Source organism: Actinomadura parmotrematis (genome assembly GCF_019458805.1).
Taxonomy (GTDB): domain Bacteria; phylum Actinomycetota; class Actinomycetes; order Streptosporangiales; family Streptosporangiaceae; genus Spirillospora; species Spirillospora parmotrematis.
This window is the reverse complement of sequence record NZ_JAIBOA010000002.1, coordinates 164291-278537: the sequence shown is the minus strand read 5'-3', so window position 1 is coordinate 278537 and position 114247 is coordinate 164291. Positions and strand designations below refer to the sequence as shown.

Here is a 114247-nt window from a genome sequence, read left to right as displayed (position 1 = left end):
CTCTGGAGCCGCTTGGCGTCCGCGGCGTACTTGGGATCGACGGCGGTGATCACGGGGATCTTCCCGGCCCTGCCGGTGCGCACCTGGAACTTCCCGATCGCGACCATGGCGAGGTAGCTCGCCATCGGCGACGTCTCCCGCCAGTGGTAGGTGGTGGCGCCGCCCTTGCGGACGCTGCCGGCGGGCTTGCCGTTGGCGAGCGCGCGCAGCCCGTTCGGGACCTTCACGTGGAAGGCGTAGGTGGCCTTGTCGCGGGGGTGGTCGTTGACGGGCAGCCAGGTGGGCGCGCCGTCGGGCTCGGCCACGACGATCGCGCCGTCCTTGGTCGGCACCCAGCCGTAGGTGCCGAGCGATCCGGCGCGGACCGGGCCGGGACGCCCCGCGTACTGGACGACGGCGGTGAAGGCGCGGCCGGCGCGGAGCGGCGCGGCGGGGGTGAGGGTGAGCTCCTGGCCCTTGCGGCTCCGCGCGGCGGGCCGCCCGCCGACCAGCGTCTTCACGATCTTCGGGCCGCGGAAGTCCAGGTTGAACGCCGACAGGTCCTCGGTGGCCTTGGCCGTGATGGTGACGGTCGCGGCGACGCCGCGCGATCCGGCGTCGTAGGTGAGGGCGACGTCGTAGTGGGAGACGTCGTAGCCGCCGTTGCCGGCGTCCTTGAAGTAGGCGTCGCCGAGACCGGCGGCGCCGGGCCCGCCGATCTTCTCGCGGGCCGGTCCGGCGGCCTTCGGGCCGGCCGGGGCGGGCACGAGCGCGGCGGCCGGCGGCGCGGGCGGGACGATGCGCGGGCGCGGCAGGGACGGGCCCTCGCAGTCGTCCAGCGCGGTGCTCGCGCCGGGCGGCGTGACGGGCTCCGCCGGGGCGGGCGGGGGCGAGGCGGGGGGCAGGGCGCCCTCGGGCGGCGGGACGGCCCGCCGCCGGTGGGCGGGGCCGCCCGCGGGCGGGGCGACGGGGGCGCAGGAGGCGGCGATCTCGGCGTCGGGGGCGGCGGCGCGCGCCTTCCCGGCGGGGGCGGGGGCGGCGCGCCGTCCCGGGGGAGCGGCCGCGGCGGCGCCGCCCGCCGCCACCACCAGGGCCGCGGCGGTCGCGGCGGCGGTCACTCGTCCCTGGGCACGTCCTGAAGAGCCGTTCACCCTGCCACCCTGCTGGGGACGGCCGCCGGGCGCGGGGAGGCCGGGACGACCTTTCCCGACCCCTTGCCGGTCGTTCACCGCCGCTGTGCTGAACGCTGCGCTGCAGCGCGGGCCCGGCCGGGAGTCAGCGGGAGGGGCGGCCCTTGTCATAGAGCCAGGACTTGAAGAAGGCGTCCAGCTTCTGCCCCGACACCCGGTTCGCCGTCGCGATGAACTGCGGCGTGGTGCCGGTGGACAGGCGGTGCTCCTTGGTCCAGGTCCGCAGGATCTCGTAGAAGGTCTGCTCGCCGACCTTCTGGCGGAGCGCGACCAGCGTCATGCCGCCCCGGTCGTACACCGAGCGGCCGAACATCTGCCGCCGGCCCGGGTTGCCCGGCGGGACGTCCCACAGCTCACTGTTGCCGGCGTCGCGGTAGCGCTGGTCGAACTGCTGCTGGACGGTCGAGCCGCCGTTCCGCTCGCCCCACAGCCACTCGGCGTAGGTGGCGAAGCCCTCGTTCAGCCAGATGTCCTGCCAGCGGGAGAGGCTGACCGAGTCGCCGAACCACTGGTGGGCCAGCTCGTGCGCGACGATCGTGTCGTCCAGCCCGAACGACCCGTACACCGGGCGGGTCTGGGTCTCCAGCGCGAACCCGACGTCGGCGTCGTCGATGATGCCGCCGGTCGAGCCGAACGGGAACGGCCCGAACAGCTTGGTCCACTCGTCGGTGACGCGGGCGTTCAGGGCGTGGAAGCGGTCGACGGGCGAGGTGGACAGCGTCGGGTCCACCGCCGTGATGATCTTGACGCCGCCGGGGGTGGTGCCGGTCCGCACGTCGAACCGGCCGACGTCCACCGTCGCCAGGTAGGTCGCCATCGGCTGCCGGACGTGCCACACCGACGTCGTCTCGGCGCGGTGCGCGGCGGGCACCACGGCCGGGCCGCCGCCGCCCGCGGTGATCCCGGGGCCGGGGGCGCCGGTGGCGGGCGGCGCGGTCGAGGGGGCGCCGCTCGCCGGCGGCGTCTCCGGCTCGCCGTTCGCCAGCACCGTCAGCCCGGCCGGCGCGGTGATCTCGAAGTCGAAGGTGGCCTTGTCGCTCGGGTGGTCGTTGCCGGGGAACCAGGTGTGCGCGCCGCTCGGCTGGCAGGCGACGAAGACGCCGTCGCGGGTGCGGATCCAGCCGTACCGGCCGAGGATCGGGTCGTTGATCGCCTGCGGGGTGCCCGAGTAGCGGACCGCCGTGGTGAACGCGGCGCCCCGCGCGACCGGCGCGGCGGGCGCCACCACGAGCTCGCTGCCGTCGCGCTGGAACCGGGCGGCCGCGCCGTTCACCTTGACCTCGGCGACGTCCAGGCCGGTCAGGTCGAGGTCGAAGCGGGTCAGCCGGGACGTCGCCTTCGCGGTGATCGTCGCGGTGCCGTCCAGCTCCCTGGCGCCGCCCGGCGTGATCGCCAGCTTGAGCCGGTAGTTCTGCACGTCGTAGCCGCCGTTGCCGTCGCCCGGCACGTACGGGTCGCCGATCGAGGACGCGCTGCCGGTCGCGGGCATCGGCGCGTCGGTGGCGACCGGGCCGTCGTCGCGCGTCCCGTGGCCGACGGTCACCTGGCAGCCCGCGAGCAGCAGGCCGGCGGCGAGCGCCGCCGCGCCGCGGAGGACAGGGCTTCGGGGCTTGCCGGCGGTATGCACACGCCCAGCCTGCCCGCTGGACGACAGGCTGGGCAACCTGGGGCTAACCCCGCAAGGCGGTCACCTGCCCGCGTAGGGGTTGGGGGCGCCGGCCGGGGCGGCCACCACGAGCGTCTTCGCGACCTTGTCGTGCAGCGCCTGGCGGCGGGGGTCCCACAGGATCCAGGCGATGTCCAGCAGCCCGCCGACACCGCAGGTGAAGAGGCTGATCAGGTAGTTGAAGCCGGACCGCCAGGCCGCCTGCCCGAACGACACCGCGCCGCCGTCGTCCTCGCGCACCACCCGGATGGACAGCGCCATCTTGCCGAGCGTCTGCCCGAACCGGGCGTGCATGATCACGTAGTAGAAGAACTGGGCGACCACGACGAGCAGCTGCACGCCGGCGCCCCCCGCGTGGAAGTGGAGGCTCGCCTGCCCGTTCACCGTCCGGGCCTCGATGAACTGCGGGAACGGCAGCATCACCAGGTTGCCGACGATGCCGATGAGGAGCGAGTCGAGCACGGCGGCGCCGAGCCGCCGCCAGCGTCCGGCCAGCCCGGCGGCCGGGTCGGCGTGCCCGGGCGGGCCGTAGCCGTAGGCCGGGTCGTAGGGGCCGGGGGCGCCGGGGGCGTCGCCGTAGGACCCCTGGTAGGGGCCCGGCCGCTCGTGCTGCGGCTGCTCGGGATCGTACGGAGGCTGCGTCATCCCGACAGGGTGGACGCTCGCGGGCGGCCGGCGCGGCGGCGCGCCCGCCCGGCCGCGAATATTTACCTTTCGGTTATATCCGGTTCGGATGATCTGTCAGGCCGGGATCCGTCAGGTGAGGATCAGCCCGGTGCCGGTGTCGTAGTGGAGGTTGCCGGTGGCCGCGAGGACGAGCCCGATGATCATGAAGACGATGCCGAGGTAGCCGAGGATCAGCCCGGCGATCGCCATCGGCCGCCCGCGGCTGCTGCCCGCCCGCTTCATCCGGTTCAGCGACAGGTGGCCGAGGACGACCGCGACGATCGAGCCGATGCCGCAGCACAGGCCGATGATGCCCGCGACGAGGCTGCCGATGGCCAGGCCGTTCGCCCCGTTGTCGCCCTGCGGCGCGCCGTACCCGGCGTTCCCGTAGGGGGACGCCGCCCCGTACGGCTGCTGCTGCCCGTAGGGCTCCTGCTGGCCGTAGGGCTGCTGGCCGTACGGCTGTTGCCCATAGGGCTGCTGGCCATAGGGCTGTTGCCCGTACGGCTGCTGCCCGTACGGCTGCTGCCCGTACGGCTGCTGCTGGCCGTAGGGCTGCTGCTCCCCGTACGGCTGGGACGGCGGGGAGCCGTACGGGGACTGCGGACGGCCCTCCTCCCCGGCCGCCGAGGACGACGTCGGCGCCTCCCAGCCGGAGGAGGGGTCCTGCGGGTCGCCCGGCTCGCGCTGCGACCGGTCGTCGGGATCGTGCGGCGGTTGCGTCATGATCGAGAGGATCGGCCGCACGGTACCCGTCGAAACGTCCCCGCCCCGCAGGTTGACCAGGTGTTTCCGGTCGGCGGACTCAGAGGTTGCCGCGCGCGTCCTGCTCCCGCTCGATCGCCTCGAACAGCGCCTTGAAGTTGCCCTTGCCGAAGCCGAGCGAGCCGTGCCGCTCGATCAGCTCGAAGAACACCGTCGGGCGGTCCTGCACGTTCTTGGTGAAGATCTGCAGCAGGTAGCCGTCCTCGTCCCGGTCCACCAGGATGTGCCGCTTCTGCAGCTCCTCGATCGGCGCCCGGACCTCGCCGATGCGGGCGCGCAGCTCGGGGTCCTCGTAGTAGGAGTCCGGGGTGGCCAGGAACTCGACGCCGGCGGCCCTCATCAGGTCGACGGAGGCGAGGATGTCGTTGGTGGCCAGGGCGATGTGCTGGACGCCGGGGCCGCCGTAGAACTCCAGGTACTCGTCGATCTGCGACCGCTTCTTGCCCTCGGCGGGCTCGTTCAGCGGGAACTTGACCTTGCGGGAGCCGTCCGCGACGACCTTGGACATCAGCGCCGAGTACTCGGTGGCGATGTCGTCGCCGATGAACTCGGCCATGTCGGTGAAGCCCATGACGCGGTGATAGAAGTCCACCCACTCGTCCATGCGCTCGACGTTGCCGACGCAGTGGTCGACCGCCTGGAAGTAGCGCTTCGCCGCCGGCAGCGCCACGATCGGGTCGGCGGCGACGAAGCCCGGCAGGTAGGGGCCGGAGTAGTTGGAGCGGTCGACCAGGGTGTGCCGGGTCTCGCCGTAGGTGGCGATGGCGGCGAGCACGACCTTGCCGTGCTCGTCCTCCTCGGCGTGCGGCTCCTCCAGGCCCGTCGCGCCCTTGGCGAGCGCGTGCCGGTAGGCGGCCTCGACGTCGGGGACCTCGATGGCGAGGTCCACCACGCCGTCGCCGTGCGCGGCGACGTGCCGCCCGATGTCGGTGCCCGCCCGCACCGGCCCGCGGAACACGAACCGGGCGCTGCCGGACTCCAGGACGTGCACGGCCTCGTCCGGGCTGCCGTTCTCGGGGCCGCGGTAGGCCACCCGGCGCATCCCGAACGCGGTCGAGTAGTAGTGCGCTGCCTGCTTGGCGTTGCCGACGGCGAAGACGACGGCGTCCATGCCCTTGACCGGGAACTCATCCATGCCCCCATGACGACATCTCCCCGCAAGGTGCGCAAGAGTGACGTGAAAAGGTGGACAATGTGTACAGCGGTACCCCGGCGCGGCCGGGCGATCTGTACATGATGACCATGGGGGAGGGCCCGTGCCGATCGACGCGCTGGACGGCCGGCTGCTGGAGCTGTTCGCCGCCGAGCCGCGGATCGGCGTCCTGGAGGCGTCGCGGCGGCTCGGCGTCGCGCGCGGCACGGTGCAGGCCCGGCTCGACCGGCTGGCCCGGCAGGGGGTGATCCGCGGCTTCGGCCCGGAGATCGACCCGGCGGCGCTCGGCTACGCGGTGACCGCCTTCGTCACGCTCCAGCTGCGGCAGGCGGGCGGCCACGACCCGGTGGCGGCGCGGCTCGCCGCGGTGCCCGAGGTGATCGAGGCGCACACCATCACCGGCGGCGGCGACATGCTGTGCCGGGTGGTGGCCCGCAGCAACACCGACCTGCAGCGCGTCATCGACATGATCGTGGCGACCGGGGGCGTGGAGCGCGCCTCGACGGTGATCTCCCTGGCCAACCAGATCCCGCCCCGCACCCTCCCGCTCGTCAGGGCTGCGGCCGCCCATCCCGCGTCGTGAAGTGGTCCTGACTTCGCGCGGACGCCCCGGCCCCGCACGCGAGTGCGCCACCCGACCGGCGGGGGCGACGCCGGAGGCGAGCCCCCGCCGGTCAGATCGCGAAGCGATGTCGCACTCGCCCCAGGCGCGGTCGAGTGCGAGCCGCCAGGCGAGCGCTCGGGCCGGGGCTGCGATTCAGCGCGCCGTCAGCCGCCGGCGTAGGGGGTGGCGTCGAGGATCTCGACGCTCATGCTGCGGCCGTTCGGCAGGGAGTAGGTGGCCTTCTCGCCGACCTTCTTGCCGTTGATCGCGGCGCCGAGGGGGGACTTCGGCGAGTAGACGTCTATGGGGGCGCCGCTCTCCTCGCGGGAGGCCAGCAGGAAGGTGACCTCCTCGTCGTCGCCCTCGAAGGCGACGGTGACGGTCATGCCCGGCCCGACCACGCCCTCGGTGCGCGGCGCCTCGCCGACGCGCGCGTTCTCCAGGATGCCCTGGAGCTGCAGGATGCGGCCCTCGATCTTGCCCTGCTCCTCCTTGGCCGCGTGGTAGCCGCCGTTCTCGCGGAGGTCACCCTCCTCGCGGGCGGCCTCGATCTTGTCGGCGATCTCGCGGCGGCCCCGGCCCGACAGGTAATCCAGCTCGTTCTTGAGCCGGTCGTACGCCTCCTGGGTGAGCCAGGTGACGTTGTCAGCGCGGGTCTCGGTCACGGGTACTCCTCATCCACATGTTGCGATCATCGTCCGGCCCGGGCGGACCGGACTACACATCGACATGAAGTGCGGCCGGGTGAAACCTCTAGCCTATCCGGTGTGTGCGGGTAAAGGTTCCCTGAACGGGGGCGCCGCAACCGGCAAAGGCGTTCCCGGCTTCCACCTGCCGTTCCGGCGGCGCCGGGGGGCCGCCGTCACGCTTTGCGGCAGTCCTTCACCTGGGCTCCGGTGGCCTTGCGGGTGGTGGTGAGCGCGTCCATCCGGTTGTAGGTCTCCACGCCGGCGGGGGCGACGACCTCGCGCTGCCCGACGGTGGCGAACCCGGTGTCGTACGCCTGGAGGGTGCAGCGCACGGTGTCGCCCTTCGGCTTGGAGATCATGTAGCTGACCTCGACGCGCTGGTCGCTCCGCACGTTCCAGGTGTAGGTCTGCGAGGATATGCCCGGCGTCTGCCCCACGTGGGAGTAGATCACCGCCCAGCCGCCGGCGAACAGCAGGGCCAGCGTGCCGCACACGATCCAGCCGGCGAGCCCGAGGCCCCGGCGCTCGTGCGGGTCGTGCCCGCCGGCCTTGTCGATCTGCGGGGCGCTGGTGGCCATGGCGGGGAATCTCCATGCGGGTGGCGGGCGTTGTCAGGAACAATTCTCTTCCGTGCCGTCCCGTGCTCTGCACCAGGGTGCCCCCGAGGCGGCGCGATCGCCCGCTGAACGAGGGAGAAGCCCCAGTGTCGGAGTCCGTGGAGGAGTCCCTGGAGAGCGCCGCGGAGAACCGCGGCCCGGCCCGGTCCGGGGCCGGCTCCGGGTCGGGGCTGCGGCTGATGGCCGTGCACGCCCATCCCGACGACGAGTCGAGCAAGGGCGCCGCCACGATGGCGCGCTACGTCGCCGACGGCGTCGAGGTGATGGTGGTCACCTGCACGGGCGGCGAGCGCGGCAGCATCCTCAACCCGGCGATGGAGCGGCCGGAGATCGAGGCGAACATCGGCCGGGTCCGCAACGAGGAGATGGCGCGGGCCCGCGAGATCCTCGGCGTCGAGCAGCGCTGGCTCGGGTTCGTCGACTCCGGCTTCCCCGAGGGCGACCCGCTGCCGCCGCTGCCCGAGGGCTGCTTCGCGCTGGAGCCGCTGGACGCCGCGTCCGAGCCGCTGGTGCGCATCGTCCGCGAGTTCCGCCCGCACGTGATCCTCACCTACGACGAGCGGGGCGGCTACCCGCACCCCGACCACGTCAAGTGCCACGAGGTGTCGGTGGAGGCGTTCGAGGCGGCCGGCGACCCCGAGCGGTACCCGGGGACCGGCGACCCGTGGCAGCCGCTGAAGCTCTACTACCACATGACCTTCACCAAGGAGCGGACGCTGACGCTGCACCGGGCCATGCTCGACGCGGGCCTGGAGTCCCCCTACGAGGACTGGATCAAGCGGCTGGAGGACGCCCCGCCGCAGTGGGAGGTCACCACCCGCGTCCCGTGCGGCGACTTCTTCGAGACGCGCGACCGCGCGCTGCTCGCCCACGCCACCCAGATCGACCCGAACGGCTTCTGGTTCGCGGTCCCGCTGGACGTCCAGCGGGAGGCATGGCCGACCGAGGACTACCATCTGGCCAGGTCCCTCGTCGACACCGAACTGCCGGAGGACGACCTGTTCGCCGGCGTTCGGGAGAAGGTGTCTCTCTGATGCTCGCCATCCTCGCGGACAACAACCTGCCGCTGAACAACGACACGGTCTCCCCGGGCTTCCTCGGCTTCGGGGTGTTCCTCGCGCTGGCGTTCGCCACGTACCTGCTGATCCGCTCGATGAACAAGCAGATCAAGCGGATCCAGGCGCCGAGCGAGGCGCAGCTCAAGCAGGAGGAGTGGGAGCGGGCCGAGGCGGTCCGCGCGGACGCCGCCGCCCGGGGCGAGGCTCCGCCGGACGCCGGCTGACGCGCCGTCCCGCCGTCCGGGCGCCCCGCGCGGGGCGCCCGGCGCGCCGTCACGCCTTGCGGTGGTCCCAGCTGGCGATCCGGTCGGGCTCCATGACGACGAGGACGCGCTTGGACATGGCCTGGCGGATGCCGTCGGCGAGCGCCGGGTCGATGGGCTCGCCGACCTCGGGGACGGGCAGCCCGGCCATCCGCGACCCGACCACCGAGCCGATCTTCATCAGCTCCTCGATGTCCTCGACGACGCGGCCCTTGCCGTGCAGGGCGACGCCGCGCAGCTCGCCGTACTCGACGCCGTCCTCGACCAGGCACGTCATGGCGGGGTCGCGGCGCAGGTTGAGGACCTTCTGCGAGGTCCGGTAGGTGGTGAAGGCGATCTTCCCGTCGAGCAGCGCGTAGAACATGGTGACCAGGTGCGGGCCGCCGTCCTTGCCGACGGTGGCGACCTGGACCTTGAAGCTGGAGGCGAGGAAGTCCGCGACCTCCTCCGGACTCATCCTGATCTTGTCGCGCTTGCCGCCGGCCATGGGGGGCTCCCTTCGTCGGGTGGTGCCCGCCCACCATAAACAATCGCTTACTAGGTCGCCGCACCCGGCACCATGGACTCCATGTCGGTACGCGAACTGCTGGTCCTCGGCTCGGCCAGCGCCGTCCCCACCAGGCACCGCAACCACAACGGCTACCTGCTGCGCTGGGACGGCCACGGCCTGCTGTTCGACCCCGGCGAGGGGACGCAGCGCCAGCTCACCTTCGGCGGCGCCTCGGCGAGCGAGCTGACGTGGATCTGCGTCACCCACTTCCACGGCGACCACTGCCTGGGCGTGCCCGGCATCGTCCAGCGGATCGCGCGCGACGGCGTCCGGCACCGCGTGGACGCCGCCTTCCCGGCGTCCGGGGCGCGGTTCTGGGAGCGGCTGCGCCACGCCAGCGCCTTCCAGGACACGACCGTGATCCGCGAGCAGCCGGTGAGCGGCGACGCCTTCGCGCTCGACACGGGAGGCGCGCCGTTCGCCCTCACCGCGCGGCGCCTGTCGCACCCCGTGGAGTCCTACGGCTACCGGATCGCCGAGCCCGACGGCGTCACGATGCTGCCCGCCGAGCTCGCCGCGCGCGGCGTCCAAGGCCCGCTCGTGTCGGCCCTGCGGCGCGACGGCCGCGTCACCGCCCCCGGCGGGGGCACCGTCACCCTCGCCGAGTGCAGCGTCCCGCGCCCCGGCCAGAAGGTCGCGTTCGTCATGGACACCCGGCTCTGCGAGGGCGTCGAGGCGCTCGCGGACGGCGCCGACATGCTGGTCATCGAGTCGACGTTCCTGGACGCCGACGCGGGCCTCGCCGCCGAGCACGGCCACCTGACGGCGGGCCAGGCCGGGAAGGTCGCGGCGGGGGCGGGCGTGCGGCGCCTCGTCCTCACGCACTTCTCCGAGCGCTACCGGACCGAGGACGAGCCGCTGTTCGTCGAGCAGGCGGCGGCCGCCTACGGGGGCGAGATCGTCCTCGTGCACGACCTCGATCGCGTGCCGGTGCCGAAACGTCAGCGCCCCTGATCGCAAGCGTTCGGCGACTATCGGCATCTCTGCCGGTACCTCCCGCCCGCGCTGTTTCCATGGGGCCATGTGGCCTTCTGGAGCCGCCCGTGCCGGTGCGGCCGCCCTCGTCCTGGTTTCGGCCGCCGCCTGCGGGACGGCCGCCGCGTCGCCCGCGCCGCCTCTCCCGGACTGGCCGGTGCCGACGCTCTACCCCAAGTCGGCGCCGCCCGCCTCCCCCTGGGGGCGGCCCGCCGTCTCCGACGACTTCGACGGCGACCGCGTCGACCCCGCGAAGTGGGTCGTCTACGACTCGCCCGACGCCGCCGTGAACCCCCGCACCGCCGCCGCGACGACCGTCACCGGCGGCGCCCTCAAGCTCACCGGCGGCCTCTACGGCGGCCGCGACCTGTCGGGCGGCATCGCGTCCCGGCTGCACCTCACCCACGGCCGCTGGGAGGTGCGGATGCGCGCCGACCGCGGCGTCGGCTACTCGGCGGTCGCGCTGCTCTGGCCGAAGGTGTTCGGCGCCCCCGAGGCCGCCGAGATCAACTTCGCCGAGATGATCGACCCGTCCCGGCGCAGCACCGGCCTGTTCGTCCACCACGGGCCCGAGGGCACCCAGCTCCAGCGCAGCGTGGACGGCGACTTCACCCGCTGGCACGTCTTCGCCCTCGACTGGCTGCCGCACCGCCTCACCTTCTGGAAGGACGGCCGCCGCGTCTGGGACTACCGCGGCCCCCTCACCCCCGAGCGCAGCCGGATGGGCCTCGCCCTGCAGAACGACCAGGTGTGCGACCGCGGACCGGGGTTCTGCCGGACGCGCGCGACGCCCCGATGGGTCAGCATGTACGTGGACTGGGCGCGCATTTACCGCGCGCCCCATTAGACGCATCGCAACCTGGGCAGGAGTTCGGCGTGAGCACCGAAGAAGTCGACGTCGTAGTGATCGGTCTCGGCCCCGGCGGCGAGGACGCCGCGGGCCGCCTCGCGGAGGCGGGCCTCGCGGTCGTGGCCGTGGAGGCCGGCCTCGCCGGCGGCGAGTGCCCGTTCTACGCCTGCGTCCCCACCAAGATCATGGTGCGGGCGGCCGGGCTGCTGGAGGACGCCCGCCGCGTCCCCGGCATGGCCGGCACGGCGACCGTCGAGCCCGACTGGTCCGTGGTCGCCGACCGTTTGAAGAACGAGGCGACGAACGACTGGGACGACGCCTCGCACGTCAAAGCCCTGGAGGACAAGGGCGTCACGTTCGTGCGCGGCCAGGGGCGCCTCACCGGCCCGCGCGAGGTGACCGTCGGCGACCGCGTCTTCGCCGCCCGCTGCGGCGTCCTGCTGAACACCGGCACCGCGCCCGCCGTCCCGCCGATCGACGGCCTGGACGGCACCCCCTACTGGACCAACCGGGACGCGGTGAAGGCCACCGCCGCGCCCGCCTCCCTGATCATCCTCGGCGGCGGCTTCGTCGGCGCCGAGCTCGCGCAGGTCTTCCGCCGCTTCGGCACCGCCGTCACCATGATCGAGCGCGGCCCGCGCATCCTCGCCGTCGAGGAGCCCGAGTCCAGCGCGATGCTGGCGGACGTCTTCACCCGCGAGGGCATCGACGTCCGCTGCGACACCTCCATCGAGGCCGTCTCCCACGACGGGAAGGCGTTCACGGTCCGCACGAGCGGCGGCGACCTCACCGCCGAGCAGGTCCTCGTCGCCACCGGCCGCCGCCCCAACCTGAAGGGCCTCGGCCTCGCCGCCGTCGGCCTGGACGAGTCGGCCCGCTCGGTCCCCGTCGACGAGCACCTGCGCGCGGGCGACGGCCTCTGGGCGATCGGCGACATCACCGGCAAGGGCGCCTTCACGCACATGTCGATGTACCAGTCGGCCATCGCGGTCCGCTCGATCCTGGAGCAGGAGGGCCCGCCCGCCGACTACCGCGCCGTCCCGCGCGTCACCTTCACCGACCCCGAGATCGGCTCGGTCGGCATCACCGAGGCGCAGGCCCGCGAGCAGGGCCTCGCCGTCCGCACCGGCAGCACGCGGATCGCCGACTCCAGCCGCGGCTGGATCCAGAAGGTCGACAACGACGGCTTCATCAAGCTCGTCGAGGACGCCGAGTGGGGCACCCTCGTCGGCGCCACCGTCGCGGGCCCGGCGGGCGGCGAGATCCTCGGCCTGCTCACCCTGGCCGTCAAGGCCGAGGTCCCGACCGCCACCCTCCGCACCATGATCTACGCCTACCCCACCTTCCACCGCGCCCTGGAGACCGCCCTCGCCGACCTCGACTCATAACGGCCGCCCCCGGAACGCGAGGACGGCGGGTCGGCGTGGTCCCGGCGAGTGTCGGCTGGACTGTTCCGCACTTTGTGAAAGCGGCCGCCTGAGATCCATCGCTTCCGTATTGTCTCCTGCGGGAATGGGAGGGGTGCGGTGCGCGAGGATCACGCGACGCTCGTCGGACTGGGGTTCGGTCCCGGGGAATTGGAATCCCTTGGGCTGGACAGACCCGCAGTAGCGGACCCGTCCGTCCTCATGGACGTCTACCTGCGGCGGAGCGGCAAGAAGGAGGACCTGGCCACGTTGCGGGGGCATCTGCGAAGCATGGTGGGCTGGGCGCAGGCGAACGGGCTTCAGATCCGTCATGTCTGGTTCGAGCAGCTATCGGCTTCCAAGGCGTACGTACGACGCAGGGAGTTCGAGAAGGCCACGCAAGCGGTCATGGACGGCGAGTCCACGACGCTCGGCGTGTGGAAGACCGACCGCTTCGACCGGCGCGGTATGGGAGCGGTGGGCCGGATGCTCGATGAGTTCGACCGTCGAAGATCACGGCTCGTTTCCGTGTCGGAAGGGCTGGACTCGTCACAGGGCGGCCGCATCGTCTTCGCGATCCTGAGCGAGCGCGCGAGGGATGAGGCGAAGGACATGGCGCAGCGCGTGAAGGTCGGCCATGACGCGCACAAGGCGGAAGGACGGAGAGGGACGGGGAGACCGCCCTTCGGCCTTTACAGTCCGCCCGGGAGCGGCAAGGTCGAACCTCATGCCGACGAGTACGGAACGGCTCGCCGGCTGGCGGATCTCCTGCTCGACAAGAAGACGACGAAGGAGATCGCCCATCGGCTCAACGAGGAGGGGCGCCGGACCCGGAGTGGTGCCACCTGGTCGCCCACGGCGGTGAGCAAACTCGCTCAGTCCCCGCTCTTCGCGGGCATGGTCCCGGTCCGGCGCCGCAGGACGGATGAGCACGGTGACCCTCTGGGTAGCTGGGCGGGGTACGGCGAACCCCTGCGCGATGGGCTGGGCGAAGTCGTCATGTGCGGGGAAGGGGTGGTGACGCCGGGCGAGTGGTTCAAGATCAAGGCACTCATCGCCGCGCGGACCGATGATCGGTGGGCGAAGGGAAAGCCGGCGGCGAAGTACCTGGGGACGGGCAGTTACCGATGCGGACGGCTGCGGGACAAGAGCGGCACGGGCGAGCTCGAACCGTGCGGCGGCTCGATGGGCCATCGCGGCGGACGCTACCGGTGCGAAGTCAGGCAGACGCGGGGCGAGTCGATCTGCAAGGGAGTGGCGACACTCGCCGACCGTCTCGACCGCGCGGTCGGGCAAGCCTGGGTCCGTCACGTCGCAACCCTTGAGCCCGACGACCCGGTGGTCATCGAGATGGCCCGTCGTTGGCTCGCCTTCATGGACCCGGAAACGCAGGCGAGGAGGAAGGAGATCCAGAAGGTTCTCGAGGCGGCTCGGCGTCGTGTGAAAAAACTCGAAGACGACTTCTACGTGTACGGGAAGATGGACGAAGAGCGCTTCGAGGAGTTGAGCGAAGGGCAGCGCGCCGTCATCGCGAGCGCCGCTGCGAATCTTGAGGCGCTGGACGCACGGGCGGACCTGTCGCAGCTCACCCGGGTCCCGGTCCTGCAGGATGCCTGGGAAGCGGCCGACACGGTGGACAAGCGCATGCTCCTGAAATGCGCGTTGGGGGAGCGGGGCGTCACCGTCAGGCCCGCAGCGCGGCAAGGGGACCGCACTCCGATCTTGGAACGCCTTGAATTCGACTGGCTGTCGAACGACGTCGCGACGACCTGGGAGTGAGTCCAGAGTAAAGCGGGAGCCTTCGGACCGGGCTGCATCCGCGCGGCTTGAGCCGCCCATGGCGGATGGGCGGGACGGGGGTGGGTGAGCGAGGATGGAGGTATGCCCAACCGACTCGCCCAGGCCACGTCTCCGTATCTCCTCCAGCACGCGGACAACCCCGTCGACTGGTGGCCCTGGGAGGCGGACGCGTTCGCGGAAGCCCGGCGACGTGATGTCCCTGTGTTCTTGAGCGTCGGCTACAGCGCCTGCCACTGGTGCCATGTCATGGAGCGCGAGTCCTTCGAGGACGACGAGACCGCTGCGTACATGAACGAGCACTTCGTGTCGGTGAAGGTGGACCGTGAGGAGCGGCCTGATGTGGACGCGGTCTACATGGAGGCTGTGCAGGCGGTCACCGGGCAGGGCGGCTGGCCGATGTCGGTGTGGCTGACCCCGGACGGAGAGCCCTTCTATTTCGGTACGTACTTCCCGCCTCGCGCTCGCCATGGCATGGCGTCCTTCCGTCAGGTGCTCGAAGGCGTGCACAGCGCCTGGACGGGCGGGCGGGACGAGGTGGCGGAGATCGCGGGAAAGATCACGCAGGAGCTCGCCGGACGGAAGCCGGCCATCGCGGATCCCGGAGCGCCCACGGAGGAGACCCAGGCTTCGGCCCTCCTCCGGCTGGCCCGGGACGTCGATCCGGCGAGCGGTTGGTTCAGAGGGGACACCAAGTTCCCCCCGTCGATGGTGATCGAGTTCCTGCTGCGTCACCACGTCCGTGCCGGCTCGGCCGAGGCACTGCACATGGCGGAGGGGCTCTGCGAGGCGATGGCTCGCTCGAGCCTCTATGACCAAGTGGGAGGTGGTTTCCACCGGTACGTACTCACTCCGAGTACCGGTGGACCTTTGGTCCCGCACTTCGAGAAGATGCTCTATGACAACGCGCTGCTCGCGCGCGTCTACGCGCACTGGTGGCGGATCACCGGGAGCCCGTTCGCGCGGCGGATCGCGGTGGAGACCTGCGACTGGATGTTGCGCGACCTGCGGACGGAGCAGGGCGGTCTCGCGTCGGCGCTGGACGCCGACAGCGAGGGCGAGGAGGGCCGCTACTACGTGTGGACGCCCGAGCAGTTGCGCGAGGTGCTCGGGGACGAGGACGGCGCGTGGGCGGCGGGGCTGTTCGAGGTGACGGGGACGTTCGAGCACGGCACGTCCGTCCTGCAGTTGCTGCGCGATCCCGACGACGCCGAACGCTACGCGCGGGTGCGGAACGCGCTGCTCGCCGCGCGCGCGCAGCGGGTGCCTCCGGCGCGCGACGACAAGGTGGTCGCGGCCTGGAACGGGCTGGCCGTCGCGGCGCTCGCCGAGTGCGGTGCGCTGTTCGAGCGGCCCGATCTGGTCGAGGCGGCCGGGGAGGTGGCGCGCCTGCTGGCGGGCGTGCACCTGGACGGCGGTCGGCTGGCCCGCACCTCGCGCGATGGCGCGGCCGGTGCCAACGCGGGCGTGCTGGAGGACTACGCCGACGTGGCCGAGGGCCTCGTCGCCCTGCACGCCGTCACCGGTGACGCCGCGCACGTCGAGCTTGCCGGGACGCTGCTGGACGCGGTGCTGGAGCACTTCCCCGACGGCGCGGGCGGTTTCTACGACACCGCCGACGACGCCGAGCGGCTGTTCCGCCGCCCGCAGGACCCCACCGACAACGCGACGCCGTCGGGGCAGTTCGCTGCGGCGGGCGCGCTGCTGTCGTACGCGGCGCTCACCGGGTCGCAGCGGCACCGGGAGGCGGCCGAGGGGGCGCTCGCACCCGCGCGGACGCTGGCGGCCAAGCACGCCCGGTTCGCCGGGTGGGGTCTGGCGGTCGCGGAGGCCCATGTGGCGGGTCCGCTGGAGGTCGCGGTCGTGGGAGAATCGGACGACCGGCGGACCCGTGACCTGCACCGCACCGCGCTGCTGGCGGTCTCGCCGGGCGCGGTCGTCAGCGTCGGGGCACCGGGGGACGAGCGCGTGCCGCTGCTGGCCGGGCGGGGTCTGGTGGGCGGCGCCCCGGCGGCGTACGTCTGCCGCGACTTCGCCTGCCGGCTGCCCGTGACGACCTCGGCGGAGCTGGTGGCGGAGTTGCGGGCGTGACACCGGCGTAATTGGACCCGGGGTCCATTTTGTGGCAGTGTGACCTTGATCTCCCTGCCGCTTGGTGTTACCTCTTGGTAGCGGAGGCGGGGCTGACGGAACGCGGCCCCGGGTGTCAGGGTGCCGGTGGATGCGCCGGGTATCTGGACGATGGCCGGGCCGCGCGGCATAGTCGTGGGGCCGGTCTCCGGGCGATGGACGAGGGAGTGTTGCCGTGCGCAAGCCGGGCCGCCGGGTGCTACCGACGATCATCGGCGTCACGGTGGTCACCACTCTTGCCGCGAACGTCACGGTCCTGGTGACCCGCGACGGGGGCGCGCCGCCGCAGGCGCGCCCGCGGTCGGAGACGCGCGCCCGGTTCGTCGCCGCCGCCGACGCCACCACGGCGCCGGTCGCGCCGCTCGGCAAGCGGCTCACCCCGCACGTGCTGGTCGCCGCGCCGACCGCGCTGCCCGGCACCGTCATCGACAGGGTCCGGCACGCCAAGGGCGTGCGCGGCGTCGAGGTGGTGGACGCCGTCCAGGCGATGGTCGCGGGCAAGCGCGTCGGGCTGCTCGGCGTCGACCCGTCGACGTTCCGCAACTACACGCCGAAGCCGACCGCGCAGTCCGACGCCCTGTGGCGCAACGTCGCGGGCGGCGACGCGGCGATCTCGTTCACCATGGGCAGCGACGGCGGCGTGAAGCTCGGCAGCCAGGTCCCGGTCGGCGGCAACGAGCGGCAGACGCAGGTCCGCGTCGGCGCCTACGCCACCATGGGCATCGGCGACGTGGACGCGGTCATCTCGCACTCGACGGCGCAGAGCCTCGGCATGCCGGTGTCGAACGCGATGCTGATCAGCGTTCCGAAGGTGAAGCCGGCGGCGTTCATCAAGGCGCTGAAGAAGGTGCTGCCGAAGCAGGCCAAGGCCGTCGAGGTGAACCCCGAGATCGACTACCCGAGCGCCGGGGCCGCGCCGAAGTCCAACGGGCAGGTGATGAGCGCGCTGCAGGTGCGCACCGTCATCAAGGCCGCCTACACGCGGCTCGGCTGGCCCTACGTGTGGGGCGGGGAGTCCGAGGCCGAAGGCGGCTACGACTGCTCGGGCCTCATGCAGTACGCGTTCGCCCGCGCCGGGATCCGGCTGCCGCGCGTCGCCGCCGACCAGGCCCGCGCCGGGTGGGTGCTGCCCTACAGCAAGGCGCAGCCGGGCGACATGCTGATCTGGGCCAACGACCCGACGGCGCCGGGCTACATCTCCCACATCGCCCTCTACATCGGCGGCGGCAAGATGGTCGCGGCCCCGCACACCGGCACGGTCGTGCAGGTCCAGAACGTCTACACCCGCAACCTCAAGGGCGTCGTCCGGGTCAACCCGCAGCTGTCGGGCCGCATCTCCGGGTAGCGCGCGCCGCCCGCGGCCCGAACTCCCTTCTGGCGGCCGGCCGGACGCGGGTGTAATTTTGATTACGTGACTACGCAGGAGGGGGCGGAGCAGCTGCGCGGCTGGTTCGCCGAGCGGCTCCCGGACGGCTGGTTCGCCGGCGAGCCGGAGATCACGCTCGACCGCGAGGAGGTCGCCGTCGTCGGCCGCCTCGCCGAGCCCGACGGCGCGGACGGCCTGCCGGAGGGCGAGCGCGCGGGCCGCGCCGAGGGCCGCATCGCGCGGTTCCGCGAGAGCACCCGCGACCAGCGCGTCGCCATCGCCCGCGAGGCCGAGCACCGCTTCGGCCACAAGGTGTCCTGGGGCGCGGCCTGCGGCGACGTCCGGGAGATGTTCACGACGCTGTCGGTGCCGGTGATGACGCGGCTGCGCCAGCCCGAGCGCCGCGTCCTGGACACCCTGGTCGAGGCGGGCGTCGCGCGCAGCCGGAGCGACGCGCTCGCCTGGTGCGTCCGGCTCGTCGGCAAGAACACCGACGCCTGGCTCGGCGAGCTGCGGGCCGCCCTGGAGCACGTCGAGCGCGCCCGCGCGTCCGGCCCGACCGCCTGACGGCCGGTCCGGCGCCGCCGCAATCCTTACCCTAAGCCGCCCCGCACGAGGTGTGATCAAGGGCATGACCTGCCCTAACGTGCATTCCTAGCGTGCGTGCCAAGGAGGGGGGCGGCGTGCAAGGACTCCGCTGTCTGGACGGTTCACGGCTGGCCGTCGTGCCGGTGCCGTCGCGGGACCGGGGCGGCACCCCCTACGAGGTGACGCTGGAGCTGCGCCGCGACGGCGACACCTTCGGCGCGGTGGGGGAGCGCTGCGGCCACGCGCTCGCCGGCCTCGCCGTCCGGGTGGCGGCCGCCCGCGCCGCCGGGTCGCCCGAGGCGGCCCGCTGGCCCGATCCCGACGACCGCTTCCCCGACCCCGTCCCCGCCTCCGCGCCGGGCGCCCGCGAGCCCGAGCTGTTCGCCTTCCGCTACCGCGACCGCGCCGACCTCGTCAGCAGCGGCGAGCTGCGCTGCACGCTGCGCACCACCTCGATGTGGATCGGCGCGTCCGACGCCCGGGAGGGCGAGGACGGCGGCTGGCGGGTCGCCCGCCGCGCCGTCGTCGAGGCGTGGGGAGCGGGCGGACGCGGGGTGCGCGCGGTGCTCACCTCCGCCGAGCTCGCGGGGTTCCTGGAGGGGCTGCTCGCCGACGCCGAGCGGGCTGGCGCCCGATATCGGGATATACCGGGCTGGTCCCGTAGGTAGCGGGCGCGGGCCATAATTGAGCGTCCTGCCCCACCGGGGGACGGTCGCTCGAAGGGAAGCCCAGCATGGCGGATCGGCAGAGCCGGAAGGAGCGCCGGACCGGCCGCGACGCGCGGCGTGACGGCAAGCTCCGGGACGAGACGCTGCGGGACCTGGCCCGCCGGGAGAGCGCCACCGACGGCACGGTCACCAAGGCGATCCGCCGGAGCGGCCCCTACGCCGCCGTCCGCGAGGTCGTCTACCGGATGTACGAGCGGCGGGTGGAGTCCTCGCTGCCGACCGACAACATCCCCCGGCACGTCGGCGTCATCCTGGACGGCAACCGCCGCTGGGCGCGCGCGATGGGACTGTCCGACGTCAACCGGGGCCACCAGCGCGGCGCCGACAAGATCTCCGACCTGCTGCACTGGTCCGCCGAGGCGGGCGTCGAGGTCGTCACGCTCTGGCTGCTGTCCACCGACAACCTGACCCGCCCGGAGGGCGAGCTGGCCCCGCTGCTGCGGATCATCGAGAACACGGTGCGGAACCTGGCCGCCGAGGGATGGCACGTCAAACCGGTCGGCGCGCTCGATCTGCTGCCCGACAAGACCGCCCGAGTCCTGAAAGATGCGGGTGAAGCGACATCTGACGCCCCCGGCCTGATTGTGAACGTCGCCGTTGGGTATGGAGGTAGGCGTGAGATCGCTGATGCGGTGCGCTCACTGCTCCTTGAGCAGGCCGGTCGTGGCACCAGCATCGAGGAACTGGCCGAGGTCCTCGATGTGGAGCACATCGCCGAGCATCTCTACACGCGCGGTCAGCCGGATCCCGAACTGGTCATCCGCACCTCGGGCGAACAGCGGCTCTCCGGCTTCATGCTGTGGCAGAGCGCGCACTCGGAATTCTACTTCTGCGAGGTCCACTGGCCGGACTTCCGCAAGGTCGACTTCCTGCGGGCTCTCCGCTCCTACGCCGCGCGCCACCGGCGCTTCGGTTCCTAAGGGGCCCCGCGCCCCTGCCCACCGCCCCGTCCGGGCGGACCGGTGCGCCACCCATTCCCCCATAGTCAGGGAGATCGAGTGGCCACAACCGCCTCGCGCCGTCCCGTCCCCGGGAGCACCTCCGGGGGACCGCTCCCGGATCGGCGCACGTACGTCCTCGACACCAGCGTCCTGCTCGCCGACCCGGGAGCGATGACCCGGTTCGCCGAGCACGAGGTCGTACTCCCCATCGTCGTCATCTCCGAGCTGGAGGGCAAGCGCGACCACCCCGAGCTCGGGTACTTCGCCCGGCAGGCCCTGCGCACGCTGGACGACCTCCGCCTGGAGCACGGCCGCCTCGACGAGGCGCTCCCGGCGAACGAGCAGGGCGGCACCCTGCGCGTCGAGCTGAACCACGCCGACCCGAGCGTGCTGCCCGACGGGTTCCGGCTCGGCGACAACGACACCCGCATCCTGTCGGTCGCGGGCTGGCTGGCCCGCGAGGGCCGCGACGTCGTGCTCGTCTCCAAGGACCTGCCGATGCGGGTCAAGGCGTCGGCGGTCGGCCTCGCCGCCGAGGAGTACCGGGCCGAGCTCGCGGTGGTGGAGTCCGGCTGGACCGGGATGCGCGAGGTGGAGATCCCCGGCGGGCTCGTCGAGCAGCTCTACGACAGCGGCGAGCTGCACCTGGAGGAGACCGCCGACCTGCCCTGCCACACCGGCCTGCGGCTCCTGTCGGAGCGCGGCTCGGCGCTCGGCCGGGTGCAGGCCGACAAGACGGTGAAGCTGGTCCGCGGCGACCGCGAGGTGTTCGGCCTGCGCGGCCGCTCGGCCGAGCAGCGCGTCGCGCTCGACCTGCTCATGGACGAGGACATCGGCATCGTGTCGCTCGGCGGCCGGGCCGGCACCGGCAAGTCCGCGCTCGCGCTCTGCGCGGGCCTGGAGGCCGTCCTGGAGCGCCGCCGGCACCGCAAGGTCGTGGTGTTCCGCCCGCTGTACGCGGTCGGCGGGCAGGACCTCGGCTACCTGCCGGGCTCGGAGAACGAGAAGATGTCGCCGTGGGCGCAGGCGGTGCACGACACGCTGTCGGCCGTCACCACCCCCGAGGTGGTGGACGAGGTCCTCGACCGCGGGATGCTGGAGGTCCTGCCGCTCACCCACATCCGCGGCCGGTCGCTGCACGACGCGTTCGTGATCGTCGACGAGGCGCAGTCGCTGGAGCGCGGCGTGCTGCTCACCGTGCTGTCGCGGATCGGCGCCGGGTCGCGGGTCGTGCTGACCCACGACGTGGCGCAGCGCGACAACCTGCGGGTCGGGCGGCACGACGGCGTCGCGGCGGTGGTGGAGCGGCTGAAGGGCCACCCGCTCTTCGCGCACGTCACCCTCACCCGTTCCGAGCGGTCCCCGATCGCCGCGCTGGTCACCGACATGCTCGGCGACATCGGCGTCTAGACCGCTCCACCGCGCGCCGGGCCACCGCCCGGTGACGCTCCGTACAACCCGGGACGCCCCGGTGGCCGCGCGGCCACCGGGGCGTTCGCGTTCCAGGCCCCGCCGCGCCGGAGCGGAACGCGTCCGGGTGATCGACGGACGGTGATCGTGAGACGTCACTCCGTGTGAATGTGATGAAGGACACACTCCCGGCGGCGAGGACGAAGAACCGCAGCTCCGCAGGGCGTTAAGGTAACTTTTCGGTCAAGTTGACAAGTGTGCGGACGAGAGCATTCGTCTCGTTCTGGTTGCGGAGCATCCCCGATCGTCCGGCATTGTGTGTCCCCGTAAGCACCCCCAGAACGGTGCGTATCCGCCTATGTCGACCCTGACGTCGGGCACGGCGCGCTCCGTTCCGTGTCCGGGCCCGCCTTCGCGGCGGCCGCCGGACGAGGGGTGGAAGTGCTCGTGCACGTGCCCATGCGTGCCCGACCGTCGGAAGGACCGCCTTGTCCGGAGACTCGTTCGGGTCCCCTAGGCGTGACGATCGACAGGGCTCCGCCCCCGCCGGCTCGTGGGGCGCCGCCCCCGAGAACGGCGCGGACCGCCGGGTCGCCGGCGCCCCCGCGGCGTTCGGCACCGCCGGCAGCGACGGCCGCACCGCCGGGTTCCCGGCCATGGACGGCTCCGGCCCGGCCGCCTTCGGCGCGGACGAGGCCCCCGCGGACGTCCTCGGCCACGGCGACTCGTACGGCGGCGGCCCCTCCGGCGACTCCTACGGCGACCCCCACGGCGACCCGCAGGCCGCGCCGCGCCGCGCCCGCCGCGGCGAGGCCCGCACCGGCCGCCGCGGCGTGAAGGCGGCCGCGGTCGTCGCCGGGGCCGTCGTGCTCGTCGGCGCCGGCGCCGTCACCGCCTTCGCGGTGACCGGCGACGGGGAGGCCGACGCGGCCGACAAGACCGCCATCGCCGCGGCGCCCCTCAAGGACGCCGCCGCCCAGGCCGTCGACGCCAAGGCCCTGGAGGCGCAGCGCAGCAAGCAGGCCGCCGACCGCGCCTCGCGGGCCGTGCGCACCAAGGGCAAGGCCCCCAAGCTGTCGCCGAAGGGCAAGCCGCTCCCGAAGCCCACCCCGACGCCGAGCAAGAGCGCGTCGTCCGGCGGCGGCTCGGGCACGGGCGCGGGCGCCGACCCGGTGCCCGCCGGCGAGGCGCAGGCCATCGCCAAGGCCATGCTGCCGAGCTACGGCTTCAGCGGCAGCGGCCAGTTCGCCTGCCTGGTGAAGCTGTGGAACCGCGAGAGCGGCTGGCGCACCACCGCGGCCAACCCCTCCGGCGCCTACGGCATCCCGCAGGCCCTGCCGGGCTCCAAGATGGCGAGCGCCGGCTCGGACTGGCGGACCAGCGCCCGCACCCAGATCAAGTGGGGTCTCGGCTACATCAAGAGCCGCCACGGCACGCCCTGCGGCGCCTGGCAGCACTCCGAGACCAACGGCTGGTACTGACCCTCCCGCCCGTGCCGCCCGCCCAGGGCGGCACCGGGCCCCTGTTCTCCGGACGGCCGGCCGCGAGCCGCGCCGTCCGGTGAGGACGACGACGTCCTCTCGAAGGACGCCCGGCGTCCTTCCCGCGCGGATGCCTTCCCCCTGCCCGCGCGGTCTGGTGCCGCGATGACGCGGCCGGTCCGATGACGGACCCCATCTCCATATCCCCGGTGGCCGCGGACACCCGTCCGCCCGCCGCCGGAACACCCCGGAACCGTGCGCGCCCGCGCCCGCCTCCACGGCGGCGCCGAGCGCGCGCGTGCCACCGCGTCCCGGACGGGGCGCGGCGCGGTGCCCGGCCGTCCCGCAGCGCGCGGGACAGCGCCGCACGGGGTGACCCCTACCGGGTCGGCCGGCCGCCCGGTACGTCGAAAGGCTCATCTTGACCCGCAAGTCCCTCCAGCGTTCCGCCACCCTCGCCGTCGCCGCGTCGCTGTCCTTCGGCGTCGCCGCGCAGGCGGTGCCCGCCCAGGCCGCTCCGGCCGCCACCGTGCGGACGGTCCAGACGGCGCAGGCGGCGCGGACCGCTCAGGTCCAGACCCTGGCCGTGAAGGCCAAGGCGAAGAAGAAGACCCGCGCCCAGCGCAACAAGGCCATCGCCAAGAAGCTGGTCAAGAAGCGCGGCTGGTCGACCCGCCAGTACAAGTGCCTCGTGAAGCTGTGGAACCGCGAGAGCCACTGGAACCACAAGGCCGGAAACGCCTCGGGCGCGTACGGGATCCCGCAGGCGCTGCCCGGGAAGAAGATGCGCAGCGCCGGCAAGGACTGGCGGACCAACCCGCGCACCCAGATCAAGTGGGGGCTGGGGTACATCAAGAAGCGGTACAAGACCCCGTGCCGCGCGCTGAACCACTCCAGCGCGCAGGGCTGGTACTAACCACCGCACAACGGGCCGCGGCCCGTCCGCACAGCTCCCCATACGGGCGCTAGGGGCGGGATGTCGCGGTCGGTGGACGGGGGGACGGGCCGCGGCCCGTCCCCTTTTGTCCGCCCGCTCTGGCACCGCACGCCAATAGGTCGGCAAAAGCCCGTCCCGGAGACCCGCCGGAGCGTGTCCGCGCGGCCCCGCCGGGGCACAGGCTACGTCGCGTGCCATCACTGATACGGAACGTGATCAGGATCGTGTCGCTGGGCGCGGCCACCGCGCTGGTCGTCGTGCCCATGGCGGACGACCCCTTCGCGCCGGCGCCGGACCGGGCCGACCGCCTGGCCGCCGTCGCCTACGCGGAGCGGCTCCACGGGGACCGCGCGGCCGGGGACCGGCCGGCCCGCAACAAGGACCTCGCGCGGGCGCTGATGCGCGGCCACGGCTGGCGGTCGGAGCGCCAGTTCCGCTGCCTGGAGCGGCTGTGGAGCCGCGAGAGCCACTGGAACGAGAGCGCCCACAACCCGGCCGGGGCGCACGGCATCCCGCAGGCCCTGCCGGGCTCCAAGATGGCGAGCGCCGGACCGGACTGGCGGTCCAGCGCCCGCACCCAGATCAAGTGGGGCCTCCGCTACGTGGCCGCCCGCTACGGGACGCCCTGCTCGGCCTGGAACCACTGGCAGGCCGCCGGCTGGTACTGACCCGGCCCGCTACCGGTCCCGGTCCGCGCCGGTCATCGACAGGACGTCCAGGGCGGCGTCGAGCTCCTCCTCCGTCAGCTTGCCCGCGTCCACGTACCCGCGCTCCAGCACGACCTGCCGGATCGTCTTCCGCTCGGCGAGGGCCTGCTTGGCGACCTTGGCGGCCTCCTCGTAGCCGAGGTAGCGGTTCAGCGGGGTGACGATCGACGGCGAGGACTCGGCGTACTCGCGCATCCGCGCCTCGTCGGCCTCGACGCCGTCGATCACCCGGTCGGCGAGGAGCCGCGACACGCTCGCCAGCAGCGCGATCGACTCCAGCAGGTTGCGGGCCAGCATCGGCAGCGTGACGTTCAGCTCGAACGCGCCGGCCGCGCCGCCGAACGCGATGGCGGCGTCGTTGCCGATGACCTGCGCGGCGACCTGCACGACCGCCTCGGGGACCACCGGGTTGACCTTGCCCGGCATGATCGACGAGCCGGGCTGCAGGTCGGGCAGCCGGATCTCGGCGAGGCCGGCCCGCGGCCCCGACCCCATCCAGCGCAGATCGTTGGCGATCTTGTTGAGGCCGACCGCGATGGTCTTCAGCGCGCCGCTCGCCTCCACCAGCCCGTCGCGGGCGCTCTGCGCCTCGAAGTGGTCGCGGGCCTCGGTCAGCGGCAGCCCGGTGGTGCGGGCGATCTCGGCGATGACGCGGGCGGCGAACCCGGCGGGGGTGTTGATGCCGGTGCCGACGGCGGTGCCGCCGAGCGGCAGCTCGGCGAGGCGCGGCAGGACGGCCTCCAGCCGCTCCACGCCGTAGCGGACCTGCGCGGCGTAGCCGCCGAACTCCTGGCCGAGCGTGACGGGCGTCGCGTCCATCAGGTGGGTGCGGCCGGCCTTCACCAGCGGCGCGAACTCCACCGCCTTGCGGTCCAGGGCGCCCTCCAGGTGCCGCAGCGCGGGGATCAGCCGGTTGACGACGGCGTCGGTCGCGGCGATGTGGATGGAGGAGGGGAACACGTCGTTGGACGACTGCGAGGCGTTGACGTGGTCGTTCGGGTGGACGGGGCGGCCGAGGCGCTCCGCGGCGAGCGTCGCGACGACCTCGTTGGCGTTCATGTTGGAGGAGGTGCCCGAGCCGGTCTGGAACACGTCGACGGGGAACTGGTCGTCCCAGCGGCCCTCGGCGACCTCGCCCGCCGCCTCCGCGACGGCCCGCGCGACGTCCTCGTCCAGGACGCCGAGCTCGGCGTTCACCACGGCGGCGGCGGCCTTGATGCGGGCGAGCGCGGCGATGTGCGCGGGGTCCAGCGTCCGGCCCGAGATCGGGAAGTTCTCCACCGCCCGCTGCGTCTGCGCGCGCCACTTGGCGGCGGCGGGCACCCGCACCTCGCCCATGGAATCGTGCTCGACCCGGTACTCCTGCTCGCCGGCCATCGCCGACACCTCCGCAAAGCTCGCCGTTGTGCTTCTCTCCGTCCAGCGACGGATCACCGGCGACCATTCCCCGCCGGGGCGGGGTTAGAGGTGAGATGGGCGACGCGCGGTCAGGACGAGGCCTTCTGCACCGTGTAGCTCTTGCGCTGCCCGGGGGTGCCGGCGGGCTGCTCCTTGCCGTTCACCCACACCTCGCAGGCCGCGGCGTCGTAGACGACGGCGTTCAGGCGCGGCTGGCCGTACTGGCGGGCGGTGCCGACGCTCAGCGTCTCGTTCGACAGCACGGTGAGCCGCGTGCCCGGCACCGACACGAAGATCTTGCAGCCGGCGTCGCGGGCGCGGATCACCAGGGTGCTGTCGGCGGCGCCCGCCGGGGCGGCCGAGGACGACGCGGCGGGCGCGGACCCGGCGGCGGCGGTCGGGGACGGGCCGGAGCCCTCGCGCATCATGCCGACGACGAGGGCGGTCGCGCCGATGCCGCAGGACGCGACGGTGGCGCCGATCAGCCCGATCACCACCATCATCCGGTAGCGCGGGGGGCGGGCCCGGCGGCCGCTGCGGGGACCGGTCATCGCTCTCTCCAGCCGGTCCGCGGCCCGCGCCTGCGTGAGCCGCCTCGTCGGGTTCTTCTCCAGCAGCCCGGTGACGACCGGGCCGAGCGCGCCGGCGTTCTGCGGGGCGGGCGCGGACTCGTTGGCGAGGGCGCTGAGGGTCGCCATCACGTTCTCGCGCTCGAAGGGCGGGCGGCCCTCCAGCGCGGCGTACAGGGTCGCGCCGAGGGACCACAGGTCCGAGCGCGGGGTGGCCTTCTCGCCGGCGGCGACCTCGGGCGCCACGTAGGCGGGCGACCCCATGAAGTGACCGGTCTTGGTCAGGCTGGAGGAGCCGGAGGAGAAGGCGAGGCCGAAGTCGGTCAGCACGACCCGGTCGCCGTCCAGCAGGACGTTGCTCGGCTTCAGGTCGCGGTGCACGATGCCGGCGCGGTGCGCGACGGCGAGCGCCTCCAGCAGGCGGCGGCCGATGTGGGCGACGCGCTCGGCGGGCAGCGGCCCGGAGCGCTCGATGAGCTGCTCCAGGCTGGGCGCCTCGATCAGCTCCATCACGATCCACGGCCGGCCCGCCTCGATGACCACGTCGTAGACCTCGACGATGGACGTCGAGCGCAGCGCGGCGGGCGCGCGCGCCTCGCGCAGGGTGCGGCGGTAGAAGACCACCCGGTCGCTCTCGGAGAGCTCTTCGGGCGGGCGCAGCTCCTTGACCGCCACCGCGCGATCGAGGAGGTCGTCGTGCGCCCGCCAGACGATGCCGTTGGCACCCTGGCCTATCTCCGAGACCAGCCGGTAGCGCGTCGCGAGCACGAGGCGCTCTGACTGAGACATGGCGGAAAAGATACCGGAGTGGCCATGCGGTCATCCGTGAGACCGCAGGACCAACTCGGATTTAGGGCCGATACTGTGACCTACCCCCCGGTCACTCCCCGGCCTTCCTGTCCCGCAAGGTGACACTCGCGTTGTTTATCGCGATTCGCCGCCTCGCGGCGGGCGGCATCGGGGATGGTGGGTGGGAAGCGGGGCCGCCTGCGGTACCGGGCCCCGCCCGCCCTGGGGAGGCCCGCGTGCAACCAGCGCCGCACCGCATCCCGCCCTTGGCTCCGGGCGATCCGCCCGAGGCCGGCGGGTGCGTCCTGCTCGGCCGCCTCGGCGCCGGCGGCATGGGCGTGGTCTACCTGGGGCGGGCCCCCTCGGGCGCGCTCGTCGCGGTGAAGACGCTGCCGCCGGCGCGGGCCGCCGACCCCGAGGCGCGGCTGCGGTTCCGTGCCGAGGCCGCCTACGCCCAGCGCGTCGCCTCGTTCTGCACCGCCCGGGTGCTGGACGACGGCAGCGGCCGCGAGCACCCCTACATCGTCACCGAGTTCATCGAGGGGCCGCCGCTGTCGCGGACGGTGGAGCGGCACGGGCCGCTGCCGGCGGACGCGGTCGCCGCCGTCGCGATCGGGGCGGCGGCCGCGCTCGTGGCGATCCACGGCGCGGGCCTGGTGCACCGCGACCTGAAGCCGGGCAACGTGCTGCTCGCCCCGGCCGGCCCCCGCGTGATCGACTTCGGGATCGCCTACGCGCCCGAGCTCGCCGAGGCGCTGACCGAGACGGGCGTGGTGATGGGCAGCCCGGGGTGGATCGCGCCCGAGCGGCTCACCGGCGGCCCGGCCACGGCGGCGTCCGACGTGTTCGGCTGGGGCTGCCTGGTCGCCTACGCCGCGACCGGCCGGCACCCCTTCGGGGCGGGCCCGCCGGACCGGCTGGCCGAGCGGGTCGTGCACCTGCCGCCCGACCTGGAGGGCCTCGGCGACGACCTGCGGCCCGCGGTCGTCGCGGCCCTCGCCAAGGACCCGGCGGACCGCCCGACGGCCGCCGGGCTGCTGCGCGCGCTGCCGCAGTCGGCGGCGGGCGGCGACCCGGCCGCGGCGATCGCGCGGCTCTGGCGGCCCGCGGCGTTCGTCGAGCGGCCCGCCGCGCCCGAGCCCCCGGCGCGGCGCTCGCGGGTGAAGGCGGGGCTCGCCGCCGCGTGGGCGTCGGTCGCGGTGGCCGCGGTGGTGTGGGCGGTGGCGGCCGCCGCCCCGGGCGGCGGGCCGGCACCGGACCGGGTGCGGATCGTGGTGACCACGACGGCGGTCGTGCCGGGCGCCTCGTCCGTGCCGGTGTCGGCGGTGCGGACGCTGCGCGGCGCCGGCCCGCCGCCCGGCGGCGTCACCGGCAGCGCCCGCGCGGCCCGGCCGACGCCGTCGGCGCCCCCGGGCGGCACGAGCGGCCGGGCGGCGCCGCCGTCCGCGTCCGCGACCCCGGCGCCGCCGCCCGCGACGGAGGGGCCGACGGCGTCGCCGACGCCGTCCCCGACGTGGGTGAAGCCCTGCCGGAAGAAGCCCCGCAAGTGCCGGCCGGTGTGGCCGCAGCCGATCCTGCCGACGGCCCTGCCCGGCTCCACGCCGCCGCCGCAGGACTGAGCGGGGCAGCCGGGCGGGCCGGGCGGGCCGGGCGGGTCAGCGGCGGCCGATGGTGAGGACGGGGCCGGTGGTGTCGGCGAAGAAGTCCTCGCCCTTGTCGTCGACGACGATGAACGCCGGGAAGTCCTCGACCTCGATCTTCCAGACGGCCTCCATGCCGAGCTCGGCGTACTCCAGCACCTCGACCTTCTTGATGCAGTCCTGGGCGAGGCGGGCGGCGGGGCCGCCGATGGAGCCGAGGTAGAAGCCGCCGTGCGCCTTGCAGGCGTCGGTGACCTGCTGGGAGCGGTTGCCCTTGGCGAGCATGACCAGGGAGCCGCCGGCGGCCTGGAACTGCTCGACGTAGGAGTCCATGCGGCCCGCGGTCGTCGGCCCGAACGACCCGGACGCGTACCCCTCGGGGGTCTTGGCGGGCCCGGCGTAGTAGACGGCGTGATCGCGCAGGTACTGCGGCATCGGCTCGCCCGCGTCCAGCCGCTCCTTGATCTTGGCGTGGGCGATGTCGCGGGCGACGACGAGCGGGCCGGTGAGCGACAGGCGGGTCTTCACCGGGTAGCGGGTCAGCTCGGCGCGGATGTCGGCCATCGGCCGGTTCAGGTCGATCTGCACGACCTGGTCGTCGAGGTGCTCGTCGGTGGTGTCGGGCAGGAAGCGGGCGGGGTCGGTCTCCAGCCGCTCCAGGAACACCCCCTCCGCGGTGATCTTCGCGGTGGCCTGGCGGTCGGCGCTGCACGACACCGCGATCGCGACGGGGCAGGACGCGCCGTGGCGGGGCAGGCGGACCACGCGCACGTCGTGGCAGAAGTACTTGCCGCCGAACTGGGCGCCGATGCCGAGCTTCTGCGTCAGCTTGAAGACCTGCGCCTCCAGCTCGACGTCGCGGAACCCGTGGCCGAGCGGCGAGCCCTGGATCGGCAGGGCGTCCAGGTAGTGCGCGGAGGCGTACTTGGCGGTCTTCAGCGCGTACTCGGCGGAGGTCCCGCCGACGACGATCGCCAGGTGGTAGGGCGGGCAGGCGGCGGTGCCGAGCGAGCGGATCTTCTCCTCCAGGAAGGCCAGCATCCGCTCGGGGTTCAGGACGGCCTTGGTCTCCTGGTACAGGAACGACTTGTTGGCCGATCCGCCGCCCTTGGCCATGAACAGGAACTTGTAGGCCTCGCCGGGCGCCGCGTACAGCTCGACCTGCGCGGGCAGGTTGCTGCCGGTGTTGCGCTCGTCCCACATCGTGACCGGCGCCATCTGCGAGTACCGCAGGTTCAGCTTGGTGTAGGCGTCGTAGACGCCGCGCGAGATGTGCTCCTCGTCGCGGCCGTCGGTGAGGACGTGCTGGCCGCGCTTGCCCATGACGATGGCGGTGCCGGTGTCCTGGCACATCGGCAGGACGCCGCCGGAGGCGATGCCGGCGTTCTTCAGCAGGTCCAGCGCGACGAACCGGTCGTTCGGGCTGGCCTCGGGGTCGTCGAGGATGCGGCGGAGCTGCGCGAGGTGGGCGGGGCGCAGCAGGTGGGAGATGTCGCGCATGGCGGTCTCGGTGAGCAGCCGGAGCGCCTCGGGCTCGACCTGCAGGAAGGTGCGGCCGCCCGCCTCGAAGGTGGACACGCCGTCGGAGGTGAGCAGGCGGTACTCGGTGTCGTCCGGGCCGGTGGGCAGCAGGTCGGTGTAGGAGAACTCAGGCATGAACGATCCTCGCGCGCGTCCGATGGGGGCCGCCCTACAGGGTACGACTCCCGCCCACCTGCTCGAGGGCGGGTGCGGCGGGCGCCGCGGGCGGGGCCGGGCGCCGGGGGCGCCGGGGCGGGCGCAGCCCGAGGACGACGCCGGCGGCGACGAGCGCGGCGCCCGCGAGGTCGGCGGGGGAGGGCAGGCCGAGCCCGAGGGCGCAGGTGGTCGCGACGGCGCTGACGGGGACCAGGCCCGCGAACAGCCCGGCGCGGTCGGCGCCGATCGCGGCGATGGAGCGGTACCAGAGCAGGAACGCCACGGTCGTCACGACCACCGACAGGTAGGCCAGTCCCGCGGCCTCGGCGAGCGTCGGGACGCGCAGCAGGCGCGCGGGGCCGTCCAGGACCAGGCCGGCGGCCAGCAGCATCGGGACGGCGAGCGCCGCCGAGTACGCCGAGACGCGGAGCGGCCCGAGGCGGGGCAGCAGCGGCACGGCGAGCAGCGAGAAGCACGCCTCCCCGGCGAGCGCGCCGAGCGCCCAGAGCAGCCCGCGCGGCGACCCGCCGCCGAGGCCGCCCGCGAGCGCGGCGCCCGCGGTGACGGCGCAGGCGGCGGCGATCGCCGCGGCGGACGGGCGGCGCCCGGCGAGGAGCGGCCCGGCGACCGCGAGGACGACCGGGACGGCGCCGATCACCGTTCCGACCGTCGCGGGGGAGGTGTCGCGGGTCGCGGCGATCACGCAGACGTTGAAGGCGGCGAGGCCGGTCCCGGCGAGCGCGGCCAGCAACAGCCAGTCGCGGGCCGCCGGGCGGGGGCGGCCGCGGTCGCGGCGGGCGGCGACGGCGAGCAGGACGGCGGCGGCGACGGCGTAGCGGACGGCCTGCCCGCCGAGAACGGGGTAGGGGGCGATGACGGCGGACACCGCCGTCAGCGTGCCGACCAGGGCCATGGCGGCGGCCGCGCCCGCGGTGCCGCTCCGAGCCGGGGCGTTCGTACCGGAAGGGGTCATGGCATGGGACGCTAGAAGCCCGTTGGACCCCGAGACAGGGCCAATCCCTCCTGCGAATCCCGGACCAATCGTGACCGACCTGCACCTGCCGCTGGACCGCGCGTCCGGCCGGCTCGCCGCGCAGATCGCCGCCGGCCTCCGCGACGGCGTCCGCGGCGGGCGGCTGCCCGCCGCGACCCGGCTGCCGTCCAGCCGCGACCTCGCCCGCGACCTCGGCGTCTCGCGCGGCGTCGTCGTCACCGCCTACGAGCAGCTCGTCGCCGAGGGCTTCCTCACCGCCCGCCGCGGCGACGGCACCCGCGTCGCGCCGCTCGCCCGCCCGGACGCGCCCGCGGCGCGGCGGCCCGCCGTATGGCCGTGCGAGCAGCCCGCCCCGCCGGAGATCCGCTACGACCTGCGGCCGGGCCAGCCCGACCTCGCGGCGTTCCCGCGCGAGGGCTGGCTCGCCGCGCTGCGGGCGGCGCTCCGCGACACTTCGCACGAGGACCTGCTCGCCTACCCCGACCCCGGCGGCGTCCCCGCCCTCCGCGCCGAGCTCGCCGGCTACCTCGGCCGGGTCCGCGCCGCCGCCACCGCCCCCGACCTGGTCACCATCGTGAACGGCGTCGCGCACGCCATCTCCTCCGTCGTCGCGCTGGCCGTCGCGGACGGGCACCGGGTCCTCGCGGTGGAGGACCCGACGAGCGACCGGCAGCTGCCCATGCTGGAGGCGACCGGCGCCCGCCTGGCCCGCGTCCCGGTGGACGGCGAGGGACTGGACGTCGCCGCGCTCGCCCGCACCGGCGCGCGCCTCGTCCTCGTCACCCCCGCGCACCAGTACCCGACCGGCGTCGTGCTGTCCCCGGCGCGGCGGGCCGCGCTGGTGGCGTGGGCGCGCGACACCGGCGGGCTGATCCTGGAGGACGACTACGACGCCGAGTTCCGCTACGACCGCGACCCCGTCGGCTGCCTGCAGGGCGTCGCGCCCGGCCACGTCGCGCTGCTCGGGTCGGTCAGCAAGGCCCTCGCGCCCGCCCTCCGCCTCGGCTGGGTCGCCGCGCCCGCCCCGCTCGCCGCGCGGCTGCGCGAGCACCGCGCGCGGACCGACCTCGGCGCGCCCGCGATCGAGCAGCACGCCCTCGCGCGCTTGCTGGCCTCCGGCGGCCACGACCGGCACCTGCGGACCATGCGCCGCCGCTACCGGCGGCGCCGGGACGCGCTCGCCGCCGGTCTCGCCCCGCACGCCCGGGTGCGCGGCGTCGCGGCTGGCCTGCACCTGTACGTCGAGCTCCCGGCGGGCTGTGACGAGGACGACACCGTCGCCGCAGCGGCCCGCGCCGGGGTGGCGGTGGCGGGCGGCCGGTCCGCGTGGTCGCCCGAACGGGCCGGTCAGGCGCCGCCCGCGCTCGTCCTCGGCTACGGCCGGATCGGCGAGGGGCGGGCGGCGGCGGCCGCCGCGCTGCTCGCCGGGGTGATTACGCACGGTGCGCGAGGGTAGGAGCGCACGCACGAGAGGGAGGTTGGACATGAGCTTGGACGAAGCGGCCCGGCAGCTCAAGATGGCGGCGCACGACGCCCAGGTGGCCTTCGACTGCATCGGCCTCGGCGAACTGGACCGGGCGATGGAGAACGCGGTGACCCTGCGGGCCGCCGCCGACGCCGCGCTGCTCGCCCTGGGGCAGGCGAACGAGACCATGTCGCCCGAGCAGGCCGAGGTGGCCGGCGAGAACGCGATGGTGCAGCTCCAGGAGGACTCCTGAAGCGCACCGCCCCCTGAATACAGCGGAGCCGCCACGCGAACGCGCGTGGCGGCTCCGCTGTATTCGGCCCCTCAGACGGTGGGGCGCTCCGACACCGGCGGGACGGCGCCCGCCGGGGCGGCCGGCTCCGGCTCGAACCCGCGCGCCAGCGCGATGATCACCAGCGCGAGCAGCGCCGGGACCAGGTAGGACGTCTGGTAGCTCGACAGCGGCTGCACGACCAGCACCACGACCGCGCCGACGACGAAGCCCACGTAGTTGAAGATGTTGACCCGCGCCACCGCGACGCCGAGGCCCGACGGGTCGGCCTTGCCGGCCGCCGAGAACGAGATCGGCGCGACGACGCAGAGGCCGAGGCCCGCGACGGCGAACCCGGCGATCGCGACGCCGGCGTTCGGGGCCAGCACCACCGCGAGCAGGCCGACCGCGCCGACCGCCGTCCCGATCCGCACGACGAGGGCGGCGCCGTAGCGGCGGACGCCGAAGTCGGCGACGGCGCGGCTCGCCACCATCGCGACCTGGTAGGCGGCGAGGCCGAGCGGCGCGACGTTCTTGGCGTCCAGGTCCTTGTCGAACATCAGCGTGCCGAAGTTCGACAGCATCGAGTCGGCGACGTAGAAGCACGCCATCGCCACCCCGATGATCAGCACCGGGCGCCAGGGCACCAGCTTGGCGGCGGCCTTCAGCGCCTCGCCCGCCAGCTGCACGCCCTCCTCGGACTTGCGGTACAGGCGCGTCCCGGCGGCCGCCGACACCGCGGCGCCGAGCACGGCGGGGATCGCGAACCCGACGGCCAGCGACTTCGCCAGGTCGCCCGGGAAGATGTACTCGTTGCTGAACCAGGCCCAGACGGCGCCGAGGCCCGCCGCGGCGCTCCAGACCGCGTGGAAGCCGGTCAGGATGCTGACGCCGTAGGCGCGCTCCGCCGCGACCGCCTGGGCGTTCATGGACGCGTCCACCATGCCGACGAACAGGCCGAACAGCACGATCGCCGCGTACAGGGGGAGGTTCGCCGACCCGGTGAGGCCGATCGCCAGGATCGTCAGGCAGACGAGCGGCTGGCTGATCCGCAGCACCACGCCGCTGCCGTAGCGGCCCATCAGCGGCGCGATCGCCGCGCTGCCGACGCCCGCGATGATCGGCACCAGCAGGACCAGCAGGTTGATCTGGTCGTCGGACATGTGGTGCGCGTCCCGGATCTGGTTGATCCGGCTGACCAGGGCGGAGAAACAGAGGCCCTGGACGGCGAAAACGGCGTAGCCGGCGAGGCGGGCCCGCTGGTCCCGCGCGCTGGCGCCCTGGTGCGGTCGGCCCGTCATGCGGAGCCCCTCTCTGGGCAGAACATGAAGAATATTCAGGTGAGGGTAGGCCCGGCCGGGGCGGCCGGTCAATGATGCCTCACCCGAGCGGGGGCCGTGAACCCGCTGGTCAGTCGGTGCGGTCAGTCGATGAGGCGGCGCCGCAGCCGGCGCACCGCGATCGTCCACATCCAGGCCGCGAACAGCGCCAGCGCCGCGGCGTGCCAGGCGTCGGGGGGCCGCCACGCCCCGAACGCCGCGTGCCGGACCAGCTCCACGCAGTGGTAGAGCGGGTTGGCCTGCGCCAGGTACCGCGCCCAGCCGGGCAGCCCGCTCGCCGGGAAGAACGTCCCGGCGACCAGGAACGCGGGCGTCACCACCCCGGTGATCACGTAGTCGAACGAGTTGATCGACGGGACGGCCGCCGCCGCCCACGTCCCGAACAGCCCGAAACCGGCCGCGGAGAGGAACGTCACCAGCGGCACCAGCAGCACCCACGGCGAGGGCCGCAGCCCGAAGAACAGCCCGACGACGACGGGCGTGCACGAGTACAGCGCCGCCTTCCCCGCGATCCACAGCGCCTCGCCGGCGACCAGCTCGTGCACGTCGACCGGCGCCGCGAGGAACGCGTCGTAGGTGTGCTGGTACACCCGCCGCGAGTAGCCCGAGAACATCGCCGGGAACACCGACGTGAACAGCGCCGCCGTCCCGACGACGCCCGTCGCCACGAAGTCCAGGTAGCGCATGCCGCCCGCCATCGCGACCAGCGACCCGAACCCGTAGCCGAACGCCAGCAGGAAGAACGTCGGCTCGGCCATGGACGCGAACGTCTGCGGCCGGTAGTAGCGCTTGAACAGCGCGATCTCGTGCCGCCAGACGCCCGCGAACGCCGCGGGCTCGAAGCGGCGCAGCGGCGCGGGCCGGTCCCGCGCGGTCCCGGCGGTGCTCAATCGACACGCTCCCCGGTCAGCAGCACGAACACGTCCTCCAGGTTGGCGGCCCGCGCGACGCCGTCGGGGCCGAGCTCGGCGGCGAGCGCCGGGCCGATCGTCTCGGCCTTCAGCACCGACACCGACGGGCCCGTCCGGCGCGTCGGCAGCCCCGCCGCGCGGGCCGTCCGCTCCACCGCGGCGAGCCGGTCCGGCGGCCCGTAGTGCTCGACCACCCGCTCCCCGGCGTGCTCGGCGACCAGCTCGGCCGGGCCGCCGAGCGCGATCACCCGCCCGTGCGAGACGAGCGCGCACGCGTCGGCGAGGCGCTCGGCCTCCTCGATGTAGTGCGTCGACATCAGCACCGTCGTGCCCGCCGCGCGCAGCCCCGCGATGAGCCCCCACAGCTCGGCCCGCACCTGCGGGTCCAGGCCGACCGTCGGCTCGTCCATGAGCAGCAGCGCCGGCCGGTGCACCAGCGCGCGGGCGATGAGCAGCCGCCGCCGCATCCCGCCCGACAGGTCGTCGACCCGCGTCGCCGGACGGTCCGCCAGGTGCGCGATCTCCAGCACCCGGTCGATCGCCGCCGCCCGCTCGGGCCGCGGCAGCCGGTACAGCCGGGCGAAGATCTCCAGGTTCTCCCGGACGGTCAGCTCCTCGTCCAGATCGTCCTGCTGCGGGACGACGCCCATCGCGGCCCGCGCCCGCTTGCCCTCGCGCGGCACCGCGAACCCCAGCACCTCGATCGTCCCGGCGTCGGCGATGGCCTGGGCGGTCAGCAGCCGCATCGTCGTCGACTTGCCCGCCCCGTTCGGCCCGAGCAGCCCGAAGCAGGACCCCGCCGGGACCTCCAGGTCCAGCCCGGCCACCGCGGTCAGCGCGCCGAACCGCTTCACCACGCCGCGCAGCGCGACCGCCGGGGGCGCCTGCCCGTCCGGCCGGTCGGTGCGCGCGGGCCGGACGGGACGTGGAAGCACCATGAACGTCACGATAGGAGCCCGATGTGGCGAATCCCACTGGTTTTCCGGTGGGCGCCGGGCCGCCCGTTACCCTGGGACCGTGGACACGCCGAGCCGCCCCCGCTCCCGCCCGTCCCGCGACCGCGGCACGAGCGTCCGGGACCTGCGGGCCTCCGACGCCGACCGCGAGCGCGTCGTCACCGTCCTCGGCGAGGCCCTCGCGGACGGCCGCCTCACCCTGGACGAGCACGGCGAGCGCAGCACCGCCGCCCTGTCCGCCCGCACCCTCGGCGAGCTCACCGGCCTCACCGCCGACCTCGGCCCCGAGGAGTCCCAGCCGATCCTCGTCGACGACCGGCCCGTCTCGGTCCTGTTCGGCCGCACCCGCCGCGAGGGCCGCTGGGTCGTCCCCGTCAAGCTGCCGCTGCTCGCCCTGTTCGGCACCGTCGAGCTCGACCTGCGCGAGGCCGTCCTGCAGCGCCGCCACATCGTCCTCGACACCATGATCGTCGGCGGCCGGGTGCGGCTGCTGGTCCCCGACGGCGTCCGCGTCGACGTCACCGGCCGCTCCATGCTGAGCACCCGCGAGCTCCGCCACCGCCCCGCCACCGACGGCCCCACCGTCGAGATCAGCGGCACCTTCCTGCTCGGTTCCGTCCAGGCCCGCGCCCCCAAGCGCACCCTGCGGCAACGCGTCCGCGGCCGCATCGGCCGGGGGCGCTGACCCGGACGGCGCCCGCCCGGACGGGCCTCAGACGGCCGAGTCGAAGTTGATCGCGCTGTAGGCGCGCAGCTTGTTCAGCTGGTGCTCGCTCGACACCGTCCGGATCGTGCCGCTGCGCGACCGCATCACCAGCGAGTTCGTCACCGCCGTGCCCTTGGCGTACCGGACGCCGTCCACCAGCTCGCCGTCGGTGATGCCGGTCGCGGCGAAGAAGCAGTCCTCCGACGTCACCAGGTCGTCGGTCGTCAGCACCCGGCCGAGGTCGTGGCCGGCGTCGACCGCCTTCTGCCGCTCCTCGTCGTCCTGCGGCCACAGCCGCCCCTGGATCGCCCCGCCCAGCGCCTTGATCGCGCAGGCCGCGATGATGCCCTCCGGCGTGCCGCCGATGCCGAGCAGCAGGTCCACGCCCGTCCCGGCCCGCGCCGCCATGATCGCGCCCGCCACGTCGCCGTCCAGGATGAACTTGATGCGCGCGCCCGCCTCCCGGACCTCCTTCACGATGCCCTCGTGCCGCGGCCGGTCCAGGATGCAGACGGTCACGTCCTCGACCGCCGACCCCTTCGCCTTCGCCACCGCCCGGATGTTCTCCGCGATCGGCCGCTCGATGTCGATCCTGCCGGCGGCGTCCGGGCCGGTGACCAGCTTCTCCATGTAGAACACCGCCGACGGGTCGTACATCGACCCGCGCGGCGCCACCGCCAGCACCGCGATCGCGTTGTTCATCCCGAGCGCGGTGAGGCGCGTCCCGTCCACCGGGTCCACCGCCACGTCGCACTCCGCGCCGCCGCCGTCCCCGACCTCCTCGCCGTTGTAGAGCATCGGCGCGTTGTCCTTCTCACCCTCGCCGATCACCACCACGCCCTGCATCGACACGGTGTTGATCAGCTGGCGCATGGCGTTGACGGCCGCGCCGTCCGCCCCGTTCTTGTCGCCCCGGCCGACCCAGCGGGCGGCCGCCATGGCGGCCGCCTCGGTGACCCTGACCAGCTCCATCGCCAGGTTTCGGTCCGGTGCGGACGGCTCGGGCACCAGCGAGGAGGAGACGGTCTGTGCGTCGGACATGCGAGGCGGCCCTTTCGATCGATGGCTCACTCGGAATTGTCCGGCCGCCCGGCCCGCCCGACAAATTGGACCAGACCAGAGCCGCCGCCCCGTCCCGGACGACCCGCCGGACGCGGGTTTTCCCGACCGGGCCGGTCCGGGGATCGTTCCCCGCGGGGCGGAGGGCGTAATCTCAGCATCCATGAGCAGCGACATCGACGTGCCCGCCGCGGACGGGACGTCCACGCCCCGCACCTCGGACCGCGGTGCCGCCACCCGCGGCGCCCTGCTGTCCGCCGCGCGGGACGTCTTCTGTGAGGCCGGCTTCGCCCAGGCCGCGGTGACCGACATCGTCGCCAAGGCCGGCGCCAGCGTCGGCAGCCTCTACCACCACTTCAACGGCAAGGCCGACCTGTACCTCACGCTGTTCGAGGAGTTCCAGGGGCGCCAGCAGGAACGCACCCGCGACGCCATCAACGCCGTCCGCGACGCCGGCGAGACCGACCCGATGCGCCAGTTCATCGCCGGCGCCGGCGCCTACCTCGACGGCTGCCTCGCCGAACGCGGCGTCGCCCGCCTGTTCATCTCCGGCGACGGGCCCCCCGGCTTCGACCGGGTGATGCGCCAGCGCCTCAACAAGTGGGCCCGCCGCAACGCCGCCCTCTTCCACACCGCCGACGGCGGCGTCGACGAGGCCCTCGTCGTCGTCCTCACCGGCGCCATGGCCGGCGCCGTCTCCGAGGTCTCGCTGAGCGACGACGAGGACGCCTCGCGCCGCCTCGCCGCCGACATGATGGCCATCATCGGGACGATCCGGAACCCCGGTTCGCAGCAGCCGTGACCGTGCGCGATCCTGGAGGGGTGAGCGACTCCACCCCGACCGGCGCCCCCTCCGACACCGCGGCACGCCCCGGCGGCCCCGCGCCGGAGGCGGCGCAGGCGCCGGACCGCATGTCCGGGCGCGGCGTCGTCTACGTGAAGCCCGGCGTCTACAAGCGGCTGACCACCGGGATGGGCGGCTTCGCCCTGGCGATGGGCGTCTGCCTCGCGCTCGTCGGCGTCGTCTTCCTGCTCTCCCCGCGCGAGCAGAAGGAGATCCTGCCGACCGTCGACTACACCAGCCAGCTCTGGGCGATGCGCAACCAGGCGCCTTTTACGCCGGTCGCCCCCGAGGGGCTGCCCGCCGGGTGGCGCCCCACCAGCTCGCGCCTGAACGGCCTCGGCGGGGACGGGCCGGTCGCCTGGCACCTCGGCTTCGTCACGCCGTCCGACCAGTACGCGGCGCTGGAGCAGAGCAACGAGAAGGCGTCCGCGTACGTCCCGCGGATGACCAACAACAAGAACCCCCTCGGCACCCAGGAGGTCGCGGGGGAGACCTGGACGAAGTACTACCGCAAGGACAAGAAGGCCAACTCGCTCGCCCGGACGCTGCCGAACGGCGTCAGCGTCGTGGTGACGGGCAACGCGCCCTACGACGAGCTGGCCGTCCTGGCCGCCGCCCTGAAGCCCCAGCCGAAGCAGGGCGCCTCCCTGGCCCCCGCGGCCCCGGCCGCCCCGGCCGCCCCGGCGGCCTCAACGCCCGCAAACTGACCCGGGCGGGTTATCCACAGGTTGGGAGAGCCCTCCCCAGGCGAGGCGGGGAACGCGCACGCTGGAGGTGTACGGTCCGCCCCCGGGCGGGCGGGGCGTAGTTCTGCAGGAGACGCGAACTAGAAAGGCGCGTCCTCGGGGGCCTCGCCGCCGGCGGTGGCCGCCATGGCGGCGGCCAGGCGGGCGCGGGCGCCCTCCAGCCACTCCTCGCACACCTCGGCGAGCTTCTCGCCGCGCTCCCACAGGCCGAGCGACTCCTCCAGGGTCAGCCCGCCGGCCTCCAGCCGCTTCACGACCGTGGTGAGCTCGTCGCGCGCCTGCTCGTACGTCATCTTCTCGTCGGCCACACCCTCACCCTACGGCTCCAGCGCCCCGGTCACGGTGACGGCGAGCCGCCCGTCGGCGAGCCGCACGACGAGCCGGTCGTCCACGCCGGCCTTGCCGGCCTCACGGACGACGGCGCCGTCCTCGGCCTGCACGATCGCGTAGCCGCGCTCCAGGGTGGCGGCGGGGGAGAGGGCGAGGAGCCGGGCGCGGGTGTGCGACAGCTCGTCGGCGGCGCGGTCCAGGCGGGCCGCCAGGGACCGGCGGGCGCGCTCGCGCAGCGCGTCGACCTGCTCGGCCTGGCGCTCGATCTCGCGGACCGGGTCGGCGAGGGCGGGGCGGGAGCGGACGGCCCGCAGCCAGGCGCGCTCGCGGTCCAGCCCGCCGGAGATGACGCGGCGGCCGCGGTCGCGGAGCTGGTGGACGAGCTGGAGCTGCTCGCGGACGTCGGGGACGACCTTCTTGGCGGCGTCGGTCGGGGTAGAGGCGCGCAGGTCGGCGACCAGGTCGAGGATCGGGGCGTCCTGCTCGTGGCCGATGGCGCTGACGACGGGCGTGCGGGCGGCGGCGACCGCGCGGACGAGGGCCTCGTCGGAGAAGGGCAGCAGGTCCTCCATGGCGCCGCCGCCGCGGGCGATGACGATGACCTCGATGGCGGGGTCGGCGTCGAGGCGGCGGAGCGCTTCCAGGACCTGCGGGACGGCCTGGTTGCCCTGGACGGCGGTGTTCTCGACCTGGAACTCGACGGCGGGCCAGCGGCGGCGGGCGTTCTCCAGGACGTCGTGCTCGGCGTCGGAGTCGCGGCCGCAGATCAGGCCGATGCGGCCGGGCAGGAACGGCAGCGGGCGCTTCCGCTCGGCGCGGAACAGGCCCTCGGCGGCGAGGACGCCGCGCAGGCGCTCCAAGCGGGCGAGGAGCTCGCCGACGCCGACGGGCTTCACCTCGATCGCGCTGAGGGAGAAGGAGCCGCGGTTGACCCAGAAGTCGGGCTTGCAGTGCACGACGACGCGGGCGCCGTCGGTGACGGCGGGCCCGGCGGCCTGGAAGACGGCGCGGGGGCCGACGACGCGGACCGACATGTTGGCGACGGGGTCGCGCAGCGTGAGGTAGACGGTGCCGCCGCGGGCGTTCAGCTCGGTGATCTGTCCTTCGACCCAGATGCGGCCGAGGCGCCCGATCCAGCCGCCGACCGCCTGGAGGACGGTGCGGACGGGGACCGGTGACTCGGCCGAGGTGTCCATCGCCATGCGGCCAGCCTAGGGCGTGGCCGGGGCCGGACCGCGGCATCCGCGCACGGTGCGGGGTCGTGGCACGTCGCGGGCGGGCGGGTCGTCCCGCCAGGATGGGGCGCGCGGGCCCGACTGGACTAATTAGCCCAACTAACTTAGACTGTCTAAGTAACGAGGAGACGACCGTGACCGAGACCGACCGCGAGCTCGCCGAGCAGCTGAACCGCCGCCTCCGCGACGTCGTCCTGCTGCTCCGCCGGCTCACCGCCGACCAGGCCATCACCAGCCAGCAGGCGTCGGTGCTCGGGTCGCTGGAGCACGGTCCGGCCCGGATGAGCGACCTGGCGGCCGAGCACGGCGTCCGGCTGCCGACCATGACCGCCCAGATCAACCGGCTGGAGCGGGACGGGCTGGTGGAGCGCGGCCGGGACGGCTCGGACGCCCGGGTCGTCACGGTGGAGATCACCCCCGCCGGCCGGGCGCAGCTGGTCAGCACCCGGGACCGGCGGATCGCGGTGCTCTCGGGGCGGATCGCCGCCCTGGAGCCGGACCAGCGCGCCGCGCTCATCGCCGCGCTGCCCGCGCTGGAGCGTCTCTTCGCGTCCCCGTGACCCGCTGAGAGGAAGGGCCCCATGCACGCCACCCCACCCGCGACCCCGCCCGCGACCGCCTCGGGCGGCGGGATCCTGCGGCAGCCGATGTCGGTCTGGGCGACCGCGTTCGCGGCCGTGGTCGCGTTCATGGGCATCGGGCTCGTCGACCCGATCCTGCCCGCGATCGCCGAGAACCTGCGCGCGACGCCGAACCAGGTGTCGCTGCTGTTCACCAGCTACTTCCTGATCACCGCGGTGGCGATGCTGGTGACGGGCTGGGTGTCCAGCCGGATCGGCGGCAAGCGCACCCTGATGATCGGCCTCGCGCTGGTGGTGCTGTTCGCCGCGCTCGCCGGCACCTCCGACACCGTCGGCGCCCTGGTCGGGTTCCGCGCCGGCTGGGGGCTCGGCAACGCGCTGTTCGTCGCGACCGCCCTCGCGGTCATCGTCGGCGCGGCGAGCGGCGGCGCCGAGTCCGCGATCATCCTGTACGAGGCGGCGCTCGGCCTCGGCATCTCGATGGGCCCGCTCGTCGGCGCCCTGCTCGGCGACCTGGACTGGCGCTACCCGTTCTTCGGGACGGCCGCGCTGATGGCGGTCGGCTTCCTGCTGATCACCACGCTGCTGAAGGCGCCGCCGAAGCCCGCCGTCCCGACCCCGCTGTCGGCGCCGATCCGGGCCCTCCGGCACGGCGGCCTGTCCACCACGGCCTTCACCGCGCTGTTCTACAACTACGCGTTCTTCACCGTCCTCGCGTTCACCCCGTTCGTCCTGGACATGGACGCGCACGGCATCGGCTTCGTGTTCTTCGGCTGGGGCGTCCTCGTCGCGCTGTCCTCGGTGTTCGCCGCGCCCGTCCTGCAGCGCCGCTTCGGGACGGTCCGGGTGATGCACGCCGGGCTCGTCCTGCTGGCGCTCTTCCAGCTCGGCATCGCCGTCTCCGGGCACGCCGGCATCGTCGCGTTCACGATCCTGTCGGGCGTCCCGATCGGCATGAACAACACCGCGTTCACCGAGGCGGCCATGGAGGTCTCCGACAACCCGCGGCCGGTCGCGTCGGCGGGCTATAACTTCGTCCGCTGGCTGGGCGGCGCCCTCGCCCCCTACATCGCCACGAAGGTCGCCGAGCACACCAACGACTCGATGCCCTACGTCATCGGCGCGGCCTGCTGCGCGGTGGCCGTCGCGATCCTCCTCGTCCGGCGCCGCCACCTGGCGCCCCTGGAGCGCGTCGACATCGACCACACCTTCCAGGAGTCACCCCTGCCCACCCAGGCATGACGCCGCGCCCGTCCGGCGCGGAAAGGCCCCCGACCGCTGGTCGGGGGCCTTTCCGCGTCGGCTCGGGTCAGTTGTGGCCGTTGAGCTTCAGGATGCGGTTCTCGTACATGCGGAGGACGTCGGGACGGGCCGCGTGCTTCTTCTCGTACTCGCGCAGCAGCTTCACCTGGTCGGCCGACAGGCCGCGCAGGCGGGCGCGGAGCTGCGGGATCGTCGCGGCGTCGTAGTCGGGCACCGGCAGCTCGGCGGCGAGCGCCGCGGCCTCGGCCGGGGCGGCGGGCTTCAGCTCGGGCTTCGGCTCGAACTCGGCCTCGGCGTCCTTCTGCGCGGGCGTCTCGGGCGCGGCCGGGTCGGGCTTCGGCAGCGACCCCGGCGTCGGCCGCGGCGCGGGCGCCGGGCGCGGCGCGGCGGCGGGCTTGCCGACGGAGATCTCCTTGCCGCCGGCCGCCGGCTCGGGCCGGGCGGCGGCGGGCTCCGGGCGGGGGCGCCGCACCGGCGCGGGCGCGGCGTCCTCCGCCTCGTCCTCGCCGCGGACGAGGCCGCCGACCTTGCCGAGGACCTGCGTCGCGGTGTGCTGGACGTCGGCGACGGCCCGGCCGATCACCGGCCGCACCCCGTCGCCCTCGGTGATCTCCTTGTAGTCCTTGGTGAGGCGGTCGCCGAGCAGCAGGGCGCGGCCCACACCGAACATGGCGAGGCGCACCGCGTACAGGGGGATGTCGCGGACCTGCTCGCCCACCGTTTCCTGCACCTGCTGCTTGAGGCGGCGTGGCGACTTCGTCATCGTCTTCCCTCTCCCTGCTGTGCTCCATCACTCCGGTGGGCTTCTCCAGCACCGTCTGTCAATCTTCACTCTGCCCCATGGGTGCGATACCGGTCACCCCGGGTTAATGGATTTTTGTCCAAAAGCCGGTGGAGTGGGTCACAGAGCGGGCTTCACCAGAGCTTCGGCGGACCCGGCTCACAGGCCGGGGTGCCCGCGGGGTGCGGCGGGAGTGACGCTCCGGACGGTGCGGCACGGCGGGGACGCCTCGTACCATGGGGGCCATGACCTCCACCGCCCAGCGCCGTGTCCTGCTCGCCAAGCCGCGTGGTTACTGCGCGGGCGTCGACCGCGCCGTCCAGACGGTCGAGATCGCCCTGGAGCGGTACGGGGCGCCGATCTACGTGCGCAAGCAGATCGTGCACAACGTGCACGTGGTGAAGACCCTGGAGGAGCGCGGCGCGATCTTCGTGGACGAGACCGAGGAGGTGCCCGCGGGCGCCATCGTGGTCTTCTCCGCGCACGGCGTCGCGCCCGTCGTGCACGAGGAGGCCCGCGGCCTGAACCTGCGGACGATCGACGCGACGTGCCCGCTGGTCACCAAGGTCCACAAGGAGGCGGTGCGGTTCGCCGCCGACGACTACGACATCCTGCTCATCGGCCACGAGGGCCACGAGGAGGTCATCGGCACGAGCGGCGAGGCGCCCGACCACATCCACCTGGTCGACGGCCCCGGCGACGTCGCGAACGTGACGGTCCGCGACCCCGAGCGCGTCGCCTGGCTGTCGCAGACGACGCTGTCGGTCGACGAGACCCTCGCCACGGTCAAGGCGCTGCGCGAGCGGTTCCCCAAGCTGATGGACCCGCCCTCCGACGACATCTGCTACGCCACCCAGAACCGGCAGACCGCGGTCAAGGAGATGGCCGCCCGCACCGAGCTCGTCATCGTCGTCGGGTCCACCAACTCCTCCAACTCGGTGCGCCTGGTCGAGGTCGCCAAGGAGCACGGCGCCGACGACGCCCACCTGGTCGACTACGCCGAGCAGATCGACGAGGCGTGGCTGGCCGGCGTCACCACCGTCGGCGTCACCAGCGGCGCGTCGGTGCCCGACGAGCTCGTGCAGGGCGTCCTCGCCTGGCTCGCCGAGCGCGGCTACGGCGACGTCGAGGAGATCGAGTCGGTGCAGGAGCGGATGCGGTTCGCGCTGCCGCACGAGCTGCGCAAGGACCTGCGCATCACCCCGGTCTAGCCGGCGGGACCGGCCGCGGCCCGCGCGCGGGCCGCGGCGTCAGTCGACGTCGCCGTGGTGGGGCAGGCGGCGCCCCTCGCGGGGCGCGGCCTCGTCCCAGCGCACCGGGTTCTGGTTCTCCTCCTCGGCGAACAGCCGCAGCCCCGACAGGCGCTCCCGCAGCTCGCGGGCCTGCGCGAACAGGCCGCGCGGCGCGGTGACCGCGACGACGAGGACGGTGCCGGCGAGCAGCCACGGCGCGCCCGCGCCGAGCCTCGTCACCAGGCCGAGCAGCACGCTGACGAGGACGTCGCCGCCGCCGGTCTCGGTGCACAGCACCCAGAGGACGGTGGCGGCGAGGAACACCGCCGGCGGGCTCACCGCGATCGTCAGCAGGTCCGGGCGGCGGGTGAGCAGCGCGGCGGCGCCGCAGCCCGCCACGAACACCAGGCCCGCCACGAGCGCGCCGCCGGTGAGGCCGCCGGCCGCGTCGCCGAGCACGGCCGCGGCGAACATGACGACGATGCCGCCCCGCCCGGTCAGCGTGACCGGGCCGCCGGTCCCGGCACCGGCGCCGGCCCGGCGACCGGCGGTCGTGCGCTCACGCACTGGCCCCTCCGAGGGTGGCGGCGCGCTGCGGGGCGCCTCGCCGACCTGTGTGCTCATTGCCACCTCTCACGCCGATCGATCTGATCAGGGATGGCCCGTCCGCCGAAACCTACCGGTTCGGTGGCGTCCGCCGGGGGAGGGCACGAGTCCGTTTGCGGCCGGTCGCCGTGATCGTGACCAAGATCGGGAGAAGCGGTGAGCTCGGCCGCCGACAGCGACCGGGCGCCCTCCTCGACCGGCGCGGGGCCCTCCAGCGGGCCCTCGACGACGCCGAGCTCGGTCAGCTTGCGGGCGCTGACCAGCACCCGCGTCTCCAGGGACCCGACGGCCCGGTTGTAGGACTTCACGGCGCCGGTGAGGGACCGGCCGAGCTCGTCGACGTGCCGGCCCATCGTGCCGAGCCGCTCGTAGAGCTCCCGGCCGAGGTCGAACACCGCGCGGGCGTTGCGCGACAGCGCCTCCTGCTGCCAGGCGTAGGACGCCGTCCGCAGCATCGTCACCAGCGTCGTCGGCGTCGCGAGGTGGACGCGGCGGCCCAGCGCGTACTCCAGCAGGCCCGGGTCGCGGTCGAGGGCGGGCGCGAGGAACGCCTCGCCGGGGATGAACAGCACCACGAACTCGGGGGCGGGGCTGAACGCCTGCCAGTACGACTTGGCGGCGAGGCCGTCGACGTGGGCGCGCAGGTGCCGGGCGTGCGCGTCGAGGCGGTCGCGCTCGGCGGCGGCGTCGTCGGTGCCGGCGGCCTCCAGGTAGGCGGCGAGCGACACCTTGGAGTCGACGACGATGTTCTTGCCGCCGGCGAGGCGGACGACGAGGTCGGGGCGGACGGTGCCGTCCTCGGTGGCGGCGCTCGCCTGCTCGTCGAAGTCGCAGTGGCGGGTCATCCCGGCGAGCTCGACGACGCGGCGGAGCTGCAGCTCGCCCCAGCGGCCGCGCGCCTCGGGCCGCTGCAGGGCCCGCACGAGGGTGCGGGTCTCGCGGTTCATCTCGTCGGCGCGCTGCCGGACGAAGTCGACCTGGCGGGCCAGCATCGCGTGCGACTCGCGGCGGCCGATCTCGACCTCGCGGAGCTGCTCCTCGACCTTGGCGAGGGTCTCGCGGAGCGGCGCGACGAGGTGCTCGACGGCCTGCTGGCGGCGGGCGAGCTCCCCGGCGGCCTCGACGCCGGCGGCCTTCAGCCGGGTGTCGGCGAGGTCCAGGAACCGCTGGTTGCTGGCGTCCAGGGCCTTGGCGGACAGGTTCTCGAAGTGCTCGGCCATCCGCTCCTCGGCGTAGCCGAGCTTCTCCTCGGCCGCGCGGGCCCGCGCGATCAGCGCGCCCTGGCGGCCCGTCGCGACGGCGTAGCCGACCACGGCGCCGAGGACGGCCCCGACGAGCAGGCCGGTGAGCAGCGCGGGATCCATCCGCTCATCGTGGCAGCGCGGCCCGGCGGCGCCGACGCGACGCGCCGGGACGCCCGCCCCGGCGGACAATTAGACTCCATGTGGAGTAAAGCCGCCCAAGCGAGGCGGACCCTTCCCGGCGCGAGGAGCGAGATGACGTCCGGCACCCGGCCTCCCCTGATCCGCACGGTCGCCTCCACCCCCGCCGAGCGGCGCGTCGTCCGCGCGCTCGCCCTGGAACCGGGCGGCCCGCCGACGCTGCGGGCCCGCGTCGCCGGCCGCGTCATCCGCGCCGTCGGCCGCTCGGCGTGGGAGTTCGGACCCGACACCGACGCCGGGCTGCTGCGCATCCAGCGCGCCACCGCGCTCCTCAGCCGTTTCCAGGCCGTGCCGCGCGGCGTCGCGATCGAGCCGCAGGACCTCGGGCCGGCGTCGGGGGAGTGGGTGCGGGCCGGCGCGCCCGACCCCGACAAGGCGTTCCTCTACCTGCACGGCGGCGGCTACTTCTTCGGCGGCCCGCGCCTCTACCGGCCGTTCAGCTGGCGGCTGTCGGCGGCCACCCGCCGGCCCGTCCTGATGCTGGACTACCGGCTCGCGCCCGCCCACACCCCCGCCGACGCCCTGGAGGACGCTCTCCGCGCCTACGACCTGCTGCTGGAGCGCCACGAGCCCGCGCGGATCGTCGTCGGCGGCGACTCGGCCGGCGGCCACCTCGCCCTCGCGCTGCTGCTCGCCCTCAAGGAGACCGGCCGGCCGCTGCCCGCCGCCGCGGTCTGCCTGTCCCCGTGGGTCGACATGCTCTGCGCCGCCGACTCCCACACCGCCAACGCCCGCACCGACTCGCTGATCCCCGCGGGCAAGCTCGCCGCGCTCGGCCGCCGCTTCGCCGAGGACAAGGAGGACAACGACCCGCTGTTCTCCCCGATGCGCGGCGACCTCACCGGCCTGCCGCCCATGCTGTTCGTCGCGAGCGGCACCGAGATCCTGCGCGACGAGACCCGCGACATCGCCGAGCGCGCGCGGCAGGCGGGCGTCCAGGCCGTCTACCAGGAGTGGGACGGGCTCGTGCACGTCTTCCCGGTGTTCTGCGACTACGTCCCCGAGGGCAAGGCGGCGTTCCGGCACATCGCCGAGTTCCTGCTGAGCGCCGGCGCCTGACGCCCGGACCCCGGCCGGGCACCCGGCGTTCACCTCCGCGCCGTCCTGCGCAGGCCCGCGGGGTCCGTAGACTTGTCGGCCGTGAGCCTCTCCATCGGAATCGTCGGCCTGCCCAACGTCGGCAAGTCCACGCTGTTCAACGCGCTGACCAAGAACGACGCGCTGGCCGCGAACTACCCCTTCGCGACCATCGAGCCCAACGTCGGCGTGGTCGGCGTGCCCGACCCGCGGCTCGCCCGGCTCGCCGAGCTGCACGGCTCGCAGAAGGTGATCCCGGCGACGATGGAGTTCGTCGACATCGCCGGCATCGTCAAGGGCGCCTCCGAGGGCCAGGGCCTCGGCAACAAGTTCCTCGCCAACATCCGCGAGACCAGCGCGATCTGCCAGGTCATCCGCGCCTTCGAGGACGCCGACGTCACCCACGTCGACGGCGACGTCGCGCCCTCCCGCGACATCGAGACGATCAACACCGAGCTGATCCTGGCCGACCTGCAGACGATCGAGAAGGTCCTGCCGCGCCTGGAGAAGGAGGCGCGGACCAAGAAGGACAAGGACCAGCTCGCCGTCCTCGACGCCGTCCACGCCGCGCAGAAGGTCCTCGACGACGGCGTCACGCTGTTCGCCGGCGCCGCCGGGGCCGGCATCGACCTCGCGCTGCTGCGCGAGCTGCACCTGCTGACCGCCAAGCCCTTCCTCTACGTGTTCAACCTCGACGAGGAGGAGCTCGGCGACGAGGCGCTGCGCGCCCGGCTGCGCGAGCTCGTCGCGCCCGCCGAGGCCATCTTCCTCGACGCCAAGATCGAGTCGGAGCTCATCGAGCTGCCCGACGACGAGGCCCTCGAACTGCTCCAGGGCCTCGGCCAGGACGAGTCGGGCCTCTCCCAGCTCGTCCGCGTCGGGTTCGACACCCTCGGCCTGCAGACCTACCTGACCGCCGGCCCGAAGGAGACCCGGGCCTGGACGATCCCCAAGGGCGCGACCGCCCCCGAGGCCGCCGGCGTCATCCACACCGACTTCCAGCGCGGCTTCATCAAGGCCGAGATCGTCTCCTTCGACGACCTGGTCGCCGAGGGCTCGCTCGCCGCCGCCCGCACCGCCGGCAAGGTCCGGATGGAGGGCAAGGACTACGTCATGCGCGACGGCGACGTGGTCGAGTTCCGCTTCAACGTCTGACCATCGCACGATCATCGCCGGGCCGTCCGGCGATCATCCGGCGCGCTCCGCCCGGCCGTGACCATGATCACGGCCGGGCTTTGTGTTATGTCCCCTTGTGTCGCCCATTCGCCATGGTGTCTGATCGTTGGGGATACCTTGCGGTACGGCCCGCGACCTGGTCACAAAGCACTGCCCGGTCCGCCGCGCTCGCCGGAAAAGGGGTGCCGCGCGCCGTTCGGCGGCCCGGGTAGGGGAACGTCACCGTTTGGTGATCCTCCCTGTTCCGGACGAGGTGGATTGCGTTATCCACAGCCGCGCGCCGGGACTGTGCTTCGCCCCGATGCGCTGGAACAATCGACACTCGTGGTTAGTCTGGCCCGAGATGGGTTCGGAACGACCCCACACGACCAGAATCGGATGACCGCGCCGACCGGGGGCGAGGCGCGAGCGGAGGCATGATGGCTCGCAGGTCGGCCGTGCACGACGGCCGTGACACCGCCGTGGCCGAGGACGCCGGCGCGCCGGCGTCCTTCGGCCCGACCGCCGACCCGTGGGAGCCGCCGGGCCGGCAGCGCCGCCGCGGCCGCTCGGGCGGCGGCGGGGGCGGCGGCTCGGCGGGCCGCTGGGGCGGCTCCGGCGGCCGCTGGTGGGTCTGGGTCGGCCGCGCCGTGCTCTGGGCCGTCATCGTCGTCATCGTCGTCAACGGGGTGCGCGCGCCGTTCGAGCGCTTCACCGCGAAGACGCCCGCCGCCGGCCCGACCGCCGCCCCGCAGGGCACGGCGCCCGCCGGGAGCGCGGTGGGCGCCTTCGCGCTCCAGTTCGCCACCGTCTACCTGAACTACGACCAGAAGAACAGCGCCGCCCGCGAGGCGCAGCTGAAGCCGTTCCTGCCCGACGACGCCGACCCCGGCTTCGGCTGGAACGGCGTCGGGCGGCTCCAGGTCCAGTCGGTCCAGGTCGCCGGCGTCGACGTGCGCGACGCCGGCAACGCCACCGTCACCGTCCTCGCCCGCAGCCAGGACCGCTGGCTCCGCCTCGCCGTCCCCGTCTACACCAAGGACGGCGCCATGGTGATCGCCGGGCGGCCCGCGCTGCTGCCGCCGCCCGCCAAGGCGACGCTGCCCTCCGGCGGCGTCCGCGACCAGGACACCGCGCTGCAGACCGAGCTCGGCTCCGTCCTCACCCCCTTCTTCCAGGCGTACGCGAGCGGCGACCAGTCCGCCCTGTCGCGGTTCGCCGACGGCGCCTCCATCGCGGGCCTCGGCAACTCGGTGAACTTCGTGCAGGTCCGGCAGGTCGTCGCGCCGCGCGGCGCGGCGGACGCGCGCACCGTCACCGCCACCGTCGCCTGGCAGCTCGCCGGCGCCAACGGCGCCGGCAACGGCGGCGAGCTGGAGCAGGCGTACGAGCTGTCGATGGTGAAGAAGAGCGGCACCTGGTACGTCCACGACATCCGCGGCACCACCGAACCGGGCGCCTCATGACCGGGCGCCGCACGACCGGACGTCCCGCGGCCGGGTCCGGCACCCCCGCGGGATTTGGCACCATACGACAGCGGGGCCGCGGCCCCCTCGACACCCGGCGACCCAGGAAGGCAGGCAGTCGATGCTGCACCAGATGATGGCGTCGATTCCACACGAGGTCTTGGCGGCGCCGAACGACGAACTGAAGACCGACCAGCTGGCCGACTGGCTGCGCGGCATCTTCGGCCCGCTGTTCCTCGTGATCGTCTCGATCGTCGCGATCTTTTTCCTGTTCACCCGCGAGATCACGCGGTTCGTCCAGTTCGTCGTGCTGGCCATCGGCATTGGAGTGATCTTCTACGTGCCCAACATCATCGAGACCACCGCCAAGGCGATCGCCAAGGCGCTCGGCGTGAGCATCACCTGAGCCCACCCGCCGGGCGGCCCCAGGGCGTGGGGCCGGGCAACGCGAGCACTGTGCGCGCACAGTTAGGGGAGTAGGGGCGTGGATCTACCCACGTACACGAACATATGGCGGATCGAGAAGCGGCTGTACAAGCTGTACGACCTGCGGCTGCCGATGCCGCTGCCGCTCGTGCAGATCGGCGTCTTCGTCGGCGTGTTCGTGCCCTGGGTGCTGCTGCTCAAGGTGCTCGGCGTCCCGTTCCGGGCCGGCTGGGTCACCCTGTACCTCGTGCCGCCCGGCCTGCTGACGTTCCTGGCGACGCGCCCGGTCATCGAGGGCAAGCGGCTCACCGAGCTGCTGCTCTCGCAGGGCCGGTACCTGTCGGAGCCGCGCACCTGGTGCCGGCTCACCCCGATCCGCGAGCCGCGCGAGGTCGTCGTCGTCGCCCGCGTGTGGCGCCGCGCCGAGCAGCCGGTGCCCGCCATCGCGCCCGAGCGCGCCGCCGTCAAGGCCGAGGCGCGCCGCAAGGCCCGCCGGGGCCGCAAGGTGCGGGTCGTGGAGGAGGCGCCGCTCGTCCTCACCCCCGCGGTCGCGTCGGCGCCGCAGCCGCTCGCCGACTACGCGGCCGCCCACCACGCCGACGAGGCGCCCGCCCTGCCGGCCGAGGCGCCCGCCGCCCGGCAGCCCGTCCGTGAGGCGCCCGCCTGGACCGCCACCGTCCCCGCCGCGCCCGAGCCCGCCGCGGAACCGGCGGCGGCCGGACCGGCTGCGGCGCACGTCACCGCCGAACGCATCGCGTCGGCCGGCCCGGCGACCCCGGCGGCCGCGCCGCGCCCGAAGAGCAAGCCGTGGCGCCGCACGAGCCGCGACATCTCGCACGAGGACGACGTCCCCGCCGCGATGGAGCGCCCGCCGGCGACGCCGCGCCTGGAGGAGCCGCCCGTCCGGCCGTCCCTGGAGCGCGCCGTCGAGGGCGGCGCCCCCGCCGCCGCGCCCGGCTCGGGCAAGCGGGCGTTCGCGTCCGGCGTGCGCCGCCCCGGCGGCCACCCCGAGTTCTGGAAGGCCGTCCCGCCCACCCGCAGGCCCCGCCCCGCCGACCCGCAGCCGACCGGCCCCGAGGCCGACCAGCAGGTGACGGCCGAGCAGGCGGCACGCGCCCCGCAGACGGAGACCCCGACGACACCCCCCGCCCCGCAGCAGGAGCACGAGCCGCAGGTGCCGGTCGCTGCCGAACTGCGCGGAGAGACGCGACTCCCGGAGGCCGATCAGCAGGTGACGGCGGAGCAGGCCGCGCGTGCCCCGCAGGTGGAGGAGCCGGTCACGGAAGCGGCTGAGCCGTCGCGGTCTGGTGTGGCCGAGCCGCAGGCGCCGGTCGCTGCCGAACTGCGCGGTGAGACGCAGCTCCCGGAGGTTGACCAGCAGGTGACGGCCGAGCAGGCGGCACGTGCTCCGCAGGTGGAGGAGCCGGTCACGGAAGCGGCTGAGCCGTCGCGGTCTGGTGTGGCCGAGCCGCAGGCGCCGGTCGCTGCCGAACTGCGCGGTGAGACGCGACTCCCGGAGGCCGATCAGCAGGTGACGGCCGAGCAGGCGGCACGCGCTCCGCAGACGGAGGAGTCGGTCCAGGGCGGGGATCGCAGGGTCGCCGGTGCCGCGGAGGCGGGGGTGCCCGCGGCGAGCGCCGAGCAGGCGGCGCCCGCCCGGCCCGTCGAGCGCGACGGCGGCGACTGGGAGCGGGCCGGGCAGCGCGTCCGGCGGCCGTCCGACCAGCGGCAGGTGTTCCCGCAGGTGCGGCCCGCCGCGCCGACGCGCCCCGACATCCCGCAGCAGCCCGCGCGGCGGCCCGAACCGGCGATGGAGGCCGAGCTCCCGTTCAACGGCGAGCCCGGCGACGTCAAGGTCGCGGGCACGCGCACGCCGGGCGCGGGGCGCCGCAAGCCCCCGCCCACCACGCAGCCCGACATCCCGCAGATCCCGGCCGCGCAGCCCGCGACGCCGCCCGCACGGCCGGACATCCCCGCCGTGCCGGGCGCGTTCGGCCGCGCGGCGCCGCCCCGTCCCGCCGTGGCCCCGCCGCAGCCGGAACGGCCGGCGACCCCGGCCCCGGCCGCGCGGCAGCGGCCGCCCGCGCCACCCCAGCCGCCCGTGCAGCGTCCCCAGGCGCCCGCCGCGGCAGGAGAAGAGGCGGCCCCCGAGAGCCCGCAGGCGCCCGCTCAGGGCGCGCAGCAGCCGCAGCGGCCGGGCGTCCCGCAGGCGCCCGCCGCGCGGGGAGCAGAGGAGAGCGGAGAGCAGCCGGTGCGGATGGACCCGCCCAAGCCGTGGTCGAAGGGGCTGTCCAAGCCGCCGCGGCAGGGCGGCGGCAACGAGTCGCTCATCTGGCCGCCGGTGCCCGCACCCCGCAAGGACGCCCCGCCCACGCCGGCGCGGTTCAGCGGTCCGCCGGCGCGGCCCCCGCAGGGCACGCCGGTCAAGCCGGAGGCGCCGAGCGCCGTGCCGCCGCGCGCCGACCAGGCCCCCGGCCGGCCCGACGCGCCGCCCGCGCCGCCGCAGCAGCGCCCCGAGCCGCAGCGTCCCGAGCAGCGGCCCGAGCCGCCGCGGTTCGAGCCCGCCGAGGAGCAGGTGCCCTCGCACGAGGTGCGGTCCGGCCCCGCCTCGCCGGTGGTGCGGCCGCGCCCGCGGCCGCTGCCGCCGCCCCCGGCGGCGCCGCCGTCCACCGCCGCGATCACCCCGCCCGACCCCGAGCACGAGGTCACCGCGGGCGGCCTGCGCCGCCTCATCCAGGCCGTCGGCGGCGGCCACGGCGACGAGGACGCCGACTACGAGCTGCGCATCCAGCAGCCCTTCCACGGCACCCGCCACATCGTCGTGCTCGGCTGCACCGGCGGCGCCGGGCAGACCGTCACCGGGCTGATGCTCGGCCACACCTTCGCCCAGCACAACGGCGAGCCGGTCGTGGCGATCGACATCAACCCCGGCCCCGGCGCGCTCGCCCGCCGCACCCGCAGCGAGACCAACGAGACGCTGACCAGCCTCATCACCCGCGCCGACCAGGTCGGCAGCCTCACCGCGATGCGCCGCTACACCTCCTCGTCCAGGTCGGGCCTGGACGTCATCGCGGCCGGCAAGAACCCGCTGCAGGCGCTCGACGACCGCGACTACGCGCTCGCCATCCGCACCATCGACCGGTTCTACTCGGTGACGCTGCTCGACGCGGCCGCCGCCGTCGTCGCGCGCGTGCTGCCCTACGCCGACCAGATCGTCCTCGTCGCCCCGGCGAGCGCCGACGCCCCCCGTGCCGTGTCCATGACATTCGAGTGGCTCGACGGACACGGTTATGAGGAGCTGAGGTCCAGGGCCGTCACCGTCATCAACGGGGTGTCCCGCCGCTCCATGGACGATGTTGAACAAGCCGAGGCCGTGGCACGGGGCCGTTGCCGGGCATTGGTGCGCATCCCGTGGGACGATCACCTCAGCATGGACCGCGCGCCCCGCAACGAGCTGAAGTCGTTGCGCGCGCCGACGCGGCGTGCCTATCTTGCCCTCGCCGGTGTCGTCGCCGGCGGGTTCAGCGTCGTGCCCGAGCGGTACCAGGAGCTTCAGCAGGAGCAGGAGGCCAGCCGATGAGCGCCCCCACGCGCCCGCGTCGGACCGGACGGAGTGAGGCGGAATGAACCGGCCCAGGCACGCGCCCCCCGCCGGCACCCCGGCACCCCCGGGGGTGGCGCGGTGAGCAGGCCCCCCAAGGCGCGGACCAGCCGCCTCGCGGTGCGCTACTTCGACGACCGCGTGCTGCTCACCGACACCGCGGCGTGGGCCTACTTCCGGCTGCCGACGGTGTCCTACGAGTTCACCACCGGCGAGGAGCGCGAGGCGCTCGCCACCAACATCACCATCGCGCTCGCCGGCATCCGCATGCAGGACGCCGAGATCCACCTGCGCATCGCGCACCGCACCTACCCGGCCGCCGAGTGGGCGCTCGCGCTCGACAAGACCTCCGACGGCGGCCCCGGCTGGCGCGAGTACCTGGAGGAGACCTACGCCCACGTGTGGGCCAAGGACTTCTGGACCAAGGAGGTCTACCTCGGCGTCCGGCTCGGCCCCCGCGGCGTCGGCGCCCAGCTCGGCGGCGGCGTCCTGCCGCAGCTCCTCGGCTTCTACAAGCGCAGCGAGAGCGTCCTCGGCATCGACGACGACGCGATCGACCGCAAGGAGATCGGGCGCTGGACCGAGCAGGCCGAGCGCGTCGGCCGCGCCCTCGGCGGCTCGGCGCTGTACGCCCGGCACGCCACCTCCACCGAGGTGGCGTGGCTGTTCCAGCACGCGGTGACGGCCTCGCTCGCCGACCCGCCGCCGTCGGCGACCCCGCGCCGCACCTGGGGCAAGGGCGAGATCGAGGCGCTCGTCGAGGGCGCCATCCACAACGGTCGCTCCTACCTGAAGGTCGAGCAGCCCAACATCAGCGGCGGCGGCGGGATGACCGCGACGTCGTACGTGGCGTACCTGTCGTTCGCGCGGTTCCCCGACATGATGGCGTTCCCCGACGGCGAGCCGTGGTTCCACTACGCCGACGCGCTGCCGTTCCCCGTCGAGATCAGTTCGCGGATGAAGCTGGTCCCGCCCGCCAAGGCGTCCAAGGACGTGTCCCGCAAGCTCGCGCACGCCCGCGACATGGACCAGCACATCCGCGAGGCCGGCGCCGAGGCGCCGATCGCGCTCGCCGAGCAGATCGACGCCGCCCGGATGCTGGAGCACGGCATCACCAAGGAGCGGCTGCCGTTCGTGTACGGCTGGCACCGCCTCATCGTGTCCGCGCCGACCGACGCGCTCCTCGCGCAGCGCGTCGACGCCGTCGTCGAGCACTACCGCGACATCGGCATCGACGTCGTCAACTCCACCGGCGACCAGTTCTCGCTGTTCAGCGAGTCGCTGCCGGGCGACCGGATCCGCCTGAACGCCTACGCGCAGCGCCAGCCGCTCCGCACCATCGCGGGCGGCATGCCGATCGCGACCGTCGACCTCGGCGACCGGCCCGACGACGGCGCGGACGGCTGGGTCGGCCCCTACATCGGCGAGACGCTCGGCCGGGCCCGGTCGATCGTGCACTTCGACCCGCTGGTCGCCGCCGCCCGCAACCGCCCGACGGCCGTCGCGATCACCGGCGAGCCCGGCGGCGGCAAGACCACCCTCGCGCTGCTGCTCATCTACCAGATGGCGCTGCGCGGCGTGACGATCGCCGCGATCGACCCCAAGGGCGACGCCGAGGCGCTCGTCCAGCTCCTCCAGGCGCGCGGCCGCAAGGCGCGGGTGCTGCCGCTCGGGTCGGCCGCGCCCGGCCTGCTCGACCCGTTCTCCTTCGGCGACGACCTCGCCGCGAAGAAGACGATGGCGACCGAGACGCTGCGGCTGCTGCTGCCGCGCATGTCCGAGGAGCGCGAGTCGGCGATGATCCAGGCGGTCGGCGCGGTCGCCAACGCCGCCGAACCGTCCCTCGGCAAGGTCGTCGACCACCTGGAGGCCGCGGCGGACCCGGCGTCCAAGAACCTCGGCGCGGTGCTGCGGTCCATGTCGGAGATGCGCCTCGCGCGGCTCTGCTTCGACCCCTCCGGCGGCGAGCGCATCGACTCGGCGGGCTGGACGACGGTGTTCACCCTCGGCGGCCTCACCCTGCCCGACGTGGCGATCGGCCGCGAGGACTACTCCTACGAGCAGCGCCTGTCGGTCGCGCTCATGTACCTGGTGTCGCAGTTCGCGCGGCGGCTCATGCACGGCCTCGACCGGCACCTCCCGAAGGCCATCTTCCTGGACGAGGCGTGGGCCATCACATCGACGCCCGAGGGCGCCAAACTGGTGCCGGAAGTGTCGCGGATGGGGCGATCTCGCAACACTGCGTTGATCCTGGTGTCGCAGAACGCCGGAGACCTCTTGAATGAACAGGTGACCAACTGTCTGTCGTCGGTGTTCTCGTTCCGCTCCTCCGAGCGGGTCGAGGTCGGGAGCGTGATGTCGCTGCTGGGGGTGGAGGCGTCCGACGAGCACAAGGCCGTGCTGCGCAACCTCGGCAACGGCGAGTGCATCTTCCGCGACCTGGACGGCCGGGCGGGCCGGATCGGCGTGGACCTGATCTCCGAGGAACTCCAGCGCTGGCTGGACACCAACCCGACCCGGTCCAGGCCGGGCACGGCGGAACTGACCGCAGCGGGGGCCGAGGTCGAGGAGGCCCATCGATGAAGGCTCCCGGTCACCGGACGGCGCGCCTGATGCGCTCGCCCGGGGAGGGGCTGGACCCCGCCCTGATCGCCCGCGAGCGGCGCCGGACGGCCCGCGCGGCCCGCCCGGCGCGCAGGCCGCGGACCCGCCGCTCGGTGATGCTGCTGCTCTTCATGGCGCTGTTCATGGTGAGCCCGCTGTCGCCGGCGTCGGCGTCGATCCCGCTGCCGAGCCCGAGCGACGCGTGCCGGCCCGCCGACAGCCCCTCGCCCGAGCAGTACGGGTCGGGCACCGACGGGCTGATCAAGCCGCCGGACTACCCGAGCGCCGCGCTCGCCAAGACGCCCGTCGAGAAGCTCACCTACTACGACCGCTACGGCACCGCCGGCCAGACCTGGTACGCGGTCGACATGGGCTGCTCGGACGCCATGGCGATGATGGGCAACGCCCTCGCCAACACCACCTTCACGCTGGTGCGGGCGATCGACCGCACCACCATCAGCGTCTACCAGGCGGCGGCGTCGGAGTCGCTGCTCGGCTGGCTGAAGGGCACCGTCGACGACGTCATCGGCGGCATGGGCAAGACCTTCGGCGCCCGCTACTGGACGCCGGTGGTCATCGTCGGCGCGCTCTGGCTCGCCTGGTGGGGCCTGGTCCGCAAGCGCACCAGCAAGGTCACCGAGGGCGTCGTGTGGATGGTCGTCGCGATGGTCGGCCTCATCTGGCTGATCTCGCGCCCGCAGGACTTCACCACGCTCGGCACCAAGGTGTCGGGGGCGACGAGCGCGGCGTTCAACGCGGCGCTGCCGCAGAGCGACGCCAAGGGGAGCACCTGCATCCCCGCGCCCAACAACCGGCCCGATCCCGCGACGGCGGCGAACGTCGACCCGACGACCCGCAACGCCAACGGGCTGTGGGTGGCGCTCGTCTGCAAGCCGTGGCTGATGGGCGAGTTCGGCACGACCGACCCGAACGCCGCGGTCGTGAAGAACAACGCCGACAAGCTGCTCTGGTCGCAGGCGGTCGACCTGGCGGAGACGAACGGCGGGGGCAAGGTCGACCTCGGCAAGAAGTCCGACGCCTACAAGGACGTCGCCGCCGACATCAAGCAGAACCACGCGGGCGCCTACCCGCTGTTCCAGGGCAAGAACTGGACGAGCCGGCTCGCCGTCGCGTTCGGCGGCCTGTTCGCGGCGCTCGTCGCGGGGCTGCTCATCCTGGTCATCGCGATCGCGCTGATCGTCGTGAAGATCTCGTTCCTGCTGCTGCTCGTGGCCGGGCCGATCTTCCTCGGGCTCGGCATCCATCCGGGCATCGGCCGCGTCATCGCGATCCGGTGGCTGGAGCTGCTGCTGTCGATGCTGCTGAAACAGGCCGCGCTCATCGGCGTCCTGTCCTTGCTGCTGTGGGCGTACGGGCTGATCCTCGGCGAGACGCTGCCGTGGGGCCTGCAGATCCTGCTGATCGCGCTCGTGACGGCGGCGGCGTTCATCTACCGCAAGCCGTTCCAGCACCTGTTCTCGGCCGTCGGCTACTCCGCCGTCGGGGCCCGCGAGAAGGGCGAGGCGCACCTGGACAAGTCGGTGACCGAGGCGCGCAAGAGCACCGCCGGCGCGCTCGGCGCCGTCGTGCCGGGCGCCGCCGGGTACCGGCTCGGGCTGCGGGCGGGCAAGCGGGACGCGGCCGCGGCGGACGCCGACGGCACCGCCGGCACGACCGTCGCCGCCGACCGCCGGGGCGCCATCGCCCCGGCCGGTGCGGGCGAGGGCGCGTCGCCGGACGCGGCGCCCGTCCTGGCGGCCAAGCCGCGCGGCGGTGCGGCCGCCGCGCAGGGCCGCGAGCGGCGTGGCGCCCCGCCCCTCAACCTGCCGACGCGCGGCGGGTCGCTCGGCCGCGCCCCGGCCGCGGACACCACCGCGACGACCCGTCCGAGCGCGGGCGCCGGGGCAGCCGGCACGGGCGCCGCCGCGGGCGGCGGCGGTTCGGGCGTCTCGCGCCCGACGACGTGGTCGGGCGGGCGCTCCTCGGGCGGCGCCCCGTCCGGTGACGCGGGCGGCGGCGAGTCCGGCGGACGCGGCGGCTGGTTCTCCGGCCGCGGCGACGGCGGCGACGGCGGCGGCAAGAGCAGCGGCGGCGGGAACCCCGCGGGCAGCGGCAACGGGCGCGGACGCGGCCGTGCGCGCGCCGGCGAGACCCCTCCGGCCCGCGGCCAGGACGGCGGCAAGAGCGCCGGCAAGAGCAGCGCCCCCGGCAAGGACCCGGCCTCCGGCGTGCCGAGGCCCCGCACGGGCAACGGCGGCAACGGCGGCAGCGGCGGCGGCGAGGGCGGCGGCGCCCCCGCCGCGGGTCCCGGTGCCGGCGGGCGGCAGGCGCCCCCGCCGCTCTGGGGCGGCTCCCGCAGGAACGGCGAGGCCGAACCGCCCATCCCGTTCTGGCTGCGCCCGGTCGACCGCGCCCCGGGTGAAGGAGAGCGCGAGGACCGATGAACCCCACCGACCGGCAGCGCAAACTCCTCTTCGGAGGGCTGGTGGTGGCCCTGACGGGGGTCGGCGTCTACCTGACGGTCGCCGGCCCCACCGGGGACGACGACCACGCCGCGGCCCGGCCCTCCGCCAGCGCCAGCCCCTCCGCCGGTCCGACCGGCCCCGAGTCCCCGCCCCCCGGCATCTCGGGGCCGCTGAAGAACGGCCAGTTCGACATCTACCGGCTGCTGCCGTTCTCCCAGCAGGAGTTCACCCAGGCCGCCGGCGTCGCGCAGCGGTTCATGGCCGCCTACTGCACCTTCCGCTACGACGAGGACCCGGCCGCCTACCTCGGCCGCTTCGACGGCCTGGTCACCGACGAGGTGCGGGGGCAGCTCCAGCAGGCCGCCGCCGACCTCGGCGTGCAGGAGGACCGCAAGGCCAAGCAGACCGTCGCGCAGGGCAGCGCGAGCCTGGACCAGGTCCGCACCATCGAGGACAACTCGATCATCTTCCTGGTGACCGGGCACCGGCAGCTCACCGAGGCCGGGAAGAACCGGCAGGAGAGCCGGCAGTTCGCGGTGACGGTCGCCCGCGACGGCGGCGCGCTGAAGGTCTACGGGTTCGAGTTCTCCGACAAGGGCCAGGCGGGGGACACCGAATGACCCGCCGCCGCCTCGTCGTCGGTGCGGCGCTCGCCGCCGTCGCGGTGCTGTTCGTCGCCCTGATGATCGTGCCGGTGCTGTTCGGCGCCGGGCAGTTCCTCTACGGCGGCAACGGGGCCGGCGGCAACGGCGGCTGCGTGGACGTGTCGGAGGCGAGCGCCCAGCCCGCCGGCACCGACGACGCCCGCGTCATCCCGGCCAACTACCTCGACCTGTACCGGAAGGCCGGCAAGGACTACGGCATCCCCTGGAACGTGCTCGCCGGCATCGGCAAGGTCGAGACCGGCCACGGCACGTCCCGGCTGCCCGGCGTCGCGAGCGGCGTCAACTACGCGGGCGCGGGCGGCCCCATGCAGTTCCTCGCCGCGACCTTCCGGTCGTTCGCCGTCGACGGGAACAAGGACGGCAAGAAGGACCTGTACGACCCGGCCGACGCGATCCCCTCCGCCGCCCGCTACCTCAAGCACAACGGCGCCCCGCAGCGGATGCGCACCGCGATCTTCATGTACAACCACTCGTGGGACTACGTGGACCTCGTCCTGGACTGGGCGAAGCGGTACGGCGGCGGTGACTTCAAGGCCGTGCAGTCCAACGGCGTCGACTGCGCCGACGGGCAGCTCCCCGCGAACGCGAGCGCGCTCGTGCAGCGCATCATCTCCTTCGCGCTCTCCCAGCGCGGCAAGCCGTACGTGTTCGGCGCGAACGGCCCCGACGCCTGGGACTGCTCCAGCCTGCTGCAGGGCGCCTTCCGCAGCGTCGGCCTGTCCATCCCCCGCACGACCTTCGAGCAGTGGCCGATGGGCTTGAAGGTCCCCAAGGGCAAGGAGATGCCGGGCGACTTCGTGTTCTTCGACTCCGGTCCCGGCAGCTCGTCGAACAACCCCGGGCACGTCGGCATGGTCATCGCCAAGAACAAGATGATCGTGGCGCGCTGCACCCTCTGCGTCCCCGCGATCACCGTGACGCCCTACAACCGGGGCGACTGGATCGGCGTCACCCGCCCCCTCGCCAGCAAGCAGCTCCAGCCGCAGCTCGCCAAGCTGGGCGGCACCGGCTGAGCGCCCCGGGCGCCGAACAAACCGGTTGATCTCCGGGCGGGGCCTGGCACGCTGGCGGCGTGGACTCCTCACTGCGGATCGAGCTCGCGGACGAGCTGCTGATGTTCCTGCCCGCCTCCCGGCGCCGCCCCGGCGGCCGCACCGTCGCCGCCGACGGCACGAGCAGCCTCGGCCACGTCGTCGAGGCCCTCGGCGTGCCGCTGCCCGAGGTCGGCGCGCTGCTGCTGGACGGCGCGCCCGCCACCGCCGCCGACCGTCCCGCGCCCGGCGCCTCGGTGCGGGTCGAGGCGATCGCGCGCCCGCAGGAGGTGCCGCTGGAGGAGGGGCAGGACGCGCCGCGGTTCCTGCTGGACGTCCACCTCGGCACCCTCGCCCGCCGGCTGCGGCTGCTCGGCCTGGACACCGCCTACCACAACGACATGGACGACCCCGCGCTCGTCGTGCAGGCCAACGCCGAGCGGCGCGTCCTGCTCACCCAGGACCGCGGGCTGCTGCGCCGCCGCGCCCTCTGGTTCGGCGCGCACGTGCGCGGCTCGCGGCCCGACGACCAGCTGCGCGACCTCCTCGACCGGTTCGCGCCGCCGCTCGCCCCCTGGACGCGCTGCACCGCCTGCAACGGCGCGCTGCTGCCGGCGCCGAAGGAGGACGTGGCGGGGGCGCTGCCCGAGGGAACCCGCCGCACCCAGGACGTCTACGGCCGCTGCGCGGACTGCGGCCAGGTGTACTGGCGGGGAGCGCACGGCGACCGGCTGGCGGAGATCGTGGAGGCGGCCGGGCGGACCGTCGCGGCCCGCCGCGCCGGACGCGGTAGCCTCGCCCGCACCGGGTGACACCGAAGCGCGAGAGGGGCTGGTCGCCATCAGGGTCGTCGTGGGCGCCGCGATCATCGACGGCGGGCGGCTGCTCGCCGCGCAGCGCGCCGAGCCGCCCGAGCTCGCCGGCGGCTGGGAGTTCCCCGGCGGGAAGGTCGACCCGGGGGAGAGCGACGAGCAGGCGCTCGTCCGCGAGTGCCGCGAGGAGCTCGGCGTCGAGATCGGGGTCGGCGACCGGATCGGCGGCGACTGGCCGCTGACCGGCGACTGGATCATGCGGCTGTGGACGGCGCGGCTCGTCAAGGGCGAGCCGCGCGCGCTGGAGCACCTGCAGCTCCGCTGGCTCGCGGCCGGCGAGGTCTACGACGTGGCGTGGCTGCCGGCGGACCGGCCCGTCGTCGCGGCCGTCGCGCCCTACCTCGGCTGACGGCGTCGGACGGGCACCCCGCGGCGGGGTGTCCGCGGGCTGCCCGTCCGGGGGTGGTCGATCGGCCGGCCGGTCAGCGCGGCAGCAGCAGGATGGTCAGCGCCTCCTGCTTGGTCACGCCGTTGCTCAGCTGGGTCTTCAGCAGCGCCTGCTGGCCGAGCGGGAGCTGGCCGAGGAGGGCCTGCAGCTTGGCCGCGATGTCCTGGAGCTGCTCGGGGGTGAGCGCGAGGACGTCGTTCACCAGCGTGGTGAGGAGCGTCAGGAAGTCGCCGTTCAGCAGCTTGTTCAGGTCCGCCTGGATGTTGGCGGGGAAGGCGCTCACCACGAGCTGGATGATGGCCTGGATGTCGACGGACGGCGTCGGCGTGGGCGTCGGATCCGCGGCGGCGGCGGCGCGGGCCTGCGGCGCCGCCTCGGCCGGGACGGCGACCAGGGTGGACAGCGGCAGCAGCGCGATCGCGGCGGTGGCCGTGAGGACGGCGGGCCTGCGGATCTTCACGGGGGGCTCCTTGGGGCGTCAGGGGGAGGCGCCGGGATCGCGGGGACGGGGCCGGGCGCCTGGGGCGGGAGAGTACCGCCGTTCCGCAGCAAGTTTCGGGTAAATGACCGACTTGGGTCAATCGGTGGTCCGGAACGGACGCGACGGCACTGCTGCGACGAAAAGGCGTTCCGCGTCGAGTGTCCGTGATGAGGGGTCCTGCGGGGAGAGGCCCTGTGCGGCCCGCTGGGCCGCGGCGGCGCGCGGGTGACTCACCGGTAACCCCGGCCCTGTAAGTGCTTCAGGACGCGCTGAGGGGGCCGCCACGGCGTGGTGGCGGCCCCCTGCGGGTGCTCGGTGCGCGCGGGGACGGGCCCGGCGTCAGGAGATGCGGTTGGCGCCCGCGAAGTCGGACCGGTCCGACAGCTTGGAAATCTTCACGACGTCGCCGGTCTGCGGCGCGTGCAGGAAGTACCCCGAGCCCAGGTAGATGCCCATGTGGTGCAGGTTGCCGCCGAAGTAGACGAGGTCGCCCGACTTCAGCGCGCCGCGGCTCACGTGCGTGCCGAGCTGGTAGAGGTCGCCGGTGTAGTGCGGCAGGCCCGGCTTGCCGACCTGCGCGTACGCCCAGACGACCAGGCCCGAGCAGTCGAACGTCGTCGGGCCGGCGGCGCCCCACACGTACGCGCTGCCGCGCTTGGTCAGCGCCTTGCGCACCATCCTGGCGGGCAGCCCCGACCCCTGGATCTTGATCTTGATGCCGGAGTTGGGGTCGGTGACCGTGGTGATGTTCAGCTTGTCGAGCTGCTTCTGCACCTCGGCGACCTTGGCCTTGGCGGCGTCGCGGGAGGACCTGACCTGCTGCAGCGCCTTCTGCACCTGCGCGGCCTTGGCCTTGGCGTCGGCGGCGGCCTTGTTGGCCCGGTCGATCTGCCCCTGCACCTGGGACACGATCGCGGCCTGGTTCTGCTGCAGGTAGGCGGTGTCGGAGAGGCCCGACATATCGCTGCCCGCGCCGAACATGATGTTGGGGTTGCCGCCCATGTAGGTCTGCGCGGCGAGGCGGCTGAGCTGGGCGCGGGCCGGCGCGACCTGCGCCTCCAGCCGCGCGGAGTTGGCCTCGGCGTCCTTCTGGGCCTTGACGGCCTTGCCGTACTCCACCCGGGCCTTGTTGAACTTCTCGGTGAGCGTCTCGGCCTGGTCGTTCAGGTCCTTCAGCTGCTTCTTGAGCTCCGCCTCGTTCGGCTTCGGCTTCGCCGACGGGGCGACGGGCGCCGCGGCGTGCGCGACGGCCGGGAGGGCGGCGCCGGCGCCGAGGAGCGCGAGCGCGGTCAGCGCGGGTGCGGCGGCGCGGCGCAGGCGCGGGGGGCGCCGGTGCGGGTCCGGTGACAAGCCGGTCTCTCCTCTCCGTCGCCTACCGGGTTAGCTGACGGGTTCGGGCGGAGGGCGCCCTACGCGGACGCCGGAGCGGCGCCGTCGATTCACCCCGAGGGAGCAGTTCGGTTCCCCGGTTCCCCTCGCGGGGATTCGGCGGTCCGGTCGCAGCCCCGGGGGCGGGACTTCGGCACGGCCGGACTCGCGGCAGACTACAAAGGAACGGCAAAGGGGGGCAAATGGCGGCCCCCGGGGCGTGCGTTGCGTCACGCCGGACGGGGTTGCGCGCCGGGCCAAGTAGAATAGAGGGCGCCGTATGTCTGCGGCGCCACCCGAACTCTACGCAAGGCGAGCCCGCATGCCCTTCTCCACGCGCGATGACCTCCGTAACGTCGCCATCGTCGCCCACGTCGACCACGGCAAGACGACGCTGGTCGACGCCATGCTCTGGCAGTCCGGGGCGTTCCGCGAGAACCAGGACGTGAACGACCGCGTCATGGACTCCAACGACCTGGAGCGCGAGAAGGGCATCACCATCCTGGCCAAGAACACGGCCGTGGCGCACAACGGGATGACGATCAACATCATCGACACCCCGGGCCACGCCGACTTCGGCGGCGAGGTCGAGCGCGGCCTGTCCATGGTGGACGGCGTCGTGCTGCTGGTGGACGCCAGCGAGGGCCCCCTCCCGCAGACCCGGTTCGTGCTGCGCAAGGCCCTGGAGGCCAAGCTCCCCGTCATCCTGGTCGTCAACAAGACCGACCGGCCCGACGCGCGCATCGACGAGGTCGTCGACGAGACCTACGAGCTGTTCATGGACCTGGACGCCGCCGAGGACCAGATCGACTTCCCGATCGTGTACGCTTCCGGCCGCGCCGGCCGCGCCTCGCTGGCCAAGCCCGGCAACGGCGAGCTGCCCGACGCCGAGGACCTGGAGCCGCTGTTCCAGGTCATCAAGGACACCATCCCGGCGCCGTCCTACGACCCGACCGCGCCGCTGCAGGCGCACGTCACCAACCTGGACGCCTCCAACTTCCTCGGCCGCATCGCGCTCTGCCGCATCCACGCCGGCGAGCTGAAGAAGGGCCAGCAGGTCGCCTGGATGCACGAGGGCGGCGTGTCCCGCGTCAAGATCACCGAGCTGCTGATGACCGAGGCGCTGGAGCGCAAGCCCGCCGAGCAGGCCGGGCCGGGCGACATCGTCGCGATCGCCGGCATCCCCGACATCATGATCGGCGACACCCTCGCCGACCCCGACGACCCGCGCGCGCTGCCGTCGATCACCGTCGACGAGCCCGCCATCTCGATGACCATCGGCACCAACACCAGCCCGATGGCCGGCCGCGAGAAGGGCTCCAAGGTCACCGCCCGGATGGTCAAGGACCGGCTGGAGCGCGAGCTCGTCGGCAACGTGTCCATCAAGGTGCTGCCGACCGAGCGCCCCGACGCCTGGGAGGTCCAGGGCCGCGGCGAGCTCGCCCTCGCCATCCTGGTCGAGAACATGCGCCGCGAGTCCTACGAGCTCACCGTCGGCAAGCCGCAGGTCGTCACCCGCGAGATCGACGGCAAGCGGCACGAGCCCGTCGAGCGCCTCACCGTCGACATCCCCGAGGAGTACCTCGGCGCGGTCACCCAGCTCATGGCGGTCCGCAAGGGCCGCATGGAGCAGATGACCAACCACGGCACCGGCTGGATCCGGATGGAGTTCCTGGTCCCGGCGCGCGGCCTCATCGGCTTCCGCACCGAGTTCATGACCGAGACCCGCGGCACCGGCATGGCGCACCACGTCTTCGAGGACTACGAGCCCTGGTTCGGCGAGCTGCGCACCCGCCCGTCCGGCTCCCTGGTCTCCGACCGGTCCGGCGCGGCCACCGCCTACGCCATCACCAACCTGCAGGAGCGCGGCACCTTCTTCATCCCGCCGACGACCGAGGTGTACGAGGGCATGATCGTCGGCGAGAACTCGCGCGCCGACGACATGGACGTCAACATCACCAAGGAGAAGCAGAAGACCAACATGCGCGCCTCCACGTCGGAGACGACCGAGACGCTCACCCCGCCGAAGATCCTCACGCTGGAGGAGAGCCTGGAGTTCATCCGCGACGACGAGTGCGTCGAGGTGACCCCGGCCGCGGTCCGCATCCGCAAGATCGTCCTGGACGCCAAGGAGCGCGAGCGCACCCGCGCCCGCGCCAAGCGGTCGTCGAGCTGACGCCGGGTCGAGCCGACCGGCCGAGCGGCATACGGAAGGAGGCCCCCACCCGATCGGGTGGGGGCCTCCTTCCGTATACGCGCTAGTTCAGCTTGACGGTGCCGGTGACGTCGGCGGCCAGGCGGAGCTGGTCGCCGTCGCGCAGGGGCGCCTCGACGCCGCGCGGCAGGCGCTCGCCGTTGACGAACGTGCCGTTCGTGGAGCCCTCGTCCCGCACCCACGCCGTGCCCTGCTGGTCGAGCCAGATCGTGGAGTGGCGCCGCGACACGTTGTCGTACTGGGTGAAGGTGGACGCCACCTGCGACTGGCCGGCGTCGCGGCCGAGCACCAGGTGCTGCCCCGCGGTGATCTTCAGTTCGCCGGAGGGGAACAGCACCCGCAGCGTCGGGGCGCCGCCGTGGCCGCCCGCGTGGCCGCCACCGCCGCCCGGCAGCGGGCGGAGGCACGACTCGCACTGCGCGGCGCTCGGGTTGGTGAGCACCGCCTCGCAGTACGGGCACATGAACGCCGTGCTGTCGGGACGCGGCCCGCCGTGCTGGTCGGGCGGCAGCAGCGTGGCCTCGCGGCCGTGCTGCGGCGGCATCTGCCCGCGGTGCTGGTCGTGCTGCGGCGGCCCGTAGCCCTGCGGGGGCTGCTGGTCGTAGGGGGACGGCTGCTGGTGCTGCTGCTGCCCGCCCCACGGGTCCTGCTGCGGCGGCGGAGCGCCCCACGGATCCTGCTGCTGGCCGCCCTGCGGCGGCTGCGGCGCACCCCACGGGTCGTTCGGCTGCGGTTGCTGCTGCTGCGGGGGACGGCCACCGCCGCCCTGCTGCGGGGGCGGAGCGCCCCACGGATCCTGCTGCTGGCCCCCGCGCTGCGGCGGTTGCTGCTGCGGCGGCGGGGCTCCCCACGGGTCGTTCGGCGGGGGAGGCGGACCCTGCTGCTGCCGCTGGCCCTGGCCGTGCTGCTGCTGCGGCGGGCCGTAACCGTGCTGCGGCTGCTGCTGGTAGGGCTGCTGGCCGTACTGGTCCTGCTGACCGTACTGGTCGTGCTGCTGGCCCCCGTGCTGCTGACCGCCGTAGGGGTCGGGCTGGCCGTAGGGCTGCTGCGGACCGGGCGGTGGGGGAACCCGGGATCCGCCCTGCTCGTCGTAGCCGCCGGGCCGGCGGCCCCCGCCGCCGCCCCCGGCGCGCGCCAGGTTGGCGCCGCAGCTCAGGCAGACCAGGTCGCCCGGCTGGAAGGGCTCGTCACATACAGGGCAGTTCAACGCCATGACACATCTCCCGAGCGCACCCCGGCGCGTTCGAGCGTCGATGAGAGGTGCTCCATGTCACCCCTACGCGGGATCCCGATGTAGTACACCCGCCTTCCCTCCGGCCCCTCGTCCACGGACACCTGCATACGGGGCCCTGCGTCCTGTTCGGTGCTGTCGTCGGCCACCGTCCCGTACCGCTCCCGCCCCAGGGGCGAGAGCGGGACGATCCGCTGGTTGGCCGACCCCCTCCAGAGTAGGGACGCACTCGGCGAGTGTCGCCCCCCCGGGTTGAGCCGGTCGACGTACGGCCCCGCGATCACCGCGTCGCACAGGTCGAGGATCGTGCGGGCCTCGGCGGATCGCGTGAGCCGAGAGTAGACATATCCGCTGTAGATGAGAATGTCCAACGGAATGCTCCCACGGTACCCGCTGTGCTGCCAGGCGCGGACGGCCCGCAGCAGGGCCGCCACCGCCGCGGGCTGCTGGAACGGTTCGCCGCCCGAGATGGTGATGCCGTCCACCGGCCCCGGGAGTGATTCCAGCCACCCCGCGACGGCCTCGACCGGCACCGCCTTGGCGGGGTCGGCGGGCCAGGTGTCGCGGGACATGCAGCCGTGGCAGTGCAGCGTGCACCCCTGGACCCAGATGCCGGCGCGGGTGCCGGGGCCGAGCGAGGTGACGGGGTAGTGCGCCTTGGCGAGCAGCAGGTCCGGCGCGGCCGCCCCGGCCGTCACTGCACGTCCAGGTGGACGATGCCGCCCTCGCGCCGCAGGCCCGTCACGGTGACGCGCTCGTCGGGGACGAGCTCGCGGTCGAACAGCGCGCGCGCGAGCGGGTTCACGAACGCCGACTCCAGCGCCATCCCGATGCCGCGGCCGCCCTTGTCGAGCTCGGCGGTGCACGACTCGCGCAGCGCCTGCAGCGGCTCGCCGCGGACGGTGAGGACGAGGCGGTGCTCCTCGGCGACGCGGCGGCAGATGTTCGCGAACTGCAGGTCGAAGATCTTGTCGGCGGCGTCGGCGCCGATGAAGTCGAACACCACGATGTTGTCGCCGAACCGGTTGAGCAGCTCGGGCCGGTTCAGCACGTCGGTGAAGTGGTCGGCGACAGCGCTCTTGATGCTCGCCTCGACCTCGGGGTAGGGCATCCCGGGATGCACGTTGCGGATCCGCGGGCCGCCGCCGGCGCCGGCGGTGAGGGCCGGGGCGGCCGGCACCGACATGCCGAGGTTCGAGGTGAAGATCAGGATGGATTCGGAGAAGTGCACGGTGTTGCCGCGCCCGTCGGTGAGCCGCCCGTCCTCCAGGATCTGCAGGAACTTGTCGAGGATGCGCGGGTGCGCCTTCTCGATCTCGTCGAACAGGATCACCCGGAACGGGTCCTCGCGGACGGCGTTGGTGAGCTCGCCGCCCGCCTCGTGCCCGACGTAGCCGGGCGGCGCGCCGATGAGCCGGTCGCCCGACCCCTCGGCGGAGAACTCGCTCATGTCGAACCGCAGGTAGGCCGACTCGTCGCCGAACACCAGCTCGGTGACGGCCTTGGCGAGCTCGGTCTTGCCGGTGCCGGTCGGGCCGGCGAAGAACAGCACGCCGCGCGGCCGGCTGCCCGACCGGGTCGCCTGCGCGCCGGACAGGCCGAGCACCGCCCGCTTGAGGATGTCCAGCGTCTTGGTGACGGCCTGCGGCTGCCCGATGACGCGCTCGGGGACGCGCTTCTCGCCGTCCAGCACGCGCCGCCGCAGGTGGCCGCGGCTCCACGGGTTGTCGAGCACGCCGAGCTTGTAGGTGCGGACCGCGTCGGGCAGGTCGCCGAGCTCGACGTTGCGCTCCTTGGCGAGCCGGGTCACCTCGATCATCGACTGGAGGGTGAGGCCGTCGGCCTGCTCGGCGAACGCGTCGCAGGCCGCGGACGCGGCGTCGTCGGCGCCCGCGTCGGTCACCCCGAACGCGCGGGCGAGCAGCCGGGCGGTCTCCTGCCGGTCGCCGAGGTGCGGCCGCGGGATGGTGATCTCGCGGATGTTGTCGTTGCCGCCGGTCAGCCAGGCGGGCAGGTCGCCGGGCCGCTCCACCAGCCAGAGCACCGGGTTGTAGAGCGGCTTCGGGCGGGCGCCGGGGACCCGCACCGGCCGCGCGGTGCGCGACAGCTTGGCGCAGAACCGGAAGAAGTCGCGCTCGGCGGGCTCCATCTCGGTCGGGGTCCGCGCGATCCGCGACGCCGAGTCCAGCACGAACGCCGCCCGCACGTTCTCGGCGGGCCGCGCCACCGCCGCCAGGTGCCGGGTGAGGCCCTCCAGGGACGGCACCTCGTCCTTCTTCGGCAGCTTGCCGATGAGGCGCGCGGCGGACGCGGCGGCCTCCTCGTCGCCCTCGGGCAGCACCTGCAGCCCGTCGACGGGGTCGTACACGATGATGCAGGAGAAGCCGCTGGAGCGCAGCGAGTCCCACAGCAGGTCGCGGAGCGGCAGGAGCCGCGCCGGCCCGTCGAGGGACGGTGCGAGGAAGCTGTCGTAGAGGTTGCCCGACAGCACGTACTGCGAGTGCACCGACAGCGTCGCGTCGAGCTCGCGGATGAACGGCGGCCAGCCGGGCAGCCGTCCCCCGAGCGTGGGCGATTCCAGGCTCATGCGCTCGCTCCCGCCGTGCTCCTCCTCGGTGCGCTCCCTGCTCCGCCGGTCCAGCCGTCGCGTGGCCGTGTGATAGTCACTTACCGTCCTCGTTCCCGATGCCGTTCACGCGGGGTGGCTCGGGGACCAGTCTGCCGCTTCTCGGCCGCGACCGGCAGCTCTCGGACGCCGGGGTCCAGGCGCCAGGTGACGGCGGAGCCGATGCCGGCGCCGGCGAGGCGGTCGCGGGCGGCCTCGAACGCCGCGCACCACTCGCGCTCGCGCTCGACGTCCAGGCGGCGGTCGTCCTCGCTCTCGGCGGGCGCCGTGCGGGTCATCGCGGCGCGGACCTGCCCGCCGCCCTCCACCCGCATCCGGACGCTGTGGTCGGGCCAGCCGCCGCGCGTCAGGACGAGCTCGCCGGCGTCGGCGGTGAGGGTCTCGAAGCCGCCGTGGACCTCGTAGCCGAGGTCGGTGAACGCCTCGGTGACCGAGTCCAGGACGTAGCGGCGCTCGTCCTCGGCGCGCGCGGCGGCCTCCGCGGCGGCGGCGCGCTCGCGCTCGTCCCGGGTGCGCCCGTTGGCGTCCTGGATGCGCAGCCGCACCTCGGTGAGGACGCCCTCGGCCTCCTCGGGCGTGGCGGCCTCGGCGGCGAGGCGGGCGGCCTCGGCGACGGCGCGCCGGTCGTCCTCGGCGACGTCGGGCAGCAGCCGGGCGAGGACGCGCTCCAGCGCCTCCTGCACCCCCCGCGCGTCGGCGGCGGGGGCGTCCGGGGCGGCGGGCGCTCCGAGGTCGGTGCGCAGGCCCTCGGCGGCGGCGCCGAACACGTGCGCGGCGACCTGCGCGGCGACGTGCTCGGACAGGGCGCGCTCGGCGGCGTCCATGGCCGCGTCGGTCGCCGCGCACCAGGCGCGCAGCTCGTCGGGGGACTGCCCGGCGGGCTCCAGCGGCGCGGGCAGCTCGACGTCGGCGCCGGTCTTGGCGCGCGTCTCGGCGAGCGCGGCGAGCCGCGCCAGCCGGTCGAGGACGGCCTGCACCGCCGCGTCCGCGGAACCGGCCTCGGCCAGCTCGGCCGCGCGGGCCTCGGCGCGGGCGGCGGCGGCCGCGGCGAGCGCCTCGGCGCCGCGCCCGGCCCAGCCGGCGCCGCGGCCGAGGAGCCGGTTCATCCCCAGGGTGAGGACGACCGCCGCGTCCAGCGCGATGTCGGCCTCGACGCCGCTGCTCATAGGGTCCCTCCGCTCATGGCCGCCTGTTCGGCCGTCCGATGCGCCTGCCGCCACCGGTGCAGCCGCACGCCCGCGCCCGCGCAGTGCGCGGCCGCCGCGACGACCATCAGCAGCGCCCACAGCATGGACGCGACGGCGGTGAGCGCCGACACGACCAGCAGGATGACCAGGAGCGGGACGACGCCGGCCAGCAGCATCACCCCGCAGCCGCGCCGCCCCGACTGCTGGGCCGCGCCCGACACCGCGCGGGATGCCTTCGACACCCCGAACAGCATCTTCGACAGCCCCGACCACGGCCCGTACAGCAGGTAGTCCTTGCCCTGCGCGCGCGCGAGCAGCACCTCGGCGGCGCATTCGGCGGCCCATGCCAGCACGCCGATGACGGCGAGGGCGGCGAACGGGACGCCGGTGCTGGTGTTGCCGGACAGGCCGACCGACGACGTCCCCCTGCCCTCCTCGCCGCTGCCGCCGAACAGCGTCGCGACGAGCCAGCTCCCGGCGAGCCAGACCAGCAGGGCCGGCAGCGTCCACGCGACGGCCCGCACGACCGCCGCGCCGCGCCCCTCCAGGCGCTGCCGCTCGCGGTCGGTCCAGCGGCCGCGCAGCTCGGCGTCGCGGTGCTCGGCGGCCTGCCGGTCGCGGTGCCGGGCCTCGACCTCCAGGACGGCCTCGGGCGCGGTCCGCGCCACGGCGAGCAGCCGCAGCGGGTCGCCGGCGGCGTTCTGCACGAGCCAGCCGAACCAGGGGACGTCCTCGCGCACGGACGCGCGCGCCCGCTCGGCGGCCTGCTCGATCCCGGCGCGGTCGGGCGCGGCGGCGAGCGCCAGCAGCGTCAGCAGGACGACGGGCGGGTCGTCGGCGGGCCCGGCGCCCGCGACGCGGCCGCGGCCGCCGGAACCGGCGTCGGGCAGCCGCGCGGCGGCGCCCTGAGGGAGCTGCCCGCGCAGCCAGCGGACGAGGTCGTTCCACTCGGCGGCGCGGCCGCGCCACCGCGCGTCGACGGCGCCGAGGCCGAGGACGTCGAGGAGGTCCTCCTCCCACAGGGCGCGGCCGAGCAGGCAGGCGGTGCGGTGGTCGGCGTGGGAGGGGTCGGCGGCGAGCGCGGCGAGGCCCGGGAGGTCCTCCAGCGTCACGCGGCGGCCGAGGAAGTGCGGGGGCAGGTCCGGGTCGAGCCAGCGGACCAGGTGCAGCAGCTTGGCGTCGGGGCCGATCCCGGCGGCCAGGTGCCGGTCGATCAGCTCGATGCTGCCGTCGTCGGGCAGGCCGGCGAGCCAGTCGCGGAGCGCCCGCCACGCCTCACCGGCCTCGCCGCGACCGAAGAAGTAGCGCGCGGCGGCGTCCCAGTCGGCGACGAGCGCGCGCGCGAGCTCACCGCGGTCGTCGTAGCGGCGGCCACCGAACGGAACGCCGCTGCCGGGGGGCGCCTGCGACGCCCGTGCGGGCGTCTCGGCGACCTGCGGGCTGCCGCCGTCCAGCCACTCGCCGACCTGCGCGTCCGTCCAGCGGCGCCGCGGGTCGCGGGTGAGCAGGCCGCGGCAGAGCAGCCGGAGGCGCGGGTCGGCGACGTCGTCGGCGGACAGCGCCCGCGTCGCCAGATGGTCGACGACGGCGGTCTCGCTCAGCCCGAGGAACGGGGCGCGGCCGGTCGCCAGCTCGCGCGCGATGACGCCGAGCGACCACCAGTCGCGGGCGGGCGACACCTGCCCCGACAGCGACTCGGGCGCGGCGTAGGCGAGCGTCCGCGAGGACGACGCGAACACCACGCTCTGCTCCAGCACCCGGCTCAGCCCGAAGTCGGCGATCGCCAGCGCGAGCGGCGCGGTGCCGGTGACCAGGACGTTCTCCGGCTTCAGGTCGCGGTGCACGATGCCGGCGCGGTGCAGCGCGGCCAGCCCGCCGGCGAGCTGGCGCACCACCTCGGCGACGGCGTCCGGCTCCATCGGCGCGTCCATCAGCGCCCGCAGGTTGCCGCCGGGCGCGTACTCGGCGACCTCGTAGTCGCGGCCGTCGGCGTGACCGGTCTCCAGGATGCGCAGCACGTGCGGCGACGTGAGGGCGGGCAGCTTCGCCCACACCTCGCGGTCGGCGCTGTAGCCGCGCCGGAACAGCTTGACGACCAGCTCGCGCCCGCCGGCGTCGCCGGGATCGACGACCAGCAGGAGATCGGACTCGGCGCCCTGCACCGGCAGCTCGGCGACCAGCTCGAACCGGTCGGCGAGCGCGGCGGGCAGGCGCATCAGCGCCTCGCCCGGCACGACGCCGTCGCGCCGGGTACCGCCGGAGCGCGGCGGCGGCACCGCCGTCCGCGCGCCCTCGTCCCGCCGCGTCACGCCCGGATCCCGACGTGTGGCACGTGGGGGAGCGTCGTCCTCGAAGTCGGCCACCTGCACTGCCCCGTCTATGTCGCGTGACTCCCGGCGAGCCTAACCCGCCCCTTACAGCTTGTCCTTGATGACCCGCAGGTGCTCGGCGCTCTTGAACCGCACCACGACGGCCTCCATGAAGAGACGGCAGAGCAGTGCCTCGAACAGCCACACCACGGGCGAGCACAGGATGATCAGCAGGCCGAGGAACCAGCCGTTCCGCAGCCCCATCACCCACAGGCCGAAGCCCAGCACGATCAGCGCGTTCAGCGTGATCAGCAGCAGCGTCAGCAGGTAGAACGCCTTGATGAGCTTGGGCGTCACCAGATGGTTGAAGTTGGCGTCGAAGAGCGCGCCGAGCACGCCCTTCTCCGTCTTCTGCGGCGGCACCCACTCCCCGGACTGCTGCACCTGCGGCCCGGTCATCGACGGTCGGGGCCCCGGAACGTGCGACCCGGGCTGCTGCTGACCGCCCGGGTACTGCAGGGGCGGCGGACCGTAGGGGCCGGGCGTGCGCGGGGGTTCGGACGGGCCGCGCTCTGAGGGGTGCGTCATCGCCGACTCCTGACTCGTATGACCGGACAACCCCGACTCTAGAGCGTTCCTCACCCGCCGCCCGTGTACACGCGGGCGAGTCCGCCGCCGCGTCACTCGCACAGGTTCTGGCCGGGCCTCACCCCGCCCGCGATGTTGGTGACGGCGGGCGGCCGGAGCTGGAACCCGGCGCCGCCCATGAGGAGCCGCACCCCGCCCGCCGGGCCCTTCGGATCCGGGGTGAGCAGGGCGTTCGGGGCGTCGCGGGCGAGGGCGGACGCCTGCGCCTCGGCGGCCGGCCCGTACACGATCTTGCTGTCGGGCGCCTTCGCCGCCTTCTCGACCTTCTTCGCGACGTGGTAGCCGCGCTGCGCCAGCCGGGCGGCGATCCGCCGGACGGCCTTCGGCGGCGCGCCCGCGTCCACGAGCGTGACGTTCACCTTCGCCGGCTTCGGCGGCGCCTGCTCGGGCGCGGCCGTCCCGACCGGCTCGGCGGGCAGGTCGTTGTCCTCGCGGATCGCCTGGAACAGCGGCGCGGCGAGGTCGGCGTCCCACTGCACGCGGTTCGGGTCGGGCCGGTACTCCTTCACCGGGACGGTGACGAACCGGACCTGGCCCGCGCTCATGCCCTTCAGCCCGGACGCGAGCTTGCGCATCTCCGGCAGGTCCAGCCCGTCGTCGGTCGTCACCGACTTGGCGACGGCCTTCAGGAACTTGTAGGACTTGGCCGGGTCGGTGAGCGTCGAGGTGCTGGTGGCCTTGTCCACGACCGACGCCATGAACTTCTGCTGCCGCTCGATGCGGCCGAGGTCGCCGCCGTCGCCGAGGGAGTAGCGGGCGCGGACGTAGCCGAGCGCCGCGTCGCCCTTGACGACCTGCTTGCCCGCCTTGAGGTCGAGTTCGGCGCGCGGGTCGTGCACGGCCTCGGGGACGCAGATCTGCACCCCGCCGAGCGCGTCCACCATCCGCTTGAAGCCGGAGAAGTCGACCTGCACGAAGTGGTCGATGTGGACGCCGGTGAGCGACTCCAGGGTCTTCCAGGTGCAGGTCGGCCCGGCGTAGGCGAACGCCGCGTTCAGCATCCCGAACTGGGCGGGCACGGTGCCGCCCTTGTCCCTCCTGCACTCGGGGATCTTCACCATGGAGTCGCGGGGGAAGCTGACGCCGACGGCCTGGTCGCGGTTGGGCGACAGGTGCAGCAGGATCGTGGTGTCCGAGCGGGCGCCGCTGATCCCGGCGGCCGCGCCGTAGCGGGCGTTGTCGCCCGCGCGGGTGTCGGAGCCGAGCAGCAGGATGTTGAGCGACTTGTTCAGCTTCTTCGGCCGGGCGGTGCCGAGCTGCGACGTCACGTGCTGCTGCTTCACGTCGCCCATGAGGTTGACGTAGAGGCCGCCCGCGCCCGCGGCCGCGAGCGCGACGAGGACGGCGAGGGCGAGCGCGGTGCGCCGCAGCACCTTCCGCCTCCGGCTGCGCGGCGGCTTGCCCTCGGCCTTGCCTTTGCCTTCCTCCTCGCCCGCGCCGTCGTCCTCGCCGCCGCCGGACGCGTCCGCGCCGTCCTCGGCGTCCTCGGCGTCCGCGCCGTCGCTCGGTGTGACCGGTTCCGGTTCCCCGTCCTCACCGGGCCCGGCCGTGGCGTCCTCCGCCGCGCCGGCCGGGACGGGGGTGCCCGTGCGCTCGTCGCGGCGGGCGTCGTCGTCGCTCATCGGTCCAGTCCCGGGCGCGGGCCCCGCAGGGCGTTGATCATTCGGACGGGACAGCCTACGGCGAAGGGGATGCGATCGCCGAACTCTCGCATAAGGGAAGCGGGCGGCGGTGTCCGTCCCGCCGGGCCGTCCTGCGCGAGCGGACGGAGTCCATGCCTCCGCGCACTCGTCTTCATAGCCGATGGCCATAATCCATGCTTATGGCATGACCGCCATAGCGGCGGGGATGTGCCGGTTCACCGTCTGTGGTCAGGGTCACATCCCCATCTGGCTGTTAGCTGTGTCACACCCCTGCCGAGGTGGCGTAGGGTCACCTCGCTGGAAGCGCACACGACGCGTCACCGCCCCCCGCGGCGGCGCCTCCGGCCGGGCGCGACGGCCGCACGCGTGCGCTCATCCGTGGACGGGGACCCGAACCCGAGCTCAGGAGAGCGATCGATGAGCACACTGGAGGCGCCGGCGAAAACCCGCGCCCGCATCAAGGAGCGCACGCTCCGCAAGGACAACTGGCGGCTGTACCCGATCACCACTCTGGTGATCTTCACGGCCTGGGTGGTCTACGCGACCGTCCGCGCCTTCTGGGGATCGGCGTTCTACGTCCCGCAGTACCACTACCTGACGCCGTTCTACTCGCCGTGCTTCAACGAGCTCTGCAACAACGTCACGCTGGACGGCCACACCGGCGACGCCGCCGAGTTCGGCACCTTCCTGCCCTCGGCCACCCGCGGCTTCATCCCGTTCGCGGTGATCTCGCTGCCGTTCCTGCTGCTGTTCCGGCTGACCTGCTACTACTACCGCAAGGCGTACTACCGCTCGTACTGGGCGTCGCCGCCCGCGTGCGCGGTCGCCGAGCCGCACAAGAAGTACTCCGGCGAGCGCCGGTTCCCGCTGATCGGCCAGAACCTGCACCGCTACTTCTGGATGGCGGCGTTCCTCATCTCCCTGGTCAACACCTGGGACGCGGTGCGCGCCTTCCACGGGAAGGACGGCGGCTTCGGCATCGGCCTCGGCACCGTCATCCTCGTCGCCAACGTGGTGCTGCTCTGGCTGTACACGCTGTCGTGCCACTCCTGCCGCCACGTCGTCGGCGGCCGGCTGAAGAACTTCTCCAAGCACCCGGTCCGGTACTGGATGTGGGGGCAGGTCTCCAAGCTCAACAGCCGGCACGGCACCTACGCGCTGATCACCCTCGGGTCGCTGGTCGTCGCCGACGCCTACGTCGCCCTGGTCGCCGGCGGCACCATCTCCGACCTGCGAATCTTCAACTGAGGAGCCAACGATCATGACTGAGATCGAGCGGCACTCCTACGACGTGGTGGTCATCGGCGCCGGCGGCGCCGGGCTGCGCGCCGCCATCGAGGCACGGCTGCAAGGGAAGAGGACGGCCGTCATCTCCAAGTCGCTGTTCGGCAAGGCGCACACCGTCATGGCCGAGGGCGGCGCCGCCGCGGCGATGGGGAACGTCAACCCGAACGACAACTGGCAGGTGCACTTCCGCGACACCATGCGCGGCGGCAAGTTCCTCAACAACTGGCGGATGGCCGAGCTGCACGCCAAGGAGGCGCCGGACCGCGTCTGGGAGCTGGAGCACTGGGGCGCGCTGTTCGACCGCACCAAGGACGGCAAGATCAGCCAGCGGAACTTCGGCGGCCACGAGTACCCGCGCCTCGCCCACGTCGGCGACCGCACCGGCCTGGAGCTGATCCGCACCGCGCAGCAGAAGATCGTCGCGTTGCAGCAGGAGGACCACCGCGACCACGGCGACTACGACGCCCGCCTGAAGGTGTGGGCCGAGACGACCGTCACCCGGCTGCTGCTGGACGGCGACCGCATCGCCGGCGCCTTCGCCTACGTCCGCGAGACCGGGAAGTTCGTGGTGTTCGAGGCGCCCGCCGTCGTCCTCGCCACCGGCGGCATCGGCAAGGCGTTCAAGGTGACGTCCAACTCCTGGGAGTACACCGGCGACGGGCACGCGCTCGCGCTGCTCGCCGGCGCGTCCCTGCTGAACATGGAGTTCGTCCAGTTCCACCCGACCGGCATGGTCTGGCCGCCGTCGGTGAAGGGCATCCTCGTCACCGAGTCGGTGCGCGGCGACCGCGGCATCCTGAAGAACTCCAACGACGAGCGCTTCATGTTCGACTACATCCCCGAGGTGTTCAAGGACAAGTACGCGACGTCGCCCGAGGAGGCCGACCGCTGGTACGACGACCCCGACAACAACCGGCGGCCGCCCGAGCTGCTGCCGCGCGACGAGGTCGCCCGCGCCATCAACTCCGAGGTGAAGGAGGGCCGCGGCTCGCCGCACGGCGGGGTGTTCCTCACCGTCGTCGGCCGGATGCCCGGCGGCGCCGAGGAGATCCGCCGCCGGCTGCCCGCGATGCACCACCAGTTCAAGGAGCTCGCCGACGTCGACATCACCGCCGAGGCGATGGAGGTCGGGCCGACCTGCCACTACGTCATGGGCGGCGTCGAGGTCGACCCCGACACCGGCGCCGCGAGCGTCCCCGGCCTGTTCGCCGCCGGCGAGTGCTCCGGCGGCATGCACGGCTCCAACCGGCTCGGCGGCAACTCCCTCACCGACCTGCTGGTGTTCGGCCGCCGCGCCGGGCTCGGCGCGTCCGAGTACGTCGACGCGCTGGAGGCGCGCCCGCCCGTCGCCGACGACGTCGTCGCCGCCGCCACCGCCGAGGCGCTCGCCCCGTTCGAGCGGGCGGAGGGCGAGAACCCCTACGCCGTGCACGCCGAGCTGCAGACCACGATGAACGACCTGGTCGGCATCATCCGCAAGGAGGAGGAGCTCCGCGAGGCGCTGCAGGCCCTGGAGAAGATCCGCGAGCGGGTGGAGAACGTCGCCGTCGCGCCCGTCGCGGTGAACGACGGCCGCGGCTACCACCCCGGCTGGCACCTCGCCCTGGACCTGCGCAACATGCTGCTCGTCTCCGAGGCCATCGCCCGCTCCGCGCTGGAGCGCGAGGAGAGCCGCGGCGGCCACACCCGCGACGACCACCCGCAGATGTCGGCCGAGTGGCGCAAGGCCAACCTGGTGTCCCGGCTCGGCGACGGCGCCGGCGGCGCCCACGTCGACCTCGTCCGCCAGCCGATGGTGCCGATGCGCGCCGACCTGCTGGAGCTGTTCGAGGTCGACGAGCTGAAGAAGTACCTCACCGCCGAGGAGCTGCCGCAGGCCGCCCGCGACGAGGCCGCGGCGGCACCCGGCCCGGCCGGGGCCGCCGCGGCGGGCCCGGCCGCCCCGGCGGGCGGCCCGGTCCCGGCGCCCCGGCCGGCCCCGGCGGACGAGAGCGGCGACCAGGCCGCACCCAGCGGCGAGGAGAGCGAGCGATGAGCTACGAGGCCAAGTTCCGGGTCTGGCGCGGCGACGACGGCGACGGCGAGCTCGTCGACTACGCCGTCGAGGTGAACGAGGGCGAGGTCGTCCTCGACATCATCCACCGCCTCCAGGCGACGCAGGCGCCCGACCTCGCGGTCCGCTGGAACTGCAAGGCGGGCAAGTGCGGCTCGTGCTCCGCCGAGGTCAACGGCATGCCGCGGCTCATGTGCATGACCCGCATGTCGACCTTCACCGAGGACGAGACCATCACCGTCACGCCGGTGCGGACCTTCCCGGTCGTCCGCGACCTGGTCACCGACGTGTCGTTCAACTACGAGAAGGCCCGGCAGATCCCGTCGTTCGACCCCGGCGACGTCCAGCCGGGCGAGTTCCGGATGCAGCAGGTCGACGTCGAGCGCTCGCAGGAGTTCCGCAAGTGCATCGAGTGCTTCCTCTGCAACAACGTCTGCCACGTCATCCGCGACCATGAGGAGAACAAGCCCGACTTCGCCGGGCCGCGCTTCCTCATGCGCATCGCCGAGCTGGAGATGCACCCGGCCGACGCCTCCGACCGGCGGCAGATCGCCCAGGAGGACCACGGCCTCGGCTTCTGCAACATCACCAAGTGCTGCACCGAGGTCTGCCCCGAGCACATCAAGATCACCGACAACGCGCTGATCCCCCTCAAGGAGCGCGTCGTCGGCCGCCGCTACGACCCCGTCGTCTGGCTCGGCAGCAAGCTCGGCATCGTGAAGAAGGGCCAGGACACCCCGTCCGCCTGACCCGCGACCGGGCGGTCCCCGGCACGACGGAGGCGGGCCGCCCGGATCGGGCGGCCCGCCTCCGTCTCTTCGTGGAAGACCGGCGGGCGGCGCGCCCCCGACTACGCCGCCCGCTCCGCCGTTCCCCACGAACGCCGAGGTGCACGGCCCCGCAACCGTGCACACCAGCCCACCCTGGCCCCGGCCGGCGCCGCTGAATAGGGACAAGTGCACACAACGCGTGATGCGTTCGTGATTGACGCCAAAGTGACCGGGACGGTCATGTCCCTCTAACTTGGAGTCATGACCGTGCTGGAACCGGGCTCGTTCCTGGCCGAACTGTCCGCGCGCGACCGTGCCGACCTGGAGGAGCTCGGCCGGACGCGCGAGTACGCGCGCGCCGAGGTGCTCTTCCCCGAAGGGGAGCTCTCGTCCTGGGTCGCCGTCCTGCTGTCCGGCCAGATCAAGGCGTACACCAACCTCGAGAACGGCGGCGAGGCCCTGCTCGCCGTCCGCGGCCCCGGCTCGCTGCTCGGCGAGGTCGCCGCGATCGACCGGCTGCCGCGCTCGGCCACCGTCGTGACCCTCGAACCGGCGCGGGCGCTCACCCTCACCGCCGCGGAGTTCATGGACTTCCTGCAGACCCACGGCGCCGCGTCGGTCCTCATGATGCGGATGCTCTGCCAGCGGTGGCGCGACGCCGATCGCAAGCGCGCCGAGTTCGGCCGCTACGACGCCACGGGCCGCGTCGCCGAACGCCTCGTCGAGCTCGCCGAACGGTTCGGCACCCCCTACGCCCCCGGCGCGAACGGCGCCGGCAGCGTCCAGATCACCCTGCAGCTGTCGCAGCAGGAGCTGGCGGGCTGGGTCGGCGCGTCCCGCGAGGCCGTCAGCAAGGCGCTCCGCACGCTGCGCGCGCACGACCTGATCGAGACGGGCCGCCGCAAGATCATCGTCCACGACCTGGCCGCCCTGCGCCGCCACGCGCGCTGACGGAGTCCCGGCCCGGCGACCACCCGGTCGCTGTTCGTCGAGATGCGGCGTGTTGGGCACTTTCGATCTTCGGGGTGCCCAACACGCCGCATCTCGGTGGGCTACTTGATGCCGTTGTCGCCGGCGAACGACGTCGTCGTCTCGCCGAAGGCGTAGCTCTTCACGCGGATGACGGTGTCCAGGTCGGCGCTGTTCTTGCCGGCGGCGCTCGGCAGGCCGAGCAGCGGGTTGAGGACCGGGGTGAGCAGCCCGCAGTCCGTCGCCGCCGGCACCGCGAACGTCCTGTCGGTGATCTTGGTCTTGATGACGGCGACGCCGCCGACGGTGCCGAGCGACAGGTTCGACAGGGCCGGCTTCAGCCGGATCGGCGCGGCCTCGCTGCCGATCGCGCAGCCCGCGGACAGCAGCACGCTGCTCACCTTGATCTTGATGGGCAGCTCGTCGGGGATCACCAGCTTGCCGGGCTTCACCTCGCCCGCCTGCGCGACCGTCGCCGTCACCCCCGGCAGGGGCAGCGGCAGGTTGCCCGCCGGGACGTCCAGCGGCGGGCTCTGGAAGCCGCCCGGCGGGGTGGCCAGCACGACCTTCCAGTCCTGCACGCCGACCGCGACCGGGATGGTGATCGGCTTGGTGACCTGCTGGGTCAGCCCGCCCAGCTTCATCTCACCGCCGGTGATGACGATCGCCAGGCAGTTCCAGGCCCAGGCGGCGGCGCCCTGCGGCAGGGCGGGGCAGTCCTTGAAGTCCGCGGCGCTCGGCGTGTAGGCCGCGGCGGCCGCCGCCTGCGGCGCGGCGACGGCGGTGGTCGCCGGCGCGACCGCCAGTCCGGCGGCGATCGCGGCGGCACCGAGCCCGCGGACGAGGCGGGCGCGGCTGACCGGGTTTCTCATGCATGCTCTCCAGATGCTCGGGGTGGAGGCACACCGTAATGATCCACTGACCCGCCCGGCTAGCCCGCGCCGCGTACGAATTCGCGGCCTTCGGACCGAAAAATCATCCGGGTGTGACAAGAGCCGGCGGCCCTCGGTGCGCATGGCGGGAGACCAGGCGAAACGCCCGATCGGCCCGGCCGCCTCCGGGGCCGCGCGCACCGGGGCCGTACTGTGGTCAGGGTGCAGTTGCAGCAGCTCTCCTATTTCGTCGCCGTCGCCGAAGTGCGTCACTTCACCCAGGCGGCGGAGCTGCTGCGCGTCGCGCAGCCGTCGCTGTCCAAGCAGATCCGGGCGCTGGAGTCAGAGCTCGGCGCGTCCCTGTTCAGCCGCGCGCGGGGCAACATCACGCTGACTCCCGCGGGGGAGGCGCTGCTGCCGCTCGCCAAGCGGATACTGGCCGACGTCGACACCGCCCGGCTGGAGGTCCAGGAGCTCGCCGGCCTGCGCCGGGGCCGCGTCCGCCTGGGCGCCACGCCCTCGCTGTGCGCCGGGCTGCTCGGCGACGTGCTGCGCCGCTTTCACGACGCCTACCCCGGCATCCGCATCCTGGTCGAGGAGAGCGGCTCGCGCGACCTGGTCAAGGACCTCACCCGCGGCTCGCTCGACCTCGCCCTCGTCATCCTGCCGCTGCACGGCGACCCGCCGCTCGACTCCGCCCCGATCCTGCGCGAGCACCTCGTGGTCGCCTCCCCGGCCGGCGCCGAGGCGCGCGCCGGGCGCGACCCCGCCCAGGTCCCGCGCCGCTCCTACCTGCGCATCTCCGACCTGCGCGACCGGCCGCTGGTGATGTTCCGCTCCGGCTACGACCTGCGCGAGGCGACCATCGGCGCCTGCCGCGCCGCCGGCTTCGAGCCGCGCTTCGCGGTCGAGGGCGGCGAGATGGACGCCGTCCTGCGGTTCGTCGAGGCCGGCCTCGGCGTCGCGGTCGTGCCGAGCATGGTGCTCGCCGGGCGCCCGCGGCTGCGCGGCACGCCGCTCGTGCTGTCGGAGGCGGGGGAGGACGAGCGTTCGGCGGCGACCGGGCCGCCGCACGGTCCCGGCCTGCTGCGGACGGTGGCGCTGGCCCACCGCAAGGACGTGGACCTGACTCACGCCGCCCGCGCCTTCCAGGACACCCTGGAGACTTTCCTGGTGGAGGCCGCCCTGGCGGGCTCCCTGCCCCCCGGCGTGGAAACCCTGGTCCCGCACGTGTAGACGGGCGGAGGCGTCGTCGCCCCCGCCCGCCGTGTTCACGAGCGCGACAGGACCCCCGACGTGGGCCGCTGGTTCCCGCCGGACGCCGCGAACGCCAGTCCGCCGCCCTTCAGCGTGAACGTGACCTCGCCGTTGGTCTCGCAGAAGGACGCCCCGCCGGTGCCGTCCAGGTGCGTGACGATCGCGTCGCCGGACAGGCTCGCCGGCCAGTAACGGCCCTTGCAGACGTGGCCGCTGCCCCAGGAACCGGTGGCGTAGGTCGCGCCCGCCTTGATGACGATCCGGACGGGGCCGGTGGTGCCGGTGCCCGAGGTCAGGCCGGTCCCCGTCCAGGTGCCCGCGAAGCGGGCCGGGAAGGTCGACGCCCCGGATCCCTTGGCGGTGGGAGTGCCGGGAGCGGACGGAGTGCCGGGCGAGGCGGCCGGGACCGGAGCGCCGGGCGTGCCGGGCGCGCTGGACGCGGGCGTGGGCGACGCGGGCGCCGCCTTCGGGTGGTCGCCGCTGCCGCCGCAGGCCGTGAGGCCGGCGCCGAGCAGCGGGAGCAGGACGAGCGCGGTGATGGTGGGCGGACGGATGTTCATGGTGCCTCCATGAACCGCCGCTGTCCCGTCGCACCGCGGATCCCCTGTCCGCGGTCCGGGCGTGGCGGCCGGTTGCACAGTGGGATGCGTCGTTGTTCGCCCTGGTTCGCACGCATATGTGAACTACAGGTGTGCTAACCGGAAGCGCCCCCGGCCCTGGGGCCGGGGGCGCGCGGAGCGGTGCGGGCTACTTCTTCTTGCCGCCCGCGGTCGCCTTCAGGTAGTCGCTGTTCAGGCGGCTGATGACGTCCAGCGGGATGCCCTTCGGGCACGCCACCGTGCACTCGCCCGTCAGGGTGCAGCCGCCGAAACCGGCGTCGTCGTGGGTGTCCAGCATCGACACCACGCGGTCCCAGCGCTCGGGCTGGCCCTGCGGCATGAGGCCGAGGGCGGTGACCTTCGCACCGAGGAACAGCGCCGCCGAACCGTTCGGGCACGCCGCGACGCAGGCGCCGCAGCCGATGCATTCGGCGGCCTCGAAGGCGCGGTCGGCGTCGGGCTTCGGCACCGGCACCGAGTGCGCCTCGGGCGCGGTGCCCGTCGGCGCCGAGATGTAGCCGCCCGACTGGATCATGTCGTCCAGCGGGGAGCGGTCCACGACCAGGTCCTTGATGACCGGGAACGCCCGCGCCCGCCACGGCTCGACGTCGATGACCTCGCCGTCCTTGAACTTGCGCATGTGCAGCTGGCAGGTCGTGGTGTTCCGCTCGGGGCCGTGCGGGGTCCCGTTGATGACCAGGGAGCACATGCCGCAGATGCCCTCGCGGCAGTCGTGGTCGAAGGCCACCGGCTCCTCGTCCGCGGCGATGAGCTGCTCGTTGAGGACGTCGAGCATCTCCAGGAACGAGGCGTCCGGCGAGATGTCGTCGAGCTTGTACTCGACCATCCGGCCCTTGTCGGAGGCGTTCGTCTGGCGCCAGATGCGCAGGGTCAGCTTCATTACTTGTACGACCTCTGGGTGGGCTTGACGTATTCGAATTCCAGGTCTTCCTTGTGGAGGACGGGCTTGGCGTCCCGGCCGGCCCACTCCCAGGCGGCGACGTAGGCGAAGTTGTCGTCGTCGCGCTTGGCCTCGCCGTCCTCGTCCTGGCTCTCGGCGCGGAAGTGGCCGCCGGCGGACTCCGAGCGGTGCAGCGCGTCGACGACCATGAGCTCGGCGAGCTCGAAGAAGTCGGCGACGCGGCCGGCCTTCTCCAGCTGCTGGTTGAGCTCGTCGCCCTTGCCGGTGACCTTGAGGCGGGTCCAGAACTCCTCGCGGAGCGCCGGGATCAACTCCAGGGCCTTGCGGAGGCCGGCGTCGGTGCGCTCCATGCCGCAGTACTCCCACATGATGTGGCCGAGCTCGCGGTGGAAGGAGTCCACGGACCGGTCGCCGTCGATCGACAGGAACGTCCGGATCTGCTCGTTGACGCGGGTCTCGGCCTCGGCGATCGCGGCGTCGCCGACGGGCGGCAGGTTGTTGCGCGCGATGTAGTCGCCGAGCCCGGTCGGGAGCACGAAGTAGCCGTCGGCGAGGCCCTGCATGAGGGCGGACGCGCCGAGGCGGTTCGCGCCGTGGTCGGAGAAGTTGGCCTCGCCGACCACGAACAGGCCCGGGATGTTGGACTGCAGGTCGTAGTCCACCCAGAGGCCGCCCATGGTGTAGTGGACGGCCGGGTAGATGCGCATCGGCGTGTCGTAGGGGTTCTCGCCGGTGATGCGCTCGTACATCTCGAACAGGTTGCCGTACTTGGCCTCGACGGTCTTGCGGCCGAGGCGGTCGATGGCGTCGGCGAAGTCCAGGAAGACGCCGAGGCCGCCGGGGCCGACGCCGCGGCCCTCGTCGCAGACGTTCTTGGCGGCGCGCGAGGCGATGTCGCGCGGCACCAGGTTGCCGAAGGACGGGTAGATGCGCTCCAGGTAGTAGTCGCGCTCGTCCTCGGGGATGTCGGCGGGGCGGCGGGTGTCGCCGGCCTGCTTCGGCACCCACACGCGGCCGTCGTTGCGGAGCGACTCCGACATCAGCGTGAGCTTGGACTGGTGGTCGCCGCTGACGGGGATGCAGGTCGGGTGGATCTGGGTGAAGCACGGGTTGGCGAAGTAGGCGCCGTGCTTGTGGGCGCGCCAGGACGCGGTGACGTTCGAGCCCATCGCGTTGGTGGACAGGAAGTACACGTTGCCGTAGCCGCCGGAGGCGAGGACGACGGCGTCCGCGGTGTGGTGGGAGACCTCGCCGGTGACCAGGTTGCGGACGACGACGCCGCGCGCCCGCCCGTCCTCCATGATCAGGTCGAGCATCTCGTGCCGCGGGTGCAGCTCGACGTTGCCGGCGTCGACCTGCCGCATGAGCGCCTGGTAGGCGCCGAGGAGGAGCTGCTGGCCCGTCTGGCCGCGGGCGTAGAAGGTGCGGGACACCTGGGTGCCGCCGAAGGAGCGGTTGTCCAGGAGGCCGCCGTACTCGCGGGCGAACGGGACGCCCTGCGCGACGCACTGGTCGATGATCTGCGTGGAGATCTCGGCGAGGCGGTGCACGTTGGACTCGCGGGCGCGGAAGTCGCCGCCCTTGACGGTGTCGTAGAACAGCCGGTGCACGCTGTCGCCGTCGTTGCGGTAGTTCTTGGCGGCGTTGATGCCGCCCTGCGCGGCGATGGAGTGGGCGCGGCGCGGGCTGTCCTGGAAGCAGAACTGGACGACGTGGTAGCCGGCCTCGCCGAGGGTGGCGCCGGCCGAGCCGCCGGCCAGGCCCGTCCCGATGATGATGATCTTCTTCTTGCGCTTGTTGGCCGGGTTGACGAGCTTGGCCTCGAACTTGCGCGTGGTCCAGCGGTCCTCGATCGGGCCGTGCGGCGCCTTGGCGTCGGCGATCGGCGCGCCGTCGGTGTAGAAGGTGTCGTCGGTCATGGTCAGCCCACCCATCCGAAAGTGACGGCGATCGGCACGGCGACGAACCCGCCGGCGATGACGACGGCGAGGACGGCGGCGAGGCCGCGCAGGAACCCGTCGTTGCGCTTGGTGCGCCAGCCGAGGGAGTTGAAGGCGCTCCACGCGCCGTGCCAGAGGTGCAGGCCGACGAGCAGGACGGCGACGACGTACCAGACGGTGATGTACCAGCGGTCCGGGGCGAAGTCGGCGATGACGCGGTCGTAGGGGGTGGCGCTGGAGCCCAGCGGGTTCACCGCGTAGAAGGTGAGGTCCAGCAGGTGCCAGATGATGAACAGCGCGATGATGACGCCGCCGTAGCGCATCGTGTGGGTGGCGTACCCGCGGGCGTGCGACTTCTTGCGCGACTCGTACTTGACCGGGCGGGCGGCGCGGGCGCGGAGCGCCAGCGACGTCGCCGACCAGATGTGCAGGAGGACCGCGAGGGTGAGGACGACCTCGGTGAGGGTGAGGACCGTGCGGTGCGGCACGGCCGGCTCGCCCGCGGTGCGCAGCCACTCGGCGTAGTGGTTGAAGTCGCCGGCGCCGAGGAAGATCTTCAGGTTGCCCACCATGTGGGCGACCAGGAAGAGCACCAGGATGCCGCCGGTCACGGCCATGACGGCCTTCTTGCCAACGGTCGATCGGTAGATCGCAGGTATCGCTATAGCCACAGCCTGCACGGTACGGCTGCCTCGATAAAGAGGACCAAGTCATCATCGCACTCGTTTCGATAGCCGCAGGCTATGAACGGTGCCGGGCCGGGGTTTCCGGACGTCCGTAGCGGGGCCGGAGGTGACCGACTTCACAGCGTGACCGGGAACCGGCGCTGCGTTCCCGCCGCGTTCCCGCCGCGTCCCCGTGCCGTCAGGCGGGGGCGTGGCGGAGCAGCAGGACCGCGACGTCGTCGGTGAGGACGTCGCCGTTCAGCTCCTCGGCGCCCGCGACGAGCGCGTCGATCAGCGCCCGGCCGTCGGCGCCGCGGCCGCGCGCGGCCCGCGCGAGGCGGACGAGGCCGTCGGTGCCGAGCCGCTCGCCCGGACGGCCCCCGGCGCCGGCGCGGACGCGGCCCTCGATGATGCCGTCGGTGTAGAGCATGAGGCCCCAGCCCTCGCCGAGGTCGATGTCGGTGGCGGGCCAGTCGGCGCCGGGCAGCAGGCCGAGGGCGGGCCCGTGCGGGCCGGGCGGCAGCGCCGCGACGCCGCCGGCCGCGTCGAGCAGCAGCGGCGCGGGGTGCCCGGCCAGGTAGAGGCGTGCGGTGCGGCGGGACGGCGCGATCGCGGCGGTGCAGAGCGTCGTGAAGATCTCGTCGCTGCGCCGCTCGTGGCCGAGCACGGTGTCGAGGGTGGCGAGCAGGTCCGCGCCGGTGTGCCCGGCGAGGACGAGGGTGCGCCAGGCCATCCGGAGGCGGACGCCGAGCGCGGCCTCGTCCGGGCCGTGCCCCGACACGTCCCCGATGACCAGGTGGACGGTGCCGTCGGCGGTCTGCACGGTGTCGTGGAAGTCGCCGCCGAGCAGGGCGCGGCGGCGGCCCGGCCGGTAGCGGGTGTGGTGCGCCAGCGCCGGGTCGTCGATGATCGGGACGGGCAGCAGGCCGCGCTCCAGGCGGGCGTTCTCGTCGCCGAGGATGCGGGCCTCGACGAGGCGCCGCTCGGTCTCCTCGGCGCGCTTGCGCTCGATGGCGTAGCGGACGGCGCGGGCGAGGAGCGGCCCGTCGACCTCGGACTTGACCAGGTAGTCCGCGGCGCCCGCGGCGACCGCCTGGACGCCGAGGCGGGCGTCGCCGCCGCCGGTCAGCACCACGACGGCGGCGTGCCGGGCGAGCGCGAGCACCTCGCGCAGCCCGGCGAGGCGGCTCGCGGACGGCCCCGCGTCCGGCACGGTGTCCGGCACGGCGGCGGGCGGGCTGAGGTCGCTGGTGGTGAGGTCGACCACGACGCACTGGGTGCGGGCGGTCACGGCGCGGCGGGCGGCGGCGAGCCCGGCGGCCACCGTCATCCGCACCTCCAGGCCGCTCTCGGCGAGCATCCGCTCGACGAGGAACACGTCGGCGGGGTCGCCGTCGATGAGGAGCAGCTCGACGGCGTCCTCGCCGGGCGGGGCGACCGGCAGGGACGGGCGGTGGGGACGGCTGAGAGTGCTCACAATGGATTCCGGAGTTCGGCGGGGCGGCGCACACGGTGGCGGTGCCTGGGGAACGGGCGGGCAGCCGCACGGGTTCCGGCGGCGCGCGACGCACGGCGCGGCCCGGAGGGCGACGGTCCGCGCCGGGCGGCGGCATCTGCTTAGCCGCAGGGCTCCCGGCTCGGGGAGCGGTGAGAACCTCGCTCCGTGCGGGTGACACTACCGTCTCCGATCGTGCCCGCGCACCCATAACGCCTGATCCGGCCCCGTGGCGCCGCCCGGAAAACCATTCGTGATCACGGCGGGGCGTCTCCTACCGTCGTGGGGTGAAGACGCTGCCGGTGGAGGATCCGGGCACGCCCGACCATAGGTCGGCGGGCCGCTTTCTGCGTTGGCTCATGCGCGCGCAGGGGCGGTCCGTCGTGATCGGCGCGGCGCTCGGCGTGGTCTGGATGGTCAGCCAGGCGCTGATGCCCGCCGCGCTCGGCAACGCGCTCGACGAGGGCGTCGCGGGCCGCGACGAGGGCGCGCTGCTCGGCTGGACGGGCGCGCTGCTCGGCCTCGGCGCCGTGCAGGCCCTGTCGGGGCTGATGCGGCACCGCTACGCCGTCTACAACTGGCTGTCGACCGCCTACCGGACGGTCCAGCTGGTCACCCGCCAGTCCGCCCGGCTCGGCGCGACGCTCGGGCGGCGGCTCAGCGCCGGCGAGGTCGTGAGCGTCGGGATCGCCGACGTCGCGCACCTCGGCGACGCCGTCGACATCCTGGCGCGCGGCAGCGGCGCCGTCGTCGCGATCGTGGTGATCGCGGCGCTGATGCTGGCGGCGTCGCCGCCGCTCGGCCTCGTCGTGCTGGTCGGCGTGCCGCTGGTGCTCGCGGTCGCGGCGCCGCTGCTGCGGCCCATGCGGGTGCGCGAGGAGCGCCAGCGCGAGCTCGTCGGCGAGCTGAACGCCCGCGCCACCGACCTCGTCGCGGGGCTGCGGGTGCTGCGCGGCATCGGCGGCGAGGGCCTGTTCGCCCGCCGCTACCGGGACGGGTCGCAGCGCGTCCGGCGCGCCGGGGTGGACGCCGCCCGCGCCGAGTCGATGCTGAGCGGCGCCGAGATCCTGCTGCCCGGCCTGCTCATCGCCCTCGTCACCTGGCTCGGCGCCCGGTTCGCCGCCGGCGGCGACATCGGCATCGGCCGGTTCGTGGCGTTCTACGGGTACGCGGTGTTCCTCGTCCAGCCGCTGAAGACGCTCGGCGAGGCCGCCGGGAAGATCACCAAGGCGCGGGTGGCGGCCGGGCGCGTCGTCCGGCTGCTGGACCTGGCGCTCGAGCCGCCGGCGACGGGGACGCTCCGCCCGCCCGGCCCCGCCGCGCTGGTGGACGCCGCGTCCGGCGTCACCGTGCCGCCCGGCGCGCTCACCATGATCGCCGCCGCGGATCCGCGCGACGCGCAGGCCATCGCCGACCGCCTCGGCCGCTACCGGGACGGCGACGTCGCCTACGGCGGCGTCCCGCTCGCCGACATCGCGGACCTGCGCGAACGGGTGCTGGTGGCCGTCAACGAGGACCGGCTGTTCGCCGGGCCGCTCCGCGACGGCCTGCGCGGCCCCGGCGGCGACGCCGCCCTGGACGCCGCGCTGGCGGCCGCGTCCGCGGCCGACGTCGTCGAGGCCGCCGGGCCGGACGCCTGGATCGCCGAGGCGGGCCGGGACTTCTCCGGCGGCCAGCAGCAGCGGCTGCGGCTCGCCCGCGCCCTCGCCGCCGACCCAGAGGTGCTGGTGCTGGTCGAGCCGACGAGCGCCGTCGACGCCCACACCGAGGCCGCCATCGCGGGCCGCCTCGGCGCGGCCCGCGCGGGCCGCACCACGGTGGTGTGCACGACCAGCCCGCTGCTGCTGGACCGCGCCGACCGCGTCGTCTACGTCGAGGACGGCCGGGCCGCCGCCGAGGGCGCCCACCGCGACCTGCTGGCCACCGTGCCGCGCTACGCCGCGGCCGTCACCCGGGGGATGTGAGGACGTGAGCACCGAGATCCTGCCCGTCGCCGCGCCGGCGCGGGTCCGCGCCTACGCGCGGCGCCTCGTGCTGCGCCATCCGCGCGCGCTCGCCGGGGCGCTCGCGCTGCACGGCCTCGCCGCCGCCACCGGCCTCGTCGCGCCGCGGCTGCTCGGCGACCTGGTCGACGGCGTCCGCACCGGGCGCGGCCTGCCGATCGACGCGATCGCCGCCGCCATCGCGGTGGCCGTCGTCGCGCAGGGCGTGCTGACCCGCTACGCCTACCTGGCGTCGGCGCGGCTCGGCGAGCGGGTCCTCGCCGAGCTGCGCGAGGAGTTCGTGGACCGGGTCCTCGCGCTGCCGCTGCCGACGGTGGAGCGGGCCGGGACCGGCGACCTCGTCAGCCGGTCCTCGCGCGACGTCGACCAGCTCGCCACCAGCGTCCGCCACGCGGTGCCCGAGACCCTCGTCGCCGTCGTGATGATCGTCTGCACGGCGGGGGCGCTGCTGCTGAACGGGCCGCTGCTCGCGCTGCCGGTGCTGGTCGTGGTGCCGCTGGTCTGGGGGGTGCTGCGCTGGTACCTGCCGCGCGCAGTCCCCGGCTACCTGCGCGAGGGCGCCGCCTGGGCCGAGCTCACCGACGGCCTCGCCGAGACGGTGCAGGGCGCCCGCACCGTCGAGGCGTTCGGCCTCGCCGCGCGGCGCCGCGCCCGCGGCGACGCCGACATCGCGCGCAGCTTCGGCGTCGAGCGCTACACCCTCGGCCTGCGGTCGGTGCTGATCCCCTCGATCGAGTTCGGGTTCGTGCTGCCGGCCGCGGCGGTCCTGCTGCTGGGCGGCTGGCTGCACCTGCACGGGCACGCCTCGCTCGGGCAGGTCACCGCCGCCGCCCTGTACGCGCAGCAGCTGAACGGGCCGATCGACGCCCTGGTCAGCTGGCTGGACGAGGTGCAGCTCGGCGGCGCGTCGCTGGCGCGCCTGCTCGGCGTCGGCGGGGTCGGCACCGGCCGCGCCGGCGGCGACCGCCGCCCCGCCGGGGAGGCCATCGCCGCGCGGAGCGTCCGCTACGCCTACCGGCCGGGCCACGACGTCCTGCACGGCGTGGACCTGGACCTGCGGGAGGGGGAGCGGCTCGCGGTGGTCGGCCCGTCGGGGGCGGGCAAGTCCACCCTCGGCCGCCTGCTGGCCGGGGTCGACGGGCCGCGCGACGGCGCCGTCACCGTCGGCGGCCCCAGCGGCAACGGGAACGGGAGCGGGGACGGCGGCCGGGTGCCGCTCGTGGAGCTGCCGCTGGACGAGCTGCGCGGGCATGTCGCGCTGGTCACCCAGGAGCACCACGTGTTCCGCGGCACCGTCCGCGACAACCTCGTCATGGCCCGCCCGGACGCCACGCCCGAGCAGGTCGCCGCCGCCCTGGCCGCCGTCGACTGGGACGGCCCCGGCCTGGACGCCGAGGTCGGGTCGGGCGGCGCGGCGCTGTCGCCCGCCGAGTCCCAGCAGCTCGCCCTCGCGCGCCTCGTGCTGGCCGACCCGCACACCCTGGTGCTGGACGAGGCGACGTCGCTGCTGGACCCGCGCGCCGCGCGCCGCCTGGAGCGGTCGCTCGCCGCCGTCCTGGAGGGGCGGACCGTCGTCGCGATCGCGCACCGGCTGCACACCGCGCACGACGCCGACCGGGTCGCCGTCGTCGAGGACGGGCGCATCAGCGAGCTCGGCACCCACGACGAGCTGCTGGCGGCGGGCGGCTCCTACGCCGCGCTGTGGAGCAGCTGGCACGGGAACGGCGCGGCGCGCGCACCGGCCGGCGGCCCCGGGGCCGCCGGCCGGTGACCGGCGTCAGCGGCCGGGGCCGAGGGTGCGCTTGAGGAAGTCGACCTGCAGCGTCAGCAGGTTCTCGGCGACCTCCTCCTGCGGCGTCATGTGGGTGACCCCCGACAGGGGCAGCACGGTGTGGGGGCGGCCCGCCGCGAGCAGCGCCGACGACAGCCGCAGCGTGTGCGCGGCGACGACGTTGTCGTCGGCGAGGCCGTGGATCAGCATCAGCGGCCGCTCCAGCCGCCCGGCCATCTCCACCAGCGAGTTCGCCGCGTACACGGCGGGCTCCTCGTCGGGCAGGCCGAGGTAGCGCTCGGTGTAGTGGGTGTCGTAGAGCCGCCAGTCGGTGACCGGGGCGCCCGCGATGCCGGCGTGGAACACGTCGGGGCGGGCGAGGACGGCGAGCCCGGCGAGCCAGCCGCCGAACGACCAGCCGCGGATGCCGACCCGGTCCAGGTCCAGGGCGTCCGGGTGCGCGCGGGCCGCCGCCATCAGCGCGGTGATCTGGTCCTCCAGGACGGGCCCGGCGAAGTCGCCGTGCACCGCGCGCTCCCAGCCGGGCCCGCGGCCCGGGGTGCCGCGCCCGTCGGCGATGACGACGGCGAAGCCCTGGTCGGCGAGCCACTGCGCCTCGCAGTAGGCGCGCTGGACGGCCAGCACCCGCTGGGCGTGCGGGCCGCCGTAGGGGTCCAGCAGCACCGGCAGGCGGCCCTGCTCGGGCGTCCAGCCGGACGGCAGCAGCACCGCCGTGCGGATCGCGGTGTCGCCGGCCTCCAGCAGCTCCACCCGCGGCGTGATCACGGGGGTCTCGGCGAGCGACGCGACGGGGTGCGTCCCCTTCGGGCCGCGCACCTCCACCCGCGTGCCGGGGGCGTCCAGGCGGGCGCCGGTCACGACGGTGACGTCGCCGGCGCGCAGCCCGCCGAACACGCCCTGCCCGTCGGTCAGCCGGGTGAGGCCGTCCGGCCGGTACTGCCACAGGTGGACCTCGGCGGGCTCCTCGGACGCGGTGAACAGGATCTCCGCGCCGTCGACGCCGAGCACCGACCGCACCTGGAGGCCGGCGGGCGTCACCGGCTCGCCCGCCACGGTGATCCGGCGCGTCTCGGTGCCGCGGTCCTCGGCGATCCAGACGAGGTCGCCGCCGCCGGTCCGCGCCGGGACGCCCGGCACGATCTCCGACCAGACCGCGTCGTGCAGCGTCGTCAGCAGCCGGGTCTCGCCGCCGAACGGGTCCACCGCGAGGGCCCGCTGCGAGCGCTGGTCGCGGGACTGCACGACGGCGAGCGGCCCGCGCCGGTCCCAGGAGGCGGTGACGACGTAGGGGAACTCGCCGCGGTCCCAGGCGACGCCGGTGCGGCCGCCCTCCAGGTCCAGCAGCACCAGCCCGACGATCGCGTTCGGCGTCCCGGCGGCCGGGTAGGCGACCTCGGCGGCGGGCCGGTCGGGGTTGGCGGGGTCGGCGATCGTCCAGCGCTGCACGGGCGTCTCGTCGACGCGGGCGGCGAGCAGCCGCGACCCGTCGGGCGACCACCAGTACCCGCGCATCCGGCCCATCTCCTCGGCCGCGATGAACTCGGCGAGGCCGTAGGAGATCTGCTCGCTCTCGGGCTGCACCAGGGCGCGGTCGCCGGTCCCGTCCAGCTCGATCACCCGCAGGGTGCGGCCGGAGACGTAGGCGACGCGGCGGCCCGCCGGGTCCAGGCGCGGGTCGAACACCGGCGCCTGCGCGGGCAGCGCCCGCACCTGCCCGGTCGCGAACTCGGCGACGTAGAGCTGCCCGCCGAGGGCGAACACCGCGCGCGCCAGGTCCTGGTCGGCGGCGTACCCGACGATGCCGCCCGCCTGCTCGCGGGCCCGCTCGCGGCGCGCCCGCTCCTCGGCCGGCAGGCTCTCCTCGCCCGGCACGTCCAGCGCGGCCGGGTCGGCGACGAGCCGCTCCTCGCCCGTCGCGGTGTCCAGCGTCCACAGGCAGGTGACCGGGTCGTCGCCGCCGCGGGTGCGCAGGAACGCGACCGAGGAGCCGTCCGGCGCGATCTGGAAGGAGCGCGGGACGCCGAGGGTGAACCTCCGGGTGCGGGCGCTCTGCCGCGGATAGCTGATGCTCATCCCCCGAGTCTGCCAGCCGTCCCGGGCCGCGCGGGATGCGCCCGCGCGCACGGGCGTGGTTGGATCGCGCGAGCGGGGAACGACCCGTGATCGCGGGCAGGCTCGCGTAAGCTCGAAGCTTCGCGGACGAGGGTCTAACAGGGAGTGGTCCATGCCGGAGTTGCAGCCGGGCGATCCCCGGCGGCTGGGGTCCTACGAGATCCTGGAGCGACTGGGAGAGGGCGGCCAGGGCGTCGTCTACCTGGGCAGGGACGGGGGCGGCCGGCAGGCCGCGATCAAGCTCCTGCGCGCCGACCTCACCGAGGACGCCGCGGCCCGCAACCGCTTCATCCGGGAGGCGCAGGCGGCCAAGCAGGTCGCGCGGTTCTGCACCGCGCAGGTCCTGGAGGTCGACATGGCGGGCGACCGGCCCTACATCGCCAGCGAGTACGTGCCCGGCCCGTCGCTGTACGCCCAGATCCGCGCGCAGGGCCCGATCACCGAGGCGTCGCTGGACCGCCTCGCCATCGGCACCACCACCGCCCTCGTCGCGATCCACCAGGCCGGGATCGTGCACCGCGACTTCAAGCCGCACAACGTGATCATGGCGCCGGACGGGCCGCGCGTGATCGACTTCGGGATCGCGCGGGCCCTGGACGTCGGCCAGACCGCCGCGACCAAGGCGATCGGCACCCCGTCCTACATGGCGCCCGAGCAGGTCGCCGGCGCCAAGCTGACCGAGGCCGTGGACGTGTGGGCGTGGGCGGCGACCATGGTGTACGCCGCGACCGGCCGGCCCCCGTTCGGCGACGACACCGTCGTCGCGGTGATCAACCGGGTGATGAACGAGCCGCCGTCGCTGCACGGCGTGCCCGCCGACATGCAGCAGCTCCTCGCGTCCTGCCTGCAGAAGGACCCGGCCCGCCGGCCGACCGCGCAGCAGCTCATGCTCAACCTGATCGGCGCGGCCCCGGCGGCGCAGACCCACCTGGACGACCCGGCGCAGGCCACCACCTTCCTCGCCGAGGGCGAGCACATGGCGGCCGGCGCCGTCGTGCCGCAGGACCCCTACGGCGGCGGCGCCACCCGCGTGTCGCCGGCCGCCTACACCGGCACCCTGCCGCCCGCGCCCGGCTACGCCGACGCCACCCGGGCGGGCGGCTACGCCGGCGCCACCCAGGCGGGCGGCTACGGCGGCGCCACCCGGGCGGGCGGCTACGGCTACGACGACGGCGGTCGCGACGGCCGGTCCCCGTGGCCGATCGTCGCCGCGGTCGGCGCGATCGTGGTGCTCGCCGCGATCGTGTTCTTCGCGATGAAGGGACTCGGCGGGGGAGGCCCCGCCACCGACGACTCCCCGACGCCGAGCGACAGCGTCTCGGCCACCGAGTCCGAGCAGGAGACCGAGTCCAGCGAGCCGGCGCCGACCCGGACGCGGGTCCGGACGCCCACGGCGCGGCCGACCACCCGGGAGCCCACCAGCGAGCCGACCACCAGCGAGCCGACCAGCGAGCCCACCACCAGCGCGCCGTCGACCGAGCCGACCGGCGGCACCGGCGGCGGCGGGACGGGCGGCGACGGCGGCACCGGCGGGACCGGCACCGGCCCCGGCGACGGGACCGGCACCGGCACCGGGACGGGCACCGGCGGCGGCAACGCCCAGTCCCAGTCCCGGTCCGAGGGCGGCAACGGCTGACCGGCGCGTGACGGCAGGGCGGGCATCCGCGCGGGCGCCCGCCCTGAGTACGGTTAGGTCATGACCGAGCCGCGCATCCTGTTCGTCCACGCCCACCCGGACGACGAGACCATCGGGACCGGGGCGACCATGGCCAAGTACGCGGCCGAGGGCGCGCACGTCACCCTGGTCACCTGCACGCTGGGCGAGGAGGGCGAGGTCATCCCTCCCGAGCTGCGCCACCTGGCCGCCGACAAGGAGGACGGGCTCGGCCGGTACCGCATCGGCGAGCTCGCCGCCGCCTGCGCGGCGCTCGGCGTCACCGACCATCGCTTCCTCGGCGGCGCCGGCCGCTACCGCGACTCGGGCATGATGGGCGCCCCCAGCAACGACGACCCGCGCTGCTTCTGGCAGGCCGACCTGGACGAGGCGGCGGGCGGCCTCGCCGAGACGATCCGCGAGCTGCGCCCCGAGGTCATCGTCACCTACGACCGGCGCGGCAACTACGGCCACCCCGACCACATCCAGGCGCACCGCGTCGCCCGCCGCGCCCACGAGCTCGCCGCCGAACCGGGCCCCGGCGGCGACCCGCACCGGGCCCGCAAGTTCTACGCCTACGCGACGCCGCGGACCGTCCTCGCCCGCGCCATCGCGGTCATGCGGGAGGCCAAGCTGCCGTTCGACCGGGTCGCGGGCCTCGACGAGCTCGGCTCGGGCATCCCCGACGGGGAGATCACCAGTGCCGTGGACGCCCGCGCCCACCTGCCCGCCAAGCTGGCCGCGCTGCGCGCCCACCGCACCCAGATCACCGTCGCGCCCGACGGCGCCGGCCCCTACTTCGCGCTGTCGAACAACCTGGCCCAGCAGGCGTTCGGCACCGAGTACTACGTGCTGCTGGACGGCGAGCCCGGCCCGGCCGGGCCCGGCGGCCGCGAGACCGACCTGTTCGCCCGGCTGCCCTGACGCCCGGCTGCCCTGACGTCCGGCTACCCTGACGTCCGTGGACCACGACGAGCAGGCGGCGCCCGCGCCCCCGGCGGCCGGCGCGACCGCCGTCCCCGCCACCGCGCCCGCGCCGCGCCGCGGACCGGACGAGCCGGGGCCGCTGGAGGCGTTCGCCACCGGTGCCGCCTACGCGGTCCTCGCGCTGCTCGGCGCCGCGCTCGGCGTCGTCGGCTCGTTCCTGCAGGGGTTCGGCCCGGCGTTCCTGGCCGTCGCCGTGCTCATCGCCGCGAACGCCGCGCTCGCCTGGCTGGCGGCGTGGGGCATGGGCTCGCGCCTCGGCGGCATCGTCCCGGCCGCGGCGTGGCTCGCGGTCGTGCTCGTCCTCAGCCGGCAGCGGCCCGAGGGCGACCTCGTCGTGCCCGGCACCACCAGCGGCTACGTGTTCCTCATCGGCGGGATGGTGGCGCTCGCCGTCGGGCTCGCCACCTCGCCCGTGGGGCCGCGGGAGCCGGGCGGCTGGCTGACGAGGGGCGCGCCTCCTACCGGCGGGTAGGGTGGGGGCGTTGTGAACGACGAAGCGCCGATCCCCCCGCCCGCGGCGGCCCTCCCCGACGGCCGGCTGTTCCGCGAGGTCACCGGCGCGTTCGCGACCGGCGTGACGGTCGTCACCACGGTGGCGGACGGCGTCGACCACGCCATGACGGTGAACTCGTTCAGCTCGGTGTCGCTGGACCCGCCGCTCGTGATGTTCTGCGCCGAGCGCACCGGCCGCTTCCACGCCGCCGTCCTCGCCGCCGGGTTCTGGGCGGTGTCGGTGCTCGGCACCGGCCACCGGGAGGCGTCCGACTGGTTCGCCGCCCCCGGGCGCCCCCTGGACGACCAGCTCGACGGCTGGCCGACGGTGCGCGGCGCGGAGACCGGCGCGCCGCTGCTGGCGGGCGCGCTCGCCGCGCTGGAGTGCCGCACCCGGCAGGTCCACGAGGCCGGCGACCACAGCATCGTGGTCGGGCAGGTCCTGTCGCTGGACCTGCCCGACCCCGACGCCGAGCCGCTCGTCTTCCACCGCGGCGGCTACCGCGCCCTGGACCGCTAGACCGGACCCGCTAGCGCGCGGCGTCCACCGACGGGTCGGCGGACGGGTCGGCCGGGGCGGTGCCCGTGCCGGCGTCGGCCGCCCGGTAGCGCTTGACCGCCAGGCACGCGGCGGCCGCCAGGAAGATCACGATGATCGGCGTCAGCATCGTCGGCTTCATCGCGTCCACGAACGCGTGCTGGAACACCGCCGCGCCGACCTCCTGGAGCTGGTGCGCCAGCGCGGGCGGGGTGCCCGGCGGCACCTGCTGCGCGTGCTGGCCCGCGCCGACCTCCAGGCCGCCCTTGGCGGACTCGGCGACGCCCTCGACGAACCCCTGCCGGGCCTGCGGCGGCAGCGCCGCGGACCGCTCCACCGCCTGGTCGTGCAGCGCGGACGCGAGCTGGCTCTGCAGGACGGCGCCGACGACGGCGCTGCCGAGCACCGACCCGACCTGCCGGATGGTGTTGTTGACGCCCGACGCGGCGCCCGCGAGGCGCGGCGGGACGTTGCGGGTCGCCTCGGTCGCCATCGGCGCGAACACGCCGCCGATGCCGATGCCGGTGACGATGAACGCCGGCAGGAAGCTCGTCCAGTCGGTGCCGACGTCGGCGATCGCGACGATCCACACCATGCCGAGGCCGTAGAGGAACAGGCCGCCCATGAGGATGAACCGGCCGCCGTAGCGGTCCGACAGCTTGCCCGCGACGGGCGCGAGGAACATCGACACGAGCGACGACGGCGCCATCACCAGGCCGGCCTTCAAGGCGCTGTAGCCGAGCACCGACTGCAGGTAGAACGACAGCGGCAGGAACATGCCGATCATGCCGATGGACACGGCGGCGCCGACGAAGTTCAGCACCGAGAAGTTGCGGTCGCGGAACAGCCCGAACGGCACGAGCGGCTCGGCGTCCTGCTTGGCGCGCTGCTGGAGCAGGAACGCCGCGAGCAGCGCCGCGGCGGCGCCCATGAGGCCCCAGATCCAGCCGTTCCAGTCGTACTTCTCGCCCTCGGTGAGCGCGAACACCAGGCAGAACAGCGACGCGGTCGCGAGGAGGACGCCGAGCACGTCGAAGCGGTGCTTCACGCCCCGCTGGTGGCCCGGCAGGATCGGCACGGCCATCGCGAGGACGAGGATCCCGACCGGCAGGTTCACGAAGAAGATCCACCGCCAGTCCAGGGCGCTCACCAGCAGGCCGCCGATGGTCGGCCCGGCGATCGTGGACACGCCCGCGACGGCGCCCCACACGCCGAGCGCGGCGCCGCGCCGCTCCGGCGGGAACGTCGCGATGATGATCGACATGGTCTGCGGCATGAGCAGCGCCGCGCCGAGGCCCTGCACGGTCCGCGCCGCGATGAGCTGCGCGGGGTCCTGGGCGAGGCCGCAGGCCAGGCTCGCCAGCGTGAACAGCGCCACGCCCGCGATGAACAGGTTCTTCTTGCCCCACAGGTCGCCGAGGCGGCCCGCGGTGATGAGCAGCACCGCGAGCACGAGCACGTAGGCGTTGACGACCCACAGCACCTCGTCCAGCGAGGCGTGCAGCTTGTCGACCATGCTCGGCACGGCGATGTTGACGATGGTGAGGTCCAGCAGGGTCATGAAGAACCCGAGGGACAGGGTGAGCAGGATCGCCCACGGGTTGCCGCGCCACCTGGTCACGGTGCCTCCTCGGCTCGGGGGGTGCGATGGGTCATGGTGAGGTCCTTCCAGGACAGCCGGCCCTCGACGAGGTCGGCCGCCAGGCCGCGGGTGAACTCCAGCTCGGCGCGGACGCGGGCGATCTCCAGCTCGGCGTCCAGCAGCTGGTGCCGCAGCACCCCGATCTCCCGGACGGAGTCGTAGGTGGCCCGCAGCGAGGCGAGCCGGCCCTCCAGCGCGACCGCCCGGCCGCGCAGCTGCCGCGCCACCTCGTCCTCGGGGAGCATGCCGGCGAACGCCAGCGCCGTCCCGTAGAGGGGGAACTCCTCGACGGGGTTCTTCAGCAGATCGGCGAGGCGGATCGCGGCGGCGTCCCGCCCCGCCGTGGTGATCGCGTAGACGGTGCGCTCGGGGCGGCGGCCCGCGCGGGCGGTCTCCACCGGCTCGATCATGCCGGTCGCGGCGAGCCGCTCGACGGTGTGGTAGAGCGACCCGTGGGTGACCTTCACCGCGTGGTCGTAGTAGTGGTCGCGCATGCGCTGCTGCATCTCGTAGGGATGCATGGGGCCGGCCTCCAGCATGTGGAGGACGGCGAGCGCGAGCGGGGTCAGCGGTCTGGACATATCAGTCGATGCTTCGATGTCGGAGTGGATTGATCCACTTAGACTAATCCACTCCGACTGGTATGGCATCCCGTTATCCACCCGATGTGGCACACGCGACACCACTGGGGACGCCGCCGCGTCCCGGCCGGGGCATCGGGTCGCCAACGGCGCCCCAAATGCGGTCCTCGCCGAGCGCGGCGGGGCGCCCGCGCGGCGCGGCCTGGCTACGGTCCGGAAACCATGCGAGTCGCAGTCTCGGGCAGGTCCCTGCAACCTCACGCCGGGCAGCCCCACCCCGGCGGCGGGCCGGCCTACGCCGGACCGTTGTACGAGCGGCTCGGCGCGCTCGGCGTGGACGCCGGCGTGCTCGTCCCGCCCATCGTGCGCGGGCCCGCCCGAGCCCTGGCGTACGCGGTCGCCGACGGCCTGGTGTGGCCGCGCCGCTGCCGTATGGACATGCTGCACTATCCCGGTGACACCGGCGCCCTCGTCCCCGCCCGGATCCCGGTGGCCGCGACCGTCCACGGCCTGCCGCCGCGGCGCCCGGCGGGGCCGCGCGGCGCCGCCCGCGAGCGGCTCTGGTACCGGCGGGTCGGCGGCCTCCTCGACGTCGCGGACGCGGTGATCACCGCGTCGGAATTCGCCGCCCGCGAGGTCCACCGGGTGTTCGGGGTGCCCGCCCGCCGCCTGCACCCGATCCCCTACGGCCTCGACGCCGCCCGCTTCCACCCGGGGGCGGGCGGGGACGCCGAGCGGCTCGCGCCGCTCCGCCTGCCGCCGCGCTACGTGCTGTTCCTCGGCGCGCTCGCGCCGCGCAAGAACGTCCCGCTGCTCGTCGAGGCGACCGCCCGGATCGGTGTCCCGCTGGTGGTCGCGGGCCGCCCGGCGCCCGGGGACGGGGCCCTCGCGCGGGTGCTGGACACCGCCCCGCACGTGCGGCGCCTCGGGACGGTGCCCGGCCCGCTCGTCGCGCCGCTGCTGCGGGGCGCCGCGGCGCTCGCGCTGCCGTCCTCGCACGAGGGGTCGGCGCTGCCGGTCCTGGAGGCGATGGCCTGCGGGACGCCCGCGGTCGTCTCCGGCCGGGGCGCGCTGCCCGAGGCCGCCGGGGGAGCGGCCCGGACCGTCCCCGACCTGTCCCTCGGCAGCCTGGTGTTCGCGCTCGGGCAGGTGCTCGGCGACGCCGGCTGCGCCGCCGAGCTGCGCGACGCGGGCCTCCGCCGCGTCCGGGACCTGACGTGGGAGCGCGCCGCCGCGCGCCACCACGAGGTGTTCAGCGGGCTGGTCGGGTGACCGCCGCCCCCGGCGGGGCGGGCGCGGGCAGCAGCACGTCGTAGACGCCCTCGGCGCGGCCGACGGCCTCGTGCAGGTGCCGGGCCGTCTCGGACCAGCGGCCGCGCGCCGCCGCCAGCAGTGCCGTCCCGAGGGGGCGGACGATCGCGCGCGTGCAGGCGTAGCCGCCGTAGTGGCGCCGGTGGACGCGGCCGGTGCCGCGCGCGGCGTGCCGCGCCTCGGCGCGCAGCGCGGCCTCGTCGAGGGCGGCGGGCCGCTCGTGGACGCGGACGCGCGGGTCGTACACGACGGTGGCGCCCCGGCGGAGGCCGCGCAGCAGCAGGTCGGTGCCGGCGCCCGAGTGCCAGGGCGAGCGGCCGCCGGGGCCGAGGTTCTCGTCGAACCCGCCGACCGCCCGCAGGTAGCCGGCGGTGAAGAAGCAGGCCCCGCCGGGCGCGTGCGTCCACACCGTCCGCGCGTCGAGGGGGCGGCGGTCGGGGCCGGCGGCGGGCCGGACGGGCGTCCCGGCGGGGTCCAGCAGGCGGCCGGAGACGGCGTCGCAGCCGCGCGCGACGGCGTCGGCGGCGAGCGCGAACGCGTCCTCGGCGTACCAGGCGCCCTCGTCGGGGAAGACCAGGAGGTCGGGCGTCTCGGGCAGGGTGGCGGTGGCCGTCCCGCCGCCGCGCGCCTCGGCGGCCAGGATCGACTCCAGGACGCGGATCCCCGACGGCCGGGCGTGCGCGGAGCGGTCGTAGAGGCCGAGTTCGGCCAGGCCGTCGTTGCGGGCCGCCGAGACGCTCCCGGCGGACGCGATCCGCCGCACCGGCAGCCGTCCGGCGTGCTCGGCGACGACGGCGGCCGCGTCCGGGCCGGCGGTCCGGTCGGCGACGACGACGGCGGCGGGCGGCGCCGACTGCGCGGCGAGCGACTCCAGCAGGCGCGCCAGCGGGGCGGGCCCGCCGGAGGCGGTGGCGACGACCGCGACGCGCGGCCCGGTGCGGCTTGCGGACGGCATGTGATCATTGTGGGCGGCCGGGCCGGGACGGCGGCGCAGGGCGGAACGCGCGTGTCGTCCGGAAACGCGCGCCCCGCCCCGGCCCCCTCGTGCTCGGGTCAGCCCTTGAGGGCGGCCTCGAACTGGTCGAGCGCCCAGTCCAGGTCCTCGCGGCTGATCACCAGCGGCGGGGCGAGCCGGATCGTCGTCTCGTGCGTCTCCTTGGCCAGCACGCCGAGGTCCTTCAGCCGCTCGCTGACCGGCCGGGCGAGGCTGTGCAGCTCCACGCCCGCCCAGAGGCCGCGCCCGCGCACCTGGCGGACCAGGTCGCCGGGCAGCGCGCCGAGCCGCTCGTGCAGGTGCGCGCCGAGCTCGCGGGAGCGCTCCTGGAACTCGCCGGTCTTCAGGATCGCGATGACCTCGCGGGCGACGGCGCAGGCGAGCGGGTTGCCGCCGAACGTCGAGCCGTGCTGGCCGGGCTGGAACACCCCGAGGACGTCGCGGTCGGCGACGACCGCCGACACCGGCACGATGCCGCCGCCGAGCGCCTTGCCGAGGATGTAGACGTCGGGGACGACGTCCTCGTGCTCGCAGGCGAACGTGGCGCCGGTCCGGCCGAGGCCGGTCTGGATCTCGTCGGCGATCATCAGGACGCCGCGCTCGGTGCACAGGTCGCGGACCTGCCGCAGGAACCCCTCCGGCGGGACGATGACGCCGGCCTCGCCCTGGATCGGCTCGATCAGCACGCCGACGGTGTTCTCGTCGATCGCCTGCGCCAGCGGCCCGATCTCGCCGTAGGGGACGGTGCGGAACCCCGGCGTGTAGGGGCCGTAGGACAGCTTGGCGACCGGGTCGGTGGAGAAGCTCACGATCGTCGTCGTGCGGCCGTGGAAGTTGTGCTCGAAGGTGATGATGTTGGCCTGCCCGTCCGGCACGCCCTTCACCTCGTAGCCCCACTTGCGGGCCGTCTTCAGCGCGGTCTCCACGCCCTCGGCGCCGCTGTTCATCGGCAGCACCATGTCCTTGCCGCACAGCTCGGCGAGCTCGGCGGCGAACGGCCCGAACTCGTCGTGGTCGAACGCGCGGCTGACCAGGGTCACCCGGTCGAGCTGCCGCTTGGCGGCCGCGGTGAGCCGCTCGTTGGCGTGCCCGAAGTTGACCGCCGAGTAGGCGGACAGCATGTCCAGGTACCGGTTCCCCTCGACGTCGGTCACCCAGGCGCCCCGCGCCTCGGCGATCACGATCGGCAGCGGGTGGTAGTTGTGCGCGCTGTGCTCCTCGGACAGGGCCCGCAGCTCGTCGGATCGGGTCACGACTCTCCTTCGCTCGCTCGGCCCGGCCGGGCGGCCGGGAACGCTGGTCGCACCGGCGGGTCCGCCGGTGGCCGAGGGGGGCGTGCGGATCGCGCGGAACCGGTGGGCGGCGATCCATGACCCAGCGTATGTTCGGGTGCAACGAGCAACCAATGACGAAAACCGACTTGGGGGGAGTTGTTTGTTGCGTCTTGACGAACTGGACCGTCGAATCGTTGCGTCGCTCCTGGAGAACGGGCGGGCCTCGTTCGCGCAGATCGGCGCCGAGGTGGGGCTGTCGGCCCCGGCGGTGAAGCGCCGCGTCGACCGGCTGCGCGCCGACCGGGTCATCACCGGGTTCGCCGCCGTGGTGGATCCGGCCGCGCTCGGCTGGACGACCGAGGCGTTCATCGAGATCTACTGCACCGGCGCGACCTCGCCCGAGGAGATCTACTCCAGCATCCGCAAGCATCCCGAGGTCGTCGCCGCCTACACCGTGAGCGGCGACGCGAGCGCCCTCGTGCACGTGCGGGCCCGCGACATCCAGCACCTGGAGCAGGTGCTGGAGCGGCTGCGCCGCGAGGACAACATCACCGCCACCAAGACGGCGATCGTCCTGTCGCGCCTCATCGGCCGCCCGACCGACGCCCCCTCCCCGGCCGCGACCGTGACCGCCTGACCCGTCCGGCCGGGTCAGTTGCCGGTGGCGGGGGCGCCCTGCCAGACGGTGAGCTCCAGCAGCATCGTGGGCGGCGGCCCGCCGTAGCCGATCACGTGGATGAGGCCGACGCGCCCCGCCGCCGTCAGGACGCAGAGCAGGCTGCCCGGCGGGACGTCGTCGCGCCAGGCGCTGGTGAAGTAGCGCGTCTCGCCCGTGCACGCCTGGTAGCCGCCCGCCGTCCCGGGGTCGAGGAGCGCCATGCGGTCGGCCGACAGGAACGAGTGCGCGAAGGTGAAGTCGCCGCGCACGCCGGGCTGGGCGGGCGCGCCGCTGAAGGTCAGCGTCTGCCCGTCGGACAGGTCGATGCGCGGGTAGTGGCCGAGCTGCTGCCCGGGTTGCGGCGCGTTCGGGGCGCCGCCCGGCGCGCCCGTCCCGCCCGGCGGGGACGACGACGGCGGCGGCGGCGCGCTCGACGCCTCGTGCGGGGCGGCCACGCCGTTCCCCTCGCCGCCGCCGTCGCCGATGCCGAACACGAAGTAGGCGACGGCGAGCGCGACGATCACGGCGAGCAGGACGGCCAGCGCGGTCGCGCCCGCGCCGAGCCCGACGAGCCAGCCCGCCGGGCCGGGCGACCGCGCCGCCAGGCCGCCCGGCGGCGGCATCGGCGCCTTCGGGAAGCCGTGCAGGTGCTCGGGGATCTTCGGCTGGTAGGGGGCGGCGTCGGCGTAGGCGGGCAGCCGCCGCATGACGTCCTCGGGCAGCCACGGCCCGGACGCGCCGGCGTTCAGCGGCGCGAGCTCGGCGAGCAGCTCGCGCAGCCCGGGACGGTCGGCGGGGTCCTTGGCGAGGCAGCGGGCGACGAGGTCGCGCAGCTCCTCGGGGCAGCCCTCCAGGTCGGGGTCGCCGTGCCCGACGCGGTCCACCAGGTCGGCGGCGGTGCCGTCGCCGAACGGCGGGCGCCCGGTCGCGGCGAACAGCGCGACGCCGCCGAGCGCGAACACGTCCAGCGGCGGCGCGGGCGGCTCCCCGTCCAGGTGCTCGGGCGCCAGGAAGCGGAGCGCGCCGGGCTCGACGTCGGCGCGGGTGACGCCCGCGGCGGCGGCGGCGCGCGCGATCGACGCGTCGGTGACGTGCGCGCCGTCCTCGGCGAGCAGCACGTTCGACGGCTTCAGGTCGCCGTGCACGATCCCGGCCTCGTGGAACGCCGCCAGGGCCTCGGCGACGCCCGCGACGAGCAGCCGCACCGACGCGACGGGCAGCGGCCCGGTCGCGGCGACGGTGTAGGCCAGCGACGGGCCCGGCACGTGCTCGGCGGCGATCCACGGCGCCGGGTCGTCGGCCCCGGCCGCGACGACGGCGGCGACGCGCGGCCCGCGCACGCGGCCCGCCGCGGCGGCCTCCTGCGCGAGGAGCCGCCGGAACTCGGGGCGGACGGCGAGCTCGGGGCGCGCGAACGTCACCGCGAACCGGCGGTCGTCGCCGAGGCCCGCCAGGTACGCCCGCCCGCCGCTGCCCGCGCCGATCAGGGCGAGCAGCCGGTACGGGCCGGCGGCGCGCGGATCGTCGGGCCGCAGCGGCTCGTAGACCGGGACGGGGGCGGGCATGCGACCTCCATGGGGGGCGGTGGGACATTCCTACCGAAGCACGTCGGCGCTTGTCAGGACTTCGCCGGGTAGTTACCGATCGGTAGGCTGCGGTCATGGACTTCGCGACCGCTGACCTCATCGACGACTTCGGGGACGAGCTGCGCAGCTGCGAGACGCAGTTCCGCGCGTACGGGGGCCGCGCCGCCTTCGCCGGGCCGGTCCGCACGGTGCGCTGCCACCGCGACAACGGCCTGGTGAAGAAGCTGCTCAACACCCCCGGGGAGGGGCACGTGCTGGTGGTGGACGGCGGCGGTTCGCTCGCGTCCGCGCTGATGGGCGACCAGATCGCGGCGGCGGCGGTGGCGAACGGCTGGGCGGGCGTGGTCATCAACGGCGCCGTCCGCGACGTCGCGGTGCTGCGCACCCTGGACCTCGGCGCGAAGGCGCTCGGCTCCAACCCGCGCAAGAGCGCCAAGGACGGCGCGGGCGAGGTCGACGTGACCGTGGAGTTCGGCGGCGCGCAGTTCCGCCCCGGCGACTGGCTGTACGGCGACGAGGACGGCGTCGTCGTCGCGGCGCGCGAGCTGCCGCGCGGCTGAGCCGTCCGAACCGGGCGGGGGTTGCCATACCGGCGGCCCCCGCCTCGTCCATTCCGGCCGTTGATCGGGCCGCGGGGGTCTCCTACGTTTTCGGCATCGTCTGAGACAGGGGAGACATGCGAGCGCACCACGGCCTGGTGGCCGCCGCCGCGATCCTGCTGACCGCAGTCCTCGCGGCGCCCGCCACGGCAGACCCCCGCCCCTCCGCCCCGAAGCCCACCGCGAACCCCTGGCAGATGCGGCACTGGCCGCGGACCCAGCCCTGGCAGCGCGGGCAGGACGCCCGCACCGCGGCCGGACCCCGCGCGATCGACCCGCAGAACTACGAGCTGCCCGACACCATGACCTGGGACGACTACAAGAAGATCCCGGGCACGAACTGGGCCGACCCGGCGGTGAAGGGGTCGGTCCGCAACTTCAAGGGCGCCGTCGTCCTCGTCGATTATCCGAACCAGGACTTCGTCATCACCAAGCCGAAGAACTCCACCATCTTCGGCAACCCGTCGTCGGTCGGCGACGTGCCGCGCGACCAGGTCCCGGCCTTCTACCAGGACTTCCTCAACAAGCCGCAGGACCTGAACCACGGCCACACCCTGCACGAGTACTGGATGGAGGACTCCGGCGGCCGCTACGGCGTGGACCTCACCGGCTACGGCGTCTACCGGATGCCGCACAAGGACCACGAGTACGGCGTCGACGGCTTCCAGCAGGGCACCGGCTGCCCCGCCGGGGACACCTGCAACCGCGACATCCGCGCGGACGCGCGCGCCGCCTGGCTCGCCGACGTCGGCGCCGACGTCGCCGCCCAGTACGACTTCGTGTTCTTCCTGTCGGCCGGCCAGGACGAGTCGTCCACCTGGCAGGAGTTCGGCCAGATGAAGTTCGCCTCGCCCGAGGCCGTCCCCGCCGAATGGGGCCCCGGCGACCCCGCGCTGCCGAACTGGGTGAAGACCCGCTACGTCGACTGGACGTCCTGGCAGGCCGGTTCGACGATCTGGCCGAACGCCGTCACCGGCAGCTCGACGCAGGCCGAGAGCTCGGGCATGGCGGTGTTCGCGCACGAGTTCAGCCACATCCTCGGCATCGGCGACAACTACAACAACCCCTACAGCGTTCCCCCCAGACGCGATTACAACGGCCCGTGGGACATGCTGAGCCGCGGCAGCTTCAACGGGCCGGGCGGCCCGCACAGCCGCTGGACGATCCCGGCGGTGAGCGGCGCGTCCATGGGCTCGCAGCACATGCTGCGCAACAAGCTGAAACTCGGCATCGTCGACCCCGCCAAGGTGCTCCAGCTGACGCGCGACGGGATCGCCTCCTCCGGCGTCGTCGTCGCGACCGTCACCGCCCGCGAGGTCGAGCCGGGGAGCGGCGGCCTCACCGGCGTCAACCTCAAGCTCGGCGACGGCGGCGACAGGAGCCCGGCCTGCGACACCGCCGCCGACCCGATGTGCGACGGCGGGCGGTACGACAACTACACCGTCGAGGTCGTCGACCGGATGGGCTTCGACTCCTTCACGCCCGACTCCGGCGTGCTGCTCGCCAAGACCAAGGACCGCGACAGCGCCCCGTTCATCTGGATCGAGGACGCGAACCCGCAGGACATCGACAAGGTCGACTTCGTCCGCCCCGACGGCACCCCGCAGAAGATGACGATCGGGGACTACCGGCAGCTCGCCGACGGCCTCTTCCACGCCGGCACGAACTCCGGCAGCCAGTACGAGTACGTGGACGAGGCCAACCGCCTGCACTTCTACGTCCTGGACGTCAGGCGCGACCGCAAGGGCGTGCTGTCGTACACGATCGCCGTCCGCTCCCTGGACGGCGCGGGCCCGCAGGCGCGCGGCGTCCGGCTCAGCCCCGGGCTCGCGGTGCCCGCCGGGGGCGGCTGGCGCAAGTGCACGATGGTGCTGCGCAACAGCGGGCAGGCCGGGACCGGCTACGCCGCGTCCGACGTGTACCGGCTCAAGGCGGCGGTGACCGGCCGCGGCTGGACGGCCGTCGTGCCCAACGCCCTCGCCACCGCGAAGGCGGGGCGGCTCACCACCGTCCAGGTGTGGGCGAAGCCCGGCGCGGGCGCGAGCCGCACGGCGCGCCTCGGCCTGACCGCCGCCTCCGAGAGCGACCCGACCAAGACCGCCACCGGCGGCTGCGCCCTGCGCTGAGCCGCGCCGGCGCCCGGACCCCAGCTCCGCTGGGGTCCGGGCGCCGGGACGGCCGCGGCGGCCGCCGGGGTGCGGCGCTCCATCGCCACGCCCACCGCGACCGTCCCGAGCGCGGCGACCGCCATCGCCGCGCCCACCTATGCCACCGACGGGTAGCCGAACCCGGCGGTGAGGGCGATCGCCGCCGACGACGCCACGACCCCGGACAGGCCGATCACCAGCGTCCGGACGGGGCGCGCGTCGGCGATCCGGCCGCCGACCGCGATCCCGGCGAGGGAACCGGCGCCGAACAGCGCGAGCACGGCCGGCACCCACCGCTCGTCCAGGCCCGTCGTGTCCTCCAGCAGCGCGCCGAGGTAGGCGAACGTCGCCATCGTCGAGCTGAACGACAGCGCGGCCGTGCCGTAGGCGGCCCGCAGGCCGGGCCGCGCCATCGCGCGCAGCTCGTCCCCGACGCGCGGCACCGCCTCGCCCTCGGGACGGCCGCCGGGCAGCGTCGCCGCCACGCCCGCGATGGCGAGCAGCGACAGCGCCGCCACCGTCCAGAACGCCGTCCGCCACCCGAGCGACTGCCCGAGCAGCGTCCCGGCGGGCACGCCGAGGACGGTCGCGACGGTGACGCCGCCGATGACGACCGCCATCGCCCGCCCGCGCAGGTGCGCGGGCACGAGCCCGACGGCGGCGACCCCGGCGACGCCGAAGAACCCCGCGCTCGCCGCCGCCCCGACCAGGCGCGTCGCCATCAGGAACCCGTAGTCGGAGGTGAGGGCGCCCGCGACGTGCGCGGCGGCGACGACGGCGAGGAAGGCGACCAGCGCCGTCCGCCGCGCCCACCGCAGCGGGGCGAGCGCCAGCGCCGGCGCGCCCACGACCATGCCGGCCGCGTAGCCGGAGATGAGCAGGCCCGCCGCCGGGACGGACACGCCGAGATCGGCGGACAGGCCGGGCAGCAGCCCGGCGAGCATGAACTCCGACGTGCCCTGCGCGAAGATCGCGAACCCGAGCAGGTGGACGGCCAGGGGCATGGGGGGCTCCTCCATTTTGGATCGTCCGGTTCAAAACGTGGGCATGGTGAAGCGCGGCCGTTCCCGGCCCGGTTCAGAACAGGTGCAGCGCGCTCCTCGCGACGGCGTCCAGCTCGCCCGCCCGCCTGCCGCGCTCGAACGCCGCCCGCAGGGCCTCCAGGCGCCACAGGTAGTCGCGGTGCAGGACCGCCGCGACCTCCGGGTCGCGGGCGCGAGCTCGATGCCGGTGTTGACGACCAGGCAGCCGAGGTGCTCGCCGCCGCTCTCCTCCTCGACCAGCCGGGCGAGCATCGTCGCGACCTTCTCCCGGACGGGCGCGTCGCCGTCCATCAGCTCGGCGGTGGCGGCGTTGCGCTCGTCCATTTGACATCCTCTGCGCCCTAAAGGACGGAGATTCCCTCCACGCTGCGCGTGGAATACGCAACATCCGGGTGGGTTACCGCTTCGTTGCGTGCCGCCAGGACGGGTCCCGGTCTTATGTGCGCTCCACGGTCGTTTAGCTCTCCGCCTGTCCGGCGGCGAGCACGTTGATGGCGGCGTTGACGTCCCGGTCGTGGACGGCTCCGCAAGAGCAGGTCCACGACCGGACACCCAGAGCCGTCTTCTCGTTGATCCGGCCACACTGCGAGCACATGCGGGTAGAGGGGAAGAACCGGTCCACCCGGTGAAAGGTGCGCCCGTAGCGGGCGGCCTTGTACTCCAACATGCCGGTGAAGGACGTCCAGCCTGCATCATGCACGCTCTTGGCCAGGCGGGTCCGGGCCAGGCCGGTGACGCACAGGTCCTCGACGTACACCGCTTGGTTGTCGCGGATGATCTGTGTCGAGAGCTTGTGCTGCCAGTCCCGCCGCGCATCGGCCACCTGCGCATGCGCCCGCGCCACTTTCACGGCGGCCTTCTTACGGTTGTTGCTGCCCCGCTGCTTGCGGGACAGGGCCTGTTGCAGCCGCTTGAGCCTGTGGGCCGCCCGCCGCAGGAACTTCGGCGCCGTGATCTTGGTGCCGTCCGAGAGGACCGCGAAGTGGGTCGGCCCCAGGTCGATGCCGACCTCGGCGTCGACCGGCGGCAACGCCTCATCGTCGCTGGTCTGCACGACGATGAGGCGACGTACCGGCCCGCCGCGTCCCGGATGACGGCCACACTGGAGGGCTCCGACGGCAGCTCCCGCGACCAGCGCACGTCCAGGTCGTCGATCTTGGGCAGCCGCAGCCGTCCGTTGCCCAGGATTTTGAAGCGGCTGTTGCGGGTGAAGCGGATGGCCTGCCGGTTGTCCTTGCGTGACCGGAACCGCGGCGGGGCGACCTTGCGGTTCTTGCGCTTCCCGGTAATCGAGGCGAAGAAGTTGCGGTAGGCGGCATTGAGGTCGGTCAGGGCCTGCTGGAGCACCACCGCCGACACCTCGCCCAGCCACGCCCGCTCCGGTGTGGCCTTGGCCTGGGTGATGACCCGCTTGGACAGCTCGGCGTCCGAGACGTACGCCAAGCCCTGCTCGTGGGCTTGGCGTCGCAGCCGCAGTCCGTCGTTGAACACCACCCGCGCGCACCCGAACGCCCGCGCCAACGTGACCCGCTGACCGGGCCTGGGGTAGACGCGGAACTGGTAGCGGAGCTGCACGGAAGTGACTTCACCGTGTCTTCATGTGACCGAGCTGGTAGATGTCCGTACCGGTAAGAACCGTGTTCTCGCCAGGGACGTCCACGTGGTCTCCATGACCAAGTTCCGGCGCGTGGTGTTCGCCGGCCGGCACCTGGCCCGCACGGGGACGATCACGCGGGATGTGCGCGCCGACCTTCGAGGCCGAGCCGGCCGAGTTCAACGGCGAGAACGACCATCCCCACCCGCCGGCCGACTTCCCGCCCAAGGCGGCGGCCAGGTCGGCCGGCTCCCTCAAGGACATCTCCTCGCGCCGCCCCCGGCAGGAACTCCCCGACCAGGTACGCCATTACTACCGGACCGACAAGCTCTGGTCGGGCTCGTCCATCGCGGGCTCCGCCGGTGGGGCATCGCCGGGCGTCGTCCATCGGTACATCCAGCAACAGAACCGTTCCGGTCAAAGCGCCGCTCGGGCCTGGCGGCCCTCCCGGCGCGCGCCCTCACCCCTGGCCTGAAGGCCGGAGCACCGGCCCGCATCCCGGTAGCGGCGGAGCGCCCGCAGGAACAGCTCGCGCTTGCCGGCGAAGGCGTTGTAGAGGCTGCTCCGCCCGACGCCGGTCACCGCGCAGAGGTCCTCGGTGGAGGTCGCTTCGTACCCGGCGGTCCAGAACGCGCTCAACGGCCCGGCCCTCGTCGAACGCCCGTGGTCGTGCCATGCCTGCACCGCGATACGTTCTAGATAATTCAGTCCAAAACGGTGGCGGGCCGTAGGATCGGCACCGATGATCACAGTGACCGACGTGCGGACCGTCGCTCGCGGGCTGCCCCGCAGTAGCGAGCACTTGATCCGCGACCGGGTGAAGTTCCGCGTCGGCCCGATCGTCTACGCCGCGTTCTCCGCCGACGAGACCATCCTCGGGTTCGCGTTCCCGCGCGAGGAGCGCGCCGCGCTCGTCGCGAGCGAGCCCGCCAAGTTCCACCTGCCGCGCGAGTCCGACCTGCGGTTCAACTGGGTGCACGCCTGGACCGCCGCGCTGGAGCCGGACGAGGCGCGCGAGCTGGTCGTCGAGGCGTGGCGGATGTGCGTCCCGAAGAAGGTGTCGGCGACCGTCCCCTGACTCCGGCTCAGAGTGCGCAACCGCCCTCGCCCGGCATCCGCTGGACGCGCGACGGAACCCACACGCGGGTGACTCCCGGCTCGACGCTGCCGAGCACGCAGTCGAGCGGGCCGTCACCCTCGTGCGGGCCGAGCAGCCGCACCCGCACCGCGTCCCCCGACCGCCGCACCTCGCGGCGGATCCGCGCGTCCATCCGCAGCCCGCCGACGGCGGCGCGGACCTTCGCCTCGTCCACGGCGCCCCCGCGCGGCACCTTCGGCAGCGCCCTGCGCAACGCCTCCACGGGCAGCTCCGGGGCGGGCGGCAGCGGCGCGTAGGTGATCGGCGGGGTGCGGGGGCAGGGCACCTCGTCCGGGGCGCGGTCGTACTCGGCGCGCGGGCCGAAGCGCAGCTCGAAGCAGCGCTTCACGGCGACCGGCTGCGGATCGGCCCAGCCCTGCGACGCGGTGCCCGCCAGGCGGATCACCACCCGCACGTCGCCGGTGCCGGACGCCCGCATCACTTCCACGTCCCGGACCCGCGCG

The 114247-nt window shown here is 74.2% G+C and carries 102 protein-coding genes, 1 pseudogene and 1 riboswitch (2 of these 104 cut by a window edge); of the genes and pseudogenes, 54 read left to right on the top strand and 49 right to left on the bottom strand.

The features are described from left to right. From K1Y72_RS04120 to hppD, 5 genes are all read right to left on the bottom strand, one after another. Positions 1 to 1097: the 5' portion of a M1 family metallopeptidase gene (locus K1Y72_RS04120; protein ID WP_308286884.1), read on the bottom strand. The gene continues 604 nt to the left of window position 1, outside the view; only the first 1097 of its 1701 coding nucleotides appear in the window; it begins with the start codon at positions 1095 to 1097; its stop codon lies beyond the left edge, outside the window. 157 nt (positions 1098 to 1254) lie between these two features. After that, positions 1255 to 2796: a M1 family metallopeptidase gene (locus K1Y72_RS04115; protein WP_308286883.1), complete on the bottom strand. Its 1542-nt coding sequence runs from the start codon at positions 2794 to 2796 to the stop codon at positions 1255 to 1257. A 60-nt stretch (positions 2797 to 2856) separates the two neighbouring features. Continuing rightward, a complete protein-coding gene (locus K1Y72_RS04110) occupies positions 2857 to 3480 on the bottom strand; it encodes an RDD family protein (RefSeq protein WP_220163340.1) in 624 nt (207 codons plus the stop codon). Positions 3481 to 3591: 111 nt separating this feature from the next. After that, positions 3592 to 4227 carry a DUF4190 domain-containing protein gene (locus tag K1Y72_RS04105; RefSeq protein ID WP_220163338.1) on the bottom strand — a complete coding sequence of 212 codons (636 nt, stop codon included), beginning with the start codon at positions 4225 to 4227 and terminating at the stop codon, positions 3592 to 3594. Between the two features lie 79 nt (positions 4228 to 4306). After that, positions 4307 to 5401, bottom strand: coding sequence for a 4-hydroxyphenylpyruvate dioxygenase (hppD, locus tag K1Y72_RS04100; RefSeq protein WP_220163336.1), 1095 nt, complete (start codon positions 5399 to 5401; stop codon positions 4307 to 4309). A gap of 121 nt (positions 5402 to 5522) precedes the next feature. Here hppD and K1Y72_RS04095 point away from each other — a divergent pair, with 121 nt between their 5' ends. After that, a complete protein-coding gene (locus K1Y72_RS04095) occupies positions 5523 to 6002 on the top strand; it encodes an Lrp/AsnC family transcriptional regulator (protein ID WP_220163334.1) in 480 nt (159 codons plus the stop codon). 185 nt (positions 6003 to 6187) lie between these two features. On the opposite strand, the gene greA is transcribed toward K1Y72_RS04095, so the two are convergent. Together greA and K1Y72_RS04085 are read right to left on the bottom strand one after the other, a co-directional pair. Beyond that, positions 6188 to 6688, bottom strand: coding sequence for a transcription elongation factor GreA (greA, locus tag K1Y72_RS04090; protein ID WP_220163332.1), 501 nt, complete (start codon positions 6686 to 6688; stop codon positions 6188 to 6190). A 197-nt stretch (positions 6689 to 6885) separates the two neighbouring features. Then, complete coding sequence (locus K1Y72_RS04085) at positions 6886 to 7290, bottom strand: DUF4307 domain-containing protein (protein WP_220163330.1); 405 nt, start codon at positions 7288 to 7290, stop codon at positions 6886 to 6888. A 218-nt stretch (positions 7291 to 7508) separates the two neighbouring features. Between K1Y72_RS04085 and mca the strand changes: the two genes are divergently transcribed. Together mca and K1Y72_RS04075 are read left to right on the top strand one after the other, a co-directional pair. Beyond that, a complete protein-coding gene (gene mca, locus K1Y72_RS04080) occupies positions 7509 to 8363 on the top strand; it encodes a mycothiol conjugate amidase Mca (RefSeq protein ID WP_220163634.1) in 855 nt (284 codons plus the stop codon). Further along, positions 8363 to 8611 carry a hypothetical protein gene (locus K1Y72_RS04075; protein WP_220163328.1) on the top strand — a complete coding sequence of 83 codons (249 nt, stop codon included), beginning with the start codon at positions 8363 to 8365 and terminating at the stop codon, positions 8609 to 8611. Before mca ends, K1Y72_RS04075 begins: the two co-directional genes overlap by 1 nt. Before the next feature lie 49 nt (positions 8612 to 8660). Here the strand turns inward: K1Y72_RS04075 and K1Y72_RS04070 are convergent, their stop codons facing one another. Next, the gene (locus K1Y72_RS04070; protein ID WP_220163326.1) at positions 8661 to 9137 is read right to left on the bottom strand and encodes a pyridoxamine 5'-phosphate oxidase family protein; all 477 of its coding nucleotides are present in this window, start codon (positions 9135 to 9137) and stop codon (positions 8661 to 8663) included. Positions 9138 to 9218: 81 nt separating this feature from the next. On the opposite strand from K1Y72_RS04070, the gene K1Y72_RS04065 reads away from it, so the two are divergent. The 13 genes from K1Y72_RS04065 (at position 9219) to K1Y72_RS04005 (ending at position 24477) form a co-directional block, all read left to right on the top strand. Next, positions 9219 to 10154 (top strand): ribonuclease Z, encoded by a 936-nt coding sequence (locus tag K1Y72_RS04065; RefSeq protein WP_220163325.1) that lies wholly within the window; start codon positions 9219 to 9221, stop codon positions 10152 to 10154. A gap of 67 nt (positions 10155 to 10221) precedes the next feature. Then, a complete protein-coding gene (locus K1Y72_RS04060; protein WP_220163324.1) occupies positions 10222 to 11022 on the top strand; it encodes a glycoside hydrolase family 16 protein in 801 nt (266 codons plus the stop codon). 29 nt (positions 11023 to 11051) lie between these two features. Continuing rightward, positions 11052 to 12413 carry a dihydrolipoyl dehydrogenase family protein gene (locus tag K1Y72_RS04055; RefSeq protein ID WP_308286882.1) on the top strand — a complete coding sequence of 454 codons (1362 nt, stop codon included), beginning with the start codon at positions 11052 to 11054 and terminating at the stop codon, positions 12411 to 12413. Positions 12414 to 12653: 240 nt separating this feature from the next. Next, on the top strand, positions 12654 to 14210 hold the full coding sequence (locus K1Y72_RS04050) for a recombinase family protein (RefSeq protein WP_220163322.1): 1557 nt from the start codon (positions 12654 to 12656) through the stop codon (positions 14208 to 14210). Positions 14211 to 14312: 102 nt separating this feature from the next. After that, entirely contained in the window at positions 14313 to 16319 is a 2007-nt protein-coding gene (locus K1Y72_RS04045; protein WP_220163321.1) for a thioredoxin domain-containing protein, read from the top strand. Positions 16320 to 16533: 214 nt separating this feature from the next. After that, complete coding sequence (locus K1Y72_RS36970) at positions 16534 to 17703, top strand: C40 family peptidase (RefSeq protein WP_220163320.1); 1170 nt, start codon at positions 16534 to 16536, stop codon at positions 17701 to 17703. A gap of 66 nt (positions 17704 to 17769) precedes the next feature. Beyond that, on the top strand, positions 17770 to 18291 hold the full coding sequence (abmR, locus tag K1Y72_RS04035) for an ATP-binding transcription factor AbmR (protein WP_220163319.1): 522 nt from the start codon (positions 17770 to 17772) through the stop codon (positions 18289 to 18291). Positions 18292 to 18407: 116 nt separating this feature from the next. Next, positions 18408 to 18980, top strand: a complete 573-nt coding sequence (locus tag K1Y72_RS04030) for a hypothetical protein (protein WP_220163317.1) — start codon at positions 18408 to 18410, stop codon at positions 18978 to 18980. Between the two features lie 65 nt (positions 18981 to 19045). Then, positions 19046 to 19960 (top strand): isoprenyl transferase, encoded by a 915-nt coding sequence (locus K1Y72_RS04025; RefSeq protein ID WP_220163315.1) that lies wholly within the window; start codon positions 19046 to 19048, stop codon positions 19958 to 19960. A 78-nt stretch (positions 19961 to 20038) separates the two neighbouring features. Continuing rightward, positions 20039 to 21391, top strand: a complete 1353-nt coding sequence (phoH2, locus tag K1Y72_RS04020) for an RNA 5'-3' helicase PhoH2 (protein ID WP_220163313.1) — start codon at positions 20039 to 20041, stop codon at positions 21389 to 21391. Positions 21392 to 21879: 488 nt separating this feature from the next. Next, a complete protein-coding gene (locus K1Y72_RS04015; protein ID WP_258571873.1) occupies positions 21880 to 22872 on the top strand; it encodes an aggregation-promoting factor C-terminal-like domain-containing protein in 993 nt (330 codons plus the stop codon). A 421-nt stretch (positions 22873 to 23293) separates the two neighbouring features. Continuing rightward, positions 23294 to 23788, top strand: a complete 495-nt coding sequence (locus K1Y72_RS37535; protein ID WP_372452823.1) for an aggregation-promoting factor C-terminal-like domain-containing protein — start codon at positions 23294 to 23296, stop codon at positions 23786 to 23788. A 233-nt stretch (positions 23789 to 24021) separates the two neighbouring features. Continuing rightward, positions 24022 to 24477: an aggregation-promoting factor C-terminal-like domain-containing protein gene (locus tag K1Y72_RS04005; RefSeq protein WP_220163311.1), complete on the top strand. Its 456-nt coding sequence runs from the start codon at positions 24022 to 24024 to the stop codon at positions 24475 to 24477. A 9-nt stretch (positions 24478 to 24486) separates the two neighbouring features. Here the strand turns inward: K1Y72_RS04005 and K1Y72_RS04000 are convergent, their stop codons facing one another. Further along, a complete protein-coding gene (locus K1Y72_RS04000) occupies positions 24487 to 25893 on the bottom strand; it encodes a class II fumarate hydratase (RefSeq protein ID WP_220163309.1) in 1407 nt (468 codons plus the stop codon). A 110-nt stretch (positions 25894 to 26003) separates the two neighbouring features. Then, positions 26004 to 27272, bottom strand: coding sequence for a serine/threonine-protein kinase (locus tag K1Y72_RS03995; RefSeq protein WP_220163307.1), 1269 nt, complete (start codon positions 27270 to 27272; stop codon positions 26004 to 26006). Between the two features lie 236 nt (positions 27273 to 27508). On the opposite strand from K1Y72_RS03995, the gene K1Y72_RS03990 reads away from it, so the two are divergent. After that, positions 27509 to 28891, top strand: coding sequence for a serine/threonine-protein kinase (locus K1Y72_RS03990; protein WP_220163302.1), 1383 nt, complete (start codon positions 27509 to 27511; stop codon positions 28889 to 28891). Positions 28892 to 28927: 36 nt separating this feature from the next. On the opposite strand, the gene K1Y72_RS03985 is transcribed toward K1Y72_RS03990, so the two are convergent. Then, the gene (locus K1Y72_RS03985) at positions 28928 to 30568 is read right to left on the bottom strand and encodes a fumarate hydratase (protein WP_220163300.1); all 1641 of its coding nucleotides are present in this window, start codon (positions 30566 to 30568) and stop codon (positions 28928 to 28930) included. A 34-nt stretch (positions 30569 to 30602) separates the two neighbouring features. After that, positions 30603 to 31562 carry an EamA family transporter gene (locus K1Y72_RS03980; protein ID WP_220163298.1) on the bottom strand — a complete coding sequence of 320 codons (960 nt, stop codon included), beginning with the start codon at positions 31560 to 31562 and terminating at the stop codon, positions 30603 to 30605. Positions 31563 to 31632: 70 nt separating this feature from the next. On the opposite strand from K1Y72_RS03980, the gene pdxR reads away from it, so the two are divergent. Together pdxR and K1Y72_RS03970 are read left to right on the top strand one after the other, a co-directional pair. Next, the gene (gene pdxR / locus K1Y72_RS03975; RefSeq protein WP_220163296.1) at positions 31633 to 33039 is read left to right on the top strand and encodes a MocR-like pyridoxine biosynthesis transcription factor PdxR; all 1407 of its coding nucleotides are present in this window, start codon (positions 31633 to 31635) and stop codon (positions 33037 to 33039) included. Between the two features lie 28 nt (positions 33040 to 33067). Next, the gene (locus tag K1Y72_RS03970; RefSeq protein WP_220163294.1) at positions 33068 to 33301 is read left to right on the top strand and encodes a hypothetical protein; all 234 of its coding nucleotides are present in this window, start codon (positions 33068 to 33070) and stop codon (positions 33299 to 33301) included. 71 nt (positions 33302 to 33372) lie between these two features. Here the strand turns inward: K1Y72_RS03970 and K1Y72_RS03965 are convergent, their stop codons facing one another. The 3 genes from K1Y72_RS03965 to K1Y72_RS03955 all read right to left on the bottom strand — a co-directional run bounded on the left by K1Y72_RS03965 (position 33373) and on the right by K1Y72_RS03955 (position 36508). Beyond that, complete coding sequence (locus K1Y72_RS03965) at positions 33373 to 34620, bottom strand: MFS transporter (RefSeq protein WP_220163292.1); 1248 nt, start codon at positions 34618 to 34620, stop codon at positions 33373 to 33375. A gap of 122 nt (positions 34621 to 34742) precedes the next feature. Continuing rightward, positions 34743 to 35549 (bottom strand): ABC transporter permease, encoded by an 807-nt coding sequence (locus K1Y72_RS03960; RefSeq protein ID WP_220163290.1) that lies wholly within the window; start codon positions 35547 to 35549, stop codon positions 34743 to 34745. Further along, positions 35546 to 36508 carry an ABC transporter ATP-binding protein gene (locus K1Y72_RS03955; protein ID WP_220163288.1) on the bottom strand — a complete coding sequence of 321 codons (963 nt, stop codon included), beginning with the start codon at positions 36506 to 36508 and terminating at the stop codon, positions 35546 to 35548. Before K1Y72_RS03955 ends, K1Y72_RS03960 begins: the two co-directional genes overlap by 4 nt. Before the next feature lie 79 nt (positions 36509 to 36587). Between K1Y72_RS03955 and K1Y72_RS03950 the strand changes: the two genes are divergently transcribed. Next, a complete protein-coding gene (locus tag K1Y72_RS03950) occupies positions 36588 to 37211 on the top strand; it encodes a DUF1707 SHOCT-like domain-containing protein (protein WP_308286881.1) in 624 nt (207 codons plus the stop codon). A gap of 27 nt (positions 37212 to 37238) precedes the next feature. Here K1Y72_RS03950 and glpX read toward each other — a convergent pair whose 3' ends face one another. After that, positions 37239 to 38273 (bottom strand): class II fructose-bisphosphatase, encoded by a 1035-nt coding sequence (glpX, locus tag K1Y72_RS03945; RefSeq protein WP_220163286.1) that lies wholly within the window; start codon positions 38271 to 38273, stop codon positions 37239 to 37241. A gap of 181 nt (positions 38274 to 38454) precedes the next feature. On the opposite strand from glpX, the gene K1Y72_RS03940 reads away from it, so the two are divergent. Beyond that, positions 38455 to 39093 (top strand): TetR/AcrR family transcriptional regulator, encoded by a 639-nt coding sequence (locus tag K1Y72_RS03940; RefSeq protein ID WP_220163285.1) that lies wholly within the window; start codon positions 38455 to 38457, stop codon positions 39091 to 39093. 20 nt (positions 39094 to 39113) lie between these two features. Next, positions 39114 to 39842, top strand: coding sequence for a DUF4245 domain-containing protein (locus K1Y72_RS03935; RefSeq protein WP_308286880.1), 729 nt, complete (start codon positions 39114 to 39116; stop codon positions 39840 to 39842). A gap of 119 nt (positions 39843 to 39961) precedes the next feature. Here K1Y72_RS03935 and K1Y72_RS03930 read toward each other — a convergent pair whose 3' ends face one another. Together K1Y72_RS03930 and xseA are read right to left on the bottom strand one after the other, a co-directional pair. Next, entirely contained in the window at positions 39962 to 40174 is a 213-nt protein-coding gene (locus K1Y72_RS03930) for an exodeoxyribonuclease VII small subunit (RefSeq protein WP_220163626.1), read from the bottom strand. Positions 40175 to 40198: 24 nt separating this feature from the next. Then, on the bottom strand, positions 40199 to 41413 hold the full coding sequence (gene xseA / locus K1Y72_RS03925) for an exodeoxyribonuclease VII large subunit (protein WP_220163284.1): 1215 nt from the start codon (positions 41411 to 41413) through the stop codon (positions 40199 to 40201). Positions 41414 to 41580: 167 nt separating this feature from the next. On the opposite strand from xseA, the gene K1Y72_RS03920 reads away from it, so the two are divergent. Together K1Y72_RS03920 and K1Y72_RS03915 are read left to right on the top strand one after the other, a co-directional pair. Continuing rightward, a complete protein-coding gene (locus K1Y72_RS03920) occupies positions 41581 to 42006 on the top strand; it encodes a MarR family winged helix-turn-helix transcriptional regulator (protein ID WP_308286878.1) in 426 nt (141 codons plus the stop codon). 21 nt (positions 42007 to 42027) lie between these two features. Then, the gene (locus K1Y72_RS03915) at positions 42028 to 43269 is read left to right on the top strand and encodes an MFS transporter (RefSeq protein ID WP_220163282.1); all 1242 of its coding nucleotides are present in this window, start codon (positions 42028 to 42030) and stop codon (positions 43267 to 43269) included. A 67-nt stretch (positions 43270 to 43336) separates the two neighbouring features. On the opposite strand, the gene K1Y72_RS03910 is transcribed toward K1Y72_RS03915, so the two are convergent. Then, positions 43337 to 44053 (bottom strand): DUF8129 domain-containing protein, encoded by a 717-nt coding sequence (locus K1Y72_RS03910; RefSeq protein ID WP_220163281.1) that lies wholly within the window; start codon positions 44051 to 44053, stop codon positions 43337 to 43339. A gap of 263 nt (positions 44054 to 44316) precedes the next feature. Between K1Y72_RS03910 and K1Y72_RS03905 the strand changes: the two genes are divergently transcribed. Continuing rightward, positions 44317 to 45282, top strand: coding sequence for a 4-hydroxy-3-methylbut-2-enyl diphosphate reductase (locus K1Y72_RS03905; protein WP_220163279.1), 966 nt, complete (start codon positions 44317 to 44319; stop codon positions 45280 to 45282). 39 nt (positions 45283 to 45321) lie between these two features. On the opposite strand, the gene K1Y72_RS03900 is transcribed toward K1Y72_RS03905, so the two are convergent. Both K1Y72_RS03900 and K1Y72_RS03895 read right to left on the bottom strand, forming a co-directional pair. Further along, complete coding sequence (locus K1Y72_RS03900) at positions 45322 to 45870, bottom strand: DUF6542 domain-containing protein (RefSeq protein ID WP_308286877.1); 549 nt, start codon at positions 45868 to 45870, stop codon at positions 45322 to 45324. A 53-nt stretch (positions 45871 to 45923) separates the two neighbouring features. Beyond that, a complete protein-coding gene (locus tag K1Y72_RS03895) occupies positions 45924 to 47273 on the bottom strand; it encodes a DNA recombination protein RmuC (RefSeq protein ID WP_220163277.1) in 1350 nt (449 codons plus the stop codon). A gap of 132 nt (positions 47274 to 47405) precedes the next feature. Between K1Y72_RS03895 and K1Y72_RS03890 the strand changes: the two genes are divergently transcribed. The 11 genes from K1Y72_RS03890 to K1Y72_RS03840 all read left to right on the top strand — a co-directional run bounded on the left by K1Y72_RS03890 (position 47406) and on the right by K1Y72_RS03840 (position 63062). After that, entirely contained in the window at positions 47406 to 48410 is a 1005-nt protein-coding gene (locus K1Y72_RS03890; RefSeq protein WP_220163275.1) for an alpha/beta hydrolase, read from the top strand. 81 nt (positions 48411 to 48491) lie between these two features. Then, entirely contained in the window at positions 48492 to 49583 is a 1092-nt protein-coding gene (gene ychF, locus K1Y72_RS03885) for a redox-regulated ATPase YchF (protein ID WP_220163273.1), read from the top strand. Between the two features lie 437 nt (positions 49584 to 50020). Then, positions 50021 to 51049 carry a conjugal transfer protein gene (locus K1Y72_RS03880; RefSeq protein WP_258571871.1) on the top strand — a complete coding sequence of 343 codons (1029 nt, stop codon included), beginning with the start codon at positions 50021 to 50023 and terminating at the stop codon, positions 51047 to 51049. A gap of 133 nt (positions 51050 to 51182) precedes the next feature. Further along, positions 51183 to 51455: a hypothetical protein gene (locus K1Y72_RS03875; RefSeq protein ID WP_372452834.1), complete on the top strand. Its 273-nt coding sequence runs from the start codon at positions 51183 to 51185 to the stop codon at positions 51453 to 51455. A 78-nt stretch (positions 51456 to 51533) separates the two neighbouring features. Next, positions 51534 to 55055, top strand: a complete 3522-nt coding sequence (locus K1Y72_RS03870) for a conjugal transfer protein (RefSeq protein WP_220163271.1) — start codon at positions 51534 to 51536, stop codon at positions 55053 to 55055. 102 nt (positions 55056 to 55157) lie between these two features. Beyond that, complete coding sequence (locus K1Y72_RS03865; RefSeq protein ID WP_220163270.1) at positions 55158 to 57659, top strand: ATP-binding protein; 2502 nt, start codon at positions 55158 to 55160, stop codon at positions 57657 to 57659. Then, complete coding sequence (locus tag K1Y72_RS03860; protein WP_220163269.1) at positions 57656 to 60124, top strand: type IV secretion system protein; 2469 nt, start codon at positions 57656 to 57658, stop codon at positions 60122 to 60124. The genes K1Y72_RS03865 and K1Y72_RS03860 overlap by 4 nt, the downstream gene beginning before the upstream one ends. Beyond that, a complete protein-coding gene (locus tag K1Y72_RS03855; RefSeq protein WP_220163268.1) occupies positions 60121 to 60765 on the top strand; it encodes a hypothetical protein in 645 nt (214 codons plus the stop codon). Before K1Y72_RS03860 ends, K1Y72_RS03855 begins: the two co-directional genes overlap by 4 nt. Continuing rightward, positions 60762 to 61823: a C40 family peptidase gene (locus K1Y72_RS03850; RefSeq protein WP_220163267.1), complete on the top strand. Its 1062-nt coding sequence runs from the start codon at positions 60762 to 60764 to the stop codon at positions 61821 to 61823. Before K1Y72_RS03855 ends, K1Y72_RS03850 begins: the two co-directional genes overlap by 4 nt. Positions 61824 to 61882: 59 nt before the next feature. Then, the gene (locus K1Y72_RS03845) at positions 61883 to 62653 is read left to right on the top strand and encodes a Mut7-C RNAse domain-containing protein (protein ID WP_308286876.1); all 771 of its coding nucleotides are present in this window, start codon (positions 61883 to 61885) and stop codon (positions 62651 to 62653) included. Between the two features lie 40 nt (positions 62654 to 62693). Beyond that, the gene (locus K1Y72_RS03840) at positions 62694 to 63062 is read left to right on the top strand and encodes a (deoxy)nucleoside triphosphate pyrophosphohydrolase (RefSeq protein WP_220163266.1); all 369 of its coding nucleotides are present in this window, start codon (positions 62694 to 62696) and stop codon (positions 63060 to 63062) included. A gap of 73 nt (positions 63063 to 63135) precedes the next feature. Here the strand turns inward: K1Y72_RS03840 and K1Y72_RS03835 are convergent, their stop codons facing one another. Next, positions 63136 to 63561 (bottom strand): hypothetical protein, encoded by a 426-nt coding sequence (locus K1Y72_RS03835; protein WP_220163265.1) that lies wholly within the window; start codon positions 63559 to 63561, stop codon positions 63136 to 63138. 360 nt (positions 63562 to 63921) lie between these two features. Continuing rightward, positions 63922 to 64932, bottom strand: coding sequence for a C40 family peptidase (locus K1Y72_RS03830; RefSeq protein ID WP_220163263.1), 1011 nt, complete (start codon positions 64930 to 64932; stop codon positions 63922 to 63924). A gap of 4 nt (positions 64933 to 64936) precedes the next feature. Next, positions 64937 to 65083: riboswitch (cyclic di-AMP (ydaO/yuaA leader) on the bottom strand. A gap of 189 nt (positions 65084 to 65272) precedes the next feature. Here K1Y72_RS03830 and typA point away from each other — a divergent pair. Further along, positions 65273 to 67126, top strand: coding sequence for a translational GTPase TypA (gene typA, locus K1Y72_RS03825; RefSeq protein WP_220163261.1), 1854 nt, complete (start codon positions 65273 to 65275; stop codon positions 67124 to 67126). A gap of 82 nt (positions 67127 to 67208) precedes the next feature. Here the strand turns inward: typA and K1Y72_RS03820 are convergent, their stop codons facing one another. The 7 genes from K1Y72_RS03820 to K1Y72_RS03790 all read right to left on the bottom strand — a co-directional run bounded on the left by K1Y72_RS03820 (position 67209) and on the right by K1Y72_RS03790 (position 76788). After that, entirely contained in the window at positions 67209 to 68378 is a 1170-nt protein-coding gene (locus K1Y72_RS03820; protein WP_220163258.1) for an FHA domain-containing protein, read from the bottom strand. Beyond that, positions 68369 to 69094 (bottom strand): 4Fe-4S single cluster domain-containing protein, encoded by a 726-nt coding sequence (locus tag K1Y72_RS03815; RefSeq protein ID WP_220163257.1) that lies wholly within the window; start codon positions 69092 to 69094, stop codon positions 68369 to 68371. Before K1Y72_RS03815 ends, K1Y72_RS03820 begins: the two co-directional genes overlap by 10 nt. After that, positions 69091 to 70983 (bottom strand): AAA family ATPase, encoded by a 1893-nt coding sequence (locus tag K1Y72_RS03810; RefSeq protein WP_220163255.1) that lies wholly within the window; start codon positions 70981 to 70983, stop codon positions 69091 to 69093. The genes K1Y72_RS03815 and K1Y72_RS03810 overlap by 4 nt, the downstream gene beginning before the upstream one ends. A gap of 80 nt (positions 70984 to 71063) precedes the next feature. Beyond that, positions 71064 to 72188, bottom strand: coding sequence for a response regulator receiver protein (locus tag K1Y72_RS03805; protein WP_220163253.1), 1125 nt, complete (start codon positions 72186 to 72188; stop codon positions 71064 to 71066). Further along, entirely contained in the window at positions 72185 to 74518 is a 2334-nt protein-coding gene (locus K1Y72_RS03800; RefSeq protein WP_308286875.1) for a protein kinase domain-containing protein, read from the bottom strand. The genes K1Y72_RS03805 and K1Y72_RS03800 overlap by 4 nt, the downstream gene beginning before the upstream one ends. 105 nt (positions 74519 to 74623) lie before the next feature. Continuing rightward, entirely contained in the window at positions 74624 to 75106 is a 483-nt protein-coding gene (locus tag K1Y72_RS03795; protein ID WP_258571870.1) for a DUF4282 domain-containing protein, read from the bottom strand. Between the two features lie 92 nt (positions 75107 to 75198). After that, complete coding sequence (locus tag K1Y72_RS03790; RefSeq protein ID WP_220163249.1) at positions 75199 to 76788, bottom strand: LCP family protein; 1590 nt, start codon at positions 76786 to 76788, stop codon at positions 75199 to 75201. A gap of 438 nt (positions 76789 to 77226) precedes the next feature. On the opposite strand from K1Y72_RS03790, the gene sdhC reads away from it, so the two are divergent. The 4 genes from sdhC (at position 77227) to K1Y72_RS03770 (ending at position 81870) form a co-directional block, all read left to right on the top strand. After that, positions 77227 to 78057, top strand: coding sequence for a succinate dehydrogenase subunit SdhC (gene sdhC / locus K1Y72_RS03785; protein WP_220163247.1), 831 nt, complete (start codon positions 77227 to 77229; stop codon positions 78055 to 78057). Between the two features lie 13 nt (positions 78058 to 78070). Continuing rightward, positions 78071 to 80131 (top strand): fumarate reductase/succinate dehydrogenase flavoprotein subunit, encoded by a 2061-nt coding sequence (locus tag K1Y72_RS03780; RefSeq protein ID WP_220163245.1) that lies wholly within the window; start codon positions 78071 to 78073, stop codon positions 80129 to 80131. Further along, complete coding sequence (locus K1Y72_RS03775) at positions 80128 to 80898, top strand: succinate dehydrogenase/fumarate reductase iron-sulfur subunit (RefSeq protein WP_220163243.1); 771 nt, start codon at positions 80128 to 80130, stop codon at positions 80896 to 80898. Before K1Y72_RS03780 ends, K1Y72_RS03775 begins: the two co-directional genes overlap by 4 nt. Positions 80899 to 81180: 282 nt before the next feature. Continuing rightward, on the top strand, positions 81181 to 81870 hold the full coding sequence (locus K1Y72_RS03770; protein ID WP_220163241.1) for a Crp/Fnr family transcriptional regulator: 690 nt from the start codon (positions 81181 to 81183) through the stop codon (positions 81868 to 81870). 101 nt (positions 81871 to 81971) lie between these two features. Here K1Y72_RS03770 and K1Y72_RS03765 read toward each other — a convergent pair whose 3' ends face one another. Further along, positions 81972 to 82760: a hypothetical protein gene (locus K1Y72_RS03765; protein WP_220163239.1), complete on the bottom strand. Its 789-nt coding sequence runs from the start codon at positions 82758 to 82760 to the stop codon at positions 81972 to 81974. Positions 82761 to 82982: 222 nt separating this feature from the next. Between K1Y72_RS03765 and K1Y72_RS03760 the strand changes: the two genes are divergently transcribed. Next, a complete protein-coding gene (locus K1Y72_RS03760; RefSeq protein WP_220163238.1) occupies positions 82983 to 83996 on the top strand; it encodes a LysR family transcriptional regulator in 1014 nt (337 codons plus the stop codon). A gap of 35 nt (positions 83997 to 84031) precedes the next feature. Here the strand turns inward: K1Y72_RS03760 and K1Y72_RS03755 are convergent, their stop codons facing one another. From K1Y72_RS03755 to K1Y72_RS03735, 5 genes are all read right to left on the bottom strand, one after another. Then, complete coding sequence (locus tag K1Y72_RS03755) at positions 84032 to 84577, bottom strand: hypothetical protein (protein ID WP_220163236.1); 546 nt, start codon at positions 84575 to 84577, stop codon at positions 84032 to 84034. Between the two features lie 187 nt (positions 84578 to 84764). Continuing rightward, a complete protein-coding gene (locus K1Y72_RS03750; protein WP_220163234.1) occupies positions 84765 to 85517 on the bottom strand; it encodes a succinate dehydrogenase/fumarate reductase iron-sulfur subunit in 753 nt (250 codons plus the stop codon). Continuing rightward, positions 85517 to 87457: a fumarate reductase/succinate dehydrogenase flavoprotein subunit gene (locus K1Y72_RS03745; RefSeq protein ID WP_220163233.1), complete on the bottom strand. Its 1941-nt coding sequence runs from the start codon at positions 87455 to 87457 to the stop codon at positions 85517 to 85519. Before K1Y72_RS03745 ends, K1Y72_RS03750 begins: the two co-directional genes overlap by 1 nt. Before the next feature lie 2 nt (positions 87458 to 87459). Beyond that, entirely contained in the window at positions 87460 to 88149 is a 690-nt protein-coding gene (locus K1Y72_RS03740; protein ID WP_308286874.1) for a succinate dehydrogenase cytochrome b subunit, read from the bottom strand. A gap of 193 nt (positions 88150 to 88342) precedes the next feature. After that, positions 88343 to 89620: a PP2C family protein-serine/threonine phosphatase gene (locus K1Y72_RS03735; RefSeq protein ID WP_308286873.1), complete on the bottom strand. Its 1278-nt coding sequence runs from the start codon at positions 89618 to 89620 to the stop codon at positions 88343 to 88345. Positions 89621 to 89925: 305 nt separating this feature from the next. Between K1Y72_RS03735 and K1Y72_RS03730 the strand changes: the two genes are divergently transcribed. Together K1Y72_RS03730 and K1Y72_RS03725 are read left to right on the top strand one after the other, a co-directional pair. Next, the gene (locus tag K1Y72_RS03730) at positions 89926 to 91602 is read left to right on the top strand and encodes an ABC transporter transmembrane domain-containing protein (protein ID WP_308286872.1); all 1677 of its coding nucleotides are present in this window, start codon (positions 89926 to 89928) and stop codon (positions 91600 to 91602) included. A gap of 4 nt (positions 91603 to 91606) precedes the next feature. Next, positions 91607 to 93412, top strand: a complete 1806-nt coding sequence (locus K1Y72_RS03725; protein WP_220163231.1) for an ABC transporter ATP-binding protein — start codon at positions 91607 to 91609, stop codon at positions 93410 to 93412. A gap of 6 nt (positions 93413 to 93418) precedes the next feature. Here K1Y72_RS03725 and K1Y72_RS03720 read toward each other — a convergent pair whose 3' ends face one another. Next, positions 93419 to 95506 (bottom strand): S9 family peptidase, encoded by a 2088-nt coding sequence (locus tag K1Y72_RS03720; protein ID WP_220163230.1) that lies wholly within the window; start codon positions 95504 to 95506, stop codon positions 93419 to 93421. Between the two features lie 151 nt (positions 95507 to 95657). Here K1Y72_RS03720 and K1Y72_RS03715 point away from each other — a divergent pair, with 151 nt between their 5' ends. From K1Y72_RS03715 to K1Y72_RS03700, 4 genes are read left to right on the top strand one after another with little or no spacing between them, the layout of a single operon-like run. Further along, positions 95658 to 97181: a serine/threonine-protein kinase gene (locus tag K1Y72_RS03715; protein ID WP_220163229.1), complete on the top strand. Its 1524-nt coding sequence runs from the start codon at positions 95658 to 95660 to the stop codon at positions 97179 to 97181. A 60-nt stretch (positions 97182 to 97241) separates the two neighbouring features. Further along, positions 97242 to 98123, top strand: a complete 882-nt coding sequence (mshB, locus tag K1Y72_RS03710) for an N-acetyl-1-D-myo-inositol-2-amino-2-deoxy-alpha-D-glucopyranoside deacetylase (protein WP_220163228.1) — start codon at positions 97242 to 97244, stop codon at positions 98121 to 98123. Positions 98124 to 98160: 37 nt separating this feature from the next. Beyond that, complete coding sequence (locus K1Y72_RS03705; RefSeq protein ID WP_220163227.1) at positions 98161 to 98658, top strand: DUF6113 family protein; 498 nt, start codon at positions 98161 to 98163, stop codon at positions 98656 to 98658. A 12-nt stretch (positions 98659 to 98670) separates the two neighbouring features. Further along, positions 98671 to 99198: a flavin reductase family protein gene (locus K1Y72_RS03700; RefSeq protein WP_308286870.1), complete on the top strand. Its 528-nt coding sequence runs from the start codon at positions 98671 to 98673 to the stop codon at positions 99196 to 99198. 10 nt (positions 99199 to 99208) lie between these two features. Here K1Y72_RS03700 and K1Y72_RS03695 read toward each other — a convergent pair whose 3' ends face one another. Continuing rightward, positions 99209 to 100837 carry an MFS transporter gene (locus K1Y72_RS03695; RefSeq protein WP_220163225.1) on the bottom strand — a complete coding sequence of 543 codons (1629 nt, stop codon included), beginning with the start codon at positions 100835 to 100837 and terminating at the stop codon, positions 99209 to 99211. Beyond that, on the bottom strand, positions 100834 to 101439 hold the full coding sequence (locus tag K1Y72_RS03690) for a PadR family transcriptional regulator (protein ID WP_220163223.1): 606 nt from the start codon (positions 101437 to 101439) through the stop codon (positions 100834 to 100836). The genes K1Y72_RS03695 and K1Y72_RS03690 overlap by 4 nt, the downstream gene beginning before the upstream one ends. 222 nt (positions 101440 to 101661) lie before the next feature. Here K1Y72_RS03690 and K1Y72_RS03685 point away from each other — a divergent pair, with 222 nt between their 5' ends. After that, a complete protein-coding gene (locus tag K1Y72_RS03685; protein WP_220163221.1) occupies positions 101662 to 102711 on the top strand; it encodes a glycosyltransferase in 1050 nt (349 codons plus the stop codon). On the opposite strand, the gene K1Y72_RS03680 is transcribed toward K1Y72_RS03685, so the two are convergent. Continuing rightward, a complete protein-coding gene (locus tag K1Y72_RS03680; protein ID WP_220163219.1) occupies positions 102692 to 103705 on the bottom strand; it encodes a glycosyltransferase family 2 protein in 1014 nt (337 codons plus the stop codon). The two genes, K1Y72_RS03685 and K1Y72_RS03680, sit on opposite strands and share 20 nt — an antisense overlap. A gap of 98 nt (positions 103706 to 103803) precedes the next feature. Beyond that, on the bottom strand, positions 103804 to 104997 hold the full coding sequence (gene rocD, locus K1Y72_RS03675) for an ornithine--oxo-acid transaminase (protein WP_220163217.1): 1194 nt from the start codon (positions 104995 to 104997) through the stop codon (positions 103804 to 103806). 184 nt (positions 104998 to 105181) lie between these two features. Between rocD and K1Y72_RS03670 the strand changes: the two genes are divergently transcribed. Beyond that, positions 105182 to 105655, top strand: a complete 474-nt coding sequence (locus K1Y72_RS03670) for an Lrp/AsnC family transcriptional regulator (RefSeq protein ID WP_220163215.1) — start codon at positions 105182 to 105184, stop codon at positions 105653 to 105655. A gap of 14 nt (positions 105656 to 105669) precedes the next feature. On the opposite strand, the gene K1Y72_RS03665 is transcribed toward K1Y72_RS03670, so the two are convergent. Next, complete coding sequence (locus K1Y72_RS03665) at positions 105670 to 107241, bottom strand: serine/threonine-protein kinase (protein ID WP_220163213.1); 1572 nt, start codon at positions 107239 to 107241, stop codon at positions 105670 to 105672. Between the two features lie 95 nt (positions 107242 to 107336). On the opposite strand from K1Y72_RS03665, the gene rraA reads away from it, so the two are divergent. Together rraA and K1Y72_RS03655 are read left to right on the top strand one after the other, a co-directional pair. Further along, on the top strand, positions 107337 to 107822 hold the full coding sequence (gene rraA / locus K1Y72_RS03660; protein ID WP_220163211.1) for a ribonuclease E activity regulator RraA: 486 nt from the start codon (positions 107337 to 107339) through the stop codon (positions 107820 to 107822). Between the two features lie 116 nt (positions 107823 to 107938). After that, entirely contained in the window at positions 107939 to 109987 is a 2049-nt protein-coding gene (locus K1Y72_RS03655; protein ID WP_220163209.1) for a M6 family metalloprotease domain-containing protein, read from the top strand. 137 nt (positions 109988 to 110124) lie between these two features. Here K1Y72_RS03655 and K1Y72_RS03650 read toward each other — a convergent pair whose 3' ends face one another. The 5 genes and pseudogenes from K1Y72_RS03650 to K1Y72_RS03635 all read right to left on the bottom strand — a co-directional run bounded on the left by K1Y72_RS03650 (position 110125) and on the right by K1Y72_RS03635 (position 112903). Then, positions 110125 to 111012 carry an MFS transporter gene (locus K1Y72_RS03650; RefSeq protein ID WP_220163207.1) on the bottom strand — a complete coding sequence of 296 codons (888 nt, stop codon included), beginning with the start codon at positions 111010 to 111012 and terminating at the stop codon, positions 110125 to 110127. Between the two features lie 30 nt (positions 111013 to 111042). After that, the gene (locus tag K1Y72_RS03645) at positions 111043 to 111375 is read right to left on the bottom strand and encodes a hypothetical protein (protein WP_220163205.1); all 333 of its coding nucleotides are present in this window, start codon (positions 111373 to 111375) and stop codon (positions 111043 to 111045) included. 133 nt (positions 111376 to 111508) lie between these two features. Then, positions 111509 to 112105 carry an RNA-guided endonuclease InsQ/TnpB family protein gene (locus tag K1Y72_RS36965; protein ID WP_308286869.1) on the bottom strand — a complete coding sequence of 199 codons (597 nt, stop codon included), beginning with the start codon at positions 112103 to 112105 and terminating at the stop codon, positions 111509 to 111511. A 449-nt stretch (positions 112106 to 112554) separates the two neighbouring features. After that, positions 112555 to 112626, bottom strand: a pseudogene (locus K1Y72_RS36960) (helix-turn-helix domain-containing protein); the annotation flags it as partial. A 10-nt stretch (positions 112627 to 112636) separates the two neighbouring features. After that, the gene (locus K1Y72_RS03635; RefSeq protein ID WP_220163695.1) at positions 112637 to 112903 is read right to left on the bottom strand and encodes a hypothetical protein; all 267 of its coding nucleotides are present in this window, start codon (positions 112901 to 112903) and stop codon (positions 112637 to 112639) included. Here K1Y72_RS03635 and K1Y72_RS37530 point away from each other — a divergent pair. After that, positions 112788 to 113120 (top strand): transposase, encoded by a 333-nt coding sequence (locus K1Y72_RS37530; RefSeq protein ID WP_220163203.1) that lies wholly within the window; start codon positions 112788 to 112790, stop codon positions 113118 to 113120. The two genes, K1Y72_RS03635 and K1Y72_RS37530, sit on opposite strands and share 116 nt — an antisense overlap. On the opposite strand, the gene K1Y72_RS03625 is transcribed toward K1Y72_RS37530, so the two are convergent. Continuing rightward, positions 113063 to 113284 carry a TetR/AcrR family transcriptional regulator gene (locus K1Y72_RS03625; protein ID WP_258571869.1) on the bottom strand — a complete coding sequence of 74 codons (222 nt, stop codon included), beginning with the start codon at positions 113282 to 113284 and terminating at the stop codon, positions 113063 to 113065. The two genes, K1Y72_RS37530 and K1Y72_RS03625, sit on opposite strands and share 58 nt — an antisense overlap. A gap of 103 nt (positions 113285 to 113387) precedes the next feature. On the opposite strand from K1Y72_RS03625, the gene K1Y72_RS03620 reads away from it, so the two are divergent. After that, positions 113388 to 113723, top strand: coding sequence for an MmcQ/YjbR family DNA-binding protein (locus tag K1Y72_RS03620; protein ID WP_220163201.1), 336 nt, complete (start codon positions 113388 to 113390; stop codon positions 113721 to 113723). 7 nt (positions 113724 to 113730) lie between these two features. Here the strand turns inward: K1Y72_RS03620 and K1Y72_RS03615 are convergent, their stop codons facing one another. Beyond that, positions 113731 to 114247 carry the 3' portion of a hypothetical protein gene (locus K1Y72_RS03615; protein ID WP_220163199.1) on the bottom strand. The gene runs 161 nt beyond the window's last position, so 517 of the gene's 678 nt are visible here — the last part of the coding sequence; its start codon lies beyond the right edge, outside the window; it ends in the stop codon at positions 113731 to 113733.

Bases quoted from the DNA above. Each gene is read 5' to 3' on its own strand.
- K1Y72_RS04110 (WP_220163340.1), bottom strand. From the start codon at position 3,480: ATGACGCAGCCTCCGTACGATCCCGAGCAGCCGCAGCACGAGCGGCCG.
- K1Y72_RS04105 (WP_220163338.1), bottom strand. From the start codon at position 4,227: ATGACGCAACCGCCGCACGATCCCGACGACCGGTCGCAGCGCGAGCCG.
- hppD (WP_220163336.1), bottom strand. From the start codon at position 5,401: ATGGATGAGTTCCCGGTCAAGGGCATGGACGCCGTCGTCTTCGCCGTC.
- K1Y72_RS04085 (WP_220163330.1), bottom strand. From the start codon at position 7,290: ATGGCCACCAGCGCCCCGCAGATCGACAAGGCCGGCGGGCACGACCCG.
- mca (WP_220163634.1), top strand. From the start codon at position 7,509: ATGGCCGTGCACGCCCATCCCGACGACGAGTCGAGCAAGGGCGCCGCC.
- K1Y72_RS04075 (WP_220163328.1), top strand. From the start codon at position 8,363: ATGCTCGCCATCCTCGCGGACAACAACCTGCCGCTGAACAACGACACG.
- K1Y72_RS04070 (WP_220163326.1), bottom strand. From the start codon at position 9,137: ATGGCCGGCGGCAAGCGCGACAAGATCAGGATGAGTCCGGAGGAGGTC.
- K1Y72_RS04065 (WP_220163325.1), top strand. From the start codon at position 9,219: ATGTCGGTACGCGAACTGCTGGTCCTCGGCTCGGCCAGCGCCGTCCCC.
- K1Y72_RS04060 (WP_220163324.1), top strand. From the start codon at position 10,222: ATGTGGCCTTCTGGAGCCGCCCGTGCCGGTGCGGCCGCCCTCGTCCTG.
- K1Y72_RS04050 (WP_220163322.1), top strand. From the start codon at position 12,654: ATGGACGTCTACCTGCGGCGGAGCGGCAAGAAGGAGGACCTGGCCACG.
- K1Y72_RS04045 (WP_220163321.1), top strand. From the start codon at position 14,313: ATGCCCAACCGACTCGCCCAGGCCACGTCTCCGTATCTCCTCCAGCAC.
- K1Y72_RS04025 (WP_220163315.1), top strand. From the start codon at position 19,046: ATGGCGGATCGGCAGAGCCGGAAGGAGCGCCGGACCGGCCGCGACGCG.
- K1Y72_RS04000 (WP_220163309.1), bottom strand. From the start codon at position 25,893: ATGGCCGGCGAGCAGGAGTACCGGGTCGAGCACGATTCCATGGGCGAG.
- K1Y72_RS03995 (WP_220163307.1), bottom strand. From the start codon at position 27,272: ATGTCTCAGTCAGAGCGCCTCGTGCTCGCGACGCGCTACCGGCTGGTC.
- K1Y72_RS03985 (WP_220163300.1), bottom strand. From the start codon at position 30,568: ATGCCTGAGTTCTCCTACACCGACCTGCTGCCCACCGGCCCGGACGAC.
- K1Y72_RS03980 (WP_220163298.1), bottom strand. From the start codon at position 31,562: ATGACCCCTTCCGGTACGAACGCCCCGGCTCGGAGCGGCACCGCGGGC.
- K1Y72_RS03970 (WP_220163294.1), top strand. From the start codon at position 33,068: ATGAGCTTGGACGAAGCGGCCCGGCAGCTCAAGATGGCGGCGCACGAC.
- K1Y72_RS03965 (WP_220163292.1), bottom strand. From the start codon at position 34,620: ATGACGGGCCGACCGCACCAGGGCGCCAGCGCGCGGGACCAGCGGGCC.
- K1Y72_RS03955 (WP_220163288.1), bottom strand. From the start codon at position 36,508: ATGGTGCTTCCACGTCCCGTCCGGCCCGCGCGCACCGACCGGCCGGAC.
- glpX (WP_220163286.1), bottom strand. From the start codon at position 38,273: ATGTCCGACGCACAGACCGTCTCCTCCTCGCTGGTGCCCGAGCCGTCC.
- K1Y72_RS03940 (WP_220163285.1), top strand. From the start codon at position 38,455: ATGAGCAGCGACATCGACGTGCCCGCCGCGGACGGGACGTCCACGCCC.
- K1Y72_RS03930 (WP_220163626.1), bottom strand. From the start codon at position 40,174: ATGACGTACGAGCAGGCGCGCGACGAGCTCACCACGGTCGTGAAGCGG.
- xseA (WP_220163284.1), bottom strand. From the start codon at position 41,413: ATGGCGATGGACACCTCGGCCGAGTCACCGGTCCCCGTCCGCACCGTC.
- K1Y72_RS03915 (WP_220163282.1), top strand. From the start codon at position 42,028: ATGCACGCCACCCCACCCGCGACCCCGCCCGCGACCGCCTCGGGCGGC.
- K1Y72_RS03910 (WP_220163281.1), bottom strand. From the start codon at position 44,053: ATGACGAAGTCGCCACGCCGCCTCAAGCAGCAGGTGCAGGAAACGGTG.
- K1Y72_RS03905 (WP_220163279.1), top strand. From the start codon at position 44,317: ATGACCTCCACCGCCCAGCGCCGTGTCCTGCTCGCCAAGCCGCGTGGT.
- K1Y72_RS03895 (WP_220163277.1), bottom strand. From the start codon at position 47,273: ATGGATCCCGCGCTGCTCACCGGCCTGCTCGTCGGGGCCGTCCTCGGC.
- K1Y72_RS03890 (WP_220163275.1), top strand. From the start codon at position 47,406: ATGACGTCCGGCACCCGGCCTCCCCTGATCCGCACGGTCGCCTCCACC.
- K1Y72_RS03880 (WP_258571871.1), top strand. From the start codon at position 50,021: ATGATGGCTCGCAGGTCGGCCGTGCACGACGGCCGTGACACCGCCGTG.
- K1Y72_RS03875 (WP_372452834.1), top strand. From the start codon at position 51,183: ATGATGGCGTCGATTCCACACGAGGTCTTGGCGGCGCCGAACGACGAA.
- K1Y72_RS03860 (WP_220163269.1), top strand. From the start codon at position 57,656: ATGAAGGCTCCCGGTCACCGGACGGCGCGCCTGATGCGCTCGCCCGGG.
- K1Y72_RS03855 (WP_220163268.1), top strand. From the start codon at position 60,121: ATGAACCCCACCGACCGGCAGCGCAAACTCCTCTTCGGAGGGCTGGTG.
- K1Y72_RS03850 (WP_220163267.1), top strand. From the start codon at position 60,762: ATGACCCGCCGCCGCCTCGTCGTCGGTGCGGCGCTCGCCGCCGTCGCG.
- typA (WP_220163261.1), top strand. From the start codon at position 65,273: ATGCCCTTCTCCACGCGCGATGACCTCCGTAACGTCGCCATCGTCGCC.
- K1Y72_RS03820 (WP_220163258.1), bottom strand. From the start codon at position 68,378: ATGGCGTTGAACTGCCCTGTATGTGACGAGCCCTTCCAGCCGGGCGAC.
- K1Y72_RS03810 (WP_220163255.1), bottom strand. From the start codon at position 70,983: ATGAGCCTGGAATCGCCCACGCTCGGGGGACGGCTGCCCGGCTGGCCG.
- K1Y72_RS03805 (WP_220163253.1), bottom strand. From the start codon at position 72,188: ATGAGCAGCGGCGTCGAGGCCGACATCGCGCTGGACGCGGCGGTCGTC.
- K1Y72_RS03795 (WP_258571870.1), bottom strand. From the start codon at position 75,106: ATGACGCACCCCTCAGAGCGCGGCCCGTCCGAACCCCCGCGCACGCCC.
- K1Y72_RS03790 (WP_220163249.1), bottom strand. From the start codon at position 76,788: ATGAGCGACGACGACGCCCGCCGCGACGAGCGCACGGGCACCCCCGTC.
- sdhC (WP_220163247.1), top strand. From the start codon at position 77,227: ATGAGCACACTGGAGGCGCCGGCGAAAACCCGCGCCCGCATCAAGGAG.
- K1Y72_RS03780 (WP_220163245.1), top strand. From the start codon at position 78,071: ATGACTGAGATCGAGCGGCACTCCTACGACGTGGTGGTCATCGGCGCC.
- K1Y72_RS03775 (WP_220163243.1), top strand. From the start codon at position 80,128: ATGAGCTACGAGGCCAAGTTCCGGGTCTGGCGCGGCGACGACGGCGAC.
- K1Y72_RS03770 (WP_220163241.1), top strand. From the start codon at position 81,181: ATGACCGTGCTGGAACCGGGCTCGTTCCTGGCCGAACTGTCCGCGCGC.
- K1Y72_RS03765 (WP_220163239.1), bottom strand. From the start codon at position 82,760: ATGAGAAACCCGGTCAGCCGCGCCCGCCTCGTCCGCGGGCTCGGTGCC.
- K1Y72_RS03755 (WP_220163236.1), bottom strand. From the start codon at position 84,577: ATGAACATCCGTCCGCCCACCATCACCGCGCTCGTCCTGCTCCCGCTG.
- K1Y72_RS03750 (WP_220163234.1), bottom strand. From the start codon at position 85,517: ATGAAGCTGACCCTGCGCATCTGGCGCCAGACGAACGCCTCCGACAAG.
- K1Y72_RS03745 (WP_220163233.1), bottom strand. From the start codon at position 87,457: ATGACCGACGACACCTTCTACACCGACGGCGCGCCGATCGCCGACGCC.
- K1Y72_RS03720 (WP_220163230.1), bottom strand. From the start codon at position 95,506: ATGAGCATCAGCTATCCGCGGCAGAGCGCCCGCACCCGGAGGTTCACC.
- K1Y72_RS03715 (WP_220163229.1), top strand. From the start codon at position 95,658: ATGCCGGAGTTGCAGCCGGGCGATCCCCGGCGGCTGGGGTCCTACGAG.
- mshB (WP_220163228.1), top strand. From the start codon at position 97,242: ATGACCGAGCCGCGCATCCTGTTCGTCCACGCCCACCCGGACGACGAG.
- K1Y72_RS03690 (WP_220163223.1), bottom strand. From the start codon at position 101,439: ATGTCCAGACCGCTGACCCCGCTCGCGCTCGCCGTCCTCCACATGCTG.
- K1Y72_RS03685 (WP_220163221.1), top strand. From the start codon at position 101,662: ATGCGAGTCGCAGTCTCGGGCAGGTCCCTGCAACCTCACGCCGGGCAG.
- K1Y72_RS03680 (WP_220163219.1), bottom strand. From the start codon at position 103,705: ATGCCGTCCGCAAGCCGCACCGGGCCGCGCGTCGCGGTCGTCGCCACC.
- K1Y72_RS03665 (WP_220163213.1), bottom strand. From the start codon at position 107,241: ATGCCCGCCCCCGTCCCGGTCTACGAGCCGCTGCGGCCCGACGATCCG.
- rraA (WP_220163211.1), top strand. From the start codon at position 107,337: ATGGACTTCGCGACCGCTGACCTCATCGACGACTTCGGGGACGAGCTG.
- K1Y72_RS03655 (WP_220163209.1), top strand. From the start codon at position 107,939: ATGCGAGCGCACCACGGCCTGGTGGCCGCCGCCGCGATCCTGCTGACC.
- K1Y72_RS03650 (WP_220163207.1), bottom strand. From the start codon at position 111,012: ATGCCCCTGGCCGTCCACCTGCTCGGGTTCGCGATCTTCGCGCAGGGC.
- K1Y72_RS03645 (WP_220163205.1), bottom strand. From the start codon at position 111,375: ATGGACGAGCGCAACGCCGCCACCGCCGAGCTGATGGACGGCGACGCG.
- K1Y72_RS37530 (WP_220163203.1), top strand. From the start codon at position 112,788: ATGTGCGCGCCGACCTTCGAGGCCGAGCCGGCCGAGTTCAACGGCGAG.
- K1Y72_RS03620 (WP_220163201.1), top strand. From the start codon at position 113,388: ATGATCACAGTGACCGACGTGCGGACCGTCGCTCGCGGGCTGCCCCGC.